Genomic DNA, 111213 nt, shown 5'->3' with positions numbered 1-111213 from the left:
ACGGCCCCCATCGAGGGCGGGGCCCCGGTTCACCACACTGGTGCGCATGCCTTCTCACATCACGTCATTGCGCTTCAGTCGGACGGTGGTCGTCCTCATGGCCGCCGGACTGCTGCTCTACGGCTGCTCCTTCGGGGAGGCCGATGAGCAGAGGACGGCGACGGCCGACGTGACGGTCGCGGAGGCCGTCACGGCGGTCGAGGTGAAGGACGCCCGGCGCGGCTCCATCGAGGTCGTTCCCGGCACGGGCCCGGGGGTCACGGTCCACCGGACCGTCCACTACCGCGGCGACGCGGCGCCGAAGCCGGGCCAGCGGGTGTCGGGAGGGGTCCTCACCTTCACGGCGGGCTGCTCCGACCCCTGCTTCGTCGACTACCGCCTGGAGGTCCCGGCCTCGGCGAAGGTCGCGCTGGCGAGCAGCAGCGGCCGCATCTCGGTGACCGGGGTGGCGGGGGCGGACCTCTCGTCCTCCTCGGGCGACGTGACGGCCGACCGCACCACCGGCCCCCTGAGGGTCCGCACGTCCTCGGGGTCGATCACGGCCACCGCCCTGACCGCCCCGACGGCCGACCTCCACGCCTCCTCGGGCGACGCCCGCCTGACGTTCGCGAGCCCGCCGGCATCGGTGACGGCGCAGTCCAGCTCGGGCGACGTGACGCTCAGGGTCCCGCAGGCCCCGTACGAAATCACGACGGCCACCGGCTCCGGCACCCGGGACACCCTCCCCTCCACCCCCACGGCCCCCTCCCACCTCACCGTGAAGACCTCCTCGGGCGACATCCGCATCCAGCCGGCCCCCTGAGCCCGCCGGGCGCGGGGCCGCGAAAGGGTGTTCGCCGGGGGCGAACGGGTGTGGGGGAACATTGGGAGGCGCACATGCATTGAGTCGGCATAGCTCAACTTCACTGCCGGAGGGAAGATCATGGCTTCGACGTCCGTAACGCTCACTCTGCCCGTGCTGCCGCTTGACGACGAGGTCGTGCTGCCGGGGATGGTCGTTCCGCTGGACCTGTCCGATGCCGAGGTGCGGGGGGCCGTCGAGGCCGCCCAGGCGGCGGTCCGCAGCGGGAAGCCCCGGGTGCTGCTCGTGCCGCGCGTCGACGGGAAGTACGCCGGCACCGGTGTGCTCGGGACCGTCGAGCAGGTGGGGCGGCTCTCCGACGGGGATCCCGGGGCGCTCATCCGCGGCGTGGGCCGCGTCAGGATCGGGGCCGGGACCACCGGGCCCGGGGCCGCGCTCTGGGTCGAGGGCGAGAGCGTCGACGAGAGGCTGCCCGACCCGCTGCCCGGGTCGGTCACCGAACTCGTCAAGGAGTACAAGGCACTCGCCACCAGCTGGCTCAAGAAGCGCGGCGCCTGGCAGGTCGTCGACCGCGTCCAGCAGATCGAGGGGGTGTCGGCGCTCGCGGACAACTCCGGGTACTCGCCCTTCCTGACCGTCGCCCAGAAGGTCGAGCTGCTCGAGACCGCCGACCCCGTCGCCCGCCTCAAGCTCGCCATCACCTGGCTGCGCGACCACCTCGCCGAGCAGGACGTGGCGGAGTCCATCGCCAAGGACGTCCAGGACGGGGTCGAGAAGCAGCAGCGCGAGTTCCTGCTGCGCCGCCAGCTGGAGGCCGTGCGCAAGGAACTGCGCGAGCTGAACGGCGAGAAGGACGGCGAGGAGTCCGACGACTACCGGGCCCGCGTCGAGGGCGCCGACCTGCCCGAGAAGGTAAGGGAGGCCGCGCTCAAGGAGGTCGACAAGCTGGAGCGGTCCAGCGACCAGTCCCCCGAGGGCTCCTGGATCCGCACCTGGCTCGACACCGTCCTGGAGCTGCCCTGGAACGAGCGGACCGAGGACGCGTACGACATCCGCGGCGCCCGGGCGGTCCTGGACGCCGAGCACGCGGGCCTGAGCGACGTGAAGGACCGCATCACCGAGTACCTCGCCGTGCGCAAGCGGCGCGGCGAGCGCGGCATGGGCGTCATCGGCGGCCGCCGCGGCGGCGCCGTCCTGGCCCTCGTCGGACCCCCCGGCGTCGGCAAGACCTCCCTCGGGGAGTCCGTCGCCCACGCCATGGGCCGCAAGTTCGTCCGCGTCGCCCTCGGCGGCGTCCGCGACGAGGCCGAGATCCGCGGCCACCGCCGCACGTACGTCGGCGCCCTGCCCGGCCGGATCGTCCGCGCCATCAAGGAAGCCGGGTCCATGAACCCCGTGGTCCTGCTCGACGAGATCGACAAGGTGGGCTCCGACTTCCGCGGAGACCCGGCCGCGGCCCTGCTGGAGGTCCTCGACCCGGCCCAGAACCACACCTTCCGGGACCACTACCTGGAGGTGGAGCTGGACCTGAGCGACGTGGTCTTCCTGGCCACCGCCAACGTCCTGGAGGCCATCCCCGAGGCGCTCGCCGACCGCATGGAGCTCGTCCGCCTCGACGGCTACACCGAGGACGAGAAGGTCGTCATCGCCCGCGACCACCTGCTGCCCCGCCAGCTGGAGCGCGCCGGACTCGGCGCCGACGAGGTGGTGCTGGAGGAGGACGCCCTGCGCAAGCTGGCCGGGGAGTACACCCGCGAGGCGGGCGTGCGCACCCTGGAGCGGTCCGTCGCGCGGCTCCTGCGCAAGGTGGCCTCCCAGCACGAGCTGGGGGAGCGGGAGCTGCCGCTGCGCATCGGCGCCGACGACCTGCGCGGGCTCATCGGGCGCCCGCACCACGTCCCGGAGTCCGCGCAGGACCCCGCCGAGCGGCGCACCGCCGTCCCCGGCGTGGCCACCGGGCTCGCCGTGACCGGCGCGGGCGGGGACGTCCTGTTCGTCGAGGCCTCGCTGGCCGACCCCGAGACGGGCGCCGCCGGACTCACCCTCACCGGGCAGCTCGGCGACGTCATGAAGGAGTCGGCGCAGATCGCGCTCAGCTTCCTGCGCTCGCACGGCGCGGAGCTGGAGCTCCCGGTCGCCGACCTGAAGGACCGGGGCGTGCACATCCACTTCCCGGCGGGCGCGGTGCCGAAGGACGGCCCGAGCGCGGGCATCACGATGACCACGGCGCTCGCCTCGCTGCTCTCCGGGCGGCAGGTGCGCACCGACGTGGCCATGACCGGCGAGGTCTCGCTGACCGGGCGCGTCCTGCCGATCGGCGGGGTCAAGCAGAAGCTGCTGGCCGCGCACCGGGCCGGCCTGACCACGGTGATCATCCCGAAGCGGAACGAGGCCGACCTGGACGACGTCCCGTCCGAGGTGCTGGAGGGCCTGGAGGTCCACCCGGTGACGGACGTGCGCCAGGTCCTGGAGCTGGCCCTCAGCCAGTCGGACGCCGTTCCGGTCACCGTCGCCGCCTGACCGGTCCGCCGCCGGTTCGCTGCCGTCGGCCCGGCCGCTCCCGTACGGCCCGGGACCCCCCCGCGGACCCGCGGGCGGGGTCCCGGGCCGGTGGCGTGCGCGCTGCGAAATACTGGTGCCTCAGGACATCGGCGATGGGAGCGGACGTGCACGGAAGCGAAGACCAGGAGTTCCTTGCCCTGGAGCGGGAACTGTCCGTCTTCCTCCGGCGCGCCAGGGCTTCCTCCGGAGAGATGGCCCGCGCGCTCCACCCCGAGCTCGAACCGGCCGCGTACGGGCTGCTCGTGCGGCTGGAGGCGGCGGGACGGCAGCGGGCCACCGAGCTCGCCGCGTACTTCGGCGTCGGCAAGGCCACCATGAGCCGGCAGCTGCGGGCCCTGGAAGTGCTGGGGCTGGTGGCGCGCGAGCCGGACCCGGCCGACGGCCGGGCCTCCCTGGTCGGCCTCACGGACGAGGGCCGGGAGCGGTTCCTGCGCGTCCGCGGGGCCCGGCGCGAGCAGTACATGCGCAAGCTCGCGGACTGGGACCGGGGAGAGGTCGCGGAGCTCGCCCGGCTCCTTCGCCAGCTGAACCAGGGCGCGGAGTAGGCCCCGCAGGCGCGGCCCGAAGGCCCGCGGACGCCCCCTACAGCTCCGCGTACGCCGCCGAGGCGTCGTCGTGGCGTTTGCCGCGCCCGCGGGGGCGGTCCGGGTCCGATTCCAGGATGCGGACCCGGGCGATCAGCGACTGCGCGCCCTCCTTGCGGAGCACCGCCAGGCACTGCGCCCAGTCGCCCTCCCCGAAGGTGTCCGTCCACCGGCTCGCCCCGTCCGTGAGCGCCGCCAGCGCCCGGACCCGCCCGCGCGGGGTCCGGCCCGTCACCGCCCGCGCCGCGACCTCCGGGTCGGCCGCCGCCGTGAAGAAGCCGCCCTCCGCGTTGCGCAGCGCGTCCGCCGAGGCCGATGTCCGCAGCAGCTCGCGCGGGATCCGGTCCAGCCGGTCGTCGAGCACCGCCGTCACCTCGCCGCCCGGCGCCTCGAGGAGCAGCACGGAATCCGAGAGCACGAGGTGCTCCACGTACGCCCCGTCCCACCGCACCATCACCACCGTCGCCTGCGGGGTCCGCACGTGAGAAAGGTCACAGGTTTCGCGGTGGGCGTCGGCGGTGCCGCGGATGGACTCGGCCAGGATCCGGTCCAGCGCCATGTCCGGTCGCGATCCGGACAGTTCGGTCAATCGGCCCCCGAGCCGGGCCGCGAACCAGGGCACGCCGTGCGAACACCCCACCTCGCCGCCCGGCGGGGTGACCCCGTCCAGGGCGACCAGGACTCCACCGCCCGCGGCGGGCATCGCCGCCGATAGCCAGTCCTCGTTGGGGCGTTCCGGGTCGCCGGGGGCCGAGGCGAGGTCGATGCGCATACGGACATTCTGCCCGCCCCGCACGGTCTGGCCGGCCGGGATGGAGCAAAAGGTCCGTACCAATGGGGCGTCCGTCGGGTACGCGGCGCCCGCGCGGCCGACAGGGCGTTCGGGGCCTCCGCGGCGGCTGTGGGCGCGCATATTGCCAAAGCCCTCACCGATCTTTCAACCACCCGTCCACGGCGGCCCTCTGAAGGTGCACCGCCGAGTTGGTTGCCAACTCATCCGTGATGTTCACTCGTTCGAGTGGCCGGGTGGGTGATGTCAGGCTCTCCACCCAGCACACTGCAAAGGTCTGAGGCGGTACGAGGAGGCAGGGGGCGTTTACTTGTTGACCGGCCGTTACCTCGGCCACACGAGTAGACGAGCACGAGCACACGTACAGGATTGCGAGCACCGGTGCAGAAGAAGCGGTCTCGGAAGAACGGCACCGCCACCGACGGACCAGCCCCCGCAGGACGCCCCGTCCGCGTGCGCAGCAGGCTCGTCATCGGCGTCGCCGTCGCCGGCCTCACCGTCCTCGCGGCCGGCGCCCCAGCCGTGGTCTCCGCGACGCGGGAGCTGAACGACTCCCAGCAGCTGGTCACGCTCGCCGAGCAGAGCCAGCACACCCTCACCCTCGCGCACCTCCTCGGCGACGAGCGCGACGCCGTCGTCGAGTACGTGGCCAAGGGCCGCCCCGGCGCCCAGGCGAAGGGCCCCGTCCAGGAGCGCACCGCGCTCACCGACCGCCAGCTCGACGAGGTCCGCAACGAGGCCGACGAGGCGCTCGCCCGCGCCCTGGCCCGCGTCCAGGCCGTCCGCACCGAAGCCGTCGACGGCAAGGGCGGCGCCCTCGCCGCCGAGCAGGCGTACGCGGGCGTCATCGCGGAACTGCTCGCCCCGGGCGACCGGCTCGCCGAGCTGACCCCGCCGCGCGCCGTCGCCGCCCTCGCCACCACCCGCCCGCTGGCCCCGCTCGGCCAGGCCGTGGAACAGGCCTCGGCCACCCGTGGACTGCTGCTCGCCGCGCTGGCCGTCCCCCGCGGCGAGCAGCCCTCGAACACGGCCGCAGCGGACGAACTCAGCACCGCCGCCCAGCGGGCCCGCGTACGGGAACAGGCCGCGCTCGACGACTTCAACCGGGTCGCGCGGCCCGACGTCCGCCAGACCCTCGCCGCCACCGTCACTGGCCCCGAGGTCAAGACGGCCGACGACTACCTCAAGCGGCTCACCGAACGGCCCACGCTCTCCACGGCCGACCGCCGGCTCGACGGTTCCGCCGTGGCCCCCTCCCTCACCGCCCGCATCGACCGGATGCGCTCCGTCGAGGCCACCCTCGCCGGGCAGCGGGCCACCGCGCTCGCCACCCTGCGCGACGACGACGTGACCCGGCTGGAGATGCTGGTCGCGGCCCTCGGCCTGCTGTTCCTGGTCGCCGTCGGCTTCGCGACGGCCGTCGCGCGCTCGCTGACCCGGCCGCTGTCCGTACTGCGCCGCGGCGCGGCCCGGCTGGCGACCCCGGAGGGCTCGGTGGAGCCGGTCCGCTTCACCGGCCGCAACGACGAGTTCGCCGAGGTCGTACGCCACCTCAACGCGGTACGCGACCAGACCGTCTCCCTGCACACCCGGATCGCGGGCCTGGACGCCGACGGGCGCCGGCTCATCGGCCGCAACGAGGCGCTCTCCGCGGCCCGCGATGCGCTGGAGCAGGAACTGACCGCGAGCCGCGAGGCGCTGGAGGAGGAGCTGACGCAGCTGCGGGCCGGCCTCGAAGAGCACCGCCGCATCATGTCGACGACGTCGGTCTCGCTCTCGCTGCGCACGCTGGGGCTGGTGGAGCGCCAGCTCGCGGTCATCGAGGAGCTGGAGTCCAAGGAACAGGACCCGGACCGGCTGGCGACCCTGTTCAAGCTGGACCACCTGGCGACGGTCATGCGCCGCCACAACGAGAACCTGCTGGTCCTGGCCGGCCAGGAGCACGGCCACGGCGCCGGGTCCGCGCCGGTCCCGCTGATCGACGTCATGCGGGCCGCGGTCAGCGAGATCGAGCGCTACGAGCGAGTCGACCTGGCGGCCCTCCCGCCGTTCACCCAGGTGGCCGGGCACGCGGCCGACGACATCTCGCACGTGCTGGCCGAACTGCTGGAGAACGCGACGACGTTCTCGCCGCCGGAGGCGAAGGTACGGGTCTCCGGGTGGCTGCTGGACTCGGGTGACGCGGTGCTCTCCGTCGTGGACGAGGGCATCGGGGTCACCGGCGACCGGCTGGAGGCCCTCAACGCCCGCCTGGCCACGCCCGAGGCGTACGACGAGGAGCCGGAGGCCGAACACGGCCTGGGGCTCGGCCTGTACGTGGCGGGCCGTCTCGCGGCCCGGCACGGGGTCACCGCCGAGCTGCGCCCCGGGCGGCACGCGGGCACGGAGGCCCTGGTGGTCGTCCCCGCCACGCTGCTGCCGACCACGCCGCCGAGCTCGCCGGTGCACACCTTCGCCACGCCGGCACCGGGCGTGCCGGAGCTGCGGCTGCCGGGTGTGATCGCGGAGGCGAACGAGAACACGATCCCGGGCCGCCGCATGCCGCAGGATCCGGCGGTGGAGCGGGAGCCGGAGGCATCGGCCGACGCGGCCGCGACCCCGGCCGAGACCCCGGCTCCCGAGCCCTTCCGGGACCCGGGCCCGGAGGCGGACGCGGAGCTCCTGCGGAGCATGGAGTGGGACCCGGCCGCACCGGACGCCACGGATGCCACGGACGCCCCCGACGAGCCCCTGACCGCGGCGCCGACGCCGCCGGGCCACGGCCGGGACGCGGACTTCACCGCGGACGCCGCCGGTGCCGGTGCCGGTGCCGGTGCCGGTGCGGCCGTGGTCCCGGGCGCGGACCGGGCCTCCGGCCCCGACGCGACCACGGACGCCCTCCCCGACCTGGCCCCGGAATTCGGGCCGGACCTGGCCGGGGGGCTCGAGCCCGACACGGGTGCGCACGCCCCGGACGCGGACGGCCAGCTGCCGCCCGTCGACCAGGTGTTCACCGCCGGACACGGCTTCGGGGACGCCGCGGAGGTGTTGCCCCCCGCCGAGGTGCCGCCCCCGGCCCCGGGCGAGGAGCTGCTGGCCCGGGTGGTGCCGGCGGAGCCCGAGCTGCCCGGCGCCGAGCGGGTGTTCACCGCGGCCGGCAACCCCGAGCAGGCCCCGGCCGAGGCCGATCCCGGCGAGGAACTCCTCGCGCGCGTCGTCCCCGACGCGGCGCCGGACGCCTTCGCGGCGCCCGACCCCGGCCCGGCGTCCCCCGACCGGCTGCCCGATGCCGGTCCGCGGGCCGACGTACGGGAAGCAGGACCGACGCCGCCCGGGGAGTCCGCCACCGCCGTCGCCCCCGACGGCCCGGCGGAGCCCCACCGGCACGCGCCCGACGAGTCCGACTGGGTCCCCCGCCAGGGGAGCCACCCCGACTCCGGGCCGGAAGCGGCCGTCACCGACAAGGGGCTGCCCAAGCGCACCCCGCGCGCGGTGACCCCGCCCCGCCCCGAGACCGCACGGGCGCCCGAGCCGCCGCGCCGCGTCGACGCCGACGAACTGCGACGCCGGCTCGGAGGCTTCTACCAGGGGACGCGGGACGGACGGCGCGTCGTGGCCGCCGAGCTCGCACAGGACACCGACCAGGGGGACACCGCACAGGAGGCACGCACATGACCGCGCCCAGTACGTACGGACTGAGCACCCAGGCCCGCAACCTGCAGTGGCTGCTGACCGACCTGGTCGAGGAGGTGCCCGGCGTCAACTCCGTCGCGGTCGTGTCCTCGGACGGGCTCCTGCTGCTGTCGTCCGACCCCGGGGGAGCGGCCGCCGGCGCGGCCGGCGCCCCCGGCGCGGGCCCCGCGCGCACCAAGGGCCCGCGCGGCGCCTCCGCCGACCTGGCCACCATCGTCTCCGGCCTCGGCAGCCTCACCACGGGCGCCGCCGAGCTCATGGAGGGCGGGGCGGTCAAGCAGACGATGGTGGCGATGGAGTACGGCTCCGTGTTCGTCATGGCCATCAGCGACGGTTCGCTCCTCGGCGTGCACGCCACCCCCGACTGCGACATGAGCGTGGTGGCCTACCACATGGCGCTGTTCGTCGGCCGGGCCGGCCACGTCCTGACCCCGGAAGTCCGCAGCGAGCTGCGCCAGTCGATGGAGAAGACCCCGTGAGGAGTACGGCCCCGGCGACCGACCGGTTGCCGATACGCGGAGCCGACCGCCGGCCCGCACGCGTCCGCCCGTACTCCCTCACGGGCGGCCGCACCCGCTTCACGCAGGTCCTGCACGTGGAGACGTTCGTCGCCGCCTGCGACACCCGGGCCTCGGAGCCGCAGCGGCCCGAGCCCGACGACCGCATGCCCGAGATGCCGGCGATCGTCGAGGTCTGCCGCCGCATGCGCACCATCGCGGAGATATCCGCGCTGCTCAAGCTCCCGCTCGGGGTGGTCCGCGTCCTGGTCAGCGACCTCGCCGACCAGGGGCGGATACGCGTCTACGGGACGGGGCACGGCCCCGGGCGTCCCGAACGCGCGCTGCTGGAAAGGGTGCTCAGTGGTCTTCGCAGTCTCTGACCCGCCCGTCGGCATCCCCGTCCAGGCCAAGGCAGCCCTGGACGACGAGTCCGTCCAGCCCTGGCAGTACGACCGCTCCCGCGCCCCCGTCGCCGTCAAGGTGCTGGTCGCGGGCGGCTTCGGCGTCGGCAAGACCACCTTCGTGTCCTCCGTCTCCGAGATCACCCCGCTGCGCACCGAGGCGGTGATGACCCAGGCGAGCGCCCCGACGGACGACCTGTCCGGCACCCCGGACAAGAGCACCACCACCGTCGCGATGGACTTCGGGCGCATCACCCTCGCCGACGACCTCGTGCTGTACGTGTACGGGACGCCGGGCCAGAAGAGGTTCTGGTTCATGTGGGACGACCTGGTGCGCGGCGCCATCGGCGGCATCGTGCTGGCCGACACGCGCCGGCTGCGCGACTGCTTCCCGGCGCTCGACTACTTCGAGAGCTGCGGGCTCCCGTACGCGGTCGCCGTGAACCACTTCGAGGGCTCGGACGCGTACGAGCCCGAGGACGTGCGGGAGGCGCTGACCATCCCACCGCACGTGCCGGTGCTGATCATGGACGCGCGGCGCCGGGACACCGTCGTCGAGTCCCTGGTGACGCTGGTGGGCCACGCGCTGGACGCGACGCCGGAACCGTAGAAGAGCCGAAGCCGAAAGCCGAAAGCCGAAAGCCGAACGCGGAACGCCGAACGCCGTCCGCACCTCCGAATCGAGAACGTGACATGCGCAAGATACTCGTCGTGGGGGCCGGACAGTCCGGTCTCCAGCTCGCCCTCGGCCTCCAGGCGAAGGGGTTCGAGGTCACCCTCATGTCCAACCGGACGGCGGACGAGATCCGCACCGGGCGGATCATGTCCACGCAGGTCATGTTCGACACGGCGCTGCGGCACGAGCGCGACCTCGCGCTCAACTTCTGGGAGCGGCAGGCCCCGCGGATCGAGGGCGTCGGCGTCTCGGTCGCCGGCCCGGACGGTTCGCGCCCGGTCGACTGGCTCGGCCGTCTCAAGGGGTACGCCCAGTCCGTCGACCAGCGCGTGAAGATGGCCGGCTGGCTCGACGTCTTCGTGCAGCGCGGCGGGCAGCTGGTGATCCACGGCGCGTCCGTCGCCGACCTGGACTACTTCTCCCGCACGTACGACCTGGTGCTCGTCGCCGCCGGCAAGGGCGAGCTGGTGTCGATGTTCGGCCGGGACGCGGCGCGCTCCCCGTACGACGCGCCGCAGCGCGCGCTGGCCGTCTCGTACGTGCACGGGCTCGCACCGCGCCCCGAGCACCCCGAGACGGAAGCGGTGCGCTGCAGCCTCGTCCCGGGCGTGGGCGAACTGTTCGTGATGCCGACGCTGACGACGTCGGGGCGCGCGGACATCCTGTTCTGGGAGGGGCTCCCGGGCGGCCCGCTCGACGTGTTCCGCGAGGTCGGCGGACCGGCCGAACACCTCGCGCTCACGCTGGAACTGATGGAGAAGTTCACGCCCTGGGAGTACGCGCGGGCGAAGAAGGTGGAGCTGACGGACGCCGGCGGCACGCTGGCAGGCCGGTACGCGCCGGTCGTCCGCAACCCGATCGGACGGCTGCCGGGCGGCGGGCTGGTCCTGGGCGTCGCCGACGTGGTCGTCGCGAACGACCCGATCACCGGCCAGGGCTCCAACTCGGCGTCCAAGTGCGCGGCCTCCTACCTGTCGTCGATCCTGATGCACGGGGACAAGCCGTTCGACGAGGCGTGGATGAAGGCCACCTTCGACAAGTTCTGGTTCACGACGGGCAAGCCGGTGACCCAGTGGACGAACGCGATGCTGGGCGTCCCGCCGGAGCACGTGCTGAACCTGATCGGGGCGGCCGGGGAGCTCCAGCCGGTGGCGGATCGTTTCGCCAACGGCTTCGACAACCCGGCCGACTTCGACGCGTACTTCTACGACCCCGAAGACGCGCAGGACTACTTGGACGAGGTCGCGTCCGCGGCCGGTTCCTCGGCCGGGTCGGCGGCGGAGTCCGCGGCCGGTTCCTCGGCCGGGTCGGCGGCGGAGTCCGCGGCCGGCTCCGGGGCCTCCGCGGCGGAGTAGCCGGCGTCGCCGCCCTCCGGGGTCCGCGGCAGGGGCGGCGGGGTGAACGCGGCCAGCGGGGCCGCGTCGGAGTCGGGCCGCACGGCACCGAGCAGCGGATTGGCGGCGATCGGGGACACCTTGACCTTCGCCCCGGGCCGCGGCGCCTGGATCACCTTCCCGTCGCCGACGTACAGGGCCACGTGGGTGGCGGTGGGGAAGTACACCACCAGGTCGCCGGGCCGCAGCTCGTCCAGCGGCACCTTGGGCAGCTGCGCCCACTGTTCCTGGCTGGTGCGGGGGATGGAGCGGCCGGCGTGCGCCCAAGCCTGTGAGGTGAGCCCGGAGCAGTCGAAGGACCCCGGCCCCTCGGCGCCCCAGACGTACGGTTTGCCGATCTGCTCGGTGGCGTAGGTCAGGGCGGCGCCGCCGGCGGCCGTGGGCGTACGGGGGGTGGCGGCGAGCCGGCCGGAGTCCAGCAGCTCCCGCTGCGCGGTGGCGGTGTCCGCGGCCTCTCGGGAGCCGAGCCGGGCGATCTGCTCGGGGGTGAGGGAGGCGAGGACCCGCTCGACCTGTTTGAGCTTGAGGTCGACCTGCAGCTTGTTCCGCCTGCGCTGTGCGGTGAGGGTCTGCTGTGCGTCGAGGGACTTGCGGGCGGCGGTGGCGAGGAGGTCGGCCCGGTGCTCGCCTCGGGTGAGGCGGGCCAGCACCCCGGCCCGGCGGGCGCCCTCGCGGGCGGCGAGCCGACGCTGGTCCTGGGCGGCCTGGGGGTCGCCGGTGAGCAGCATCCGGGCGTACGGGGAGAGGCCGACGGCGCCCTGGTACTGCTCCCGGGCCACCCGCCCGGCTGCGGCCTTCTCGGCGCCGAGGGCGGTACGGGCCTTCGCGAGCTCGGCACTGAGCCGGCGCTCCTCGTCCTGCCCGGCCTTGAGCGCGATCTCGGTGGCCTTGTACCCCTCGGCGGCGGCCTCGGCCTCCCGGTAGAGGCCCTGCAACACCTTCAGCAGTTCCCCGACGCCGAGGCCCTGGAGCGCGGTCTCCTGGGCGGCGGTGTCCTGGGGGCCGGCGGCGCTCGCGGAGCCGATGCCTTCGGTGGCGGCGGTCGTCGTGCCGTTGGGTGTGGGGGTGGCGGCGGTCGTCGTGCCGTTGGGTGTGGGGGTGGCGGCGGACGCCGTGCCGGGTGCCGTCGTGCCGAGTCCCGCCGTGTGCTCGGAGCCGGGTGAGCCGGTCCCTCGCGCCGTGGCGGTGCCCTGCCGGTCGGTGGTGTCCGCCGGGGCGGCTGCCCGTGGGGTGGTGGCGGTGGCGGCGGGGGCCGAGCCGTGGGCCCGGTGCAGGGTCGTGGCGGCGGCCGAGTCCGCCGGGGTCAGGGAACCGGCGTGGGTGACGGGGAGCGGCCCGGCCGATACGAACAGGGCGGCGATGCAGGCGGTACGGAGCACGCGGCGTGACATGTGGTCACCTCCAGGCGGCCGATGCTGCCACGCCCGGTATGACAAATCCCCCACCCCGGACGGCCGGTTCTCCATGCCCACTCGTCCGGCCCAGCTCCGGCCCGTGGACGAGCCCACGGGGCAGGGCGGCTCCGCGGGGGCCGGTGCCGGTGGCGGGGCGGGGTGTCAGGAGTGGAGGAGGCGGGTCTTGGCCTCCTTGAACTCCTGTGGGGTGAGGAGGCCTTCCCGGGCCAGGTTGGCCAGCTGAGCCAGTTCCGTCGCCAGGCCTGTCCGCGGGGCCCCTTGGCCGGTCGGCTCGTGCTCCGTCGTCACATGTGCGGAAGTCTCCCGCCCCGCCGTCGTGGGGGCGGCCGGTGCCGGCGCGCCCGCCGCGCGGGTCAGGAGGCCTTGGAGGAGGGGGTGGCCCGAGGAGCGGCGGGCCGGTTCCACCCTCGTGCCGACCGGGCGGATGAACATCAGGCCGCCTCCGTCCGCTCCGGCGGGATCCGGACCGAGCCCACGATGCGCCCGCCCGCCGCCCGTACGGCGATCGCCGCGTCCTCGGCCCACACGTGCTCCACCAGCAGGAGCAGCGCGCAGCTGCCGCGCTCCAGCAGCCGTGCCGACTCCTGGACGTCCTCGGCCCCGATCAGCTGCGCGGCCTCCCGGTGCCGCAGCAGCCCCTGGAGCTCCATGAACTCGTCGAACTCGGCCGCCAGCACCTCGCCCCCCGCCGTCTTCGTGACCACGAGACCGTCGATCAGCCGTACGACCCCCGCCTTGCGCAGCCCCATCACGGCCTCGACCGCCGGCACGCGCAGCTGCTCTTCCGGGAAGGCCAGGACGATGAATTCCACTGGTCCCATGTCTCGCGGCTCCCACTCGTGACCGATTCTGACTACTCCTCGGCACTCTATGACATAAGCGGACATACCATCCGTCCGCTTGCTACGTTTCCGATATGACCGCTCTGACGGCAGAGGTGGCGGAGCCCGCGCCGCCCCCGCCCCCCGACGGCTCCGCGTCCGCGCGCAGAGGCGTCGAGCTGACGCTCCTCGCCGGCGCCGTCCTCATCTGCGTCCTCGGACACCTCTACGTGGGCCTCGCCACCACCGGCCGCACCCCGGAGCCCGCCGGGCGGTACGCCGCCGGGCTCGCCGGGGCCGCCCTGCTCGCGCACCTCGCCGTCCGCTTCCGGGCCCCGTACGCCGATCCGCTCGTGCTCCCCATCGCCGTCCTGCTCAACGGACTCGGCCTCGTCCTCATCCAGCGCCTCGACGCGACCACCCCCGCCCACCTCACCGCCGGCGACCAACTGCGCTGGTCCGCCCTCGGCGTGGCCCTCTTCGTCCTCGTCGTCGTCCTCCTGCGCGACCACCGCGTGCTCCAGCGGTACGCGTACCTCTCCGTGGCCGCCGCGCTCGTGCTGATGCTGGTCCCCGTGTTCTTCCCGGCCGTCAACGGCGCCCACATCTGGATCCGGTTCGCCGGGCTCTCCTTCCAGCCCGGCGAGTTCGCCAAGATCCTGCTCGCCGTCTTCTTCGCCGCCTACCTGGCCGCCAATCGCACCGCCCTCGCGCTCACCGGGCGGCGCCTGTTCTGGAAGCTGCGCCTGCTGCCCGGCCGGGTCCTCGGTCCGATCCTCGCGATCTGGCTGCTCAGCGTCGGCCTGCTGGTCCTGGAAAGGGACCTGGGGACCTCGCTGCTGTTCTTCGGGCTGTTCGTGATCATGCTGTTCACCGCCACCGGCCGGATCGGGTGGATCGCGATCGGGCTGCTGCTCGCCGCCGTCGGCGCGTACGCCGTCGGGACCTTCGAGACGCACGTGCACGGCCGTGTCGAGGACTGGCTGAATCCTTTCGCCTCCATCGAGCGGGGGGAGGGGCCCGGCCAGCTCGCCCAGTCCCTCTTCGCCTTCGCCGCCGGCGGACTCCTCGGGGCGGGGCTGGGCCACGGCCAGTCCTTCCTCATCGGCTTCGCCGCCAAGTCGGACTTCATCCTCGCCACCGCCGGCGAGGAGCTCGGCCTCGTCGGCATCACCGCGATCCTGCTGCTCTACGGGCTCCTCGTCCACCGCGGATTCCGCGCCGGGCTCGCGCTGCGCGACCCCTTCGGCCGCCTCCTCGCCACCGGGCTGGCCTCGATCGTGGCCCTCCAGGTCTTCGTCATCGCCGGGGGAGTCACCGGGCTGATCCCGCTCACGGGCATGGCCATGCCCTTCCTCGCCCAGGGCGGTTCCTCCGTCGTCACCAACTGGGTCATCGTCGCGCTGCTCGTCCGGCTCGGCGACAGCGCCCGCCGCCCCCGCCCGGCCGGGGCCGGGGACCGAGGGAGCGGCGAATGATCCGCTATATCCGCTGGTGCGCCTGGTTCTGCGCGCTGCTGCTCGCCGCCCTGCTCGTCAACGTGGCCCGGGTGCAGGTCTGGGAGGCCGCCGCGTACGGGGCGAACCCGGCCAACAAACGCCCCGCCGTCCAGCGCTACGCCGAGCCCCGCGGGGACATCCTGGTCGACGGGCGGCCCGTCACCGGATCCCGGGACAGCGGCCAGCTGCTGCGCTACGAGCGGACGTACGCGAACGGCCCCCTCTACGCGCCGGTCACCGGGTTCTCCTCGCAGACGTACGGGACCAGCCTCCTCGAGCGCGCCGAGGACGCGGTCCTCTCCGGCACCGACCCGGGGCTCTCGGCCTTCCCGCTCTGGTACGAGCTGGCCCGCGGCCGCCCGTCCGGCGGCAACGCCGAGACCACCGTACGGTCCGGCCCCCAACGGGCCGCGTACACCGGGCTGGCGGGCCGGCGCGGTGCCGCCGTGGCCCTGGAGCCCGCCACCGGCAGGATCCTCGCCCTGGTCAGCAGCCCCTCGTACGACCCGGCGGCGCTCTCCGGCACCGGCGGGTCCGTCAAGGGGGCCTGGGCCCGGCTGAACGCCGACCCCGCCCGGCCCATGCTGAACCGGGCGCTGCGCGAGACGTACCCGCCCGGCTCCACCTTCAAGATCGTGACGGCGGCCGCGGCCCTCGACGCGGGGGTGGTCACCGATGTGGACGCGCCCACGCAGACCCCCGACCCCTACCCGCTGCCCGGCACCAGCACCCTGCTGCCGAACGCGGCCACCGGCTGCCGGGACGCCTCGATGGCGGAGGCGGTGCAGTGGTCCTGCAACACGGTGATGGCGAAGATCGGCGTGCGGGTCGGGCTGCGCGCGATGGTGGACGCGGCGCGCCGGTTCGGCTTCAACGAGAGCGGGCTGCGGGTGCCCGCCTGGGTGTCGCGGTCGAACTTCGACACCGACATGAGCCCGGACCAGCTGGCGCTCTCCTCGATCGGGCAGTTCAACACGACCGCCACGCCGCTCCAGATGGCCATGGTGGCGGCGGCGGTCGCCAACGGCGGCGAACTCGCCTCGCCCTACCTGGTCGACCGGACCACCCAGGACGACGGGGACCAGGTCCGGCGCGGGCAGCAGCGCAGTCTGGGCCGGGCGATGAGCCCGGCGACGGCGCTGCGCCTGCAGGAGATGATGGTGCAGGTGGTGGAGAGCGGCACCGGGCCGGGCGCCGCGATCCCCGGCGCGGTGGTCGGCGGCAAGACCGGCACCGCCCAGCACGGGGTCGGCAACGCGGGGACCCCGTACGCGTGGTTCATCGGCTGGGCGAAGGCCGAGGACGCCCCGCGGCCGGAGGTCGCCGTGGCCGTGGTGGTCGAGGACGCGGAGGCGCGCCGCGGGGACATCAGCGGCAACGGCGCGGCGGCCCCGATCGCCCGGGCGGTGATGGAGGCCGCGCTCGATGCCCGTTGAGCCGTGCCCGACCGGGCCCGGTCCGCACCCTTCGGCGGACGCCCCCTAGGGGGTGTCCAGCCCCTCTTCGATCGCCGCCTCCACCTCCGCCACCCGGTCCGCCTCCTCCGCCGCGAAGCGCTCGCGGTCCAGTGCCTCCGCGATCTCCTCGTCCTGGGTCATCAGCAGGTCCAGGTTGGAGTTGCCCATCTCGAAGACGCCCATGTCCAGGTACGCCTTCTGCAGCCGCTCGCCCCACAGGCCGATGTCCTTCACGCACGGCACGATCCGGCTGAACAGCAGCTTGCGGAACAGGTGCAGGAACTCCGACTGCTCGGTGAACTCCTCTGCCTCCTTCCGCGAGATGCCGAAGTTCTCCAGCACCTCCACTCCGCGAAGCCGGTCCCGCATCAGGTAGCAGCCCTCGATCACGAACTCCTCGCGCTCGCGCAGCTCGGCGTCCGTCAACTGCTTGTAGTAGTCCCGCAGGGCCATCCGCCCGAACGCCACGTGCCGGGCCTCGTCCTGCATCACGTACGCCAGGATCTGCTTCGGCAGCGGCTTGTCCGTCGTGTCGCGGATCATCCCGAAGGCCGCCAGTGCCAGCCCCTCGATGAGCACCTGCATGCCCAGGTACGGCATGTCCCAGCGCGAGTCGCGCAGGGTGTCGCCCAGCAGCGCCTGGAGGTTGTCGTTGATCGGGTAGAGCATCCCGACCTTCTCGTGCAGGAAGCGCCCGAAGATCTCCGCGTGACGGGCCTCGTCCATCGTCTGGGTCGCGGAGTAGAACTTCGCGTCCAGGTCCGGCACCGACTCCACGATCCGCGCCGCGCACACCATCGCGCCCTGCTCACCGTGGAGGAACTGGCTGAAGTTCCATGCGGTGTAGTGCCGGCGCAGCTCGCCCTTGTCCTTCTCCGTGAGCCGGGACCAGTGCCGGGTGCCGTGGAGGGTCAGCGCCTCGTCCGGGGTGCCGAGCGGGTTGTACGGGTCCACCTCCAGCTCCCAGTCGATGCGCTTGGCGCCGTCCCACTGCTTGTCCTTGCCCTTCTGGTACAGGGCGAGGAGCCGCTCGCGGCCGCCGGCGTACTCCCAGCTGAAGCGGGCCGCGCCGGAGGCCGGAACCTGCCAGACGTCCGCGCCCGGGTCCTTGGTGTAGAGCTCGTGCGTCGACACTGACGCCCCCTCGGCTCGTGTACTTCCGTACAGGACTGGATGGTTGGCAGCGTCACACGTTGGTAGACGCGGGGTCAACAAGTCGTGCGCAGGGGATTGACGGTCTTGCTGACAAGCAGTCTCATAACTACTGACCGCCGGTAACCCGATGAGCGAGGTATCCGAAGCCATGACGACCGTGACCGATCGAGGCGCCCTGCAGGACGCGCTCGGCCTCCTCAAGGACCGCGAAGAGATCGCCGCACGACTGCTCGAATCCTCGGCCAAGCACTCCTTCGACCCCGACAAGGAACTCGACTGGGACGCCCCGCCCATCGACGGCAAGTACTACTGGCCGCCCGAGCTGCTCTCCCTCTACGACACCCCGCTGTGGAAGAAGATGGGCGAGGAGCAGCGCATCGACCTCTCCCGCCACGAGGCGGCGGCGCTCGGCTCGCTCGGCATCTGGTTCGAGATCATCCTGATGCAGCTGATGGTCCGGCACATCTACGACAAGTCCCTGACCAGCAACCACGTCCGGTACGCGCTCACCGAGATAGCCGACGAGTGCCGCCACTCCATGATGTTCGCCCGCATGATCCAGAAGGCCGGCGCCCCCGCCTACCCCGTCTCCCGCACCAACCACAACCTCGCCCGCATCCTCAAGACCGTCTCCACCACCCCCGGTTCCTTCGCCTGCACCCTCCTCGGCGAGGAGATCCTCGACTGGATGCAGCGCCTCACCTTCCCGGACGAGCGCATCCAGCCCCTCGTGCGCGGCGTCACCCGCATCCACGTCATCGAGGAGGCCCGGCACGTCCGCTACGCCCGCGAGGAGCTGCGCCGCCAGATGCTGACCGCCCCGCGCTGGGAGCAGGAGCTGACCCGCGTCAGCTGCGGCCAGGCCGCCCGCGTCTTCTCGCTGGCCTTCGTCAACCCGAAGGTCTACGAGAACGTCGGCCTCGACCGGCGCGAGGCCCTCGCCCAGGTCCAGGCGAGCGGCCACCGGCGCGAGGTCATGCAGACGGGCGCCAAGCGGCTCACGGACTTCCTCGACGACATCGGCGTCCTGCGCGGAGTCGGCCGCAGGCTCTGGAAGAGCTCGGGACTCCTCGCCTGAACCGGCTGTTTCGGGGCTACCCTGCGGGCATGACGACCGCACGCGCGTACCGCAGGCTGAGCGTCGAGGAGCGGCGGGCCCAGCTCCTCGACGCCGCCCTGTCGCTGTTCGCGCACCGGGCCCCGGAAGAGGTCTCGCTCGACGACGTCGCCGAGGCGGCGGGCGTCTCGCGGCCCCTGGTCTACCGGTACTTCCCGGGCGGCAAACAGCAGCTGTACGAGGCCGCCCTGCGCTCGGCGGCCGACCTGCTGCAGCAGTGCTTCGACGAACCGCAGGCCGGTCCGCTCACCCGGCGGCTCTCCCGGGCCCTGGACCGCTACCTGGCCTTCGTCGACGAGCACGACACCGGCTTCTCCGCCCTCCTCCAGGGCGGCAGCGTCGTCGAGACCTCCCGCACGACGGCCACGGTCGACGGCATCCGCCGGGCCGCGGCCCGGCAGATCCTCTACCACCTGGCCGTCCCGGACCCCGGCCCGCGGCTGCGGATGATGGTCCGCACCTGGATCACCGCGGTCGAGGCCGCCTCCCTGATCTGGATCGACGAGGGCAAGCAGCCGGAGGTCTCGGTCCTGCGCGACTGGCTGGTCGACCAGTTCATAGCCCTCCTGACGGCGACGGCCGCCACCGACCCGGAGACCGCGGCCGCGGCGCGGGCCGCACTGGCCATGGAATCGGCGGACGGCCCGGTCGGGGTCCTGGCCCGCCGCGTGATCCCGGTGGTCTCCGAGGCCGCCCACCTGCTGTGACACTGGTGGGGTGAAAAGCGAACCCACGCCCTTCGAGGGCGGCCCGATGGACGGCCGTGTCCTGCCGATCCTCCTCGGCCCGACCGGCCACCCGCCGAAGTGGTACGAGATCCCCGTCCCGTCGGCCGACGGCGGCCCCGCCACGGTCATGGTGTACGAGCGGGTCCCGGCGGGCCATTCGAAGCGGCTGCACCTCCAGAAGGGCTGGAAGTACGCGTACTCCCCGTCCGGCCGGGGGCCCGGGCTCCGCTGGCCCTGGACGAAGCCGAAGCCGGCCCCGCCGACCGCCTGACCAGCGCCTTCAGCGCCTTCAGCGCCGTCAGGGCCGCGGCGCAGGCTCCGGCGGGGGCTCCGGCAGCGTCAGCACGGCCAGTGCCCCGCCCCCCTCCGCGCCGCGGAACTCCAGCCGCGCGCCGATGACCTCCGCCTGTCCCACCGCGATGGTCAGCCCCAGCCCGTGTCCCTTGCCCGTTCCCGCGCCGCCGGTCCGGAACCGCTGCGGGCCGTGCGCCATCAGGTACTCCGGGAACCCGTCGCCGTGGTCCCGCACGGTCACCACCGGGCCGTCCACCGTCAGGACCACCGGCGCCCGCCCGTGCTTGTGCGCGTTGGCCACCAGGTTCCCCAGCACCCGCTCCAGCCGGCGCCGGTCCGTCTCCACGTGCGCGTCCCGCACGATCACGAGCTCCGTCTCCGTGCCGGAGGCCCGGACCACCCGCCGCGCCAGGCGCCCCAGCTGGTGCAGATCCGTCTCCACCACCTCGCGCCCCGAGTCCAGCCGCGAGATCTCCAGCAGGTCCTCGGTCAGCCCGCGCATCGTCCGTACCCGCTCCTGCACCAGCTGCGTGGCCCGCCCCTCCGGCAGCAGCTCCGAAGCAGCCTGCAGACCCGTGAGCGGCGTGCGCAGCTCGTGCGCGACGTCCGCCGTGAACCGCTGCTCGCTCAGCAGCTTCGCCTGGAGGGTTCCGGCCATCGTGTCGAGGGCGGCCGCCACCGTCGCCACCTCGTCCTGGTGCCGGGAGGGGTCCTTCGTGCGCGGATCGTCCACGCGCGCGTCCAGATCGCCCTGGGTGATCCGCCGGGCCACGGTCGCGGTCAGGTGCAGCCGCCGCGTCACCCGGGTCACCGCGAAGGCGCCCACCAGCAGCGTTCCGCCGATGGCCAGCATGGAGGAGCCGATGATCGCGTTGTCCAGGCCGTTGATCGTCCGCGCGCTCTGCGAGTAGTCCACGGCCGTCGCCAGGGCCTTGCCGTCCGCCGGCGCCGCCGCCCACATCGTCGGCCGGCCCTCGTAGTCGGCCACCATCGTCGCGCGCTGCCCGGACACCGCCAGGGCGCGCAGCGCCGGGGGCAGCCCCGCCGGGTCGATCCCCGCGTCGGGCGGGAGGGCCTCGCCGGCCTCGTACTCGCGGGAGACGTCGTGGAGCTTCTCCAATGCCTTGTCCCGCGCCGCCGCGACGGTCTGCCGGGTCACCTCCACGTGCACCAGCGCGCCGAGCACGGCCGCCAGGGAGCAGCACATCACGACGATGAACAGGCCGGACTTCCAGGTCAGCGTGGCCGTCCAGGCGGGCAGCCGCCCCTGCACCCGCCTCACGGGGTGCCCTCGGCGGACGGCTTCAGCGGAGGGGACGCGGAGGGGCTCTGCGCCGTCCCCGGCAGCCGCACGATCTGCTCGCGCGTCGGCAGCATCGTCCGCTGCTTCTCGTCCCAGGACCATGCGGTGATCAGCTCGTAGCCCGGATTGCCGCTCGGCATCCGCAGGATCACGTCCCGCCCGGCCAGCTCCACGGTGACGAGGGTCTGCGTCGTCGCCATGATCCGGTTGAGGCGTCCGTCCGGGTCCGCCGTGTACGCCCGTACGGACATCATCCGGTCCGGCAACTCGATGCCGACGACGAGCTCGTCGCGGTCGTTGCCCGTCAGGTCCCGGTAGTACGGGGCCAGTACCGGGCACTTCTCGCGCGGCTGCCCGGCCCGACCGCACGCCTTGACGGCCGCGACGGTCTGCGCCGGCATCCCGTCCGGGCCGACGTCGGCGTCCGGGTGGGCGGCCAGCTCGGCCTGGACGAGCGCCACCGGATCGACCTCGTGCACGTTCTGCCCCGACACGGGGGCCAGCCCCTGCACGTACTCCGGCGGCGCGCCTCCCGGCTCGGCGGGCGGTACGGAAGCCCCCTTGCGCTCCGGCCACAGATGCACGGGTCCGCTCGCGGTCGGGGTCGGACCGGCGGCCACCGGCCCGCCGGTGTCGCCGCAGGCCGCCAGCAGGGGCAGCAGCGGGAGCAGGGGCAGGGCGAGCAGGGCGGCGCGGGCACGGGGGCGGGCACTCATCGGCGCATCTTAACCTTATGCGGAGATATGACCGTTTCTGCGGCCTTCGGGAGCTCGTCGGTGACCCGTGGTGGCCCGCGGTGATCCGCGGTGGCCCGGGGTGATCCGCGGTGATCCGCGGTGATCCACGCGGATCAGCCCTCGGTGCGCCCGCGGCGCAGCATCGCGAAGCCCAGCCCGGCCGCGCCCACCGCCGCGATGCCGCCGCCCGCGGCGAGCAGCAGCACGCCGTCGCCCGGCCCGTCGGCCAGCGTGTCCAGGGTCCCGCCGGCGACCGTGCGGGCGTGCCCGGCGGAGGCCTGGACGACCTTGCCGTCCCGGATCCCGGTCTTGTACCCGTCGGAGACGGGAGTGGCGGTGCGGCCGGTCGCGTCACCCGTCCCGCCGACCCAGGAGGAGAGCCGGCCGTCGGGCTGCAGGGCCGCGTGGAGCGGGCCCGAGCTGGCGAAGCCGGCGGCGCCTTCGCGGCTGGTCAGGGTGGCCGCCCTGGCTCCGTCGGCGGCCAGGATGTCGGCCTGGAAGCCGCCGCCGGCGACCCGGTAGACGTTCGCCTTGGACACGCCGTCCGCGAGGGCGAGGCTCTTGAGCAGGGTCCGGGGCGCACCCGCCGCATGCGCCGCCGAGGCGGCGGGCACCCCCTCGGCGAGAGCGGCCGCGGCGGGCAGCGCGAGGAGGGTTCCGGCGCAGACGGTCACTGCGGCGGCTCGTACGAGAGTGCGGCGGTCGACGGTGCTCACGGGAAATCCTTCGGTCCGGTCCAGGTGCGACAAACCTAGGAGTCCGCTGTGTCAGTACCGCGATGAGCATGTAACAGGCACCCGGCGGAGTTCCGTAGAAGCTGTTACACGGCCGAGAACTCCACCGGGGGATTGCCGCGGGGCGTCCGGGCTGCTCCCATGTACGGCGGGGGGTGAGGTCCATGCGTGGACTCAAGGTGCTGCCGAGCGGCCGCCCCGGCCGCGGCCGGCTCTACGTCAACCTGCCCGACGGCCAGGCGGTGGCCTGGTACGACCGGCAGACCAACCGGATCAGCGTGCTCGCCGACCAGCACCGCGAAGCGGTCGTGGCGGCGTTACGCCCGTACATCGCGGGCCCGTTCACGATCGGCCCACCGCCGGTGCCCACACCGGCCGACCTGCGCAGACTCGCCCTTCCACCGGACGAGGACCTGGCCCCGAACCGGCCCGGCGAACTCCTGCTGGGCGAACTGGAGCACGGCCCGGCGGGCACCCGGGCCCGGCACCGGCTCCGCCAGGACCTGACCGCCCAGCAGCGCATGGGCGACCTCCTCGACTCCCTCGAACCGGACGGCTGGCGGGTCCTGCACGGCGTCCCGCTGCCGGGCCTGGGCGGCATCGACCACCTGCTCATAGGTCCGGCGGGGATCTTCTGCGTCCGCACGCTCCCCGGGCGCCGCCAGCGTGCCGCCGTCGGGGACCTGCTGCTCACGGTGGGCCGCGCCGAGCCGCGCCCCGACCCGCGCTGGATCCGCCGGGCCGCCGCCGCGGCCACCCGGGCGCTCGCGGCCCCGGTCCTGCCGGCCCTGGCCCTGGTCGACGCCTCCCGCGTCGACGTGGCCCCGACGGTCCGCGACATCCGCATCCTGGAGCCGGCGACGGCCCGGGCGCACCTCGCCTCGGCCCCGGCCACCCTCAAACCCCCGGACATGGAAGCCCTGTTCATCCAGGCCCGCGACGCCCGCACCTGGCTCCCGCCCCTCCCGCACCGCCCCCGCCCGCGGTCCTTCACCGCCCGCAAGCCGAGGAGCGGGCGCTAGGGGGTGTCCGCGAAGTGGCGCCGGCCGCCCGAAGGGCGGTCCCGCGGCGTCCGGTGCGTGCTCTCGGCGTGCCGGGCGGAAGCCCTTGTACTGGACGTACTCGGGATTTCGCCCGGTGCGCCGAGAGTGCGTGCCGGGCGTCGCGGGGCAGGCGGGACTTTGCGGACACGCCCTAAGGCGTCTCTTGTCGATCAGGCCGGATCAGGCCGGGTCCGCGGGGCGCAGTGCGCGCGGGCCCTTGCCCAGGCGGCGGTGGAGCAGGGCCCGCAGGGCGCCCGGGCTCTCGTAGCCGACCTTCCGGGCGATCGCCGCCAGCGGCAGGCCGGTGGTGCGCAGCAGGTGCTCGGCCTGCTCCACGCGCAGGTCCTGCACCAGCCGGATCGGCGGCCGGCCGAGCGTACGGGCGACCGTGCGCTGCAGGGTGCGTTCGCTGACCCCGAGATCGCGGGCCGCCTCGGCGATGGACAGCGGCTCCGCGATGCGCGCCCGGACCCACTGCTCGAACGCGGCCACCAGCGGATCGTGTCGGGCCAGGGCGCTCGGGATGGCGTACGCGGCCTGCGAGGCCCGGTCGTCGACCACGAGGTAGCGCCGCACCAGGCCGGCGAGGGCGGGGCTGCGCATGCCCACGATCGCCAGCGCGAGGTCGAGGTGGCCGAACGCGGCGCCGGCGGTGGTGATCCCGTCCGAGGTGGTGACCATCCGCGTCTCGTCCACCGTGACCTTGCGGTAGCGGTCCCGGAAGACCGGGGCGAGCCACCAGCTGGTGGTGGCCCGGCGGCCGTCGAGCACCCCGGACTCGGCGAGCAGGAACGTTCCGGTGCAGGACGTGGCGAGGGGGGTGCGGCGTTCGCGGGCCTCGGCGAGCAGCCCGCGCGCGCTGCGGTGCCCGGCGGAGGCCACCGCCTCCACCAGCGCCTCGGGGCGGCGCTCCATGAGGGCGGGCACGACGAGGAGATCGGCGTCCTCGGCGGTGCGGGCGGGCTCGGTGTCGATCCGGTGGCCCAGGCCGGTGCGGACCGTGCGCCGGACGCCGACCGTGCGGACGTCGAAGGCGGGCGGCGGGGCTCCGGGCAGCCGCTCGCGCAGGGCGTTGGCCGTGTGCAGGACGTCGAGGACGGCCGAGACGCCGGAGTCGAACACCCCGTCGAGGACCAGGACGGCGGTTTTCACCGGCTCACCCTAGCGGGCGAAGGAGCGGGGGACGAGTGTCGGAATCGATGTGCAAGGTGCCGGATCCGTCACTCCCGCAACGCACCGGGCGTGCCTAGGGTCGGGTCATGACCACGCCCCGCACCACCCCGTACGCCGCCCCGGCCGGCGCCGACCGCTCCCGTACCCACACCTGGTACTCGCGTCCCGAACCCACCCCGGAGATCCTGGGCATGAGCGGGCTCGAGGTCCTGCAGGCGTGCCTCAAGGGCGCCCTGCCCGAGGCCTCGATCATGAGTACCCTCGGCTTCCGGCTGACGGAGGCGGAGGAGGGCTCCGTGGTCTTCGAGGGGGATCCGGGCGACCACCTCCTCAACCCGATGGGCACGGTGCACGGCGGATTCCTGGCCACGCTCCTCGACTCGGCGCTCGGCTCGGCCGTGATGACCCGCCTCCCGGCGGGCACCACGTACACGACCGTGCAGCTGGGGGTGCACATGATCCGGCCGGTACTGGCGCAGACGCCCACGCTGCGGTGCGAGGGGACGGCGCTGCACGTCGGGCGGACCACCGCCACGGCCGAGGCCCGGGTGGTCGGCGCCCGGGACGGAAAGCTGTACGCGCACGGCACGACCACCTGCGTGGTCCTGCGGCCTTAGGCCGAGGCCCGCTTGCGGGGGGTCGCCTTCTTCGTCGCGGCGGCGGTCTTCTTCGCCGAGGCCGCCTTCGACGTGGACTTGGCGGTGGACTTCGTGGCCGCCGGCTTGGCCGCCGCCGACTTGTCCGCGGCGGACCTGGCCGAAGTCGACTTGGCCGACGCGGTCTTCTTCGTACCGGAGGCCGCCGTCTTCTTCGTCGCGGCCGTGGACTTCTTCCCGCCCACCGACTTCGGGGCGGACGCCGTCTTGCGCCGGATCGGGGTGACCGCGGCCTCCGGGCCCGGCTCCCCCCGCGAGGCCTTCGCCGCGCTCACGCTCTTCTCCAGCGCCGCCATCAGGTCGATGACCTTGCCGCCGGCCGGTTCCACGTCGGCCTCCGCCGGGGGTTCGAACGCACCCTCCGACTTCGCCGAGACCATGGCCTCGACGGCCTCCCGGTACTCGTCCGTCAGCGACTCCATCTCCACCTCGCCCAACGTCGCCATCAGCGCGTCCGCCAGGTCCAGCTCGGCCTCCCGCACCGACACCCTGCCCTCCGGAGCCACCCCCTCCGGCACCCGGATCTCGTCCGGCCAGAGCAGCCCGTGCATCGCGATCACGTCGTCGACCACCCGCAGCATGCCGAGCCGTTCCCGCCCGCGCAGCGCGTACTTGGCGATCGCGACCCTCCGGCTCCGCTTCAGCGCCTCCCGCAGCAGCGTGTACGGCTTGGCCGCCGTCGGCCCGTTCGCCGCGAGGTAGTACGCCGCGTCCATCTGCAGCGGGTCGATCTCGTCCGCCGGTACGAACGACACGATCTCGATCGTCTTCGCCGTGGCGATCGGCAGCTGCGCCAGGTCCTCGTCCGTGATCGGGATGATCGACCCGTCCGCCTCCTCGTACCCCTTGCCGATCTCGGCGGTCGCCACCTCCTCGCCGTCCAGCTCGCACACCTTGCGGTAGCGGATCCGTCCGCCGTCGCTCAGGTGGATCTGGCGAAAGGAGATCGAGTGGCTCTCGGTGGCGTTCACCAGCTTGATCGGAATGCTGACCAAGCCGAAGGAGATCGCCCCGTTCCAGATGGATCGCACGGTTCCTCCCGATTCATGGCAGTCTCATCGTATGACGCCGATCACCATGGTGGAGGGGCGTCGCATCCCGCTCTCCAACCTCGACAAGGTCCTGTACCCCGAGACCGGCTACACCAAGGGCGAGGTGCTGCACTACTACGCCACCGTCGCCGGTCCGCTGCTGGCCCACATCCACGACCGGCCGGTGTCGTTCCTGCGCTATCCCGACGGCCCGGACGGCCAGCTCTTCTTCACGAAGAACCCGCCGCCCGGCACGCCCGCCTGGGTGAAAACCACCCCGGTGCCCCGCTCCGAGGACCTCTCCGCCGAACAGGTGGTCGTCGCGGACCTGCCCTCCCTCATGTGGGCCGCCAACCTCGTCGTCGAGTTCCACACCCCCCAGTGGCCGGCCGGCAGCCCGGCCCTCGCCGACCGGCTGATCATCGACCTCGACCCCGGCGCGCCCGCCACCGCCGTCGAATGCTGCGCCGTCGCACTCTGGCTGCGCGAGCGCCTCGCCGCCGACGGCCTGTGGGCGTACGCCAAGACCTCCGGCTCCAAGGGGGTGCACCTGGCCGTGCCCCTGGAACCGACCCCGTCCGACCGCGTGTCCGCGTACGCGAAGGCCCTCGCCCAGGAAGCCGAGCGCGCGCTCCCCGACCTCGCCCTGCACCGGATGGCCAAGGCGCTGCGCCCCGGCAAGGTCTTCGTCGACCACAGCCAGAACGCCGCCGCCAAGACCACCGCCGCCCCCTACACCCTGCGCGCACGGGCCCGGCCCACCGTCTCCGCCCCTGTGTCCTGGGAGGAGGTCGCGGCCTGCCGCACCCCGGCCGACCTCGTCTTCCTCGCCGACGACGTCCCGCCGAGGCTGGAGCGCGACGGGGACCTCTTCGCCCCGCTGACCGATCCCGGCAGCGCCCGCCGGCTGCCCGCACCCCCCGGGACCCGGCCGTGATCCGCGTCGCGCTCGCCGCCTCCGTACGCGCCCTCCCGCGCGGGGACGGCCTCGCGTACGAGCCCAAGTTCGACGGCCACCGCCTCGTGGTCGTGCGCACCGCCGAGGACGTGGTGCTGCAGGCGCGCTCCGGCCGCGTCGTGACCGCCGCCTTCCCCGATCTGGCGGCCGCGGCCCGGCAGTTGCCCGCCGGGACCGTCCTCGACGGCGAGGTGGTGGTCTGGCACGCCGGCCGTACGGACTTCGCCCTCGTCCAGCGCCGGGCCGCGGCCACGGCCGCGCGGGCCGCCGTACTCGCCCAGAGCCTGCCGGCCTCGTACGCGGCGTTCGACGTGCTGGAACTGGCCGGGCTGGACCTGCGGGGGCGCACGTACGAGCGGCGCCGGGCGCTCCTGGTCGACCTGCTGCTCCCGCTCGGGCCGCCCCTGCAGCCGGTCCCGATGACGACCGACCCGGAGCTGGCGGCCACCTGGTACGAGACCCTGCCCGCCAGCGGCATCGAGGGGCTGGTCGTCAAGCGGCTGGACCAGACGTACCCGGCGGGCCGGCGCGGCTGGCAGAAGCTGCGGCACACGGAGGTGCGGGACGCGGCGGTGGTCGGCTACACCGGCACCCCGCGCCGCCCCCTCGCACTGGTCCTGGTGCTGCCGGTCGGGGACGAGACCCCGCTGGTGTCGAGCCCGCTGACGGCGGCGCTGCGGGCGGACGTGGTGGCCGCGATGGCGGCCCGCGAAGGGCCGGCCGGGGCCCCGGCCGGAGCCACGGTCACCGCGATCGGGATCGGCGAGGTGCCCTACCGTCCGCTCGACCCGCCGCTGACGGCCGAGGTCCGCCACCCCTCCACGGCCCGGCACCCGCCGCCGGAAGTGCTCAGGCTGCGGACGGAGCTCTGACGCCCGTGACCCGCGCCGTGGCGCGGCGCGGGTCGGGCGGGTCGCGGCGGTGACGGTCGCGTCAGGCGTTCCCGGTCGGCTTGTAGGCCGGCGGTTCGCCGTGCGGGGGCTGCTGCGGCCCCGGGTACTGCGGCGGGTTCCGGTAGCCGGCCTCGCGCTCGGCCCGGTCCTCCTCCTGATGGCTGCTCGTGGTGGAGCCGAAGTTCCCGTAGCCCTGCATCTCGTGCGGGCGCAGGCCGCCTTCGGGGATCTCCACGCTCTCGCGCTCCTCGCGGAGCTCGTAGACCGCGCCCCCGTTCGGCAGGTGGGGCTGGCTCTCGGCGGTCGGCGGCGGGGGCTCCTTGGCCCGGACCCGCTGGCCGAGCTTGAAGCCGCCGAGCAGAACGCCGACGACGATGATCCCGACGACCAGGAACCAGGCGATGCTGCTCAGGGTCTGGTCCAGACTCAAGGTCATGTCCATACGCACCATTTTCCCGTATTGGTGACCGTTTCACCCTGAGCGCGGGGAGAGTCCCGTCCCGAGGGCCGGACGACTACCGCGCCGGATCGGGGGCAGGCGCAACGGCGACCCGCCCGGAAAGGAGCCCGAAAATGCCCCGCGGATCTTCACCCAAACGAGAACGCCAGTACGAGCACGTCAAGGAGAGCGCCGAGCGGCGAGGCGAGTCCGAGGAACGGGCCAAGGAGATCGCGGCCCGGACCGTCAACAAGGAACGGGCCCGGGCCGGCGAGTCCAAGACCGCGAGCAGGCAGTCGCTGGAGGACATCTCCTCCGCCCGCCGCGGCGGCCTGCGCTCCCACTCGGGCGCGCAGGGGCCGACGTACGAACAGCTCTACGCGGAGGCCAGGCGCCGCAACATCCACGGCCGCTCCGACATGAACAAGACGCAGCTCAAGCGCGCCCTCGGCGACTGACCCCGACGAAAGCCCCGCGTGCCGGACACCCCCTAGGGGGTGTCTTGCCGATCACGCCGGGCTCGCGGTGGCGGGCACCGCGCCTCGCCGCGTTGTCCTCGGTCGCCGACGTCCCCCAGCTACCGCTGGGAGGTGCCCCCACCGCGTCGCCTCCCTCGTCCGCCTTGCGATCCACGGCGCCCACCAACGCTCCCTGATCCGGCCTGATCGACAAGACACCCCCTAGCGCAGCGGCCCGTCCGAATCGCGCAGCGCCCGGACCTCGTAACCGCCGAGCACGGCCAGGATCTCCGCGCAGATCGCCAGCGCCGTCTCCGGGGGCGTCCGGGCCCCCAGGTCCAGCCCGATCGGCCCGTGCACCCGCGCCAGGTCGGCGGCGGACACCCCGGCGGCGGTCAGCTCCTCGCGCCGCCGGGCGGTGGTCTTGCGGGAGCCGAGCGCGCCCACGTACGGAATCCCCAGGGCGAGCGCGGTCCGTACGGTCGGCACGTCGAACCCGGGATCGTGGCTCAGCATCACCAGGCAGGCGGCGTCGCGGCGCGCCTCCAGCAGCTTCCCGGCCGCGGCGACGGAGTCGACGAGTCCGGCCCCCCACCCCAGCAGCAGGGCCTGCGCCTCGATGATCTCGGCGAGCTCGCCGCCCCCGCCGACGACCACGTACGGGGCGGACGGGTACGCCTCCACGAACACCAGCCCGCGCTCCCCGTACAGTGCGTCCCGCCCGGGCCGGCGGGTGGCCAGCAGCTCGCCGGCCCGCCGCTCGGCGTCGTCGGCCGGTGCGTCGACGGCCCGTACCACCTCGCTCACCGCGTGCTCGGCCCCCTCGTCGAGCCGGGTCACGAGCGCGACGCCGACACCCTCGCCGAGCAGCTCCCACCACGCGGCGGGCACCGCCGACAGCGGCTGGAGCAGGATCTCGGCCCGCCCGCCGCAGGTCAGCTTGGCCAGGGCCGCCTCGTCGGCCCCCACCGACACGTCACAGACCCGCGCGGTCGCCCCGGCGGCCATGGCTCCCGCCTCCGCCACCAGCTCGGCGTCGAAGACGCCCCGGTACAGGGCCCCGACGCACTCCCCGCGCGCGTCCACGAGCAGGGCCCCGGCGGGGTCCCGCGGCCCGAACCCCTGCTCGGTCACCGGCCGGGCCAGGAACCCGGCCCGCCCCTCGGCCGCCCACCGCCGCGCCGTCTCCACCAGCTCACGCATCGCGCCGCCCCATCCTCGTCGTCAGAGCCCGCACCGAAGCGCCAGGTCAGCGGCGCAACGCGGCCTCACGGCCAACCTATGCACGCCCCCCACCCCTACCCATCCCGCAAAACCCACAGACCCGGACCCGTCCGACTCGTACGGACCACCGGACGGGACGCCGATCCGAGTTGCACGCGGGCGCCGGGAGGCGTTGTTTCGAAGTACGGCAGGGAACGCCGGGGGACGACCCTTGGGGATGACCCGCAATGCTCTTCACGGACCGCGACGACGCAGGCCGAAGGCTCGGCACGGAGCTCGCGAGGTACGCGGCGGACCACCCCGTGGTGCTGGGGCTGCCGCGCGGCGGGGTCCCGGTCGCCTTCCACGTGGCCCACGCCCTCGGCGCCCCGCTCGACGTGATCGTCGTCCGCAAGCTGGGGGTCCCGTACCAGCCCGAGCTGGCGTTCGGCGCCATCGGCGAGGGCGGCGTACGCGTGATCAGCGAGGACATCGTCCGGCGCGGGCGGCTCGGCCCGCGGGACATCGCCTCCGTCGAGGAGGCGGAACAGGCGGAGCTGGTCCGACGGGCCGCCCGCTACCGCGCGGCCCGTCCGCAGGAGGACCTCCGCGGCCGGACGGTGATCGTGGTGGACGACGGCATCGCGACCGGAGCCACGGCGGCCGCCGCCTGCCAGGTCGTACGGGCGCAGGGCGCGGCCCGGGTCGTGATGGCGGCCCCGGTGGCCCCGCCGGACGCGCTGGGGCGGGTGGGCGAGGTGGCCGACGAGGTGGTCTGCCTGTCCGCGCCGCCGGGGTTCTCCTCGGTCGGCCAGTGGTACCGGGACTTCTCCCAGACCCCGGACGAGGAGGTCGTCTCCCTCCTCGCCCAGTCGCCGCGCCGGCCGGACCCGCCGGAACGGGCCGAGGTGGAGGTGGCGGTGGAGGCCGCGGGCCTGCACCTTCCCGGCGACCTCACCCTCCCGGAGGGCGCGGGCGCGGTGATCGTGTTCGCACACGGCTCGGGCAGCGGCCGGCGCAGCCCCCGCAACCGCGCCGTGGCCGCGGCCCTGAACCGGGCCGGCCTGGGCACCCTGCTGTTCGACCTGCTCACCCCGGCCGAGGAGGCGGACCGCTCGAACGTCTTCGACATCGACACCCTGGCCGCCCGCCTCGCCGCGGCCACGGCCTGGCTCGGCACCCGGACCCAGGCCCCGCCGGCCTACTTCGGCGCCAGTACGGGTGCGGCGGCCGCCCTCGCGGCCGCCGCCTCCCCGGACTCGCCGGTGCACGCGGTGGTCTCCCGAGGCGGCCGCCCGGACCTGGCCGGATCCCGCCTCGCTGCGGTCCGGGCCCCCACGCTCCTGATCGTCGGCTCGGAGGACCACCGGGTCCTCGCCCTCAACCGCGAGGCGCAGGCCCGTCTGCACTGCGAGAACCGTCTGGAGCTCGTCCAGGGCGCCACCCACCTCTTCGAGGAGCCCGGAGCGCTGCACCGGGTCTCCGCCCTCGCCGAGCGCTGGTTCACCACCCACCGTCCGCCGCGCGCGACCGGCCGAGAAGCGGGGCCGCCCGGGTGATCGTCACCGCGACATGGGTCGGAATGTGATCGTTTGATCACAATGAGTCGACAATGGCTTCGTTCGTAGCCAGAGGAGCGCGCTTGCGGGCGTGACCCTCCCAGTCCTGTGAGGACGGTTCTCTTGAGTCATCGAACGATCCGAACCAGACGCCTGAAGTCCGCCACGATGGTCGGCGCCGGTGTGCTCGCCGTGGCGCTCAACCTCGTCCCGGCCACCTCGGCCATCGCCGACGCGATCGACAGGTCCGGTACCGGCAGCTCCGTGGCACTGCCCGGCCCCGCAGGCGTCACGGGCGGCGGCGACCACGGTGGCAAGCGCGGTCCGCAGGGCCCCCAAGGCCGGCCGGGCCGGCCCGGCCACGACGGCCGGCCGGGTCCGCAGGGCCCGCAGGGGGCCCAGGGTGCGCAAGGCGCTCAGGGAGCCCAGGGTGCTCAGGGCGCGCAGGGTGCTCAAGGAGCCCAGGGCGCGCAGGGAGCCCAGGGCGCTGCTGGCGAGGGTGCTCAGGGCGCTCAGGGAGCCCAGGGTGCTCAGGGAGCGCAAGGTGCTCAGGGAGCTCAGGGAGCTCAGGGAGCTCAGGGAGCCCAGGGCGCGCAGGGTGCTCAGGGAGCCCAGATCGCCACGTACACCAGGACCGTCACCGCCAACAGGACGGCGACCGCCAACTGTGACGCGGGCGACATCGCCACCGGTGGTGGGTTCTCCACCGACAACGGGGCCATGCGCGACAGCTTCCCCGTGGGCGGAACGCCCCCCACCGGGTGGACGGCCACCACCACGGACGACCAGCCGATCACCGCGTACGTGGTGTGCGCCGACGTGGCGCCGTAAGTCTTCGCCGGGACCGAACGGCGGTGCCCCGGGGCCTCGGCCCCGGGGCACCGCCGTTCGTGGTGCCCGCTCACACCAGCAGCGGTCCGCCGCACCGCGCGGCGCCCTCCTTCATCGCGATGAGATTGGCGACCACGTACGAGATGTCGTTCCGCGAGTGCCACTCGGTCGGGAAGTAGGTGACCAGCCGCGACGACTGGAAACGGGCCTCGATCTTGGGCACGAAGGCGCGGTACTGGTCGTCCGTGTAGTACCAGAACGAGTTCTCGTTGTAGTGGGCGACGTGGGACGGGTCCTGGTACGCGCCGCGCCCGTCCGAGCTGGGCGTCGTGATGAGGAGCATGCCGCCGGGCGCCAGCAGCCGGTACAGCTCGTTGATCAGCGGCACTTTCGCGGGCACGTGCCCGAGGAAGTCCACCGCCCGCATCACGCCCACGGAGCCGTCGGGCAGGTCCAGTCTCCCGGGCAGGGCCGCGACGATGTCGACGCCCTGCCCCGGGTGCTGGTCGACGCCGACGTACCCGGGAGGCTTGCGGTGGGCCGCGCCGAGGTCCAGCGCGAGCAGGCCGCGCCGCTGGGTCCAGGCGAGGGCGTTGGCCTCGATGTACCTGTCGTACAGGACGACCGTCTCGCGCTGGATGTGCGCGTTGATCTCCGGGTCGCTCTGGGTGTTCGCGGGGTGCACCCGCTGGAGGTACAGGCAGCGGTCGATGTGGTGGAAGTCCCCGATGTGGAACAGGCGGCACATCAGGTCCTGGTCGTCCAGGACCGTCCGCGCGGCGTCGTACCCGCCGGCCTGCTCGTAGCCCTCCTTGCGGAAGGCCCGTACGTGGTTGGGCGCGTACCAGATGTAGGCCACGTTGTGCGGTGTCGGCGCCATGGAGGTGACCGCCAGCAGCTTGCGGCCGTCGACCTCCACCTCCTCGTACTGCCAGCCGCAGGACTCGTCCCAGCGGGAGTCGTCCCGGCTGCCGTCCTCGGCGATCTGCGCGGTGTTGCTGTAGACGAAGACGGCCTCGGGGTGCTCGTCGAAGGCCGTGCCCAGCTCGGCCAGGCAGGCCTTCGCCAGCAGGTCGTCGTGGTCGAGTTCCACGAGGATCTCGCCGCGGGCGAGTTCGCAGGCCCTGCGCTTGGCCGCCCCGACGCCCTGCACCTCGTCGGCGATCACCACGCGGACCCGGTCGTCGGGCCGCTCCGGCCGCCATCGGGCGCCGCCGTTGAGCAGGACGATCCACTCCCAGTCCGGACAGGTCTGCGCCTGCAGGGTCGCCAGGCACTCGTCGAGGAAACGGGGGCGGTGGCTGGGGGTGAAAACGGAGAACCTCGGTGTCGCGGTCGACGTCATCTGGTGCTCCCGGCTCGGGTCGGTGCGGGCGCCGGCGCAAGAGCGTTCTTCCGTAGGGGACTTGTGGAGTCCCGGAACCGCTCCGCGCAAGCCGCGGCCAAGCCGGCGGTACCTGCCCGCAGTCGCGTGTGCTTCATCTGCCGCGACGTTACGAGGGCGCCCGGGCGATGCCGCCCCATGGCAGGCGGTCAGCGCCCAAGACCACTCGAATGCACGGTCAGACGAGCCAGCCGGCGTCGCGGGCTATGCGGATCGCGTCGACCCGGTTGCGGGCCTTCAGCTTCATCACGACCGTCGTCAGGTAGTTCCGTACGGTCCCGGTGGACAGGTGGAGCTCGCCGGCGATCTCGGCGGCCTCCGAGCCCTGGGCCGCCATGCGCAGCACCTCGGTCTCGCGGTCGGTCAGCGGGCTCTCCAGGCCGTTCCAGGCGGCCACGGCCAGCTTGGAGTCGATGACCCGGTGGCCGGCGACCACCCGCCGGATGGCGCTGGCCAGTTCCTTCGGGGAGTCGTCCTTGAGGAGGTAGCCGGAGACCTGGGCCGCCAGGGCCCGGCGCAGCGTGCCTGGGCGGCCGAGGCTGGTGAGCATCAGCGTCCGGCACTCCGGGAGGTGTTCGTGGATCTGCACGGCGGCGCTCAGCCCGTCGAGCCCCGGGAGGTCGATGTCGATGATCGCGATGTCCGGCCGGACGTCGAGGGCGGCGGCCAGGATCTCGTCCCCCCGCGACAGCTCGCTGACGACCTCCAGGTCGTCCTCCAGGTCGAGCAGGGCGACGAGCGCACCGCGCACCATGTGCATGTCTTCGGCCAGCAGGATTCTGATCACCGTGACGAGCCCCCCGTCCGCGCGGTCGATCTTGTACTTGCGATCATAGCAACCGGCCCGGTCCGGTGGCCGGTTGGCAGCCGGTGCGGGCCCTCACCTCAGGCGACGAGCCAGCTGCGCCCGTCCTCCGCCGGCTCGTCCGACTCGTCGAGGTCGGGGTCGACGTCCCCGTGCGCGGGAACCTGCGCGACCAGCCGGAAAAGGGTGCCGGGGCCCCGTTCCACCGTCAGCTCCCCGCCCACCGCCCGCAGGCGCAGTCCCAGGTTCCCCAGTCCGCTGCCGCTGTGCGGCGAGGTGTCGCGGTAGCCCTCGGTGACGCCGTCGTTGGTGACCGACAGGGTCATCAGGCCGTCCTCCTCGACGGCGGTGATCTCGCAGTGCACGGCCCGGCTGTGGCGCAGCACGTTGGTGACGGCCTCCCGCAGCACGGTGGCGAGCACCGTGTCCACCGGCGAACTGACCTCTCCCATGCGGATGTCGGTCACCGCGTCGACCTCGGCGGCGCCCAGCACCGACTTGGCCGAGGCGATCTCCTCCTCCAGCGACATGTCCCGGTATCCGCTGGCCACCCGCCGCACGTCGGCCAGCGACTGGCGGGAGATGGCCAGCACGTCCTCGATCTCGTCCATCGCCCGGGCCGGGTGCGCCGGGATGAGGCGGTGGATGAGCTCGCCCTTGAGCTGGATCGCGGACAGGCTGTACCCCAGCAGGTCGTGCAGATCGCGGGCGAAGCGCAGCCGTTCGCGGGTGACCGCGGCGCGGGTGAGTTCGCCGCGGCTCTCGTGCAGGACGCGGACCAGCTCCGACAGCCGGGTCAGACCGAAGGTGACCAGCCCGGTCAGGAGGGTCGTCTGCACCAGGTAGACGCTGTCGAGTGCGGGCCGCCCCTCCAGCAGCGGGGGCACCAGCATGCTGACGCCCACGAAGCCGTACAGGATCCAGCCCGGCCGCGGGGGCAGGAGCAGCAGCAGGGAGCCGGCGAGGAAGCCGGCCATGGCTCCCCACTGCGACTTCAGGGCGATGAGCGGCAGGTAGGTGAAGGCGGCCTGGGCGCCGAGGGTCAGGACCCGGCGGCCGGTCGGGACGCGCTGCGTGCTCGTACGGGAGTGCAGGAGCTGGAGGGCGAAGACCGCGCCGAGGCAGCCGAAGGCGGCGGCCAGGGCGAGCCCTTCGACTCCGGCGCTGAGGATGTTCAGGGCGGTGATGCCCACGTAGCAGAGGAGTGCGGCGATGAGGATGACCTGGGCCATCCGGGGTGCGGGTAAGTCCCGGCTCCGTCGCAGAATGCCCTCGACCAGGACCGCCTCCGACGGTCCATCCGAGGACTTGAGGCGGCCAGGCATGTCAATCCCCCTTAAGCGTTCCTCTGTTGCACGCCAGGTGTGAGCATAGGGGAGGGGCGTGGGCAAGGGGCGCGAATCGTTCCCTCATACGAACAGCGGGACCGGGTTGAGCTGGTCGTACGGTGTGGGTTCGGCCAGTCGGCCAAGGTGCACCGGGACGTCGAAGAGCCGCCCCGGGCCGTACCTCGCCCAGAAGTGGCGCAGTCCCGGTACGACCACTTTCGTCACGGGAAGTCCGAGGTCAGGTCGGCTCTGGTCGAGTACGAGCAGGTCCATACCTTTACCCCGGACCAGTTCGGTGATCACGCGCACGTCGTCGAGCAGATCGGTGCCCCGGACCGAGGGCCAGTGGCCCGGCGTGCGGGTCTGCGCCATCGGATCGGCCGCCAGATATGGCTGGTTGGCGACGGTGGCCCGCTGCCACCAGGACAGCGGCTCCGGGTCCGTGATCCGGTATCCGCGGCCGTCCCGCCGCACGTCGCCGACGGCGGGCAGCAGCTGGCCCAGTTCCGACAGCGCCCTGTTCAGCGCCACCCGCGGGTCGAAGTGCGCGCCGAAGCCGAAGATCACGTCCTCGGCGGGCTTGTCGGTCCGCCGGGACAGCGCCGCGAACACCGGGATCCCGAGGTCGGAGGTGAGGTCGAGGGCCCACACCTCCCGGTTCGCCCGGCGCATGCCGTGGCGGATCCGTTCCACCCACTCGTCCTCGAAGGCCCCCAGGTCCACCCCGGGCTGACGGGTGCGGTTGTACCACCACAGGGCCACCGCGTCCCGCTCCACCAGCTCCAGGAAGCCCTGCACCACCGCGTCCTCGGGGCTGCTGCCCGCCGCGTTGCCGTTGGAGTCGGCCCAGGGCCCGTCCGCGGCCGCGTCCGCCCCCCGCCCGAAGTACAGCATCGAGGTGGGGAGCAGCCGCCGGCGGCCCTCGGTCAGCGACCACACCGGGGTCCAGTCGGTCGGCCGGCCCTCGTCGAACGGCGCCGGCACGTGGTGGAAGCGGGAGTGCCGAGCGTTCCACAGCTCGCGCTCCGCGAACTGGCGGCGGCTGTACAGCTGGCAGTCGTTGGGGTGCACGGCCGCCTCGCCCAGGCCGCGCAGGGAGTCGCGGACCACCGGCTCGTCGCCGTGCCGCGTCCCGCTGTAGCGCTCGACCGCCTCGCACAGCGCGCTCGTACGGGCTTCCTCGGCGGTACGGCCCTTGCCGCCGCTGAGCGCGCGCAAGCCCGAGCTGAGGCCGGCGAACGACGCGGACTCCATCGCCAGGTTGTGCCCGGAGGTGTACGCGTGGACGAACTCCGGTGCGCCGGAGGCCTGCCGGATCTCCTTGACCACCCCGGTCACCGGATCCACGAGGTGCCCGTACGCACGCAGCATCTGCGCCGGGGTCAGGGCGCGGTCCCCGCCCCCGGTCGCGGCGGCCTTGGGCCGGGACACGGGGACGAAGGGGGCGCCGACCCGGCGGGCCACCAGGCCGGGGTCCCCGCAGGCCGCGCACTGCGGGAGCCGGGCCACCGGGTGGCTGGCGGTGCTCAGGCGCAGGGTGTCGAAGGTACGGATGTGGGCCTGCTCGGGATGGCGCAGCCCGGCCAGCCACTTGGCGGCCTCCAGGACGGCGAGGTTCACCGCGAGGGCCGTGCCCGCCGCCAGCCCGGCCGGCGGCCGCGGCACGGGGCCGTCGAGGCCGAGCGCGCGCCGCACCGGCACCTCGGAGTGCCGGTGGCCGCGCAGCCGTACGGCCAGACAGTGCCAGCAGGGACCGGAGCCGGGCCGGAAGAACGGGCCCACCCAGGGGTCCGTCCCGCACAGCTTGACCGGCACCCAGGGCCGCCCCGCGGCCCGCTGGCGGGCGTCCACCCCGGCCAGCCCGGGGGAGAGGTAGTCCTCGCACAGGACGAGGACCAGATCGGCCGCGGCGGGATCCGCGACGACCGCGATGCCCGACTCCCGGCAGGCCTGCGCCACCGGCCGCGGATCCAGGCCGGGCAGCGCCTCGACCGCGACGGCGGCCCGGGCCAGTCCGGCGGCGGCCACGCCGCCGTCCAGCCCGGCCAGGTCCCAGTACGCCTCGGCCTCGGCCTCCGCCGCCGCGGTGGTGGAGCGGATCAACCCGGCGTCGGCCAGGGAGAGGAGGGCGGCCTCGGCGTCCTCGGCGCCCAGGGCCCGCGCGGCCTCCTGCCGGACCGCCAGGGCGGTCCGGGTGCCGTCGAGCAGCGGTACGAGGATCTCCGCCCCGCTCCCGCTCAGGGCGGTCACCCCGCGCCGGGACACCAGGTAGGCGGCGTCGCCGGGGACGACCGTCGGCCGCAGGTGGGACTTGAAACCCACCAGGGCCTCGGCGGGGGCCGACGGGGCCGCGGCCGGCCCGGCCGACCGCTCGCGCTCGGCAGTGCTCATGCCCCGAGCCGTCCGGCGGTCGGCGCCGCCGGGCCCGTGAGCTGCGTCTGGCTGCATACGGTGAACAGGGCGTACGCGGTGTCCGGCAGGGCGTCGAGGTTCTCGATCACCAGGCCCGGCTTCGAGGGGCGGGCGGGCATCGGTACGGATCCGGTGCCGGGGCTGATACGGGCGTTGGCCGAAAGGCTGGTCATGGCGGTGGAGTTCCCTCTGCGTCGTCGTGGCGCGGGTCGGTCCGTTCACTGACGATTCTGCGAGGATCCGGTGATCGCGGGACAGTGCCCCGGTCACCAGCGCAAGGTGAAGTTTTCACATGGTGCGCTGCCGCCGGCACGGCCGGGCGTTCAGCTCCGCCAGCGGACGGGCAGCCTCCGGGGGCCGCGGATGAGGAGCCCGGTGCGCCAGGCGAGGTCACGGGGGTCGGCGTCCAGGGACAGGGCCGGACAGCGCGCCAGGAGCGCGGTGAGCGCCGTACGCGCCTGCAGGCGGGCCAGCGGGGCTCCCAGACAGTAGTGGATGCCGTGGCCGAAGGCCATGTGCCCGCCCGCGGACCGGCGGATGTCGAAGCGGTCCGGGTCGGGGAAGCGCGCGGGGTCCCGGCCGGCGCCGGCGAGCGAGACCAGCACCAGTTCGCCGCCTCCGGGAACCGCGGTCCCGGCGATCTCCACGGGCCCGGTGGTGAACCGGTACGTGGTGGTCTCGACCGGCCCCTCGTACCGCAGCATCTCCTCCACGGCGCCGTCGGCGAGCGAGGGGTCGGCGCGCAGCGCGGCGAGCTGGTCGGGGTGCCGGAGCAGCGCGAGGACACCGCCGGAGATCAGCTGGACGGTGGTCTCGAAGCCGGTGACCAGCAGCAGCCAGGCCATGCCGATGAGTTCGTCGGGGGAGAGCCGGCCGCCGTCCTCGTCGGTGGCGCGGATCAGAGCGCTCATCAGGTCCTCCCGGGGCCGCTCGCGCATCTCGTCCGCCATGGCGACGAGATACCGGGTCATCGCCTCCGTGGCCGCGGTCCGGACGCTCCGGTCCGGGCTGCTCAGGGCCTGCTCGGCCCAGTCGCGGAAGGCGGCGCGGTCCAGGGAGGGTACCCCCAGCAGTTCGCAGATGATGCCCATGGCCAGCGGGAAGGCGAGGGCCTCGACCAGGTCGGCCGCGCCGGCCGGCCGGGCCAGCATGGCGTCGAGGAGCTCGCCGGTCAGGGCCCGCACCCTCGGGGCGAGCGCCTCGACGCGGCGCGGGGTGAACTCCTTCACCACCAGCCTGCGCAGCCGCGTGTGGTCGGGCGGGTTCACGCTCAGCAGGTTCTCGCCGGCGGAGAGCCGTGCCAGCGGCAGCCCGGGCGAGGCGTCCCGCCAGGACTTGGACAGGGAGGGCTCGGTGAGCGCGGAGCGGCAGGCCTCGTGGCCGACCACGAGCCAGGCCTCGGCGCCCTCCGGTACGCGGACGCGGTGCACCGGGCCCCGGGCGCGGAGCGCGGCGTACACCGGGTGGGGATTGCGGGTGAACTCCTCTCCGAGCGCCCCGAAGTCGGCCGCGATGCCGGACCCGATGCCCGCCCCGAAGTCGGCCGCGAAGTCGGCCGCGATGTCCGACCCGAAGCCCGCCCCGAAGTCCGCCGTGATGTCCGCCGTGATGTCCGTTCCCACGGATCAGCCCTCCTGCCGTCGTGACCCTCCGTCGCCTCAGCGCACCGCTGCATTCCGCTTCTCGAACACCTCCCGGGCCGCCCCGATGGCGTTCAGCACCCGCGGGAACCCGGCGTACGGCACCACGTGGATCAGCGCCTCCACGATCTGCGCCGGGCTCAGCCCGACGTTCAGGGCGGCGCCGATGTGCACCCGCAGCTGGGGGGCCGTGTCGCCGAAGGCCGTCAGGGCGGCGACGGTGACGAGCTGGCGCCGCCTCGGCGAGAGCCACGGGCGGTGGTAGACGTCGCCGAAGGTGAACTCGACGATGAACCGGCCGAGGTCCGGGGCGATGTCCCGCAGTGACTCGACGACCTCGAGGCCGTGGTGCCCGTCGATCTCCACCAGCTTCTCGGCCCCGCGCACGTAGCGGTCGCGGGCGTCGTTCATGACCGGTGGCTCGAAGGCGACGCCCCGGTCGGCGAAGACCGTCCTGGCGACGCCGACCGCGTTCAGCGCCCGGGGGAAGCCCATGAACGGAACGATGTGGATCAGGGCCTCGACGACCTCCTGCGGTCGCACGCCGACGTGCAGCGCCGCGTCGATGTGGAACTCCAGCTGCGGGGCGGTGTCCCCCTGGGCGGCGAGCGCGGCGACCGTCGACAGCTCCCGCTCGCGCAGGTCGAGCCCCGGCCGGGCGTAGACGTCGCCGTACGCGAACTCGACGACGTAGCGCCCGAGGTCCGGGGCGATGTCCCGCAGGGACTCGATCACGCCCGCCCCGCGCTCGCCCGAGGTCTCGTGCAGGACGGCCAGCCCGCGCTCGTAGCGGGAGTCGTCGGCGGAGGTGGCCGCGGCCGACGCCGGGTTCAGCAGGCCCTCGGCGAGACCGATCCCGACGAGGGCGCCCCCGGTGAGCGTGGCGCGACGGGTCATCCCGGCGGTGCCGCGTGCGTCGTTCATGGTGTGTCCTCTCCATCCATCGGTGCGAACGGCACCCTGCCGATCGCGATGACGTTCCCCTCGCTGATGTATCCGTCGGGGTCGCGCAGCGGGCCGGCCGGATCCTCGGGGTCGAGGAAGGGGGCCCAGTTCCCCGCGATGCCCTCGTCCGCCGCCTGCCGGGCGAAGCGCGCGCACGCGTTCGCGTAGAACCGGAGGGCCGCCGGGGCCAGCGGAGCGTGGAATTCCATGAGGATCGTGCGCTGCGTCACGTCCGTCAGGCCGGCCGCGCGCAGCCGGCGGTACAGGTCACGGCCCCGGAGCAGCTGGCGGGCGTAGCCGGGGGAAGCGGCGGACGCCCGGAGGAAGTCGGTGATCAGGAACGGGTCCGCCGGGCGGACCGTGCTCAGCGAGCCGTCCACGTCCTTGACCGCGACGAGCCCGCCGGGCCTGGTGACCCGGCGCAGCTCCGCCAGCGCGCGCGCCAGCTCCGCGTCGTCCAGGTACTGCGTGGTGTTCGCGCACCAGACGGCGTCGAACATGCCGTCCGCGTACGGCAGGTCGAGGACGCTGCCCTGCCGTGCCACCAGCGGCGCGGCGGCCGGGTGGTCCCGCAGCCGCCCGGCGGCGCGCGCGACGTTCTCCGGAGCCAGGTCGAGGGCCGAGATGCGGCCCGCCGGGCCGACGAGCTCGCAGAGCCGGGGCAGGAACGCACCGCTGCCGCAGCCCGCGTCCAGCACGTGCCACCCGGGCCGGATGCCGACCCCGTCCAGGGCGTCCCGGTAGTGGGCGGCGCAGGCCTCGAAGTGCGGGTCCACGATGTCCTCGTGGGTGAACGGAAGTCCGGTGGACGTCGCGTAACCCCATGCCGCATGGCCCGCCGTCAGCATGCCGCCGCCTGCGCTTCCGCCCGTATGAGGGCCTGTGCACCGGTGGTCCGCGCCGGGGCGAGCAGGCCCGCGAGGATCTCCGCCGTCGCCTCCGGTGCCTCCAGCGGAGCGAGGTGGCCGACCCCGGGAAGGACGACGAGCCGGCCGCGCGGCAGCGCCTTTGCCGTCCGGCAGGCCTCGTCCAGGGAGACGAGCTCGTCCTCGGCGCCGATCACGACCACCGCGGGGACGTCCGCCGTCCGCAGGGCGGCCATGGAGTCCGTACGGGCGGCGATGGCCCGCTGCGCCCAGGCGACCGACCGCGGCCGCGCCGCCAGCGCCAGCCCGGTCACCCGCGCCGTCAGGTGCGGGCGCCGGGCCCTCGTGGTGGCGCCCAGCAGCGACGGGGTGGTCGCGGCGACGAGCCCGGCGCGCGCCGAGTCGTCGAGGACCGCGTCGGCGAAGCGCAGGCGCCGGCCGGCCGCCTCGTCGGAGTCGGCCGTACCCCTGGCCGCCAGCAGCGCCAGCGCACGGACGCGGTCCGGATGGCGGCGCAGGAAGGCCATCGCCACGTAGCCGCCCATGGAGCAGCCGGCGAGGGCGAGTTCGCCGATGCCCTGCCGGTCGAGCTCCCGGGCCAGGCTGTCGGCCACCGGGTCGAGCGAGGGCGGCGAGCCGTGCGGCAGCGGCGCGGCGCCGAAACCGCACAGGTCGGGGGTGAGGACCCGCCGGCCGCCGGCGCGCAGGACCCGGGCCGTCCCGTCCCACAGGGAGGAGTCGAGGGGCAGGGCGTGGAGGAGGACCAGGGGGAGGCTCATCGCAGCGCCGCCCGCTCCGCGTCGGCGACGAAACGCCGTACGTGCGCGGCCGGTTCGGTGCCCCGCAGCCAGGCGAACGCCACCGGTGAAGGCGGCAGGTCGTGCACCGGAACCACCCTGATGTCCGGCGGGACCACCGCGTCCAGGGACCGGAAGGAGAGGTGGATCGCGTACGTGCTCCTGAGCAGCTCCGTCATCGCGGTCAGCGTGGTCATGGCGTGGACGCGGCGGATCGGCCGGCCCAGCGGGGTCCGCGGCGGCACCACCAGGTCCCAGACGTGCGCCGGAAACTCCCCGGGACACCGGAAACCCCCGTACTCCGCGACCTCTTCGACCGACACCGAGGCCCGCCCGGCCAACGGGTGGTGGGATCCGACGAGGACCGCCCGCCCGTCGAAGCCGACCGGCCTGCTCAGGGCGAGGTCCGGCTCCAGCGGGTCGTACTTGACGATCATGATGTCCGCTTCGCCGGCCCGCAGCGGGCCGAACGGCTCGGTGACCTCGTACGGGACGTACTCCACCGACTCCGGCGCACGGCCGGCGGCCGCGACCAGGCGGGAGGCCAGGTGCGTCGAGCCGTGGACTCCCAGGCGGACGGTGCGGAGCGCGGTGGCGGTGGAGGCGGGGGCAGGGGCGGGGGTGGGCATTTCAGACCTCCGTGGTCAGTGCGGCATACGCCTGGAGCTCGTCCGGGCGGTGGACATCGGCGTCGACGCGCAACATGGCGAGCTGCGCGCCCAGGCCGGTCAGGCGCGGTACGAACCGCAGCGTCAGGCGGTCCGCGGGCCCGATCAGACCGTCCAGGACGGCCTCGGCGAGCAGGTGGTTGACGTGCACGAGCGCCGCGGTGACCGACACCCTGGCGGTGGCGATGTACAGCTCGCGGTGGGCCGGGGGACGGGCGCCCGGACGGCCGGGCACGGTCACGGTGGCCGTCCGCTGCGCGGTCAGCTCGTCCGCGGCCTCGAAGGCCTTGAGCAGCCGGCGCAGCGTGGCCGTCTCCGCGCCGGGCGCGGGCCCGGCCCAGGCCACCGAGTCGTCTCCGGCGACGTGGGCGAAGGCGAACCGCTCGCGGAGGTTGGCCGGGCTGCCGGCCAGGTAGACGGTGCGGGTGAACGAGCGCCGCCACGCCTCCCGTTCCCCCGGAGCCAGCGCGAGGGCGAAGGCGCAGGTCTCGCGCACCCACCGGGGCAGGTCGAGCCGGCGGACGACGACGACGGCGAGCACCTCGTCGGCCGGGGCGTCACGGGTGCCGTGGAGCCCGGCCCGTACGGCGCGCAGGGCCCGGGTACTGGACAGGTCGAGCCCGTCGGCCAGCTCGGGCCGGGCGGAGCGGACACGGTCCGCGGCCGATTTGAGCAGGGCCGCGGAGGACAGCGGGAAGGGGGTCACAGGAACACCGCCGACAGCAGGGAGGGATCGGGGGCGGGGCGGCCCTTGCCGAGGAGCGAGCAGGCCAGCCGGTAGGGGTCGACGTACGCGTGGCCCCGCCGGTGCGGCTCCAGCGCGCCGGCCAGATCGCCCGCGCCGGCCGTGGAACCCGAGCGCCGCAGCAGCCGGGCCGCCACGGTCAGGCAGTGGCGCAGCAGGTCGTGGCGGAAGGACTGCTGCTGTCCGGGCCCGAGGGTCGCGATGAAGTACAGGCGCATGCCGAGCCGGAGCGCGTCGTCGCCGCCGTCTCCGGCGGCGCCGTCCGCCGCGTCGGCGGCCCGCAGCAGCGCGCCCGCCGTGTGGTCGCGCCAGCCGCCGTGCCGGGCCGAGGTGATCTTGCCCTCGATGGGCACCCGGCCGATGGGCACCCGGCGCACCGGCGGCCCCAGGCTGGTCAGCACGCGGTGCAGCAGCCGGTAGTCCGCGTCGAGCTCGCGGTCGTACAGCAGGACGACCTCGTCGTACCAGGGCACCAGCGGCAGCAGCTCGCGCAGGGCGCAGGCCAGGTAGTTGGGGCGGCCGTCAGCGGTGACGATCCGGCGCAGCGGCATTCCGTGGCGGGTGAGGTCCAGGTAGACCGGGCCCCCGCAGTGCCGCTGGTCGAGGACCAGGCCCACGGCGCCGAGCCGCTCCACCATCTCCTCCAGCCCGAGGCCCGGCGGCTGGTGCTCGCGCAGGCCGGGGTCGTACATCCCCAGCCGCTCGTAGTGCCCGGCCCACAGCCGCAGCATCCGCTCGCTCGCCGGGTGCACCCAGCCGCCGTGCTCGACGGCGTCCCGGTAGGGCCGCAGGACCTCGGCGCTCTGCCGCCGCTCCTCGGCGCGGTGGCGGACGTACAGCTCCCCGATCTCCTCCTCGGAGAGCTGCGCGTAGTCGGTCTCCCCGTGGGTGCGGTCGAGGTACTCCCAGAAGCCGACGGTCTGTTCGGTGACGTGGTAGGTGGTGTGGCTGTAGCGGTACGTCACCGCGGCGAGCGGGGCGGTGGCCCGGAACATCACGTCGGTCCACAGCAGGCCCTTGAGGTGGCTGGGGGTCAGCGGTTTGGTGGGAGTGACGGTGACCGGTGCCAGCAGGACGTTCTTGCGGGGCGGCACGTTCATCCTTCCTCCTGGTCCGGGGCGTGGGCGGCGATGGTGCGGCGGAGTCCGGCGTACGTCGGTGGCCGCGGGCCGGCGGGCGCCGGGGCGCCCGGCGCAGCCGCCCGTACGCGGGCCAGGAACTCCGGGTCGGCGAAGACCTCGGCGGGGGCGGCGAGGCTCGTCCCGATCCGGGTCATGCCCCGCCATACGGTGCGGTCGCCGGCCGCGGCCGCGAGCGCGGTGTTCCACAGCGGCCCGGGCACGGGCGGTACGGGCGGGTCCGGCTCGGTGACCGGGGGCGCTCCGGCCGCCGCCCGCCACCGTCCGGCACGCAGCCGGGAGTCGTGCACCCCCAGCTCGTACCAGGGGCGCAGCACGCGGTCGGCGAGGTCCGCGGCCGCCAGGCCCAGCCATTCGTCCGCCACCGGGTCTTCCCCGATCAGCTCCGCGAGCCGGAAGGCGTGCGCGAGGGCGAGGGACAGGCCGCGGCCGAACATCGGATCGGTGACGCAGGCGGCGTCCCCGGCCCGCAGCAGCCCGGCGACCGGACGCTGGCGGCCGGGCCCGGCGCCGCGCAGGATGTTCGGCGGCATCGCGATGGCCCGGACCGGTCCGAGCGGCCGCGCCGCGTCCTCGCCGACCCAGTCGGCCAGGTACGGCGAGAGGCGGCAGGCGGCGGTGAAGGCGGCGGGCGAGCGCAGGGCCGCCATCGCGCGGTCGCCGGGCAGCGCGCCGAAGGTGACGGCGAAGACCCCGTTGTCCGCCGGGTGCAGGACGGCGGAGTAGTGGTCCCAGATGCCGCCGGCCGCGTTGGCCCGGTTGAGCGGGCCCGGCGGTGGGCCGGCGGGGTCGCGCAGCCGGTAGAAGCGGCCGAAGGCGTGCAGCCGGCTGGGGCCGGTCAGATCGCCCGCCGCCGGGAAGCCCGCCGCGGCCAGCCAGGACCGGGACGCCGACCGGCGGCCGGACGCGTCCACCACGAGGTCGGCGGGGATGCGCTCGCCCCCGTCCGTGACGACGCCGGTCACGCGCCGCGTCGTCGGCCCGGACGGGGCCGTCAGCACTCCCGCGACCGTGGTGCGGTGGTCGATGCTCACGCGGGGCAGGGCCCGGGCGGCCCGGTGCAGTACGAGGTCCAGGACGCAGCGGCGGACGAGCAGGGTGACGAGCTCCTCGTCCCCCGGCTCCGCGGGCCCCGGCGGCGCGGCGGCGGTGAGGTCGGCGAGCCGGGCCCCCTCCGCCAGCAACGCGTCGAGCACGGCCGGGGCGTGGGAGCGCAGCATGCGCACGCCGAGCGCGTTCAGGATGTGGTCGTGGCCGGCCTGGGGCAGCGAGGGCCGCTCCCACAGCTCGGCGCTCTTGACGACCGGCCCGTCCGGCGGGGGTTCGCTGCGCTCCAGCACCCGCACCCGGTGGCCGCGCGCGCCGAGCGCCAGGGCCAGGGCGAGGCCGGCGGTGCCGCCGCCCGCGATCACGGTGCTCGTCATGGTCAGCGACGCCTGCCGTGCACGAAGAACACCCGCCGTACGTCGGCCACCGCGCGCGGCGGCACCGGGTCGGGCCACCGCCCGAAGTCGGCGCCGGCCTCGCCCGGCTGGACGGCCCGTACGTCGAACCCGTACCGCTCGAACAGGGCCTCCGGCTCGTCGGTGCCGAACACCCACGGGCATCCCCAGCCCGCGAACACGTCCAGCAGACCGCGCATGTGGGGCAGGGTCAGGGCGGCCCGGTTGACGATGTCGGCGGCGATCCGGCTGCCGGGCGCGCAGATCGCGGCGACCCGCTCCAGCATGCGGCGCGCGTCGGCCTCGGGGACGTAGTAGAGGAGCCCCTCCAGCAGCCACGCCGAGGGAACGGCGGGGTCGTAGCCGGAGGCGATGAGGCGCTCCTCCCAGTCGTCGGCCGTGAGGTCGACGGCGACCGTGCGGTGGTCGACCCGCGGCTCCGCTCCCCGCAGGCGCCCGGCCTTGAAGTCGAGCACCGCCGGGCGGTCGACCTCGAAGTAGCGGATGTGCCCCGGCCACGGGAGCCGGTAGGCGCGCGAGTCCATGCCGGCCGGGGCCAGCACGAGCTGGGTGGTCCCCGGATCCTGGGCCGCCTCCTGGAGCAGGTCGTCGAAGAAGCGGGTGCGGATGGCGTTGTAGTCCGGGGTGCTGGGCAGCGTGCGCGGCCGGTCGGGCGGGAACGTCGCCGCCCGGATCTCGGCGAGCAGTTCCGGGCCGGCCTCGCCGACCAGTCCGGCGGCGTACGGGTCCTCGTACAGCCGGTCCTCGCGGAGCGTCTCGGCGGCGCGCAGCGCGGCGGTGAGCAGGGCGGTCCGTTCGACGGGGTTGAGCACGGGCATGGTGGCTCCTTGTACGGGGGTGTGCCGGACGGCCGACGCGGGGCGGGGTACGGGCGGGGATCAGGCGAGCGGGGCCCGGGTCAGGCGCTCCCAGAGGGCGTCGTCCTGCCGGAAGAGGCGGTCCTTGACCTGGGTCGGTCGGATGCCCGTGCCGACCGCCTCGTGCCAGTCGCGGTCGAACGCCCCGGCGTCCAGCAGGCGTACGGCGGGGGCGGCCAGCCGGCCGGCCGTCCGGGCCCGTGCGTAGCCGGCGGACTGCTCCGCCAGGCAGCGGTCCAGGGCGGCGGTGAAGCGGACGGTCTCGGGCGTGTGCCAGGGGGTGCGCGGGGCGATCGCGAACACGTAGCGCGCGGTGCCGGGCCCTGCCGGGCCCGCGGGCTCCGCCGGACCCGCCGGACCCGCCGGTTCGACCCGGCACGACACGTTGCGCAGCGCGAGTCCGCCCGAGTCCAGGGCCGTGTGCAGGGCCCGGACCACCTCCGCGTCCCGCAGCCGCTCACCCGCCGCGTCGGACCGGACGCCCCGGCCCGCGTACTCCAGCCGCGGGACCCCGCCGGCCGTGTCCACGACCCGGACCACGTCACCGACGGCGTACCGGTACAGCCCGCCGACGTGGCTGAAGATCACGTGGTAGTCCCGGCCGGCCTCGAGCTCGTGCGGCAGCAGGGTGGCGCAGTCCGGGGCGAGGTCCTGTTCGGCGGGCACGAACTCGTACACCGAGGCCGACGCGACGAGGCTGCCCGCCGACGCGTGCCGGTCCAGCGCCACGCCGACCGGCCCCTCCGAGGCGGCCACCGGGGCCGGCAGCACCGTGACCCCGGAGCCGAACTCCTCCCGGAGGGCCGGCAGGTAGAGCGAGGCCACGCCGGTCGTCCAGCAGAAGACCGCCCGCAGCCGGGGCCACACGTGCGAGGGCCGCACGGTGCCGAAGTACTCCGCGAGGTGTTCGAGTTCGGCGGCCCGCCCGGGGTCCGGCGCCCGGTGCGGCAGACCGCCGAGGGTGCCGTCCCGGACCTCCTTCACGATCCGCGGCCACCACAGGTTCAGCTGGTACGGGACGGCGGCGACCATCGCCGGGTTGATGCCGATCAGCGCGCGCAGATCGCTCTGCACCGCCAGCCGCAGCCGCAGGTACGCCCGCTCCAGGTGGTCACCGGGCTCGGTCGGCACCGGGAGCGTCGCCCACGGTGCGCCCGTGCCGGGCTCGGCCGAGAGGGGTTCGCCGAACCGGGCCCCGAAGTCCACCTGGCTGGCGCCCACGTGGGGCCGGCCGTCGCCGGTTGTGGGCGGGGCGGCGAGCGGGTCGTGCTTGAGGTTGAGGACGGCGTCGGGCCGGTCCAGGACCTCGGGGAAGTGCTCGATCAGCGGGGCCCAGGCGGCGAAGTAGAACGGCATGAAGGTCGTCCGCATGAAGCGCGGGGTGACCGGCACCTTCTTGTGCGCTCCGGTGCTGCCGCTGCTGGTGAAGTAGACGGCGGGCGCGTCGGCCGACAGGAGGTTGCGCTCCCCGGCGGCCGTCCGCTCGATGAGGTCGGCGTGGTCGGCGTAGTCGCGTACGGGGACGGCCTCCCGGAAGTCGTCCACCGTCAGGACGCGGCCCAGCCCGTGCCGCCTGCCGAACCGGGTGGAGGCGTTGAAGCCCACCAGATCGGTGAGGACGCGCTGCTGCGCGCCGCGCAGGTCGGCGTGGTCGGCCGCCAGCCGCTCGCGCGCGGCGAACACGCGCTCGCGGTAGCGGCCGGTGTGGCCGGGGGTGTGCCAGACGGATGCGGCGTTCACGAGGTGAGCACCTCCCGTACGGCTTCGGCCGCCCGGTCGGCGTCGGGCTGCTGCGCCAGCATCGTGACCGGCAGCTCCCGCACCTCCTCGAGCAGCAGCTTGCGCAGGTTCCGCTGGTAGCTCTCGAACTCCGGCCAGCTGCCGTCCTCCCCGTCGTACTCCAGGGAGTTGAGGCGCGCGCCGTCGCCCCGGCGGCGCCAGGCGGACTCGGGGGAGACGTCGAGGAAGACCACCCCGTCGGGCTGCGGGAAGGAGCGCCACCAGCCGTACATCGCCCCGTTCGTGACCCCTGCCATCCGGCACTTCGCCAGGATCTTGTAGTAGTACGAGTCCACCAGCACCGGCACCCGCGGGTCCGCCTCCCGCACCTGGTCGCGGAGGTGGATCACGGCCGTCTGCAGCACCCCGGCCAGGAAGTCCGCGGAGTAGGCGGTGCCGAGCCCGGGCAGCAGGTGCTCGTGGACGTCCTGCCGCAGCCGCGTGATCAGGGCGTGTTCGGGGGCGACGAACGCGCTGTCCGTCGAGACCAGGTGCCACTCGGGCAGCATCGACACCAGACGCCGCATGGCCGAGGACTTGCCGGCCCCGTCGGGACCGAGCAGTACGTGGAACCGGCGCGCGCTCATCGCGAGGCGACCGTCTCGGGGCGGAGGTCCGCCAGGCGGGCCCTCAGCTCGGGATCGTCGCCCACGGCCACGGGGTGCCCCACGAGTTCGAGCATCGGCAGGTCGGAGACGTGGTCCCCGTACGCGAAGCAGTCGCGCGGGTCGACGGCGGGCCGCGCCGCCAGATGGGCGAGCACCGCGGCGCGCTTGCCCTCGCCGATGACCGGAGTGCCGACCTCGCCGGTGTAGACGCCGTCCCGGATCAGCGGGCGGGTGCACAGGACCGTTTCGGCGCCCAGCTCGCGCGCCAGCGGACCCAGGAGGGGCGGGAACGAGCCCGAGACCAGGACCAGGGGCGCGCCGGCGGCCCGGTGGTCGCGCAGGGCCCGGCGCGTGGAGTCGATGTAGAAGCCGCGGGTGGAGGAGGTCCGTTCGGTGAACCAGTCGTCCGCCAGCCGCACGACCGTGTCCACGGACTCGCCGGCGTAGTGGCTGTAGTAGAAGCGGTTGATCTCGGAGCGGGGTGCGCCGTCGGCGGCCCGCCGGCCGATCACCGCGGTGATCCGCTCGTACTCCTCCTCCCCGGCCGCGCCGTGCCGGCGCACCAGCCGGTAGTGGAGGAAGTCGAACATGCTCTTGACGCTGATCAGCGTCTCGTCGACGTCGCTGAAGACGATGTAGGGCCGGCTCGCCCCGGACAGGAAGGCGCGGACGTACTCGGTCATGTACCCGGGCGTGTGGTCGGTCATGACGTACGGACCTCCGCGCGCGCAGGAGCCGGGGCCTGCGCGGCGGCCGCCGCCGTGGCCAGCGCCACCCCGTCCTGGAGGGACCGCTGCGCCGCCCGCGTCTCCTTGGCGTGGGAGACCTGGGTGTCGAAGGCGGTGAACCGGACCTCCATGCCCGCGGTCTCCGACCCGCCCTGGCTCACGGAGAGTTCGCAGTGGAAGGTCATCCGGGTGCGGTGCGGGGTGCGGTGGGCGATGACGCGGCACCGCACCACCGCGGGGAGCGGGAAGAGGAAGTTGCGGTACCGGGTCGCGAAGGAGTCGATGACGAAGTAGCTGCTGCCGACCGCCTCGTGCGGCAGGTAGAACTGCTCGGCCACCGCTATGAACATCTGCCGGCCGGCCTCGGTGGCCAGCATCCCCTGCATGTGCTGTCCGGTGAGGTGGTCGGACATCACCTCGTTGTCGCCGTCGACCAGCAGGTCCGCCTCGTACCAGTCGTCACCGACCGGACGGGGCGCGGAGATCAGCACGTTCTCGGGACGGTGCTTGTGGGCGATCTCCCGGCCGGCGCGGGTGTGCAGCGCCTGGTCGTCGATGACGACCCGGTCGGTGAGCCCGCGCCGGGCCAGGGTGTCGCGTACGTACTGGACGTCGAACAGGGAGACGCCCTGCCCCACGCTCACGCGGACCCCGCCGGCGCCGCCGGCGCTCTCGGGGAAGGCCCCGTTCCTGATCAGACGGGCCAGCTGGGAGACGGTGAACACGCCCTCGTGGTGGGCGAACTCGGCGAACACGTCGCCCACGAGGAACAGCGTGCCGGGCATGGCATCGGCGACCTGGGGCGACTCGTGGGGCAGGGGCACGGACATGGCTTTCTACCTTTCCTGTTCGGGTGGTGGAGGGGGTCACGTCATTCGGTCAGGCGCCGGCTCAGCACCGGGAACTCCGGGTCGCTGCCCAGGGCCCCGCCCTCGGTCCAGCGGCCCCGCGGCACCTCCTGGACGTAGACCGTGATCTTGTCCAGGGGTGCTCCCGTGACCTTGCGTACGGTCCGGGTCAGCTCCTCCATGAGCTCCCGGCACTGGGCGTCGTCCTGGCCGTCCCAGGTGGTGACGGAGATGATGGGCATGGGTGGGACCTCTCAGCGTGTGGTGCGCAGGTCCTGGAAGGACGGACCGCGCAGTTTGAGGTGGGCGTGAATGTCCCCGCCGAGGCCGAACTCCCCGATGGCGCCGCCGTAGCTGCGCTGGTAGCTCATCCACAGCACGACGACGTTGATGATCCGGTTGGCGCCGGGGAGCTCCGGGTCCGGGAACGGGTCCGGCATCGTGGCGTGGTAGCTGCCGGAGCCGTCCGCGTCGGTGGTGAACACGTTCGGCACCCCGAGCGGGCCCGGCCGGGTGGGGCCGGCCGGATCCAGGTCGCGGGCGCGCAGCGACATCACCGTGTAGACGCTGTTCGGCACGAGGCGGGAGAAGTCGAAGTCGAACGTCCCGGACCGGCCGTCCGGGGTCACGGCGACCTCCAGGGTCCCGCTCGCCTCCATCCACCGGCCGAAGGTCACCGGCTCGACGACCTTCGGCCCGTCCTCCGCCCGCAGGTCCGGGATCGGCACCTCGTGGAAGGCGTGGCTCGGCCGCCGGACCCGGTCGGCGTCGGGCCGCTGCTCCGGCGCGAACACCATGGGGTAGTTGTTGCACGGCAGGGGCAGCGGCAGCGTGTGGAGCACGAGGTCCCGGTCCGCCCCGCCGGGGTCGGTGTCCAGCTCGCGCACCACCGTGTAGGGGGCGAGGCGGCCGAACCCGGGCACCGGACTGGCCGGTGAGACCACGGCCGCGCCCCACTCGGGGGCGGCCCCGCCGCCGGCGGCGGGCCGGTTGATCATGCCCACCACCACGAAGTTGCCTTCGCCGTCCATGACCTCGCTCGGCGGGTACAGCGGCCCCTGGGTCGTGAGGGCCAGCTCGTACTTCTCAGACATCGGCGCGCTTGTAGACGCGGGTGTAGAGACCGCTCTCGCCGCCCACGATGTAGCGGTCGCCGGCCTGGCGGACGATCTCCTGGTACTCCGGCGAGGTGAAGACGGCCTGGTAGTCGGCCGGCTCGACCTCGAAACCGGACACGAACATCACGCCCGGCTGCGAGCTGATCAGCGAGTGGTAGGCGAGGAACGTCTTCACCTCGTCCGCGCGGCGGACGACGTCGAAGATGGTGTTCTCGCGCCACTCGCGGTACGCCGCGTACTCGCGCGGCTTCACCTCGATGTAGCGCAGCTGCACGTACGGGGTCTGCGGCAGCGGGTCGGCGGTGTCCTTGGGGGCCTCGACGAACTCCAGGAGGTGGCGGCGGAAGTCCGTGACGAGGTCGTCCGAGACGGCCTCCCAGAGCTGCTTCCAGCCCGCGTTCAGACCGTCCAGCTCGGAGAGCTCCTTGACCGGCGTGATCTCCAGGACGTTGCCGTCGTCGACGCTGACGTACAGCGCGCGGCCGGCCACCGGCTCCTTTCCGTGCAGGCGGTTCCATTCGGCGAGGACCCGGTCCAGCCGGCCGGGGGCCACGGCGACTTCATTGAGGACGAGCAGGGTGGAAGACATGGCTGTGCCCTTTCGGTTGATGCATGAATGCATGAATGCGTGAAATGCGTGAAATGCGTGAATGCGTTGAATGGAGTGCTGCGTGAACGGGGAAAAGCCGGGGGAAACGGGTGGGGGGAATCGCCGGAGGGCGGTGTCAGGCGACGGTGACGCCCTTGGCCGCTATCACCGCGGCCGCCTCCGCGACGGTCTGCTCGGGGACGAGTTCACCCATCTCGATCTCGACGCCGAACGTCTTCTGCAGCCGCAGTGCCAGTTCCTCCAGCAGCAGCGAATCGATCTCCATCGCCTCGAACGTGGTGTCCGGCGTGACATCCGCCGTCTGCACGTCCAGTTCGCCCAGGACCGTGATCACCCGGCTGACGATCGAAACATCCATGAGAATCCTCCGTGAATCACTGGGAACGCCGACTTTCGCGTTGCGGGATCGGAGCTGGTGAATTCAGCGGATCGAATTTCCTCCGCGTCCCACGGATTCATCATGGGATCCGGGAACGGGCGGAGGAAGTGTCTCCTGATCATGGTGGTGCGAACACCACCGGCGCGGGAATCAGGCGGCCTCGGCTCGGCAGCCGGCCAACTCGCGCGGCCGCGCGGCCGATTCCGCGCCGGGCCGGGCGACGTACAGGGTCAGCAGCGACTCGGGGCTCTCCGGCACGCTCATCACCACGCGGTCGAAGACCCGCACCCCGGCCTGCGGCAGCGCGATCGTGCGCCGGCTCTGGTTCGGGCCGACCACCTCGTGACTGTCCCACAGCGTGGCGAAGCGCGGGCTGCGCTCGCTCAGCCGCTCGGCGATCCGGCCGAATTCCCGGTCCTCCGGAAAACGGGCCGACTGCGCCCGGAACTGGGCGACCAGACCGCGCCCCACCTCGTCCGCCTCCGGGTACTTCTCGCGCGTGGACGGATCGGTGAAGAACTTCAGCACGCAGTTGTCGCCGCGCGCTTCGATGCGGAACAGCGAGCGGGCCGATCGGCTGGCCAGTTCGATGCGTCCGTACCGGTCGGTGATGTACGCGGGATTGCGCGACCACCCCTCGACGAGCGCGTTCATCCGCGCGTACTCGCTGTCCCACCGGCGGCCCGCCGTCGGCTGCGGCGGATTGTGTCCGGCCAGCCGGTAGAAATAAGTGCGCTCCACGTCCCCGAGCCGCAGCGCATTGCTGACCGCGTTCACGATGCCCTCGGAGACGTTGATGTCCCGCCCCTGTTCGAGCCAGGTGTACCAGGACACCCCGACCCCGGCCAGAGCCGCGACCTCCTCGCGCCGCAGCCCCGGAGTACGTCTGCGCTCCACGTACACCAGACCGACTTCCTCCGGCGTGATCTGCTCCCTGCGTGCCCGCAGGAAATGCCGCAGCCGCGTCCGCCGTAAGAGTCCTGATACCGGAGGGGATGCAGTCGTCTGCATTCCTCGACCTCTTTCTGTCCGATTTCTCTGTCCGACCGAAGAAAATCCCGGTGCGCCGCGCCCGGCCCGCAGGTCCCACCGGTGGTGGTGGCGCCACCCCGTTCGACAGACACTCCCTCCCGCCGCGGCGGCCCGCCACACTGGCGGCATGTTCCACACAGCGGCGAACATCCCGGCTGCCACGGCGGCGGGTACGGCGAAGAGCATCCCGGCGAAGAACGAGTCGGCCAGGCTGCGCCTGTTCTGCTTCCATCACGCGGGCGGCAGCGCCTGGTCCTTCTCGGGCTGGGGGCAGTGGCTCGGCCGCGGGGTGGAGGTGGTGCCGGTGTCCATGCCCCCCAGGTCGGTGCCCGCGGCCGGCGTCCCCGGTGCCGTCAGCACGATGGACGACCTCGTACGCGAGGTGACAAGGCAGCTGACCCCCTTCCTCGACGAGCCCTACGCCTTCTACGGACACAGCATGGGAGCGCTGGTCTCCTACGGCGTGGCCCAGCGGCACATCGCCGCGGGACGGCGCCCGCCCGCCTGCTTCGTGGCCGGGGCCCACCGGGCGCCGCACGTCCAGGCTGCGCCCGACCTGACCGTAGGGCTATCGGATCGAGCCTCCCTCGAGCTGCTGTTGGGCTTGGGTGGAGCCGGACGGCTGCTGCGGGAGAACCCCGCACGCATGAAGACCGTCGTGGAACGGCTCCGCGAGGACCTGCGGGTATGCGGTACCTACCGGCACGCGGAGGCCGGCCACCGGCCGCTGCCCTGCCCGGTCCACGTACTGCTGGGCAGCAGCGACCCGCTGGTGCCCGCGGCGGACGCGCGGGCGTGGCGCGCGCACACGAGCGCGCGCTTCTCCTTCCGCACCCTCCCGGGAGGCCACTTCTTCAACCGGGAGCACAAGGACCTGTTCTTCGCCGAGTTGGGCCACATCCTCGAGACGGCGGCCGAAAACCGAACGGTGTGATTCCCGCCGCTGACACCGCGTGGTGGTGTGACCTACCTTCGGGCGGTATGGACGCCATGCCGTTAGGGACCGACCGTACCGACCGCACCGACCACGACGGGCGCAACGACCGTACGAAGAAGAAGCGCACCGAGCTGGCGCACTTCCTGCGGAGCCGCCGGGCGGCACTCTCCCCCGAGGACGTCGGACTGGCGACGGCCGCCCGGCGCGCCCGGGTCGGGCTCCGCCGCGAGGAGGTCGCGGTCCTGGCCGGGGTGAGCGCGTCGTGGTACGCGTGGCTGGAACAGGGCCGCCCCATCAAGGTGTCGGACGGGATACTCGACGCGATCAGCCGGGCCCTGCGCTTCAGCGAGCACGAACGCGTGCACCTGTACCGGCTCGCGGACGCCAACCCGCCGCTTCCACTCTCGGCACCCGACCTCCCCGATTCCGGCCTCTTCCAGCGGATGGTCGACACCCAGCTGCTCGGACCCGCCTGCGTCATCGACCTCCACTGGGAGGTCCTCGCGGTCAACGAACCCGCCGCCGAGGTGCTGCGGCTGGGCCGCGACGGCAACGACAACTTCCTGACCAGCCTGTTCACGGGATCCCACGGCGGGCGGTACCTGAACCGGCCCCAGCTGGCCCGCCGGATGACGGCCCGCTTCCGCCTGCAGTCCTCGTACGGGGCCGACGATCCGCGGTACGAGGAGATCGCGGAGGAACTGGCGCGCAGCGACCCGCGGTTCGCCGAGCTGTGGGAGCGCCACGAGGTCGAGGAGTTCACCCCGACGACCGTGGAGGTGGACCACCCCCACGAGGGGCGGGTCTCCTTCGTGCTCTTCACCATGGACCTCGACGAGGCCGCCCGCACCCGCCTCCTGGTCTACCTCCCGCCGGGCGCCGCCGGTCCGGTGTCGGCCTGGTCCTAGGGGGTGTCTTGTCGATCAGGCCGGATCAGGGAGCGGCGGTGGGCGCCGTGGATCGCAAGGCGGACGAGGGAGTCGACGCGGAGCGTCGGCGACCGAGGACAACGCGGCGAGGCGCGGCGCCCACCACCGCGAGCCCGGCGTGATCGGCAAGACACCCCCTAGGCGGCGAGGGTGGTGGTCCCACCACCACCGGCGGCACGGTCTGGATGGGTTCCGGCCCCCGCCGCAGAATCGTCGGGTGGCCCGCCCCCGAGCGGAGAGCGGCCCGTTCCACCGTGCCCGGCAGCGGCGTCCCGCACCGGCGACTATGGAGGCCTCCCTTGACTCATGCGACCGATGCGCCCGACGCCACCGATGGCGTTGATGCCACCGATGCGCCGGGCCGCGGCCGGACGGCGGTCCTCGCCGGGCTCGGCACGTTCGTCCCGCCCCGCGTCGTGACCAACGAGGAACTGTCCCGGACCATGGACACCTCGGACGAATGGATACGCACCCGTACGGGCATCACCCAGCGGCACTGGGCGGATCCGGGGACCTCCACCGGCGACCTCGCCGTGGCGGCGGGCGAGCGGGCGCTGAAGTCGGCCGGCTCCGCAGACGTCGACCTGGTGGTGCTCGCCACGACCACTCCGGACCACCCGTGCCCGGCGACGGCTCCCGAAGTCGCCACCCGGCTGGGCCTGGAGGGGGTGCCCGCCTACGACGTGGCCGCGGTGTGCAGCGGCTTCGTCTACGGACTCGCGTCCGCCGCGGGCGCCATCGCCGCCGGCATCGCGGAGCGCGTCCTGGTCATCGGCGCGGAGACGTACTCGACGATCCTCAACCCGGAGGACCGCACCACGTCGGTCATCTTCGGCGACGGCGCCGGAGCCGTGGTGCTGCGGGCCGGTGACCCCACCGAGCCGGGTGCGCTGCTCGGGTACGACCTGGGCAGCGACGGCTCGCTCAAGGACCTGATCGTCGTCCCGGGCGGCGGCTCGCGGCAGCGCTCGGCCGCCGCCGCGGCCGACGCGCCCGCACCGGACCCCGCCGACGCGTACTTCGCCATGCAGGGCAAGGCGGTCTTCCGGCACGCCGTGACCCGTATGGCGGCCTCCTCCCGGGCCATGCTCGACCGCGCCGGATGGGCGGCGGACTCCGTGGACTGGTTCGTGGGGCACCAGGCGAACGTTCGGATCCTGCACGCCGTCGCCGACCAGCTCGGCATGGAGCGGGAGCGGACGGTCGTCAACCTCGACCGCGTCGGCAACACCTCGGCCGCCTCCATCCCGCTGGCCCTGTCCGACGCCGTCGCCGGCGGCCTGGTCACACCGGGCGACCGGGTGCTGATGAGCGCCTTCGGCGGTGGCGTGACCTGGGGTTCGACCGCCCTGGTCTGGCCCGACATCACCGCGTACTGAACCACCGCACCCCTGAGTCGGCCGCCGGTCACCGTGACCGGCGGCCGACGTCGTACGCACCGAAACCGAAGCGAGGAGTTCCCATGAACATCGGCATCCTGGGCGCGGGCAACATCGGGCGCCCGCTCGGCCGGCACTGGGCGGCCGCCGGCCACCGCGTGACGTTCGGCTCCCGGGACCCGGACCGGCTCGCGTCCCGCATGGAGTCGCCGGGCTGGCCGGCGCGGGCCGCGACGTACGCCGAAGCGGTCGAGGCGAGCGACGTCGTCCTGCTCTCCGTCCCGCATCCGGCCGTCGACGGCCTGCTGGCACAACTGGCGGGCCCGCTGGCCGGAAAGACCGTGATCGACGCGACCAGCCCGATCGGCGTCTCGCAGGACGGGCTGTTCATCTCGGTGCTCGGACCGGGCGTCACCCGGGGGAGCAGGAGCGCCGAGCTGCTGCCCGACAGCCCCGTCGCCCGCGCCTTCTGCCACTTCCCGGACGAGCTCCTGTGGTCGCGCGGCACGAAGCAGCGGCACTTCTGGGGCATGGGCACCGCGTCCGACGACCCCGGCGCCCGGCAGCTCACCGAGACCCTGGTGCACGACGCCGGTTTCGTACCGGTCCACCTCGGCGGGCTCGGGGAGTCGGCCGCCCTGGATCCCGGCGGCGCGCTCTTCGGCCACGTCTCCACGGCCGCGGGCCTGCGCGCCGCGGCCGGCCTCTGACGCACACGAGGACCGCCCGCCCCCTCCGGCCGGAGCCGGAGGGGGCGGGCGGTCCCGTTCCCTCGGTGCGTACGGTCACCCGGCGGGGGCGGAGCCGACCCGCTCGCCCGCGCCCCGGGCCGCGGGGGTCAGGGGCGCGGCGGCGGCCGCCGGCGCGGGCGCGGTGGCCGCGAGCTTCTTCCGCGGGTTCGACCAGCGCCGTGTGACCGGCCGCTCGACCAGGGTGAACAGGGCCCACGAGGCCAGGATCGCGACGCCCATGGCCAGCGCCATCAGCCCGACGGCCGCCGCGTTCGAGTACGAGTGGCTGCCGAGCAGCTTCCACACCGCGACCATCACCGTGTAGTGCACGAGGTAGAAGGCGAACGAGATGTCGCCGAGCCAGACCATCACGCGGTTGCGGAAGAGCGTGAACCGGCCCTCGTCGTCCGCGATGGCACCGGCCGCGATGAGCAGGGCGGCGGGCACGACGCAGACCGCGCGGGTCGCGTAGATGGGCGGCGTGAAGTACCCGAGGGCGAAGGCGGCGACGAGCAGGGCGCCCGACCACAGCATGCCGATGTCGCGCCAGCGACCCGCCATCACGGAACGGGCCACGAGGATGCCGAGGGCGAAGTCCAGGACCCGGGGCAGCGGCAGGATGTAGGAGAAGAAGTACTGGTTGATCGAGGTGTCGGGCTCTGTCGGCATCATCGCCCCGGCCGGGACCAGCAGCGTGGAGAGCAGCGGCGTCGCGACGATGCCGGCGACGACGGCCACGACCCAGAGGTTCAGCCGGCGGGCCGGGATCTTCTTGATCCAGTGGAACAGGAGGGGGAAGAGGAGGTAGAAGACCGCCTCGACGCCCAGGGACCAACCGGCCGGGTTCACGCCGAAGTTGATCGCGAAGTCCGGGTACCAGACCTGGACCATGAACAGGTTGAGCAGGCCGATCGTCATGTCCGTGATGGGCGCCGCGAAGACCAGCATGGCCAGCGCCCAGACGATGACGTAGTTCGGGACGATCTTGAGGAAGCGCCGCCGCCAGAAGCGCGGAGCGGTGTCGGTGTCCCGGGCCGACCAGGTCAGGACGAAGCCGCTGAGCACGAAGAAGAACGTGACGCCGAGGGCGCCGGCGTGGGCCACGGCGTCGTAGTACGTGGTGACGGCCGAGGCGCTGCTCAGCCAGGGGACGCCCAGGAAGCCCAGAAGCGCCGCGTGGTAGAGGAACACCACGAAAGCGGCGGGAAAGCGTAACCCGGTCAGCGTGTCGAGGCGGGTCACCCGTGTACGCATTCTGTCCGTCGACACGTTGTATCTCCTTCAGAAGAGCGATGAGGGATGCGGGGAAAGACGCCAGAAAAGCTACCCGAGCCGCGCCCCGATTGCCGGGGCGTACTTATCCGGTTGGTGCCACCACCAGGAGCCGGAGGCACTTCCTCCGCAGATGCGGGCCCGGGAAAATTCATCGACGGAACTTTCTGCCTTTTTGAAATCCGGGCGCCACGCGGCGTCATTTCCCGCCTCGCGCACATTCCTCTACACGGGAGCAGCCATGTCCACCAGCCTGACCAGTCAGAGCAGCACGACGCCCCCGGTGGCGGAGCATCCGGCACCGCCGGCCGCCGCTCCACCGGGCTCGGCCTGGCGGTCCTGGCTCGCCGTCGTCGGACTGGCCCTCGGCGTCTTCTCGTTCGTCACCACGGAGACCCTGCCGATCGGCCTGCTCCCGTCCATCGCCGAGGGCACGAACGTCTCGCTCGGCTCGGCGGGCTTCCTCGTCACGGGCTTCGCCGTGCTCGCCGCGGCGACCGCGGCGCCCCTGACCGCGCTCACCGGGCGCATGGACCGGAAGTGGCTGCTCGTCGCCCTGATGGTCCTCTACGTCGTCGGCAACTTCATGGCGGCCGCCGTCTCCGGCTACGCGCTGCTCCTGACCGCCCGCCTCATCGTGGCGCTGGCGCACGGGGTGTTCTGGTCCATCGCCGTGTCGATCGCCGTACGCCTGGTCCCCGAGCGGCACGCCGTCCGCGCGACCTCGGTGGTCCTCGGCGGCATCTCCCTCGCCTCCGTCGCGGGCACCCCGCTCGGCACCGCCGTCGGCCAGTCCGCCGGCTGGCACGCGGCCTTCGTGTGCGCCGGCTTCCTCGGCTTCCTCGTCCTGGGGGCGAGCCTGCTGTTCGTGCCCGCCCTCCCCGCCAAGGGCAGCGGCAGCCTCGCCGCGCTGGTGCACGTACTGCGCCACCGCGCGCTGCGCGTCGCCGTCGGAGTCACCGCGCTGATCATGAGCGGCCACTTCCTCGCCTTCACGTACGTGGCACCCTTCCTCCAGGAGGTGACCGGCGTCCGGGCCTCCCTCATCGGCGCGCTGCTCCTGGTCTTCGGCGCGGCCGGACTGGCGGGCAACTTCGCGGCCGGCGCCGTCGTGGGCCGGGCCCTGCGGACGAGCATCATCGCCTGCACCGGCCTGCTGGCCGTCGTCATGACGGTGATGTACGCCGGCGGGGCCGGCGCCCCGCTCGCCATCACGATGCTGGTGTGCTGGGGCGTGCTCTACGCGGCGCTCCCGGTCGCCCTGCAGACCTGGGTCATGCGGCTCGTCCCCGAGGAGAGCGAGGCCGCCTCCTCGCTGTACGTCGCCGCCTTCAACGGGGCCATCGGCGTGGGCTCGTTCATCGGCGGTCTGATCATCGACTCCAACGGCCCGCGCCTGGCGATGGCCGTGGCCGGCGCCTTCGCGCTCGCGGCGATGCTGGTGACCGCCGTTTTCGGCCGGACCGGGGGAGAGGCCCCGAACCCCGTCCGCGCCTGATCGCCGGACGTCCACACATCCCGACATCCTGAACGGGCCCGGGTGAGGGGCCCTCGGGGGCGACATGAGGAATTCACGGTGGCCGTATGGCGCACGGCCTGTCGTGAGGCTCGGGCGCGCGGCCATACTCGTGAAACCCTCCGCCCGGAAGAGAGGTGCGAACATGCGGTATACGACCGGGGGTGTCCAGACCTTCCATCTCTGGTCACTGGCCGAGGACGTGATCGTCGATCAGGGGGCCGGCGCCGACGTACTCCTCCTCACCAGCCGCTGGGGCCAGGACCGGCTCGACCGGCCCAGCCCGGCGGTGCGCGAGGTGCTGCGGAGGATGGAGCTCGGGCCGGTCCTGCTGGCCAACGCCCTGAGCGGCCCCGAGGACCAGTGCCCCTTCACGCTCCCGGCGCTCAGCAAGCTGTCGCACCTCGTGGTGCGCACCCTCGGAGTCGACGACCTGAAGGGGCCGCTGCTGTCCGTGGTCCCGCTGTCCTCCGCGGCGTCGTTCGTCCTGATCCGGCCGGCCGGTGAGCGCCGCGTATGCCTGCCCCGGCACGTCGCGTTCACCGTGCCGGAGTCGGGCACCGGATGCGTCCTGGAGTCCGACCGCTCACCGCACCGCGTCGTCCTGCACCGGCAGGAGGCGGCTTGGGTGGCGATGACCCTCGCGTGGCCGACCACGCTGACCGCGGTCTCGGCCGCCCTGCCGCTGCCACCGCAGGTGACCGAGGACATCGTCGGCTATCTGGCGGCCGCCGGGCTGGTCACTTCCGTGGACGAGCCCGCGTAGCGGGGCGGCGGATCGAACGGCCGCGCGGGCTCGGGGATTGCGCGGCTCCGCGGCTCCGCGGCTCCGCGGCTCCGCGGCTCTGCCGCTCCGCGGCTTTGCGGCTCAAGGGACGCTTGGGTTCCGGGCGAGTCCTCATCCAGGCGGTTTCAAGCCACTTGACCGATAGTGCGTGGCATGCAGCGGGAAAATCCCGTAACCGACTCGACGGAGTGGCCCTCATGCTGGACACGGATACCTTCCGCAAGGTCTTCGGTTCGTTCCCGACCCCTGTCGCGATCGTCACCGCACGCGGCGAGGACGGCGAACCGGCCGGCTTCACCTGCAACGCGTTCTCCGCCGTGTCGGCGGCCCCGCCCCTGCTCCTGCTGTGCGTGGGCAAGGGGTCCAGGACCCTGCCCTCGATCCTCTCCTCCGGGGTGTTCGCGATGAACTTCGTGGCCCACCGCGGCCGGGACACGGCCCTGACCTTCGCCGGGAAGGCGCGGCGCAAGTTCGACGGGGTGGCCTGGCGCGGCGGGCTGGCGGGGGTTCCCGTACTCACCGAGGACGCGGTCGCCTACGCCGGCTGCACGCTCGTGGAGACCGTGGAGGCGGGCGACCACCTCCTGCTCATCGGCCGGATCGACGAGAGCGAGACGTTCCAGGGCGCGGCCGCCCTCTACCAGCAGGGCGAGTTCGGCAGGTGGGAGCCGGACCGCCGGCTGGCGGCGCAGCACTGAAGCGCCGCAACGGCGAAGCTCCTGTCGGACACTGTGTCCGACAGGAGCTTCGCCGTTCGTGCGGCGGCCCGGCCGCAACGCCTCGTGGGGGGGCGGCGCAGGCTATGCGGAGAGCGCATGCAAGGTGGAGGAAGGGACCTGCAGACCGGTGTCGTTGGCCAGGATGGCCTGGTGCAGCCGCTGCAGCCGCGGCGACGGCTCGACCCCCAGCTCGTCGATGAGCGCGTGGCGCAGTGCCTGGAAGGCGTCGAGCGCACGCCAGGGGTGCCCGGCCCGGTACAGGGCGGTCATCAGCTGGGCGGACAGGGTCTCGTGCAGGGGCTGCCGGCTCACGAGCATGCGCAGCTCGCCGAGGATCTCCGCGTGCCGGCCGAGGCTGAGGTCGGCTTCGAGGCGCATCTCCAGCGCCCAGTCGCGTTCCTCCTGCATGCCGATGACCTCGGTGGCGAGGACCTCCCCGACCGGTACGTCGGTGAGGGCCGGACCGCGCCACAGGTCCAGGGCGCGGCCGAGCTGCTCGGAGGCCGTCGCGGGGTCGTTCCCGGCCATCGTGCGGCCGCCGGCGCGGACCAGCTGCTGGAACGTCAGCAGGTCGAGGGAGAATTCCTCGGGAGCGAGCCGGTAGCCCCCGTAACAGGTCGCCAATACGTCCTTGGCGCTCCGGCCGGATTGCTGCTGCACGCCGGCCTGCGTGAGTTTCCGGCGTAATTGGAGGATGTAGGTCTGGAGCGTGGTGGCCGCACTGCGGGGAATGTCATCACCCCACAATTCGGCCATCAGCGTTTCCACTTGTACGACACGTCCCGCGCGGATGGCGAGCAGCGCCAGGATCTGGCGGGGCTTTCCGGCGGTCGGTGCGATGGACATGCCGTGCATACGGGCTTCGAGCGGTCCGAGAACTCCGAATTCCATGGACTCAGCATCGCAGCAGCCTCGAGCGGGCGACCAGTGACGGCTGCACGACCGGACATGAAGTTCTCATACGCCTCCGCCCGCCTGCACGTATGCAGGCGGGCGGAGGGGCGGGCGGGACGCGGGGGCGCGGGGGCGCGGGCGCGCAGGGGCGCGGGCTCAGCCGTTGACGAAGGTGAGCCCGGTGGCGTCGTAGCGGGTGCCGGCGATCTCCCCGGGCGGGGCCGCGGCCTCGATCGCCGCGAGGTCCCCGGGGGACAGCTCGACGGCCAGGGCCGCGAGGTTCTCCTCCAGGTAGCGCCGGCGCCGGGTGCCGGGGATCGGCACCACGTCCCCGCCCCGGTGCTGCACCCAGGCGAGCGCGAGCTGGCCCGCGGTGACCCCCTTGGCCGCGGCGAGCTCGTCCAGCTTCGCGACGATCGCCAGGTTCCGCTCGCGGTTGCCGTCGGCGAAGCGCGGGTGCCCGCGCCGCACGTCGGTCTCCGCGAGCTTGTCCACCGAGCCGTACCGGCCGGTCAGGAACCCGCGCCCGAGCGGCGCGTACGGGACCAGCCCGACGCCGAGCTCGCGGCACACCGGGACGATCTCCGCCTCCAGGTCACGGGACCACAGCGACCACTCGCTCTGGAGCGCGGCGATCGGGTGCACCGCGTGCGCCCGCCGGATGGTCTGCGCGCCCGCCTCGGACAGGCCGAGGTGGCGCACCTTCCCGGCCCGCACCAGCTCGGCCATGGCGCCGACGGTCTCCTCGATCGGGACCGACGGATCGACCCGGTGCTGGTAGAAGAGGTCGATGTGGTCCACCCCGAGGCGGCGCAGCGAGGCCTCGCAGGCCTGCCGTACGTACGCGGCGTCGCCCCGTACGAGGGTGGGCTCGCCCAGCCGGTTCGCGAAGCCGAACTTCGTGGCCAGCACGACCCGGTCGCGGCGCCCGGCGACGGCCCGGCCGATCAGCTCCTCGTTGTGCCCGCTGCCGTAGAAGTCGGCGGTGTCCAGCAGGGTCACCCCGAGGTCGAGGGCCCGGTGCAGGGTCGTGACCGACTCCGCGTCGTCGGTGGCGCCGTAGCCGTGGCTCATGCCCATGCAGCCCAGGCCCTGCGCGGAGACCGCCAGTTCGCCGAGGTGACGGGTGGGGACGTTGGTCATGCTGCCTCCAGGGCGAACGGGCGGGACGCGAAGAGCACCGCGGCCGGATCGAAGTTCAGGGCGATGTGGGTGGCGATGGAGTTCACGTCCCGCCAGGCCCGCTGCAGCGGGTTCTCCACGGTGTGCCCGGAGGTTCCGGCGGTGGCGAACATTCGGTTGACGGCGGCGACGAGGAGCTCGGTGGACAGGGCGTAGTCGCGCACGTTGCGCGCGGTCTCCGCCTCGGTGATCCGCGCGCCCCGGTCGGCGACGCGTGCGGCCCGCTCCAGCAGCAGCGCCGCGGCGTCGATCTCACCGGAGCTGCGGGTCAGGACGGCCTCGTACGTACTCAGGGCGGGCCCGGGACCCCCCACCCGCCCGGCGCCCCGCGCCAGCCGCCGCGCGGTGTCGCCGGTCCACAGCCGCAGCGCGCCGCGCGCGGCCCCGAGGGCCGCGGGCGCGCACGACAGCCCGTTGACGGCCTGGATCGGCACGGTGCGGCCGTCGGACAGCCGCTGCCGGTCCACGCTGCGCGACTCGGGCACGAACACGTCGTCGACGACGACCGTATTGCTCCCGGTGCCCCGCATGCCGGATCCGGTCCAGGTGTCCTTGACGGCGTAGGCCCCCCGGGGCAGGGCGAACAACCGCGGGCCCGCCCGGTCGGCAAGGAGCGCACAGACGACGACCCAGTCGGAATAGTCGACACCGCTGATGTAGGCCCAGCTCCCGGACACCCGCCACCCACCGGGCGCCGGCACGGCCTTCCCGGCGGGCGAGAGCGACCCGACGACGAAGGCATCGGCCCCCGCGCCCCAGACGTCGGCCTGCCCCTCCACGGGCAGACAGGCGGCCACCCGGGCCAGACTGGAAGCGACGGAGGCGCACCAGGCGGCAGCGGCACACCCCTCGGCGACGACGGCCACGGCATCGGCGAACTCACCGAAGGTCCCCTCGACCCCGCCGAACCGGACGGGCACGAAATGCCGGGCGAACCCGCTCCCCAGCACCCCCGCCACCACATCGGGAGCAAGCCGCCGCTGCTCCTCCGCATCGGCGGCCCGCCGCCCCGCCAACTCCCTCAACTCCCCGGCCCGCTCGACAAGCCCGGTCCCCGTAACCATCCCGCCTCCTTGAACGCCGCGAACAAGCGCCCGGACCTTCCCACACCCCCCTCAACACCGACTCGCACCGCCCTCGAGCCCCTGTCGAGCTCACGGCACCCACCAAACGGGCCACTCAAAGGCCCTCAGCGGTACCGCATCTCGGCTGTCGGTGCCGCATGGCACTGTGCCGCCATGACGACAACGACGGAGCTCACCCTCTTCGCCGACTACTTTCAGATACACGTGTCCGATGCGGATGCGGACGGCGATCTGAGCGATGCGTGGACGGAGCAGGCCGTTGCCGACTGCCTCGCGGTTCGCGTGCGTGTGTCACGGAGCAACTTGGCACGGGCAGCCCGGGCCGACATCCACTCTGACGAGAGCCCCGAAACGACGGAGAAGATCCGCATCCAGGCGTGGCCGGCCCCGAAATCTCCGACGAAGGTCATGAAGCGGTGGCCTTGACCCGAAGACGGGCTCGACGTGCAGAGCAACCACCGCGCCCCGGCCGGACCCCGCGGCTGTCCGGTGCCCTCACCGCTCCCGGGCCGACCCGCGGCGACCGGCCGAGATCCTGCCCACGAACGCTGCACAGGACGGCAGTTGCCCCCGCATACGCGAAGACCCCGTCTCAGCGAAGGCGCTGATGGCGGGGTCTTTGGGCACTTCCTGCGAAGTGCCCCCGGCAGGATTCGAACCTGCGCACACGGCTCCGGAGGGCGCGTGCGTCTCACGTGTATTGCCAGGTCAGAGGGCTAGCTCGGATGTGATCACGAGGGCCCGTCCACGCATAGGCCGCACGACTGTGTTGGATGTGTTTCGTGGGGCGCTTACGTTCGAGTGCAGGTGTGGCTACGAGCAGCCCCAAGGGTCAGAGGGATCTACTTCTGGTTCAAGATACTGTCCATCTTCTTGAAGCCGGCGAGCACCTGTAGAACCGTGTTGAATTCCGCCTTGGGATCAATCTGTACCTGCATTTTTGCGGACGCGGAAGTGTGCGCCACCTTCCCCCTTTCGGTGGCCCAACCTTCCGTCGCGAGAAGCCATGCAGAGTCTATTTCTTGTTTAAGCACGCCCAGTGGCAGGAGTAGGATGAGGAGATTCCTCTCCTTGATTCCGTGATTCTTTTCGCGCACGTAAGTGCTGTAGTGCTTTTTGGCGATTTCAATTTTCGACGCAAGAGTCGGGTACTTCTTTGATGAGTCCGATAGGTCGGATAGTTCATCGGGAATACTTCCGAGCAGCTTCGGAACCGTCCCGCCTGTCGGGCTACTCGGTTTCGCTATTGCCTCGTGGTGGGCCATCAAGGAGAGCAAGCACGGTCGAATTGCTCCCGTAGACTTCCATTCAAGATGTGCCTGGTGGAGAATGTCGAGACAGCGGTCCTCGATGTACGCCTCGAACTCTGCGTGGGCCAAAACGCGAAACGCGCGAGTCCGCTCGTACACGCGATCTGAGTAGAGACCGACCGGGTCAAAGTTTCGAGGAAGGAGATTCCTTCTAAGCTCATAGATGCGACGTGAGAGCGAACTGAAGCGTGGTGAAGGCATGACCACCCCTCACAGTGAGAGACGGTTGTCTTCGAGTCGGGGGATCGGAAAATCTAGATTCACCTCGGCCTGCAAGGCTTCCCCCCAGATCGCGAGTCGCCTTTGTGTGGCGAGCGGCGTTTTTGTGGTTGTCTGAATTGACTCGACGAACCGCGCGTTTTCCTCGCAGAGGCGCTTAAAAGCAGTCTCTACTCGCCCTTCAGATTGGACCGCCGCCTCTGCGACCGCTGGGTTGGTAAAGTAATAAGTCATGATGTCGAAGACGGCTCGATTGAACCTGCCTTCGTAGTCGCCATTTGACCAGCGATAGAAAGAGTTCTCCCCGAAGACTTGAAATGTCTTCTCAATAGCGAAATCGCACTGCTCGCCAATCGATCGAATCTCGTTTTCCTCGGATTCCCACCTGTTGTTGAGGTCATTTACTGTCCCGTCAAGGAAAGCCTTGAGGTTTCCTGTGTAATCCGTCAGGTGGTATCGGAATGCGAAATAGCGAAGGAGGATCTCCACATCTCGCATGCGGAAATCTGGCTTGTCGCTCCGCAGGGCAGTCTTGAGCCAAGTGCTGGCAGTGGCAGCATCGTCCAGATAGTTCGTAAACTCTCCGGGGTGCAGCGCCTGCCGCAACTCTTGCGGCGAGAGTTTGACGCTTCCCGTGTTGAGGCGCAGGAAGACGAGATTTAGAAATTCTTCGTTGGGCCATCGGCGCACTACGACCGTGCGAACAGTCTCGTTAAGGAAGGCGTTCAGGTCATCGACAAAATCGCTGTCATCCTCCATTTTTGCTAGCGTCAGGAGGCGCAAATCTTTGCGCACTTCAAGGCCGGAAAGCTTGAGTCCTTGATAGTTCTCCTCGCTATCCGAAACTGCAAATGAGGAACCGGCGGCGAACTGTCGCAGGGCTAGGAGGCGCTGCTTTCCGTCTAGAACGATGAACTTTCCTCGTTTCTTCTTGTCCTCGGCCAGTACAATTTGAGGAATCGGAAGTCCGAGGATGAGAGACTCGATGAACTTGCTCTTTCGGGGCTTATCCCACGCATCCCGTCGTTGGAAGCGAGGGTTCAGCATGATGTTGCCGCGGCGCAGTTGGCTGAGGATGGTTTCGGTCGTCCAGTCAGTGTCAGTAACAACTGCCCTGGTTACGTCATCGGAGGAGACGTCGCGGACTTCATTCTCTTCGCCGTCCTGGTCATCGAAGTCATCTGTCTTGCTGACCCTTGTCATGGCAACTCCCTGATCTTTAGCTGGAGCTCAAGTTTCGGTCGTGTAGGTCTAGCATCCACTAGCCGGCGCCATCGGACGGCCAGAAGATGTGAACTTGCAACCAGTAGTTCCGGACAAGGGTCGCGCTGCTGAGGAGCGTAGCGTGGGGGCTGGGTTCGAGCGCTCGGATCAGGCTGCGAAGGGGTGTTGTGCCGGAGCTGGCGGGAGGTCGTGGAAGCTGTAAACCGATGGACGCGCCTCGCGCTGCGCGAGCCATCCGGAGACCCGGGCTCCGCCGTTCACCGGCACGCCGTCGCTGACCGTGCGCACATGCGTGACCCCGTTTCACCCTGCTCTTCCTTGGTGAGGATGGCAGCGCGCTGGTGGCCTGCGCGAGCTGGACGCTGCCGTGAGCGCAAGAAGGCCACCGCTCTAGGAGAGCGGTGAGACGACTTGTGCCCTGACCTGCGACTACTTGACCCGGACCGCCATCACCCCAAGTGCTCTGCCAGGAACTGCGGTTCCCCGTGTAGTGCTTCCACACGTGCCTCCTGAGCTGTCGGCCAAGGTCGGGGCCGGGAGCCTACAACCTCGCTGAACCAGTCGAGGTCTTCGGGCGAAAACTGCCCTGGCCATGTCCTCCTGCCTGTACACCCCCAACTCCCATCCCGTCTGCCGTCGGCCCACACGCATGTGGAGCGGACGCGGTGCCGGGCGTCCAGGTGGAGCGCCCAACTGGACGAACGACCTGGACGCCCGGTGCCGTGTCTGCTCGGCTTGTCCTGGGCCGATGGCAGACGGGATGGGAGTTCCCCGCCCCAGCCATCCACGGCCGGCACCCGCCCGCGGCGCCCCCGCCATCCCGGAGCCTGAGGCCCCCGCCGGAGGCATGTCGGTGACAGATGGAACCGGTGGCCGTTGGGGACTGCCGCATGCCCTTTGGCCTATCCCGTCTTGCAGGGGCGGGCGTCGGCGCAGCGGGGGCGGAGCGGGCCGAAGGCAGGAGCGTCGCCCCAGAGCGGAGCCGGGAAGCCCGCCCGGCGGAGCGGAGCGCAGCCGGGTGCTTGATGAGGTAGAGAAACCTGTAACAGGTCCCAGCCGCCCAGGTGGTCTTGCCGCTCAGGCCAGCAACTGCTGGCATACCTATGGGGACGGCAGTCATGGGGGGCTGATGAGCGATCTCACGGTGAATCCGTGGAAGAGGCATGGCAGGGACCGGCTCTACGTGAACCTGCCGGACGGAACGGCTGTCGCCTGGGCAGATCGCGCGACGCTGACCGTGACGATCAAGGTCCAGAAGTATCGGGATGAGGCGTTAGCCCTCCTTCGCCTACACCTCGGGGACGGACTCACAGTTGGCTCCACCCCCTCACCTCCCGTCGGGACATCGGCACCCGCGCCGTCTCTCCCACAGCGTGAGCCCATGCCCCCAAAGCGCCGGCCGGAACGGTCGGCATCCCTCCCGCCCCTCTCTCCCAGCGAGGATCTGGCACGGAACCGCCCCGGAGCAGGGATCCTGCGGCTACTGGCCGCGCAGGGCGAAACGACGGCACAGCGGTGGAAGACGAAACTGCTGGGGCAGTCCTCGGAGTGGGACAGCTGGTACACCGGGCTCGCGGGCGAGCGGCGGGTAGGTCGAGAGCTGAAACGCCTATCTCCGCTCGGCTGGCGGACCCTCCACGGCGTGGAGAAGAGCAACGGCGGCGATATCGATCACTTGGTGATCGGCCCCGGCGGTGTGTTCAGCATCAACACGAAGACGCACAAGGGTGCTTCGGTCTGGGTCGGGGACACGATGGCCAAGGTCAACGGCGGGCCACCGCATCCCTACGCCGTTGCGAGCAAGGCTGAGGCCGACTATGTACGAAGGGTGCTCGGGCGGTACTGCGGCTTCGATGTACCCGTCGAACCGGTCCTGGTCTTCGTGGGCATCGCATCCTTACAGCGTGCGGCAACGCAGTACACCGTACGGATCTACCAGGAACGGGAGGTGTCGGCCCTCGGGCCCCTCACCGGTGTGCTCAGCCCGGAGCAGGTGGAAAGCGTGTACGACGTGGCCCGTCATCGGCGCGCCTGGCTCCGAGCCTGACCCGCTTCGTCCAGCAGGAGTCGGCTCGTGAAGCCTCGTCGGCACAGCCGCTCGTACGCCTCGGTCACGTCGTCCGGCACCGGCTGGCTGATCATGAAGCCCTGCGCCGGGTAGATCAGTAGACGCTGCAACGCGCCGACCAGCATGTCGATCACCAGGCGGGCGTCACCGATGGAATCGACGTACTCCTCCAGCGTCATCGGGCTGGAAGCGCTGACGATCTCCACCTCGGGCCACAGCTTCCGCGCCGTGGCGTACGCGCGCCGCTCTTCGTACGGCTTGCTGATCAGCAGCACAGAGGACACGTCGATGCCGGCCTCCGCGAGAAGCTGCCGGGAGAAGCGAATGTTCTCGCCCGTGTTCCGGGCTCGCGGCTCCACCATTACGGCCGAGCTGGGGACGCCGAGTTCGAGAGCGCGCTCGCGGTAGTGCACGGCTTCGCCGCGAGGCATCCGCTCTCGCGTCGTCGCGCTGGTGGCTCCGCTGAACAGGAGCAAGGGCGCCATGCCGGTGCGGTACAGATCGACTGCGGTGTCGGCTACGCCCAGGTCGTGGCTGCCGAGCCCGAGCGCGACGGAGCACGGCCGCGGCGTGTGGCCCATTTGGTGATAGGCCCACAGGCGCCGCGTGTCCGCCCAGTCCTGCGTCGAGATCACTCCTGGCCTTCCCTGTCCTTCGCGGAGTCCGGCACCTTGAAGTCGTACTCCCAGGCGAATCGCGAGGCGGCGTGCACCCCGATGGCGTATTCGACCACGGTGCCGTCTGCCGTGTAGGTCGTCCGGTGCAGTTCCACGACCGGCTCGCCAGGCGGCAACTGCAGAAGCCTCGTCTCGTCCGCAGTAGGCGTCCGGGCGAAGATCCGCTCCTTCATGTGGTCGATCTCGTAGCCAGCGTCGTACAGCACGCGAAATCCGCCGCCTCGGCCGGCCGGACCGGGGGTCGGATCTACCAGGCGCGTACCTTCCACGTGCTCGGGCCGGTAGTAGCTGGTCAGCGTGTGTGTCGGCTGGTCGCCCTCCTTCACGAGCCGGGCACGGGCGTAGACCTGTGCGCCCGCCGGGAGTCCGTGTGCGGCCGCCGCCTCCGGAGGCGCCTCGACAAAGTCGACTGACTGGGTCTGCTCGTTGCGGCGGTACGGCCGGCCCGAGGCCACGCGGTCCGCGATGAAAGCCACCTCGTCCCCGTCGCGCCACTTCGCCTTGTCGTAGCGGGCGATACCGAGTCGCTTCAGTGGCACCTGCTCTCGCACGACAGTCCCGTGTCCCCGGGAGGAGGTGACCAGACCTTCCGCTTCCAGCGCCTTGTAGGCGGCATGGACGGTGGACTTGGAGCCTTCACCCGCGTCGACCAGGTCTCTGATGTGCGGCAACTGCTGGCCCGGCGCGTAGTCACCCCGTCTGATCTGCTCCGCCAGCTTGTCCGCCAGCTCCCGCCACTTGGGCGCCATCTCGAACTCCTCTCGTCGGAATCAGTCAAACACAGTCCCAGGACTGTTGACAGTCCTAGGACTGCGGTGCACTATCTCCTTAGTCGCTCGCAGTCCTAGGACAGCGGGCTTCGGCAGTCCTCTTCGGGCTGCTCCGACAACGCTGGAGGTACTGATGCCGTCGTTCAAGGTGGACACGTCGACTGCCGTGGTGTTCGTGGCCACGGCCCCGACCCCGAAGCTCGTGAGCAAGCAGACCGGTGAGCGCGCCATCGACCGGGAGACCGGTGCCGGGCTGTCCACGGTGGGCCTGCTGATCTCTGACGATGGGGAGGGAACCCTCTGCCAGGTGACCGTTCCGGAGACCGGTCTCCCCCAGGGGCTGACGCCGGGCACGGTGGTGTCGGTGATCGGTCTCAGGGCCCGTGACTGGGAGAACTCCTCCAACGGTCAGATGCGGCACGGCATTGCGTTCCGCGCCGTCGCCCTCACGGTCGGGGTCTGACCATGACCGATCTGTCGACGTTATGGGAGGTCGGCCTCCCGCTGGCCGCCGGTGCGGGTGGTCTTCGATACGCCCAGGTGCGTGCGCCGCGTGTGTTCTGGTCCGTACTCGGGCTGCCGGTGGCCCAGGTGCGGTTCGCGATGACGTACCGCTCGACCATGGACGTGTGCGGGCTGACGGTCCAGCCGTCCCGCCTGCGGGCGTTCCTCGTCCGCAACGTCGCCCGCCGCAGCGACGTGCAGCCCGTACCGCCGAAGATCCGCCGAGTACGGGGATCGTCGACCGGCATGCGGGTGACCTTGCGGCTTCCGGCCGGACTGGAGCCCGCCGACGTGATCGCGGCCTCCGAACGGCTGCGGCACGCCTGGGGCGTCCACTCCGTCCACGTGGTCGAGACCCGGCCGGGCTTCGTCGAGCTGCGGATGACCGGCTACGACGTGTTGCGCCGGGTGAAGATGCCGCGTCGGCGGCCCTCCGGCCCGATGACCGTGCCGGTCGCGCTGCGGGAGGACGGCACCGCGTTCGTGCGGGATTACCTGAAGGTGCCTCACGCGCTGACGCTCGGTGCCAACCAGTCGGGCAAGTCCATGTACCAGCGCAACCTGATCGCGGGCCTCGCCCGGCTACGGGTGGCCCTGGTCGGGATCGACTGCAAGCGCGGTGTCGAGCAACAGGGTTACGCGCCCCGGCTGTCGGCGCTGGCCGTTACGCCTCAGGAGGCGTCCGGGCTCCTGGACGCGCTCGTGGGCGAGATGGAGACCCGCTTCGACCTGCTGAGCGCCTACGGCGCCGCCGACCTGTGGGGCCTGCCCGAGGAGGTTCGGCCGGTTCCCGTCGTGGTGCTGGTGGACGAGGTCGCGGAGCTGTTCCTCGTGGCCAGCAAGAAGGACGAAGAGCGCCGGGACCGGATGGTCATGCAGATGATCCGCCTCGGGCAGATGGCCCGCGCGGCCGGCATCTACCTGGAGATCTGCGGCCAGCGCTTCGGCTCCGACCTCGGCAAGGGCGCCACCACGCTGCGCGCCCAGCTCACCGGCCGCGTCGTCCACCGCGTCAACGACAAGCAGACCGCCGACATGGGCCTGGGCGACATCGCCCCGGACGCGGTCATGGCCGTCACCGCGATCCCGCCCGACCGTCCCGGCGTCGCCGTGGCAGGCGATACCTCCGGCGGCTGGTCCCGAATCCGCACCCCCGAGATGAGCGCCGACGAGGCCGCCGCGATCTGCGCCCAGTTCGCGCACCGGACCCCGGACCTCCCGACCCTCGCCCCGTACCGGCCTGTGATCCCCGCCCCGGCGGGTTCCACCGGACCCACACCGCTGGCGACGCCAACTCCGGCCACGAACTAGCGACTTCCCCAGAAAGGAGGTGGCTCGTGTTTCGGAATCTCCGCCCTGACGCCGTGCTCGTCCAGGCCGTCATCGCTGGTGCCCTGTCCTTCGCCCACCTTCACGATCTCGCTGCCGCCGCCGGACAGGACGGTTGGAAGGCCTGGGCCTACCCGGTCAGCGTCGACTTGCTGCTGGTCGCCGCCTGGCGCCGGATGCGTACCGATACGGGCAACCGCGACGCGTGGCTCTGGTTCGCTATCGCCCTCGTCGCCTCACTCGGCGCCAACGTCGCCACCGCCGGACTGCTCGACCTGCACAACGTCCCGCCCTGGCTGCGCATCCTCGTCGCCGGATGGCCGGCACTCGCCTTCCTCGGCGGCACCCTCCTCGCCCACGCCCCGGCCCCGGATCCACGGCCTGAGCCAGAGCTCGCCGAGGAACCCGCGCTGCCTGACCTGACCGTGGAACGCGCCCCGGAACCGGCTCCCGAGCTGCCACCGGCGGCGCCCGCCCCGCAGGACATCCCACCGGATCCCACACTCACACCCGCAGCGCCTGCTGTACCCGTTCCGCCCGCGCTGCTCGACCACGCCCGGAAGATCGCGGATGCCCACCATGCCCAGACCGGCACCCCGATCGACGCTGCGACCCTCCGCGCCCGCCTCGGCGTTCCCGCCGCTCTGGCGGACTCGATCGCCCTCCAACTCGCCTGACTCGAAAGGGGACAGATCCATGCGCCCGAACCGCTTCTACAACGTCATCCGCATCGGCCCGGTGCGGGTCGGCAGCCACCAGGACGGCCGGGGCCGTACGAAGCACACCGCCGTCTGTACCGCCCCCGGCTGCGACTTCTCCGCCGACTACCTCACCCGCGCCGCCGCCGAACTCGCCGCCCGAACCCACCGCTGCAACCCGCGCTGATCGCAAAGGAGACCCGCGTCATGGACGTACCGCTCTGGCTCGCCCTGATCGCCGTCGGCGTCCTCGGCTACAAGCTCGTCCGCCCGCCGCTGTGGCTCGTCGCCGTGATCCTCCTCAGCGGCTTCCTCCTCGCCAACAGCTCTCTCGCCCCGTTCCTCGCCCCGATCACCAAGTAGGGAGACCAGCCATGTTCCGACCGCGCATCCCGGTCAACCCGCTCCCGACCGGCACCGTTGTTCCACTCGCTCACGCCGTCGCTGTCCCCGAGGCCGAGTCGCACCGTGAGCCTTCCTTGAAGTCCCGCGACCACCACGCACAGGCCGCACCGGCCCGTGCCATGGTTCAGCTCACCCCGGGCAGCGCGATCGCCCTTGCGGCCGGAGGTGGTGCCGTGGTCCTCGTGGTCGGCGCTGTCCTTGTCTCGATGCTGCTGGCGGTCGCCATCACCGGCGTCTCCGTCGCGGTGATCGCGGTGGTCCTGCGCCTGCTCGTCAAGGACCTCCAGAAGGGGCGGTAAGGCAGATGGACACGCACGTCATCGCAGCTGGCTTACCTGCCCTGGGCTGGGCCTTCCACGGCGGGATCCTCCTGCGCCGCCTGGCCACCGCCCGCCGAGACCCCCTGACCGGCCTGCACACCCGCGCCGGATGGACCACCCGCGCCGAACACCTCATCGCCAAGCACCGCAACGCGCTCGTGCTCTTGGTCGACCTGGACGACTTCAAGGCCGTCAACGACACCCACGGCCACGCCGCCGGAGACGCGGTCCTCACCGCGACCGCCCGCCGCCTGTCCAGCTGGTGCGGCCCCTACGGAATCGCCGCCCGGCTCGGCGGAGACGAATTCGCCGCAGTCGTCACCGACCCCGCCGCAACCCCGGGCCTTCCCGCCCTCCGGGCCGCCGTGGACCAGCCCGTCACGCACGACGGCTGCACCCTGCCGGTCTCCGCCTCGGTCGGCCACTGCCACCGCGCGAACCTTCCGGTGCCCACGCTCACCGACGCGCTCTCCGCCGCCGACTCCTCGATGTACGCGGCCAAGGGCCACGGCAGGCGCAACACACGCTAAGCGGCCCCCGGGACGGCCTCGGTCGCCAAACTTCCGCCGCCCCGGGCGCCTGAACCCCTCCAGATCCAACGGACCCGAAAGGGAAGCCTCATGATGCCCCAGACCACCTCGACCCCGCCGCGCATCTGCCACGACTGCGACGGCTTCGCCACCGCCACGATCACCACCGGCACACGCTCCACGGACGGCACCCGGACCACCATCCGTGTCAACTGCCCGGCCTGCCGGGGCCTCGGCCGCACCATCTCCGCCGGCCTCGTCCGCGCCGGGAAGTGAGCGCCTTGTCCGGCACCGCCACCGCGGCGGGCCTGGACCCGGCCACCCTGAGCGACCTGCTCCGGGTGGCCGGGGCCCCCGGCTTCGACCGCCTCCATGAACAGATCCGCCGCACCGGAGGATGCGCCGCCCCCATCCGCCTCTCCGGCGGGACCAAGCTCCTCGACCCCGCCACGCGGACTGTCCTCCACGCTTACACGACCGACGCCGAACCCGGCGGCGTCCTCCGGATCGCCTGCGGCAACCGCCGGGCCTCCCGCTGCCCCGCCTGCGCCTGGACCTACGCAGGCGACACCTACCACCTGATCCGCGCCGGACTCGTCGGAGACCCCGCCAAGGGCACCCCCGAAACGATCCGGGATCACCCCCGCGTCTTCGCCACCCTGACCGCCCCCTCCTTCGGCCCCGTCCACAACCGGCCCGGCACCCGCCCCTGCCGCTGCGGCATCCAGCACCCCGAAGACGCTGAAGAACTGGGCACCCCGCTCGACCCGTCCACGTACGACTACGCGGGCGCCGTGCTCTGGAACAACCACGCCTCCGACCTGTGGCGCTACTTCACGATCTACCTCCGCCGCGAGATCGCCGCCCGCGCCGGGATCACGCAGAAAGCCGCCCGCGAACAGTCCCGCGTCTCCTTCGGCAAGGTCGCCGAGTACCAGAAGCGCGGCGCCGTCCACTTCCACGCCGTGATCCGTTTCGACGGACCGGACGGGCCCGACAGCCCACCGCCTGTGTGGGCCACCCTCGGCATGCTCACCGACTCCATCCGGGCCGCCGCTGCTCGTGTCCGCGTCGTCGTGCCGGCCACACCGGAGCACGGCTTCGAGCACGACTGGGTGTTCCAGTGGGGCGAGCAGATTGACGTGCAGCCCATCGGCGCCTTCGGGAACGGAGAAGACCTAACGGAGCAGGCGGTCGCCTCCTACGTCGCCAAGTACGCGACGAAAGCCGCCGAGACGACCGGCACCGTGGACCACCCCGTGGGCAACAAAGAAGCGCTGATCCTCCTCGCCGTACCCGACCACCCGCGGCGGCTGATGGAAGCCTGCATGGACCTCGATAGGGCCTACCCGGAACGGCGCCTGCGGGCCTGGGCGCACATGCTCGGCTTCCGCGGCCACTTCTCCACCAAGTCCCGCCGCTACTCGACCACCCTCGGCGCCTTACGCCAAGTACGCGCCGACTACCGCGCCGCCCAACAACGCGCCTCCCTCGGCCTGCCCAACCCCGACGACCACCCGGAAGCCACCCTCCTCGTCGTCGCCCACTGGGCCTACGCCGGCAACGGCCACACACCCGGTGAGTCCTGGCTCGCCGCCAACATCCGCCGCGACATCCAGCTCAACCGTGAAACCGCCCGCGAAGCCCTGCTCGATTGGGAAGGAGACGTGACGTGAAGGACGAGCTGATGACCACGGCGGAGGTCCTATCCGAGTTGAAGGGGATTTCGCGGCGGACCTTCTACCGGTGGCGTGAACTCGGGAAGGCGCCCAAGGCATTCACGCTGCCGAACGGAGAGCTGCGTGTCTGGCGGAGTGACTTTCATGCCTGGCTTCGGAGCCGGGAAGGGGCTGCCGCGTGAAGTCCACCGATGTTCGGGTCTGGTCGATTCGGGTCAAGCCCGGGAAACGGCCCTCCTATGAGGTGCGATGGAAGGTTGCCGGGCTGTCTTTCTCTGAGACGCGTAAGACGAAAGCGCTCGCTGACAGTTTCAGGTCGAAGCTGCTTCGCGCCACGCGCGACGGCGAGGAATTCGACACGGTTTCGGGCCTTCCCGACTCCATGGCAGAGCGCAAGGCGTCCCCGAGCTGGTACTTTTTCGCGTTGCAGTACCTCGCGATGAAGTGGCCGCATGCCGCCCCGAACACCCGTGACGGGATCAACGAATCATTGACCTCCGTCACGCTGGCCCTGTTGGACGACCGGCCCGGTCGCCCCGAGGAGAGAGTTCTCCGGCGAGCGCTGCGCAACTGGGCATTCGTCATACCGGGGCCTGATGATCGAGAAATCCCGGACGAGATCGCCAACGCGCTTCACTGGGTGTCCAAGGCCTCTCGTCCCCTCGGAGATCTTGCGGATCCCGTCGTGGGGCGTGCAGTGCTCGACTCCCTCAAGATCAAGCTGGATGGGACAGCTGCCGCGGCGGAAACCGTTCACCGGAAGCGGCGAACCTTGGTGAATTCCATGCACTACGCGGTTGATCTCGGTGAGTTCCAGGAGAATCCGCTCGGTGCTGTTCGCTGGCAGAAGCCGAAGGTGGCCAACGACGTGGATCCCCGTGTCGTGGCGAATCCGGAGCAGGCGCGGTCACTGCTGTGCGCGGTGTCCTATGTCGGCGGCTTCAAGCGGGCCCGCGGCCGGCGCCTGGTCGGGCTCTTCGCCGGGATGTACTTCGGAGGCTTCCGGCCCGCCGAGGCAGTGGGGCTCTCCTCTTCGGATCTCACCCTCCCTGCCTGCGGCTGGGGAGAGGCACTACTGAACCGGTCCCGACCGAGTGTGGGGAGACAGTGGACCGATTCCGGCCTGAGCCATGACGACCGCGGGCTCAAGAACCGGCCCGCCGAGGAGGTACGGCGCGTGCCGATCCCGCCCCAGCTCGTCTCCGTCCTCCAGGAGCACATCGACACCTTCGGGACCGCTGAGGACGGGCGACTCTTCTTCAGCGAGGGCGGGGGAGTGGTGTCCTCCTCCACGTACTACCGGGCCTGGCAGGAGGCGCGGCTCCTGGCCCTGCCGCCGGCCGCCGTAGCTTCTCCGCTCGCGCGGCGCCCATACGACCTGAGGCACTCCGCGCTCTCCACCTGGCTCAACGCCGGTGTCGACCCGACCGAGGTTGCGGCACGAGCCGGAAACAGCGTGGAGGTACTGCTCGGCCGGTACGCCAAGTGTCTCGACGGCCGGCAGGAGGTCGGCAACCGGCGCATCGAGGAGCTGCTGCGCGAGTACGAGTGAGAGGTGGGCCGTTGTGGCCCGAGGCCCCTAGGGAAACCTGGGGGCCTTCGTGTTTCCCAGGCTGACCTGGGGAGTTGTGGAGGCGTCCAGGCCGCGAATAGGCCGCAGGGGCTGTCATGGGGCTGCATGGCCTGGCGTATGGCTGCACATACGCGAAGACCCCGTCTCAGCGAACTCGCTGATGGCGGGGTCTTTGGGCACTTCCTGCGAAGTGCCCCCGGCAGGATTCGAACCTGCGCACACGGCTCCGGAGGCCGTTGCTCTATCCCCTGAGCTACGGGGGCGTGTCGTTCGCGTTGCGGCGACGGGTTGAACACTACCAGCTTCCGCGGGGTGATCAGGAACCGATTACGGGGGTTCGGGGCGCGGGTCGCTCGGAGGGGGTGGAAGTGGCAAAAACCCGGACGCGGGGGCTTAGGGCGACCTACTCTCGAGTTGTGCCAGGCGCCTCGGGCCGGGTGCTTGTTGTCGACGACAACAAGGTCATCCGGCAGCTGATCAAGGTCAATCTCGAGCTGGAGGGCTTCGAGGTCGTGACCGCGAACGATGGTGTCGAGTGCCTGGACATCGTGCGCGACGTGTGCCCCGATGTGATCACCCTTGATGTGGTCATGCCCCGGTTGGACGGGTTCGCGACCGCCGCGCGGCTGCGCGCCGATCCGCGGACGCGGCACCTGCCCCTCGCCATCGTGAGCGCCTGCACGCAGTACGAGGTGGAGGCCGGGATCGACGCCGGGGTGGACGCCTTCCTCGCCAAGCCCTTCGAGCCCGCCGAGCTCGTACGGGTCGTACGCCGGCTCATCGAGCGCAAGGACCGGCGCGAGCGGAAGGGTGCGCCGGCCGGGCGGGGGAGAGGGTAGCGCCGGGCACCTGTTCACATGGCGAAACCGTTCGCGGGATGGGTGGGCTTCTCCCCTAGGCTGGTCCCGTGACCCCCGCCGACCTCTCCAGCACCGTCGCACGCGCCGTGCGCCGTGCCGTCGAGGACGGGGAGCTGCCGGCCGCGGCGGAGGTGCCCGAGCGGGTCGTCATCGAGCGGACCCGGCCCGGCGGAGTGGGCGACTACGCCACTCCCGTCGCGTTCCAGGTCGCCCGGGCCGCCCGGCGGCCCCCCGCAGAGGTTGCCCGGGTGATCGCCGAGGGCCTCGCCGCGGAGCCCGGGATCGAGCGCGTCGAGATCACGGGCGCCGGGTTCCTGAACTTCACCCTCGCCCCCCGCGCCGCCGCCGGCCTCGTCCGCGAAGTGCTGTCGCGCGGACCGCGCTACGGGTACGCGGACGACGCCGTCGAGACGGAGCCCTTCTGCTGGGCCCCCACCGCCGAGTTCCGCCGGCGCGCCGTCCACGAGGCCGTCGTACGCATCCTGCGCAGCCAGGGACGGGGTGACGGCGGAGCACCGTCCGTCGTCGCGCCCGTCGCGCGCCGCGACGGGGACGTGGCCGCCGCCTACGGGCGGGACGCCGCGGTCTGGGCCGCGCTCGGCGTTCCGGCCCGCGAGACCCCCCAGTTCGGGGCCGGTCTCCTGGTCCAGGACGAGTCGAGCGAGTTCTTCCTCGTACGGTACGCACACGCCCGCGCCAAGGCCCTCGGCCGCGGCGCCGCCCGCCTCGGCTTCGGCGCCGAGCCCGCCGAGCCCGCCGAGAAGCCCGGGCCCGGCGAGCGCGAACTGCTGCGGCTGCTCGCCGAGTACCCCCTCGTACTGGAGGCCGCCGCGCATCGGCGGGCGCCGGAGCAGCTCGTCCGGTTCCTCGTGCGCGTCGCCGACGAACTGCTCGATTTCCAGCACTGCGTCCTGCCCAAGGGGGACGAGAAACCCTCGGCCGCCCACCGCGCCCGGCTGGCTCTTGCCGAAGCCGCCGGGACGGTGCTGGCCGGCGGCCTGGCCCTTCTCGGCATAGACGCACCTGACTGCCTGTGATCTGCGAAGAGAGATACCGATGAGCCGTTCCGCGCACCCCGCCGGGCCCCGCCACGCCGACGTCCTGCCCGAGGGCCACTACTCCCCGCCGCCCGCCGACCTCAACGCGCTCGACGAGAAGGTCTGGGCCCGCACCGTGCGGCGCGACGGCGACGGAGTGGTGACCGTGGGCGGCATGCCCGTCACCGCGCTCGCCGAGGAGTTCGGGACGCCCGCCTACTTCCTCGACGAAGAGGACTTCCGGGCCCGGTGCCGCGCCTGGGCGCACGCCTTCGGACCCGACGCCGACGTGTTCTACGCGGGCAAGGCGTTCCTCTCCAAGGCCGTCGTGAAGTGGCTGCGGGAAGAAGGGCTCAACCTCGACGTCTGCTCCGGCGGGGAGCTGACCACCGCCCTCGCCGCCGGCATGCCCGCCGATCGGATCGCCTTCCACGGGAACAACAAGTCCGCGGACGAGATCACCCGGGCCGTCACCGCCGGCGTCGGCCGGATCGTCCTCGACTCCTTCCAGGAGATCGCCCGCGTCGCGCACATCGCCCGTGAGCTGGGCGTACGCCAGCCCGTCCAGATCCGCGTGACCGTCGGCGTCGAAGCGCACACGCACGAGTTCATCGCCACCGCGCACGAGGACCAGAAGTTCGGCATCGCCGTCGCCGACGGCTCCGCCGCCGAGGCCGTGCGGCGCGCCCTCGGGCACGACAGCCTCGAGCTGCTCGGCGTCCACTCCCACATCGGCTCGCAGATCTTCGACATGGCCGGCTTCGAGGTCTCCGCGAAGCGCGTGGTGCGGCTGCTGGCCGCCGTACGGGACGAGCACGGCGTCGAGCTCCCCGAGATCGACCTCGGCGGCGGCCTCGGCATCGCGTACACCGCCTCCGACGACCCGCGCGAGCCCCACGAGATCGCCAAGGCCCTGCACGAGATCGTCGCCCGGGAGTGCGAGTCCGCCGGCCTGCGCGCGCCCCGCATCTCCGTGGAGCCCGGTCGCGCCATCGTCGGCCCCACCGCCTTCACCCTCTACGAGGTCGGCACGATCAAGCCGCTCGAGGGGCTGCGCACGTACGTCTCCGTCGACGGCGGCATGTCGGACAACATCCGCACCGCCCTCTACGACGCCGAGTACGCCGTCACCCTCGTCTCCCGCGTCTCCGACGCCGAGCCCATGCTCGTCCGCGTCGTCGGCAAGCACTGCGAGAGCGGTGACATCGTGGTGAAGGACGCCTTCCTGCCGGCCGACCTGGCCCCGGGGGACCTCCTCGCCGTACCCGCCACGGGGGCGTACTGCCGCTCCATGGCGAGCAACTACAACCACGCGCTCCGCCCGCCCGTCGTCGCCGTGCGCGACGGGCAGGCGCGGGTCATCGTCCGGCGCGAGACGGAGGAAGATCTCCTGCGTCTGGACCTCGGATGATCCGGTTATTTCTGGGGGAAGCCCCCATACCCCCAAAATAGGTGCCGATAGGTGTCTCACTCAATGGACCGAGGATGGAAAGTCCTGTCCATTGAGTGAGACTGGTTGAGACCTGGCGCGCAACCCGCGCGCCGGGTGGTGATGGAAGATCGAAAGGCGTAGGTCGAATGATGCGTACGCGTCCGCTGAAGGTGGCGCTGCTGGGCTGTGGAGTGGTCGGCTCAGAGGTGGCGCGCATCATGACGACGCACGCCGACGACCTCACGCAGAGGATCGGCGCGCCCGTCGAGCTCGCCGGCGTGGCCGTGCGCCGCCCCTCCAAGGTGCGCGAGGGCATCGACCCCGCCCTGGTCACCACCGATGCGACCGCCCTCCTCAAACGCGGCGACATCGACGTCGCGATCGAGGTCATCGGCGGCATCGAGCCCGCCCGCACCCTCATCACCACCGCCTTCGAGCACGGCATCTCCGTCGTCTCGGCGAACAAGGCGCTGCTCGCCCAGGACGGCGCCGCGCTGCACGCCGCGGCCGAGGCGGGCGGGCTGGACCTGTACTACGAGGCCGCCGTCGCCGGCGCCATCCCGCTGGTCCGCCCGATGCGCGAGTCCCTCGCCGGAGACAAGATCAACCGGGTCATGGGCATCGTCAACGGAACGACGAACTTCATCCTCGACAAGATGGACTCCACCGGCGCCGGGTACCAGGAGGCGCTCGACGAGGCCACCGCCCTCGGGTACGCCGAGGCCGACCCCACCGCCGACGTCGAGGGCTACGACGCCGCCGCCAAGGCCGCGATCCTGGCCGGCATCGCCTTCCACACCCGGGTCCGCCTCGACGACGTCTACCGCGAGGGCATGACCGAGGTCAGCGCCGCCGACTTCGCCTCCGCCAAGCGCATGGGCTGCACCATCAAGCTCCTCGCGATCCTGGAGCGCGCCGCCGACGGCGAGTCCGTCACCGCCCGCGTGCACCCGGCGATGATCCCGCTGACCCACCCGCTCGCCTCCGTCCGCGAGGCGTACAACGCCGTCTTCGTCGAGGCGGAGGCCGCCGGGCGGCTCATGTTCTACGGGCCCGGCGCGGGCGGTTCGCCGACCGCGTCGGCAGTCCTGGGCGACCTGGTCGCCGTCTGCCGCAACAAGCTCGCCGAGGCAACGGGGCCCGGCGAGTCGGCCTACACCCAGCTGCCGGTCAGCCCCATGGGCGACGTCGTCACGCGGTACCACATCAGCCTCGATGTGGCCGACAAGCCGGGCGTCCTCGCCCAGGTGGCGACGACGTTCGCGGAGCACGGTGTTTCCATCGATACCGTACGACAGCAAGGACGTCCGGACGGGGTCGGCAATGAGGCCTCCCTCGTCGTCGTCACCCACCGCGCGCCCGACGCCGCCCTCTCCGGGACCGTCGAGGCACTGCGGAAGCTGGACACCGTGCGCGGTGTCGCCAGCATCATGCGTGTTGAAGGGGAGTAAGGACCCATGAGCAGCAATCGCACCCACCAGTGGCGCGGCATCATCGAGGAGTACCGGGACCGCCTGCCGGTGACGGACACGACTCCCGTGGTGACGCTCCGCGAGGGCGGCACTCCCCTCGTCCCCGCGCAGGTGCTCTCCGAGCGCACCGGCTGCGAGGTACACCTCAAGGTCGAAGGCGCGAACCCCACCGGGTCCTTCAAGGACCGCGGCATGACCATGGCGATCACCAAGGCCAAGGAGGACGGCGCCAAGGCCGTCATCTGTGCCTCGACGGGCAACACCTCGGCCTCCGCCGCCGCGTACGCGGTGCGCGCCGGCATGGTCTCGGCCGTCCTCGTGCCCCGCGGCAAGATCGCGCTCGGCAAGATGGGCCAGGCGCTCGTGCACGGCGCCAAGATCCTCCAGGTGGACGGCAACTTCGACGACTGCCTGGACCTGGCCCGCGCGCTGTCCGACAACTACCCGGTCGCGCTGGTCAATTCCGTGAACCCGGTGCGCATCGAGGGCCAGAAGACGGCCGCGTTCGAGATCGTCGACGCGCTCGGCGACGCCCCCGACATCCACGTGCTGCCCGTCGGCAACGCCGGCAACATCACCGCGTACTGGAAGGGCTTCAAGGAGTACAAGGCCGACGGCCTGGCCTCCCGTACGCCCCGCGTGTGGGGTTTCCAGGCCTCCGGCTCCGCGCCCATCGTGCGCGGCGAGATCGTCAAGGAACCGCACACGATCGCCACCGCGATCCGCATCGGCAACCCGGCCTCGTGGGACTACGCGCTCGCCGCGCGCGACGAGTCGGGCGGCTTCATCGACGAGGTGACGGACCGCCAGATCCTGGCCGCGTACCGCCTGTTGGCCGCGCAGGAGGGCGTCTTCGTCGAGCCCGCGTCGGCGGCGTCCGTGGCGGGCCTGCTCAAGGCCGCCGAGCTGGGCCTGGTCGACCCGGGCCAGCAGATCGTGTGCACCGTGACCGGAAACGGCCTCAAGGACCCCGACTGGGCCGTCGCCGGCGCACCGCAGCCGGTCACCGTCCCGGTGGACGCGGAGGCCGCGGCCATCCGCCTCGGCCTGGTCTGACCCGGTCGGACCTCGGTTCGACCGCAATACCCCGGTTGCCGGATTCCGGAATGCCTCCCGAAGGCTTCCGGAATCCGGCAACTCGGGTCGTACGGCACAAAAGTCAACGCCATTCAGCGGATTCCACCGGAATCCCACGGAAGGAATCGACACGCATCGTGCGCCTCCTGTGCGCCCTATGTCGCGAGAGAACCTTCCTTCGATACGCTGTACTTACATCCGCCACCGCGCATATGACCGTGGTGCTGCCCAGTGGGCCTTCGGGTGTCGTACGTTCTCCAGTACATTCGCAGCGAGCCAGCGAAGATCTCGTCTCGCACAGTCACAAGGAGTGTCATCGGACGATGGCCGGTCCAGCGTTCCGCGCCGCCGCCGTACGGGTGCGCGTCCCCGCCAGCAGTGCCAACCTCGGCCCGGGCTTCGACGCCCTCGGTCTGGCCCTGGGGCTCTACGACGACGTCGTCGTCCGGGTGGCCGACTCCGGCCTGAACATCGACATCGCGGGCGAGGGCGCCGACACCCTCCCGCGGGACGAGAGCCACCTGCTCGTACGCTCCATGCGCACCGCCTTCGACCTGCTGGGCGGGCAGCCGCGCGGCCTCGAGGTCGTCTGCGCCAACCGCATCCCGCACGGCCGCGGCCTCGGGTCCTCCTCCGCCGCCATCTGCGCCGGCATCGTCGCCGCCCGCGCGGTGACCATAGGCGGAGAGGCCAGGCTGGACGACACGGCCCTGCTCGAACTGGCCACCGAGATCGAGGGCCACCCCGACAACGTCGCCGCCTGTCTCCTCGGCGGATTCACCCTCGCCTGGATGGACGGCGGCAGCGCCAAGGCGATCCGTATGGAGCCCGCCGATTCCATCGTTCCGGTGGTCTTCGTCCCCTCCAAGCCGGTCCTGACGGAGACCGCGCGCGGCCTGCTGCCGCGCAACGTCCCGCACGTGGACGCGGCCGTCAACGCCGGCCGCGCGGCCCTGCTCGTCGAAGCCCTGACCAGGCGTCCCGAGTTGCTGCTGCCGGCCACCGAAGACCGGCTCCACCAGGAGTACCGGTCCCCGGCGATGCCCGAGAGCGTGGCACTCGTCAACCGGCTGCGGGCGGACGGCATCCCCGCGGTCATCTCCGGCGCGGGCCCCACGGTCCTCGCGCTGGTCGACAACGGCGCGGCCGACAAGGTCGCGCAGCTCGCGGGCGAGGGGTGGGCGGCGAACCGGCTCGCCCTCGACGCCGCGGGTGCGAGCGTCCTGCCGCTGGGAACCCAGGGCGGCTAGGCCGTAGGGCAGACCCGCCGGGGGCGGGTGGCCAGGGCAGGCCGCCCGCGCCGCAGGCGCGATTGCCGGTGATTGAGAGGGGGAATATCTGTTGGATCCGGTAGTGTTAGTCTCAAGTGCGCAGCCGAAGCCGCCATGGCTCGGTGCTCAGTGTCCCCATCCGGGACCACCTTTCTTCCGGGAGCCTCCCCGACTGCTTTGATCGCTTCCAGCAGTTTCGAGCACGCTCCGGAATCGGCGTGACATTCCCACGCTTCCAGCTCGGGGGCTTCTCGCCGGAACCACCCATGCACGTTTCTCTCCGCCGTTCCTCTTTCGGCGGACCACCGCCCCGGCCGCGGCCCATGACCCATCAAGCCATGGACCGTTGTCGGACAGCACAACCGGTCGCCGAGCCAGACAGGCCGACGTCCGCTCCAGGGAAGGACCCTTCGTGAGCGACACCACCGATCTGATGGGCGCTGCCGACACCACTGTCGACACCAGTGCCCCCGCCGCGGGCGCCGCCCCCAAGCGTCGCCGCTCCGGCACCGGCCTCGAGGGCATGGTCCTGGCCGAGCTCCAGCAGGTCGCGTCCGGCCTCGGCATCAGGGGCACCGCGCGGATGCGCAAGAGCCAGCTGATCGAGGTCATCAAGGAGGCGCAGGCGGGAAGCAGTGCCCCGAAGGCCGCGGCTCCCGCCGCCGACGCCGCCGAGGCCAAGCCGAAGCGCCGCGCCACCAGCAAGGCCCGTACGGGCGAGGTCGCCGCCGAGGCGCCCGCCGAGAAGCCCGCCGCGCAGGCGCAGATCGAGATCCCGGGCCAGCCGGCCTCCGACGACGCGCCGGCCGGCGAGCGCCGCCGCCGTCGGGCCACGGCCCCCTCCGGCAGCCCGGAGGCCGCGGCCCCGGCCGCCGTGCAGGTCGAGACCAAGACCGAGACCGCCACCGCGACCGCTCCGGCCGACACCAAGGCCGAGGCCGCCACCGCCGTCTCCGCGCCCGCCCAGGAGGGCGAGGGCCGCGGCCGGCGCGACCGCCGCGACCGCGGTGACCGTACGGAGCGCGGCGAGGGCCGCCGCGACCGCCGCGACCGCGGCGCCAAGACCGACGACCAGGGCCAGGGCGCCCAGGGCCAGGGCCAGGCGGGCCAGGGTCAGGGCGGCGGCCAGGGCGGCCAGGCCGGCCAGGGTCAGGGCGGTGGCCGCGGCGACCGTCAGGACCGCCAGCAGCAGGGCGGCCGCCAGGACCGTCAGCAGCAGGGCCGCCAGGACCGTCAGGGTCCCCAGGGCAACGGCCCCGAGGACGACTTCGACGACGAGGGCGGTCGCCGCGGCCGTCGCGGCCGCTACCGCGACCGCCGTGGCCGTCGCGGCCGCGACGAGTTCGCGCCGGCCGAGCCGCAGGTCGCCGACGACGACGTCCTGATCCCCGTCGCGGGCATCCTCGACATCCTCGACAACTACGCGTTCATCCGGACCTCGGGCTACCTGCCCGGCCCGAACGACGTGTACGTCTCCCTCGCCCAGGTCCGCAAGGCCGGCCTGCGCAAGGGCGACCACACCACCGGTGCCGTGCGCCAGCCCAAGGACGGCGAGCGCCGCGAGAAGTTCAACGCCCTCGTGCGCCTGGACTCGGTGAACGGCATGGCGCCCGAATCCGGCCGCGGCCGCCCGGAGTTCCAGAAGCTGACCCCGCTCTACCCGCAGGACCGGCTCCGCCTGGAGACCGACCCGGGCGTGCTGACGACCCGCATCATCGACCTCGTGTCGCCGATCGGAAAGGGCCAGCGAGGCCTGATCGTGGCCCCGCCGAAGACCGGCAAGACCATGATCATGCAGGCGATCGCCAACGCGATCACCACCAACAACCCCGAGTGCCACCTGATGGTCGTCCTGGTCGACGAGCGTCCGGAAGAGGTCACCGACATGCAGCGGTCGGTCAAGGGCGAGGTCATCTCCTCGACCTTCGACCGCCCGGCCGAGGACCACACCACCGTCGCCGAGCTGGCCATCGAGCGCGCCAAGCGCCTCGTCGAGCTGGGTCACGACGTGGTCGTCCTGCTGGACTCCATCACCCGTCTGGGCCGCGCGTACAACCTCGCGGCGCCCGCCTCCGGCCGCATCCTGTCCGGTGGTGTCGACTCGACCGCGCTGTACCCGCCGAAGCGCTTCTTCGGTGCCGCGCGCAACATCGAGGACGGCGGCTCGCTGACCATCCTGGCCACCGCGCTGGTCGACACCGGCTCGCGCATGGACGAGGTGATCTTCGAGGAGTTCAAGGGCACCGGCAACATGGAGCTCAAGCTCGACCGGAAGCTCGCCGACAAGCGCATCTTCCCGGCCGTCGACGTCGACCCGTCGGGCACCCGCAAGGAGGAGATCCTCCTCAACAGCGAGGAGCTCGCCATCGTCTGGAAGCTGCGCCGGGTGCTGCACGCGCTCGACTCGCAGCAGGCCATCGAGCTGCTCCTCGACAAGATGAAGCAGACGAAGTCGAACGCCGAGTTCCTGATGCAGATCGCCAAGACGACCCCGTCGGGCAAGAACGACGACTGATCCGTCGATCCGTCGCCGTACACGGCATCACCGGACCGCCCCCACCGCAGCCGCGGTGGGGGCGGTTCTGCGTGGTGGCGCGATTGCGAGCTTCGACACACCCGCCGCGCGCGTGAACCTTCCCGCCGCGCGGTACGTCCCTCTGGGAAACCGCAGGTGGGCGGGGGTGCGCCCGATGGTGCACGGGCCGTTCGTCCCGTCCCGGCCGCCGCAGGGCCCCCGCAGGAGGTGCCTTCCGGCCGTGGAACCCTGGACGGCATTCGTCCGTCTGTGTCAGAGGGAACGTACTCAGGACTGAGGAGAGCATGAGCGACGACAGCAGGGGCGGCGGCAGGCGTGCCGCGGGCCGGCGCCGACGGAAACCACCGAAGCGCCGCAGGGCCCTGGTCATCGCCGCGTGGAGCGCCGCGGGCGTGGTCCTGCTGGGCGGGGCGGGTCTCGGCTGGTTCTACTTCCACCTGAACGGGAACCTCAAGACGGTCGACATCGACCAGGCGCTCGGCACCGACCGCCCGCAGAACGTGGACAACGGCTCGATGGACATCCTCGTCCTCGGCTCCGACTCCCGCGGCGGCGCCAATTCCGAGTACGGGCCGGACGACGGCGGCTCGGCCCGCTCGGACACCGCGATGATCGTCCACCTCTACGAGGGCCACAAGAAGGCCACCGTCGTCTCGATACCGCGCGACACCATGGTCAACCGGCCGGCCTGCACCACGGGCAACGGCAAGACCGACCGCGGCAGCTCGCGCTCCCAGTTCAACGAGTCGTTCACCATCGGCGGGGCCGCCTGCGCGGTCAAGACCGTCGAGAAGATGTCGGGGATCCGCATGGACCACTACATCGAGGTCGACTTCACGGGGTTCAAGAAGATCATCGACAACCTCGGCGGCGTCGAGGTGACCACCAACAAGCCGATCAAGGACTACGGGAGCCACCTCGACCTCCCGGCCGGCCCCAACAAGCTCAACGGGGAGCAGGCCCTCGGCCTCGTACGGACCCGCAAGACCGTCGGGGACGGCTCCGACCTCGGCCGAATACAGCTGCAGCAGGCGTTCATGAAGGCCCTGATCAAGCAGGTCAAGGGCATCGGCGTCTTCGACAACCCCAAGCGGCTGCTCGACCTCGCCGACACCGGCACCAAGGCGCTCACCACCGACAAGTCCCTCGGCGACGTGAAGTCGCTGATGGGATTCGCGCAGAGCCTCCAGGGCATCGACGCCCAGGACATGAAGATGATCACCCTGCCCGTGGGCCCGGACCCCCGTGACGCCGACCGCGTCGCCCCGCTGGCCAAGGAGTCCAAGATGGTCTGGGACGCCCTGCTGGCCGAGCAGCCGGTCCCCGCCGAGGCCACCGCGAACTCCATGGGTGACAAGGGCACCGCGGGACAGATCGTGCAGTGACGCACGAAATGCCTGCTCAGGCGCTTCCCGTGGGGGAGCGGAATAGATGCCGGACCCCCCTCGTTGAGGGAGGCGTCCTCAGAATTTTGACAGGCAGCCCGGTCCTGGCAGACTGGTCTGTCGGCCCCGGTTCACGCAGTGCGCAATTCGGCCCCTGCGACCCGGCGCCCTCCCGAATCTAGGAGACACCTTGAAGCGCGATGTTCACCCCGAGTACGTCGAGACCCAGGTCAGCTGCACCTGTGGCGCGTCGTTCACCACCCGTAGCACCCTGACCGAGGGCACCATCCGTGCCGAGGTCTGCTCCGAGTGCCACCCGTTCTACACGGGCAAGCAGAAGATCCTCGACACCGGTGGCCGTGTCGCCCGCTTCGAGGCCCGCTTCGGCAAGGCTGCCGGCTCGAAGTAGCGAGCCCCCGGCGCCGGACTCCGGCTGCACCCTGTCCACACGGGGGCAGCCGGACCGGCGCCTTTGTCGTCCCGCAGCCCTTTTTCGTACTTTTCACCCCAGGAGCCCCCGATGTTCGAGGCGGTCGAGGAACTGGTCGGCGAGCACGCCGATCTTGAGAAGAAGCTCGCCGACCCTTCGGTCCACTCGGATCAGGCCAACGCGCGCAAGCTCAACAAGCGCTACGCGGAGCTGACCCCGATCGTCGCGACCTTCCGTGCCTGGAAGCAGTCCGCCGAGGACATCGAGACGGCGAAGGAGTTCGCGGCCGACGACCCCGACTTCGTGGCCGAGGTGAAGGAGCTGACCGCGCAGCGCGAGGAGCTCACCGAGAAGCTCCGCCTGCTGCTGGTCCCGCGGGACCCCAGCGACGACAAGGACGTCCTCCTCGAGGTCAAGGCGGGCGCAGGCGGCGACGAGTCGGCCCTGTTCGCCGGCGACCTGCTGCGCATGTACCTGCGCTACGCCGAGCGCGTGGGCTGGAAGACCGAGATCATCGACGCCACCGAGTCCGAGCTCGGCGGTTACAAGGACGTCCAGGTCTCCGTCCGCACCAAGGGCGGCAACGGGGCCACCGAGCCCGGCCAGGGCGTCTGGGCCCGCCTGAAGTACGAGGGCGGCGTGCACCGCGTCCAGCGGGTTCCGGCCACCGAGTCGCAGGGCCGCATCCACACCTCCGCCGCCGGCGTGCTCGTCACCCCGGAGGCCGAGGAGGTCGAGGTCGAGATCAACCCGAACGACCTCCGCATCGACGTGTACCGCTCGTCGGGTCCCGGCGGCCAGTCCGTCAACACCACCGACTCGGCCGTGCGCATCACGCACGTGCCGACCGGCGTGGTCGCCTCCTGCCAGAACGAGAAGAGCCAGCTCCAGAACAAGGAGCAGGCCATGCGCATCCTGCGGTCGCGCCTGCTGGCCGCCGCCCAGGAGGCCGCCGAGCAGGAGGCCTCCGACGTGCGCCGCAGCCAGGTGCGCTCCGTGGACCGCTCCGAGAAGATCCGTACGTACAACTTCCCGGAAAACCGGATCTCGGACCACCGGACCGGCTTCAAGGCGTACAACTTGGACCAGGTGCTCGACGGCGACCTCGATCCGATGATCCAGGCCTGCGTCGACGCGGACTCGGCCGCCAAGCTGGCGTCCGCGCACTGATCCCCCGCTCGACCCGCTTCACCGTGCCCGCCCCCCGCACCACCCCCGTACGACAGCAGCCCGGAGGACCAGCGTGAACTTGCTGCTTGCCGAGGTGGCCCAGGCCACCCAGCGGCTGGCCGCCGCCGGCGTGCCCTCACCGCGCTTCGACGCGGAGGAGCTCGCGGCCTTCGTGCACGGCGTCAAGCGGGGGGAACTGCACCACGTCAAGGACGCGGACTTCGACGCCCGCTACTGGGAGGCCGTCGCCCGCCGCGAGGCGCGCGAGCCGCTCCAGCACATCACGGGCCGCGCCTTCTTCCGGTACCTGGAGCTCCAGGTCGGGCCCGGGGTCTTCGTGCCCCGGCCCGAGACGGAGTCGGTCGTGGACTGGGCCATACACGCCGTCCGGGCGATGGACGTGGTCGAGCCGCTGATCGTGGACCTGTGCACCGGCTCCGGCGCCATCGCCCTGGCCATGGCCCAGGAGGTGCCGCGCTCGCGCGTGCACGCCGTGGAGCTGTCCGAGGACGCCCTGCGGTGGACCCGCAAGAACGCCGAGGGGTCGCGGGTCACCGTCCACCAGGGTGACGCCCTGCGCGCCCTGCCCGAGCTGGACGGCCAGGTCGACCTGGTGATCTCGAACCCGCCGTACATCCCGCTCACCGAGTGGGAGTACGTCGCTCCCGAGGCCCGCGACCACGACCCCGAGATGGCGCTGTTCTCCGGCGAGGACGGGCTCGACACCATCCGCGGCATCGAGCGCACCGCGCACCGGCTGCTGCGGCCCGGCGGGATCGTCGTCATCGAGCACGCCGACACCCAGGGCGGCCAGGTCCCGTGGATCTTCGCGGAGGAGCGCGGCTGGGCCGACGCCGCCGACCACCCCGACCTGAACAACCGCCCGCGCTTCGCCACCGCCCGCAAGGCCATGCCGTGACGCCCCCGACCCGCCCCTCCACCCCCCTGCTGCACGAGGAGTCCCGCTGATGGCCCGGCGATACGACTGCAACGACGCGACGGACCGCAAGACGGGTCTGCGTGAAGCCGCATCCGCCGTGCGCCGCGGCGAGCTTGTCGTGCTGCCCACCGACACCCTGTACGGGATCGGCGCGGACGCGTTCAGCGCCGAGGCGGTCGGCGACCTGCTCGCCGCCAAGGGGCGCGGCCGCAACATGCCGACCCCCGTGCTCATCGGCTCGCCGAACACCCTGCACGGGCTCGTCACGGACTTCTCCGAGCAGGCCTGGGAGCTCGTCGACGCCTTCTGGCCGGGCGCGCTGACGCTCGTCGCCAAGCACCAGCCCTCGCTGGCCTGGGACCTGGGGGAGACCCGCGGGACCGTGGCCGTGCGGATGCCCCTGCACCCCGTCGCGATCGAGCTGCTGACCGAGGTCGGTCCGATGGCCGTGTCCTCGGCGAACCTGACCGGGCACCCCGCGCCCGAGGACTGCGACGCGGCGCGCGAGATGCTCGGCGACTCCGTGTCCGTGTACCTGGACGGCGGTCCGACTCCGGGGATCCAGCCGTCGTCGATCGTCGACGTCACGGGGAAGGTTCCCGTCCTGCTGCGCGAGGGGGCGCTGACCGCCGAGCAGCTGCGGGAGGTCGTACCCGACCTCGAGGTGGCCCCGTGAGCCCTGAGGGGCGTGGCATAGCAAGCGGGCGCACCTCCGGCGCCGACCACGGCTGGGGGGACCCCCACCCGGCGGGCGCCGGCGGGGACACGTTCCGCATCCTCCACGTCAGCACCGGCAACGTGTGCCGCTCGCCGATCACCGAGCGGCTGACCCGGCATGCGCTGGCGCACCGGCTGGGTGGCATTCCGGCCGGCGACCTGATCGTGGAGAGCGCGGGGACCTGGGGCCACGAGGGCGCCCCGATGGAGGCGAACGCGGCGGCCGTGCTCGCGGACTTCGGCGCGGACGCGACCGGGTTCACCGGGCGGGAACTGCTGGACGAGCACGTCATACGGGCGGACCTGGTGCTGACCGCCACGCGGGACCACCGCGCGCAGGTCATCTCGATGGGGCATTCGGCGGGGCTGCGGACGTTCACGCTGAAGGAGTTCACGCGGCTGGTGCGGGCGATAGATCCGGCCACGCTGCCGCCGCTGGACGACGGGGTCGCGGAGCGGGCCCGGGCACTGGTGCGGGCTGCCGCGGCGCTGCGCGGGTGGCTGCTGGCGCCGTCACCCGACGCGGACGAGGTGTACGACCCGTACGGGGCGCCGATCACCTTCTTCCGATCGATCGGCGACGAGATCAACCAGGCGCTGGACCCCGTGGTCACCGCCCTGACGGGCGTCAACCCTCCGCGCTGACGCTTCGGGGCGGCCCGCCCCCGCGGGTCTCCTCCGCTGAAACGGGCAGAGCGGGACAGGGCGCCCTAGAGTGGGGCTATTCGGGACAGCCCACTGGAGTCGCGCCATGAGCGTCATCACCCCGCCCTCGGACCTGCTGCGGCAGCAGGATCCGCAGATGGCCGACGTGCTCGCGGGGGAGGCGCGGCGGCAGGCCGACACCCTGCAGCTGAGCGCCGCCGAGAACTTCACCTCGCCCGCCGTACTGGCGGCCCTCGGCTCGGCGCTCGCCAACAAGTACGCCGAGGGCTATCCGGGCCACCGCTACCACGGCGGCTGCGAGTACGCCGACCTCGCCGAGGGGCTGGCCGTAGAGCGGGCCCGGGCCCTCTTCGGGGTCGAGCACGCCAACGTACAGCCGCATTCCGGCTCCTCCGCCGTGCTGGCCGCCTACGCCGCCCTGCTGCGGCCCGGGGACACCGTCCTCGCGATGGGGCTCCCGTACGGCGGCCACCTCACCCACGGCTCTCCCGCCAACTTCTCGGGCCGCTGGTTCGACTTCGTCGGATACGGGGTCGACGCCGAGACCGGCCTGATCGACTACCAGCAGGTGCAGGGCCTCGCGCGCATGCACCGGCCCAAGGCCATCGTCTGCGGCTCGATCTCCTACCCCCGCCACCCCGAGTACTCCGTGTTCCGGGAGATCGCCGACGAGGTCGGGGCGTACCTCATCGCGGACGCCGCCCATCCGATCGGGCTCGTCGCCGGCGGAGCCGCGCCCAGCCCCGTCCCGTACGCCGACGTCGTCTGCGCGACGACGCACAAGGTGCTGCGCGGCCCGCGCGGCGGGATGGTCCTGTGCGGATCCGAGTTCGCCGAGCGCATCGACCGGGCCGTGTTCCCCTTCACCCAGGGCGGCGCCCAGATGCACACCATCGCCGCCAAGGCCGTGGCCTTCGGCGAGGCCGCGGCGCCGGCGTTCACCACGTACGCCCATCGTGTGGTGGCCAACGCGCGGGCGCTGGCCGATGAGCTCGCGTCCCACGGGTTCGCGGTGACGACGGGCGGCACCGACACCCACCTGATCACCGCCGACCCGGCGCCGCTCGGCGTGGACGGTCCGACCGCGCGCGGCCGGCTCGCCGCCGCCGGGATCGTGCTCGACACCTGCGCCCTCCCGTACGGGGACCAGCGCGGGATCCGGCTCGGTACGGCGGCCGTCACCACCCAGGGCATGCGGGAGCCCGAGATGGCCCGGATCGCCGCGCTGTTTACCGCCGCGATGCGCGGGGCAGGCGCGAACCCCCGCGCGGAGGTGTCCGAGCTGACGCGCGGATTTGCCCCGTACGGGGAGTAAGAGGGACAAGCGGGGCGTACCGCAACCGGGACGGTGCCCCCTCGCGTCCTCGGTGAGGGGTACATCGCAGCTAATGTGTGGGGCTGAGATGGCCGGCGATACATCTGGGGCAGCCCGTGCGTGAATATCTGCTGACGCTTTGCGTCACGGTCGCGGTGACCTACCTGCTGACCGGGCCCGTGCGGAAGTTCGCGATCGCGGCCGGTGCGATGCCGGAGATCCGCGCCCGCGACGTGCACCGCGAGCCCACTCCGCGGCTCGGCGGCATCGCCATGTTCGGCGGACTGTGCGCGGGGCTTCTGGTGGCGGACCACCTGCGCAACCTCAACGGAGTCTTCGAGCTGTCGAACGAGCCGCGGGCGCTGCTCTCCGGAGCCGCCCTGATCTGGCTGATCGGCGTGCTCGACGACAAGTTCGAGATCGACGCCCTGATCAAGCTCGGCGCGCAGATGATCGCCGCGGGTGTGATGGTCATCCAGGGTCTGACCATCCTGTGGATCCCCGTCCCGGGCATCGGGACGGTCGCGCTGACCCAGTGGCAGGGCAACCTGCTCACGGTGGCCCTCGTCGTGATCACCATCAACGCGGTGAACTTCGTGGACGGGCTCGACGGCCTGGCGGCCGGCATGGTCTGCATCGCCGCAGCCGCGTTCTTCCTCTACTCGTACCGGATCTGGTTCGGGTACGGGATCGAGGCGGCCGCGCCCGCGACCCTGTTCGCGGCGATCCTGATGGGCATGTGCCTGGGCTTCCTGCCGCACAACATGCACCCGGCCCGCATCTTCATGGGCGATTCCGGATCGATGCTCATCGGCCTGGTGCTGGCCGCCGCCGCCATCTCGATCACCGGGCAGGTGGACCCGGACACCATGGCCCTGTTCGCCGGTGGTGAGCGCAACGCGGTGCACGCGATGATCCCGGTCTTCATTCCGCTTCTGCTCCCGCTGACCATCATCGCGATCCCGATGGCGGACCTGGTCCTGGCCATCGTGCGCCGTACGTGGAAGGGCCAGTCGCCGTTCGCGGCCGACCGCGGGCACCTGCACCACCGGCTGCTGGAACTCGGGCATTCGCACAGCCGCGCGGTGCTGATCATGTATTTCTGGTCAGGGCTGATCGCGTTCGGTGCGGTGGCCTATTCCGTGCACTCCGCCTCGATGTGGATCGTGCTCGCGATCGTCGCCCTGAGCGCGCTGGGCCTCGTCCTGCTGCTCCTGCCGCGCTTCACCCCCCGCGCCCCGCGCTGGGCCGAGGGTCTGGTCCCGCCGCGCTACCGGCACCGCGAGCGCGCCGCCGAGGCGGCCGCGCTGGATGCCTCGGGCCGGGAGCCGGAGCCCGCCGGGCCGATCCGGGTCGGTGTCTCGGGCGTCAACGGAGCGACTGCGGTAGGCCCCCGTTCGCGCTTCCCCGACCGGCGTAAGGCAGAGTCGGCGCGCTGACGCCCGCGGTACATGTCGGACATGAACCGCCTTTACCACACACAACGGCGGCTTGTCGCGCACACACGGGCGGGTTAGCTCTCATGTGTGACAGTCAGCACACTACGCAGGTAAAGCTCTCATCAAATAGTTTGTGATACCGTTCACTAAACCCGGCGACAGAGCCGAAGGACCGTAGTGCGACGGCCCATCGGCCCGAGGTTCGATCTCGGACCGGGCTTACGCTCGTCCCGTACGAGTTCCCGTACGAGTCCGTGCCCCCACCACCACGCGGAGCAAACCGCCATGCGGTCAGATGACGTCCGATCCCTCCTGCACGCCGCTGTACCCACGGCTGTCGCCGGCGCTCTCGCAGCCGTCATCAGCGCCGTGGTGGCGGGCGGCAAGGGGGCCCTTGGCGCAGTCATCGCCACTCTGGTCGTGATGCTGTTCATGGGCATCGGATTCGTCGTTCTGCAACGCACCGCGAAATCGCTGCCGCACCTGTTCCAGGCCATGGGGCTGATGCTCTACACGGCCCAGATCCTGCTGCTGTTCGTCTTTGTCGCCGTGTTCAAGAACACGACGTTGTTCAACCCCAAGGCTTTCGCGATCACGCTCGTCGCCACCACCCTGGTGTGGATCGGCGCACAGACGCGTGCTCATATGAAGGCCAAGATCCTCTACGTCGAACCGGACTCGACGAAGGGCGACAAGCCCGAAAATTCGGGGCCGAAGTCGTGAGGGGTAGGGCCGGAATAAGGGCGCGTTCGAGATGCTGCTATCGTCCGGTGCCAACTGCGGCATTGCGGGCGCGGGCATCTGAGCTGACGCCTGTTCCATCGCGAGGCTCGATGCCTGATCGCCGCCCCCACACCCGTAACACCAGTCCAGTGCCGAACAGCGGCTGTGCGCCGCGCCGACACAACGAGGTTGCCGTACCTATGCGCCACGCTGAAGGAGCCCGCGGTGAGTGCTGACCTGACGCAGGTGCTCGCTTTCGAGACCGACTGTCACATCTTCGACGGATGTGGCTTCCCCGGCCCGGGCCTGCACTCGTTCCTCTTCGAGCCGCTGTGGGGCGAAGCCGGCACCACCAGTGCGTACTTCAACAAGCCGATGCTGCTGGCCCTTCTGGGCTCGGTGATCATCGTCGCCTTCTTCTGGGCCGCGTTCCGCAAGCCCAAGGTCGTACCGGGCAAGCTGCAGATGGTCGCCGAGGCCGGCTACGACTTCGTGCGCCGCGGCATCGTCTACGAGACGCTCGGCAAGAAGGAGGGCGAGAAGTACGTCCCCTTCATGGTGTCGCTGTTCTTCTTCGTCTGGGTCCTGAACGTCTGGTCGATCGTCCCCGTGGCCCAGTTCCCGGTGACCGCGATCATCGCGTACCCGGCGGCACTCGCACTGGTCGTCTACTTCATCTGGATGTCGGTGACGTTCAAGCGTCACGGCTTCGTCGGCGGCTTCAAGAACCTGACCGGCTACGACAAGTCGCTCGGCCCGGTCCTTCCGCTCGTCATGGTGATCGAGTTCTTCTCGAACGTCCTGGTGCGCCCCTTCACCCACGCGGTCCGACTGTTCGCGAACATGTTCGCCGGTCACACCCTGCTGCTGCTGTTCACCATCGCCAGCTGGTACCTGCTGAACGGGATCGGGATCGCCTACGCCGGCGTCTCTTTCATCATGGTCATCGTGATGACGGCGTTCGAGCTCTTCATCCAGGCTGTCCAGGCCTACGTCTTCGTGCTCCTGGCCTGCAGCTTCATCCAGGGCGCGCTCGCCGAGCACCACTGAGTCCGGCCCTCCCCCAAACCCCCTGTCGTCCGGTGGCCAACCCCCACCGGTCCGTGAAAGAGAAGGAAGAACTGGCATGTCCCAGATCCTCGCTGCCGCCGAAGGCGTCACCGGTTCCCTCAGCTCCGTTGGTTACGGTCTCGCGGCCATCGGCCCGGGTGTCGGCGTCGGCATCATCTTCGGTAACGGCACGCAGGCTCTCGCCCGTCAGCCCGAGGCTGCCGGTCTGATCCGCGCCAACCAGATCCTCGGCTTCGCCTTCTGTGAGGCGCTCGCCCTCATCGGTCTGGTCATGCCGTTCGTCTACTAAGACGAGCCGCAACCACTAGTCCGATTAGACGAAAGGCACTGATGTGAACCTCCTGGTTCTCGCGGCCGAGACGGAAAACCCGCTCGTCCCGCCGATCCCCGAGCTCGTCATCGGTCTGATCGCCTTCGTCATCGTCTTCGGTTTCCTCGCGAAGAAGCTCCTCCCGAACATCAACAAGGTTCTGGACGAGCGCCGCGAGCAGATCGAGGGCGGTATCGAGAAGGCTGAGGCCGCTCAGACCGAGGCCCAGAGCGTGCTGGAGCAGTACAAGGCCCAGCTCGCCGAAGCCCGGCACGAGGCCGCGCGCCTGCGCCAGGAAGCGCTGGAGCAGGGCACTGCGCTCAAGGAAGAACTGCGCGCAGAGGGCCAGCGGCAGCGTGAGGAGATCATCGCTGCCGGCCACGCCCAGATCGAGGCCGACCGCAAGGCCGCCTCTCAGGCGCTGCGTCAGGACGTGGGCAAGCTCGCCACCGACCTGGCCGGCAAGCTCGTCGGCGAGTCCCTCGAGGACGCCGCCCGCCAGAGCCGCACGATCGACCGCTTCCTCAGCGAGCTTGAGGAGAAGGCCGAGGCGGCCCGATGAACGGAGCGAGCCGCGAGGCGCTGGCCTCCGCGCGCGAGCGTCTCGACGCGCTGATGGACAACACGTCCGTCGACGCGGCGAAGCTCGCCGGCGAGCTGGCAGCCGTCACCGCGCTGCTCGACCGTGAGGTCTCGCTGCGTCGGGTCATCACGGACCCGGCGCAGTCCGGCGAGGCCAAGGCCGAGCTGGTCGGCCGGCTGCTGTCCGGCCAGGTGGGCGGGGAAACCCTCGACCTGCTGTCCGGCATGGCGCGGTCGCGCTGGTCGCAGTCCCGCGACCTGGTGGACTCGCTGGAGGAGCTGGCGGCCACCGCCGACCTCACGGCGGCCCAGCAGGGTGGCGCGCTCGACAACGTCGAGGACGAGATCTTCCGCTTCGGCCGGATCGTCGCCTCGAGCACCGAGCTGCGTGCCGCGCTGACCGACCGTGGCGCCACCGCCTCCGCCAAGAGCGAGCTGCTGCGCAGCCTGCTCGGCGGCAAGGCGAACGCCGTCACCGAGCGTCTGGTCGCGCGTCTCGTCACGCACCCGCGTGGACGTAGCCTGGAAGCGGGACTGGAGTCCCTTTCCAAGCTCGCCGCCGAGCGCCGTGACCGCATGGTCGCCACCGTGACCACCGCGGTTCCGCTCAGCGACGTGCAGAAGCAGCGTCTCGGCGCGGTGCTGGCCAAGCTGTACGGCCGCCAGATGCACCTGAACCTCGACGTGGACCCCGCGGTCCTCGGCGGGATCACGGTGCGGGTCGGCGACGAGGTCATCGACGGCACCATCGCGGACCGCCTCGCAGAGGCGACCCGCCGCATGGCCGGCTGACCTCAGCCAGCAATAGAACAAAAGCATTCCTAGCGGCCCGGTTGGGCCGTGCAGAACTTGCAGAAGATTCCTGGGGGTCGCCCCCAGACCCCTAAGAAGCTTCAGGCCCAACAAGGAGAGCAGGGAACCCAGATGGCGGAGCTCACGATCCGGCCGGAGGAGATCCGGGACGCACTGGAGAACTTTGTCCAGTCGTACCAGCCGGACGCGGCCTCGCGCGAGGAGGTCGGAACGGTCAGCGTTGCCGGCGACGGCATCGCGAAGGTGGAGGGCCTGCCCTCCGCCATGGCGAACGAGCTGCTGAAGTTCGAGGACGGCACCCTCGGTCTCGCCCTCAACCTCGAGGAGCGCGAGATCGGTGCGGTCGTCCTCGGCGAGTTCAGCGGTATCGAGGAGGGCCAGCCGGTGCAGCGCACCGGTGAGGTGCTCTCCGTCGGCGTCGGCGAGGGCTACCTCGGCCGTGTCGTCGACCCGCTCGGCAACCCGATCGACGGTCTCGGCGAGATCGCGACCGAAGGCCGTCGCGCCCTGGAGCTTCAGGCTCCGGGCGTCATGGTCCGCAAGTCGGTGCACGAGCCGATGCAGACCGGCTACAAGGCCATCGACGCCATGGTGCCCGTCGGCCGTGGCCAGCGTCAGCTGATCATCGGTGACCGTCAGACCGGCAAGACCGCTCTGGCCGTCGACACGATCATCAACCAGCGCGACAACTGGCGCTCGGGCGACGTGAACAAGCAGGTCCGCTGCATCTACGTCGCCATCGGCCAGAAGGGCTCGACCATCGCGTCCGTTCGCGGCGCCCTGGAAGACGCCGGTGCGCTCGAGTACACGACGATCGTCGCCGCCCCGGCGTCCGACCCGGCCGGCTTCAAGTACCTGGCGCCGTACACCGGTTCCGCCATCGGCCAGCACTGGATGTACGCCGGCAAGCACGTCCTGATCATCTTCGACGACCTGTCGAAGCAGGCCGACGCCTACCGCGCCGTGTCGCTGCTGCTGCGCCGCCCGCCGGGCCGTGAGGCCTACCCGGGTGACGTCTTCTACCTGCACTCCCGTCTGCTGGAGCGCTGCGCGAAGCTCTCCGACGACATGGGCGCCGGTTCGATGACCGGTCTGCCGATCGTCGAGACCAAGGCGAACGACGTGTCGGCGTTCATCCCGACCAACGTCATCTCCATCACCGACGGCCAGTGCTTCCTGGAGTCCGACCTGTTCAACGCGGGCCAGCGCCCGGCGCTGAACGTCGGCATCTCGGTCTCCCGCGTCGGTGGCTCGGCCCAGCACAAGGCCATGAAGCAGGTTTCCGGCCGTCTGCGTCTGGACCTCGCCCAGTACCGCGAGCTGGAGGCGTTCGCCGCCTTCGGTTCCGACCTGGACGCCGCTTCGAAGGCTTCGCTGGAGCGCGGCAAGCGCCTGGTCGAGCTGCTGAAGCAGGGCCAGTACCAGCCGATGCCCGTCGAGGAGCAGGTCGTCTCCGTCTGGGCCGGCACCACCGGCAAGATGGACGACGTTCCGGTCGGCGACATCCGTCGCTTCGAGTCGGAGCTGCTGGAGCACCTGCGCCGTGAGCGCAAGGACCTCCTGACCTCCATCGCGGACGGCGGCAAGATGTCGGACGACACCCTGTCCTCCATCGCGGACGCCATCGCCGGCTTCAAGCGCCAGTTCGAGACCTCGGACGGCAAGCTCCTGGGCGAGGACGCACCGGCCGTCAACGTCTCCAAGTGACGACGGAAGGGACCTGACTCATGGGAGCGCAGCTCCGGGTCTACAAGCGTCGCATCCGTGCCATCACGGCGACCAAGAAGATCACCAAGGCGATGGAGATGATCGCCGCCTCGCGCATCGTCAAGGCGCAGCGCAAGGTGGCGGCGTCGATGCCGTACGCGACCGAGCTCACCCGTGCGGTGACCGCGGTGGCGACCGGTTCGAACACCAAGCACGCCCTGACGACCGAGGTCGAGCAGCCGAGCCGTGCCGCGATCGTGCTCATCACGAGCGACCGCGGTCTGGCCGGCGGCTACTCCTCCAACGCCATCAAGCAGGCGGAGCGGCTCACCGAGCGGCTGCGCGGCGAGGGCAAGGAGGTCGACACCTACATCGTCGGCCGTAAGGGTCTGGCCTACTACGGCTTCCGCGAGCGCAAGGTCGCGGATTCGTGGACCGGCTTCACCGACAGCCCGGCCTACGCCGACGCCAAGCGCGTCGCCGGGCCGCTGATCGAAGCCATCCAGACGGAGACGGCCGAGGGTGGCGTCGACGAGCTGCACATCGTCTACACGGAATTCGTGTCGATGATGACGCAGAACCCGGTCGACGGCCGGATGCTGCCGCTCAGCCTCGACGAGGCTGCGGAGGAGAGCGGTACGAAGGGCGAGATCCTTCCGCTGTTCGACTTCGAGCCGTCGGCGGAGGACGTCCTCGACGCCCTTCTGCCGCGCTACGTCGAAAGCCGCATCTACAACGCACTGCTGCAGTCGGCCGCTTCCGAGCACGCCGCCCGCCGCCGCGCGATGAAGGCGGCGACCGATAACGCCGGAGACCTCATCAAGAGCCTCTCCCGGCTTGCCAACGCGGCCCGCCAGGCCGAAATCACCCAGGAAATCAGCGAGATCGTCGGTGGCGCCAGTGCCATGGCCGACGCGACCGCGGGGAGTGACAAGTAATGACGACCTCTGTTGAGACGGCCGCCGCCTCGGGCCGCGTCGCCCGGGTCATCGGCCCGGTCGTCGACGTGGAGTTCCCCGTCGACGCGATGCCCGACATCTACAACGCGCTGAAGGTCCAGGTCGCCGACCCGGCCGAGGACGGCGCGCTGAAGACCCTGACCCTCGAGGTCGCGCAGCACCTGGGTGACGGCCTCGTCCGTACCATCTCGATGCAGCCGACCGACGGCCTGGTCCGCCAGGCCCCGGTGACCGACACGGGCGAGGGCATCACCGTCCCCGTCGGTGACTTCACCAAGGGCAAGGTCTTCAACACCCTCGGTGAGGTGCTGAACTACCCGGAGGAGAACGCCAACGTCACCGAGCGCTGGCCGATCCACCGCAAGGCGCCCCGCTTCGACGAGCTCGAGTCGAAGACCGAGATGTTCGAGACCGGCGTCAAGGTCATCGACCTTCTCACCCCGTACGTCAAGGGTGGAAAGATCGGTCTGTTCGGTGGTGCCGGTGTCGGCAAGACCGTTCTGATCCAGGAAATGATCTACCGCGTCGCCAACAACCACGACGGTGTGTCGGTCTTCGCGGGCGTCGGTGAGCGTACCCGTGAGGGCAACGACCTCATCGAGGAAATGGCCGACTCCGGCGTCATCGACAAGACGGCGCTCGTCTTCGGCCAGATGGACGAGCCCCCGGGCACCCGTCTGCGCGTCGCCCTGGCCGGTCTGACCATGGCGGAGTACTTCCGCGATGTGCAGAAGCAGGACGTGCTCTTCTTCATCGACAACATCTTCCGTTACACCCAGGCCGGTTCGGAGGTGTCGACCCTTCTGGGCCGCATGCCGTCCGCCGTGGGTTACCAGCCGAACCTGGCTGACGAGATGGGTCTGCTGCAGGAGCGCATCACCTCGACCCGCGGTCACTCGATCACCTCGATGCAGGCGATCTACGTCCCCGCGGACGACCTGACCGACCCGGCGCCGGCCACCACCTTCGCCCACCTCGACGCGACGACGGTTCTCTCCCGTCCGATCTCCGAGAAGGGCATCTACCCGGCCGTGGACCCGCTGGACTCGACGTCCCGCATCCTCGACCCGCGGTACATCGCGGCGGACCACTACGCCACGGCGATGCGCGTCAAGGGGATCCTGCAGAAGTACAAGGACCTCCAGGACATCATCGCGATCCTCGGTATCGACGAGCTGGGCGAAGAGGACAAGCTCGTCGTCCACCGCGCCCGTCGCGTCGAGCGCTTCCTGTCGCAGAACACCCACGTCGCCAAGCAGTTCACCGGCGTGGACGGTTCGGACGTTCCGCTCGACGAGTCGATCACCGCGTTCAACGCGATCTGCGATGGTGACTACGACCACTTCCCCGAGCAGGCGTTCTTCCTGTGCGGTGGCATCGAGGACCTGAAGGCCAACGCCAAGGAGCTGGGCGTCTCCTGATCCGGCGCGCTCCTCACGGGGCGCTTCCGGTTCGCAGGCGCCGGCGCACGTCGGCAGTGTCTGCAGACGGAGAGGGGCGGGTGTGTCCCGTCCCTCTCCCCACGCCCATTAGAATTTGACCCAACACCCGGCCTACCCGCCGGGTGGTGACCCGAGGAGCCACCTTGGCTGCTGAGCTGCACGTCGAGCTGGTCGCGGCGGACCGTAATGTCTGGTCCGGCGAGGCCACCCTGGTCGTCGCCCGCACCACGTCCGGCGACATCGGCGTCATGCCCGGTCACCAGCCGCTTCTCGGTGTGCTGGAATCGGGCCCGGTGACCATCCGTACCAGCGAGGGCAACACTGTCGTCGCCGCGGTGCACGGCGGTTTCATCTCGTTCGCGGACAACAAGCTGTCCCTGCTGGCCGAGATCGCCGAGCTCGCTGACGAGATTGACGTCCAGCGGGCGGAGCGGGCACTGGAGCGCGCGAAGTCGGAGGCCGATGGGGCCGCCGAGCGTCGCGCCGATGTCCGGCTGCGCGCGGTCACGGGGCACTGAGCCCCGTACCGAACAGGTTTGAGACCTCAGCCGCGGTCCGGTCTGGAATTTTCCAGACCGGGTCGCGGCTGAGGCGATGCAGGTCGTTTTTCGTTTGAGGTATTCGATGAGCGAGGAGGTCGGTGAAGATGCTCCTCGCTCTGCTTGTGAGCGGCCTGGTCGTAGCCCTGGTGGTGATCGGGCTGTTTGTGTTCGGGCTGCGCCGCAGACTGATCCAGCGGTCCGGCGGCACGTTCGACTGCAGCCTGCGCTGGGCCGTGTCCGAGGAACCCGACATCTCCGGCAAGGGCTGGGTGTACGGGGTCGCCCGTTACAGCGGTGACCGCATCGAGTGGTTCCGCGTCTTCTCGTACTCCCCGCGGCCGCGCCGCCTGCTGGAGCGCTCCTCCATCGAGGTCATCGCCCGCCGCGCGCCCGAGGGCGAGGAGGAGCTGGCGCTGCTGTCCGACGCCGTCGTGCTCGGCTGTCTCCACCGGGGGACCCGCCTGGAGCTCGCGATGAGCGAGGACGCGCTGACCGGCTTCCTGGCCTGGCTGGAGGCGGCGCCTCCCGGGCAGAGGGTGAACGTGGCCTGAGGGCCTGAGGGCCTGATGTCGTGACGGAGCCGGGAGACGGGGGGCGGACCCCGTCTCCCGGCTCCGTCGTTCACCGGGGGCGGTGGTGCCTACTGGAGCCCGGTGTGGACCGCGTTGGCGAGTTCGCCGTTCGCGGTGTCCCCGCTGAACTCCCAGTAGAAGGCGCCCCTGAGCCCCTGCTGCTTGGTCCAGCTCATCTTCCCCGCGATGGTGGCGGGGGTGTCGTAGCTCCACCAGTTGCTGCCGCACTTGGCGTAGGCGGTGCCCGCGACCGTGCCGGTGGCCGGGCAGCTGTTCTTCAGGACCTTGTAGTCCTCGATGCCCTGCTCGTACGTGCCGGGGGCGGGGCCGGTGGCGGTGCCGCCGGGGGCGGCCTGCGTGACGCCGGTCCAGCCGCGGCCGTAGAAGCCGATGCCGAGGTTGAGCTTCGAGCCCGCGATGCCCTTGCCCTTGAGCTTGGTGATCGCCGCCTCGGAGTTGAAGCCGGCGATCGGGATGCCGGCGTACGAGGTGAGCGGGGAGTGCGGGGCGGTCGGGCCCTGGGCGTCCCACGCGCCGAAGAAGTCGTACGTCATGACGTTGTAGAAGTCGACGTACTGCGAGGCGCCCGCGTAGTCCGCGAGGTCGAGCTTGCCGCCGTTGGAGCCGTCGGCGGAGATCGCGGCGGTCACCAGGTTGCTGCTGCCGAACTTGGTGCGCAGGGCGGACAGGACGTTCTTCAGGGAGGCGGCGCCGCTGGTGTCGCAGGACAGGCCGCAGGCGTTCGGGTACTCCCAGTCGATGTCGATGCCGTCGAAGACGTCCGCCCAGCGCGGGTCCTCGACCAGGCTGTAGCAGGAGTCGGCGAACGCGGCCGGGTTGGCCGCGGCCTGGCCGAAGCCGCCGGACCAGGTCCAGCCGCCGAAGGACCACAGCACCTTGATGTTCGGGTACTTCGCCTTGAGCTTGCGCAGCTGGTTGAAGTTGCCGCGCAGCGGCTGGTCCCAGTTGTCGGCGACGCCGTCGACGCTCTGGTCGGCGGTGTAGGCCTTGTCGTAGTCGGCGTAGGCGTCACCGATGGTGCACTTGCCGCCCTGGACGTTGCCGAACGCGTAGTTGATGTGGGTGATCTTCGCGGCGGAGCCGGAGGTGTCCAGGTTCTTCACGTGGTAGTTGCGCCCGTAGACGCCCCACTCGGTGAAGTAGCCGAGCTTGACCTTGCCGCCCGGGTCCGGGGGCGTGGTGCCGCCGCCGGTCGTGGTGACCGAGACGGAGCCGGAGGCCGGGCCCGTCTGGTCGGCGGTGTCGCGGGCGATGACGCCGTAGGTGTACGTCGTGCCCTTGGTCAGGCCGGAGTCGGAGTAGCTCGTACCGGTGACGGTCGCGATCTTGGTGCCGCCGCGGTAGACGTCGTAGTTCTTGACGCCCTTGTCATCGGTGGCGGCGGCCCAGCCGATGGTCAGCGAGGTGTCGGTGACCCCGCTCGCGGTGGGGGTGCCGGGGGCCGAGGGCGGGCTGTCGGTGGGGGTCGAGCCGCCGTCGCAGGAGCCGCCGTTGATCTTGCAGCCGCTCGGGGCGCCGGAGCCGGCGCCGTTGAAGCCGAAGCTGATCGTGGCGCCCGGGGCGAGGGTGCCGTTCCAGCCGACGTTCTTGCCGGTCCAGTGGGTTCCGGAGCTGGTGACGGTGGCGTCCCAGGCGGAGGTGACCGTCGTGCCGGAGGGGTAGTCCCACTCCACGGTCCAGCTGGTGAGGGTGGTGGTGCCGGTGTTCTTCACCGTCCACTTGCCCTCGAAGCCGGTGCCCCAGTCGGAGACCTTCGTGTACGTGGCCGTCGCGGAGGCGGCGGCCTCGGCGGGGCCGGCCAGGGCCACGAGTCCGGCGATGGGCAGGGTGAAGGCGGCCACGCTCGCGGCGAGCCTCCGCAGCAGTCGCATGCGGGGTGGGGGTGCCGAGCTTGCTGTGCTCAAGGGTGCTCCTCCGTAGGTCCGTCCCGGTCGTGGGGCCGACCGGGACTGGGGATGGGACCTGCGCCGCCCGTGAGCACGCTTGTCATGGCACGCTCACCACAGTTGCCGCGAGCGTAGAAAGGTCTGGACCAACCGTCAAGAGGTCCAGACCTTCACTCCGGTATGCCTCTAGAGGCCCAACTCCTGCGCCAGGACGGCCGCTTGGACCCGGCTGCGCAGCTCCAGCTTCCCCAGCAGCCTGCTGACGTGCGTCTTCACCGTCGCCTCCGCCATCTCCAGCCGCAGCGCGATCTCCGCGTTCGAAAGACCCTCGCCCAGACATCCGAGCACCTCCCGCTCCCGCCGCGTCAGCGAGGCCACCGCCGCGGCCGTCTGCGGAGCCACCGGGACCTTCGCGGGCCGCGGAGCCGCGAACTCGGCGATCAGCCGCCGGGTCACCGCCGGGGCGATCAGGCCCTCCCCGCGCGCCACCGTCCGTACGGCCTCGATCAGCTCCGCCGCGTCCGCGTTCTTCAGCAGGAAGCCCGCCGCCCCCGCGCGCAGGGCGCCGAACACGTACTCGTCCAGGTCGAAGGTGGTCAGGACGAGTACGTCCGCCAGCCCCTCCGCGACCACCTGGCGGGTCGCCGACACCCCGTCCAGCCTCGGCATCTGCACGTCCATGAGGACGAGGTCCGGCCTCAGCTCCCGCGCCAGGCGCACCGCCTCCTCGCCGTCCGCGGCCTCGCCCACGACCTCCACGTCCCCCGCGCTGCGCAGGATCAGCACCAGTCCCGCCCGTACCGCGCTCTGGTCCTCGGCCACCACCACCCGGATGCTCATCCGGCCACCGCCCTCTCCTCCGCGGGCAGGTCCGCCCGCACCAGCCAAACCGATCCCGCACGACCCGCGGAGAACTCCCCGCCCAGCAGTTCCGTCCGCTCCCGCATGCCGATCAGCCCGGCGCCCGAGCCGGGCGCGCGGGGACCCGGCCGGTCTCCGTACGGGGATTCCACCCGTACGGTCAGCAGCCCGTCCGCACGCGTCACGCGGACCCGGACCGTGCCCGGGGCGGCGTGCTTGAGGGCGTTCGTCAGCGATTCCTGGACGATCCGGTACGCCGCCAGCTCCACGGGGGCCGGCAGCGGCTCCCCGGGCGGCCGGCCGTCCAGGAGCGCGAACTCCAGCCCGCTCGCGGCGCCGTTGACACGGGCCTGCGCCAGCAGGGCGTCGAGCCCGTCGAGGGAAGGCGTGGCGACCGCCTCCTGCCCGGCGCCCGCGTCCCGCAGCAGCCCGATCAGCCGGCGCATCTCGGCGAGCCCCTGCACGCTGTTCTCCCGGATCACCCCGAGGGCCTCCCGGCTCGTCGCGGGGGAGTCGATGGACAGTGCGGCCGTGGAGTGGATGGCGATGGCGGACAGGTGGTTGGCCACCATGTCGTGCAGCTCGCGGGCCATCCGGGCGCGCTCGGCGACGACGGCCTGACTGCGGTCCATTTCGGCCAGCAGCGCGGTCTGCTCGGCCCGCAGCCGGGCGGCCTCGGCGGCCTCGCGGTGGTTGCGCAGGGTGGCGCCGGTCAGGGCCGGGCCGAAGCTGACGATGCCGGTGATCACGCCGATCATCAGGGCCTGGGGGGTGCGCAGCCAGGCCACCGAGGCGATGGTGACGGCGATGGTGACCAGGCCGGTGGTGACCGGGAGCCGCCGGGCCATGGCGGGCTTGCCGTAGACGACGGCCGCGTACATCAGGTCGGTGAAGATCAGGACGGTGCCCAGGTTCCCCACGGTGAACTGGTCGGCGATCACCCCCACGGTGCCGACGGCCAGCGTGGTGTTGGGCGCCGTGCGGCGCAGCAGCTCCATCGGTCCGAGCGCGAAGAGCGGGACCAGGGCCGCCCAGGCCGGGAGGAAGTGCCGGTTGTTCGTGCTGTAGATGCCGAGCGACCACAGCACCAGGCCCGCGAGCACGCTGAACACCGCGAGGAGCACGTCGTCGCGGTGGGGGCGGAAGGTCCTGGCGGGCGGCGCAGGGGTGATGGTCGGGGTCACGGTCCCATCCAACAGGGTGAGGGAGGGCCGGGCGTCCCCGCCGGGGCGGAGGCCGGGCGGTGCGGGAGTACGCCGAAGGATGCAGTCACGGTTCGTCACCGGCGACGACGAAGCGGTGCGGATCGGGCGGGAGGCTGGATCCCGTGGTTGTAGAAGCGTCGACGGAAGGGAGAATCCGGTGCTCGTCACACTGATCATCGCCTGCGAGGTCGGCTTCTGGGCTCTGCTGGCCGGCGGACTGGCGCTGCGCTACCTCGCGAAGATGCCGAGGCTGGGGGCGGCGGTCCTGCTGTGCGAGCCGCTGCTGGAGCTGGTCCTGCTGGTGGCCACCGCGGTGGACCTGAAGAACGGGGGCGAGCCGAGCTGGACGCACGGCCTGGCCGCGCTCTACATCGGCTACACCGTCGGCTACGGCCACTACACGGTGAAGTGGCTCGACCGGCACGCGGCGTACCGCTTCGCCGGGGGGCCGAAGCCGCCCGGCCCGAAGCACGGCAGGGCCAGGGCGGTCCACGAGTGGAAGCTGTGGACGCGCACGCTGGCCGGCGCGGCCGTAGCGCTCGGGCTGCTGCAGGGCGCGATCTGGTACGTGGGCGACGCGGCCGACACCGGCGCCCTGCAGAGCTGGCAGTACACCGCCCTGCGGGTGCTCGGCATCCAGGCCGTGATCGCCGCCACGTACACGTTCTGGCCGCGCAAGCCCCCGCCGCCGGAGGACCCGGCGCCGGAGGAGCGGGCCGCGGCCGAGCGGCGGCTCTGAAGGGCTAGGGGGTGTCTTGTCGATCAGGCCGGATCAGGGAGCGGCGGTGGGCGCCGTGGATCGCAAGGCGGACGAGGGAGTCGACGCGGAGCGTCGGCGACCGAGGACAACGCGGCGAGGCGCGGCGCCCACCACCGCGAGCCCGGCGTGATCGGCAAGACACCCCCTAGGTGTGTTGTCCGGGCAGGTTGGTGGCGCGGCTGGCGGGTGTCTGGCCGCTGATGCCGGTGTGGGGACGGTGGTAGTTGTACCAGTGCAGC

Annotated in this window: 111 protein-coding genes, 1 tRNA gene and 1 pseudogene; 66 read left to right on the top strand and 47 right to left on the bottom strand. The window is 71.9% G+C overall.

Annotated elements, in window-relative coordinates:
- Nucleotides 1-46: 46 nt before the first annotated feature.
- The 3 genes from ACFY1T_RS00565 to ACFY1T_RS00555 all read left to right on the top strand — a co-directional run bounded on the left by ACFY1T_RS00565 (nt 47) and on the right by ACFY1T_RS00555 (nt 3909).
- Entirely contained in the window at nt 47-802 is a 756-nt protein-coding gene (locus ACFY1T_RS00565; RefSeq protein WP_390786394.1) for a DUF4097 family beta strand repeat-containing protein, read from the top strand.
- Nucleotides 803-922: 120 nt separating this feature from the next.
- Nucleotides 923-3322 (top strand): endopeptidase La, encoded by a 2400-nt coding sequence (gene lon, locus ACFY1T_RS00560; RefSeq protein ID WP_390786393.1) that lies wholly within the window; start codon nt 923-925, stop codon nt 3320-3322.
- A 134-nt stretch (nt 3323-3456) separates the two neighbouring features.
- Complete coding sequence (locus ACFY1T_RS00555) at nt 3457-3909, top strand: MarR family transcriptional regulator (RefSeq protein WP_030859229.1); 453 nt, start codon at nt 3457-3459, stop codon at nt 3907-3909.
- Between the two features lie 37 nt (nt 3910-3946).
- Here ACFY1T_RS00555 and ACFY1T_RS00550 read toward each other — a convergent pair whose 3' ends face one another.
- Nucleotides 3947-4720 carry a protein phosphatase 2C domain-containing protein gene (locus ACFY1T_RS00550; protein WP_390786392.1) on the bottom strand — a complete coding sequence of 258 codons (774 nt, stop codon included), beginning with the start codon at nt 4718-4720 and terminating at the stop codon, nt 3947-3949.
- A gap of 471 nt (nt 4721-5191) precedes the next feature.
- Here ACFY1T_RS00550 and ACFY1T_RS00545 point away from each other — a divergent pair, with 471 nt between their 5' ends.
- The 5 genes from ACFY1T_RS00545 to ACFY1T_RS00525 all read left to right on the top strand — a co-directional run bounded on the left by ACFY1T_RS00545 (nt 5192) and on the right by ACFY1T_RS00525 (nt 11342).
- Nucleotides 5192-8392: a nitrate- and nitrite sensing domain-containing protein gene (locus ACFY1T_RS00545; RefSeq protein ID WP_390786391.1), complete on the top strand. Its 3201-nt coding sequence runs from the start codon at nt 5192-5194 to the stop codon at nt 8390-8392.
- Nucleotides 8389-8889, top strand: a complete 501-nt coding sequence (locus ACFY1T_RS00540) for a roadblock/LC7 domain-containing protein (RefSeq protein ID WP_390786390.1) — start codon at nt 8389-8391, stop codon at nt 8887-8889. The genes ACFY1T_RS00545 and ACFY1T_RS00540 overlap by 4 nt, the downstream gene beginning before the upstream one ends.
- On the top strand, nt 8886-9290 hold the full coding sequence (locus ACFY1T_RS00535) for a DUF742 domain-containing protein (RefSeq protein ID WP_030859222.1): 405 nt from the start codon (nt 8886-8888) through the stop codon (nt 9288-9290). Before ACFY1T_RS00540 ends, ACFY1T_RS00535 begins: the two co-directional genes overlap by 4 nt.
- Nucleotides 9291-9303: 13 nt before the next feature.
- Nucleotides 9304-9921: an ATP/GTP-binding protein gene (locus ACFY1T_RS00530; RefSeq protein WP_390786929.1), complete on the top strand. Its 618-nt coding sequence runs from the start codon at nt 9304-9306 to the stop codon at nt 9919-9921.
- Between the two features lie 83 nt (nt 9922-10004).
- Nucleotides 10005-11342 (top strand): styrene monooxygenase/indole monooxygenase family protein, encoded by a 1338-nt coding sequence (locus ACFY1T_RS00525; RefSeq protein ID WP_390786389.1) that lies wholly within the window; start codon nt 10005-10007, stop codon nt 11340-11342.
- A gap of 164 nt (nt 11343-11506) precedes the next feature.
- Here ACFY1T_RS00525 and ACFY1T_RS00520 read toward each other — a convergent pair.
- From ACFY1T_RS00520 to ACFY1T_RS00510, 3 genes and pseudogenes are all read right to left on the bottom strand, one after another.
- A pseudogene (locus tag ACFY1T_RS00520) lies at nt 11507-12109 on the bottom strand (C40 family peptidase); the annotation flags it as partial.
- Nucleotides 12110-12937: 828 nt separating this feature from the next.
- Entirely contained in the window at nt 12938-13228 is a 291-nt protein-coding gene (locus ACFY1T_RS00515) for a hypothetical protein (RefSeq protein ID WP_390786388.1), read from the bottom strand.
- Complete coding sequence (locus tag ACFY1T_RS00510; protein WP_390786387.1) at nt 13228-13617, bottom strand: DUF6325 family protein; 390 nt, start codon at nt 13615-13617, stop codon at nt 13228-13230. Before ACFY1T_RS00510 ends, ACFY1T_RS00515 begins: the two co-directional genes overlap by 1 nt.
- A gap of 95 nt (nt 13618-13712) precedes the next feature.
- Between ACFY1T_RS00510 and ACFY1T_RS00505 the strand changes: the two genes are divergently transcribed.
- Both ACFY1T_RS00505 and ACFY1T_RS00500 read left to right on the top strand, forming a co-directional pair.
- Nucleotides 13713-15095, top strand: coding sequence for an FtsW/RodA/SpoVE family cell cycle protein (locus tag ACFY1T_RS00505; RefSeq protein WP_390786386.1), 1383 nt, complete (start codon nt 13713-13715; stop codon nt 15093-15095).
- The gene (locus ACFY1T_RS00500) at nt 15092-16552 is read left to right on the top strand and encodes a penicillin-binding transpeptidase domain-containing protein (RefSeq protein ID WP_390786385.1); all 1461 of its coding nucleotides are present in this window, start codon (nt 15092-15094) and stop codon (nt 16550-16552) included. The genes ACFY1T_RS00505 and ACFY1T_RS00500 overlap by 4 nt, the downstream gene beginning before the upstream one ends.
- A gap of 45 nt (nt 16553-16597) precedes the next feature.
- Here ACFY1T_RS00500 and ACFY1T_RS00495 read toward each other — a convergent pair whose 3' ends face one another.
- Nucleotides 16598-17707: a ferritin-like domain-containing protein gene (locus ACFY1T_RS00495; RefSeq protein ID WP_390786384.1), complete on the bottom strand. Its 1110-nt coding sequence runs from the start codon at nt 17705-17707 to the stop codon at nt 16598-16600.
- A gap of 169 nt (nt 17708-17876) precedes the next feature.
- Here ACFY1T_RS00495 and ACFY1T_RS00490 point away from each other — a divergent pair, with 169 nt between their 5' ends.
- From ACFY1T_RS00490 to ACFY1T_RS00480, 3 genes are read left to right on the top strand one after another with little or no spacing between them, the layout of a single operon-like run.
- The gene (locus ACFY1T_RS00490; RefSeq protein WP_229336516.1) at nt 17877-18806 is read left to right on the top strand and encodes a diiron oxygenase; all 930 of its coding nucleotides are present in this window, start codon (nt 17877-17879) and stop codon (nt 18804-18806) included.
- Nucleotides 18807-18835: 29 nt separating this feature from the next.
- Nucleotides 18836-19552: a TetR/AcrR family transcriptional regulator gene (locus ACFY1T_RS00485; protein WP_390786383.1), complete on the top strand. Its 717-nt coding sequence runs from the start codon at nt 18836-18838 to the stop codon at nt 19550-19552.
- Nucleotides 19553-19562: 10 nt separating this feature from the next.
- The gene (locus ACFY1T_RS00480) at nt 19563-19844 is read left to right on the top strand and encodes a hypothetical protein (protein WP_390786382.1); all 282 of its coding nucleotides are present in this window, start codon (nt 19563-19565) and stop codon (nt 19842-19844) included.
- A gap of 27 nt (nt 19845-19871) precedes the next feature.
- Here ACFY1T_RS00480 and ACFY1T_RS00475 read toward each other — a convergent pair whose 3' ends face one another.
- The 3 genes from ACFY1T_RS00475 to ACFY1T_RS00465 form a co-directional block, all read right to left on the bottom strand.
- Nucleotides 19872-21149 (bottom strand): ATP-binding protein, encoded by a 1278-nt coding sequence (locus ACFY1T_RS00475; protein ID WP_390786381.1) that lies wholly within the window; start codon nt 21147-21149, stop codon nt 19872-19874.
- A complete protein-coding gene (locus tag ACFY1T_RS00470) occupies nt 21146-21886 on the bottom strand; it encodes a hypothetical protein (protein WP_390786380.1) in 741 nt (246 codons plus the stop codon). The genes ACFY1T_RS00475 and ACFY1T_RS00470 overlap by 4 nt, the downstream gene beginning before the upstream one ends.
- A gap of 134 nt (nt 21887-22020) precedes the next feature.
- Nucleotides 22021-22623, bottom strand: a complete 603-nt coding sequence (locus ACFY1T_RS00465) for a hypothetical protein (protein WP_390786379.1) — start codon at nt 22621-22623, stop codon at nt 22021-22023.
- Nucleotides 22624-22805: 182 nt separating this feature from the next.
- Between ACFY1T_RS00465 and ACFY1T_RS00460 the strand changes: the two genes are divergently transcribed.
- On the top strand, nt 22806-23663 hold the full coding sequence (locus ACFY1T_RS00460) for a nuclease-related domain-containing protein (protein WP_390786378.1): 858 nt from the start codon (nt 22806-22808) through the stop codon (nt 23661-23663).
- Between the two features lie 201 nt (nt 23664-23864).
- Here ACFY1T_RS00460 and ACFY1T_RS00455 read toward each other — a convergent pair whose 3' ends face one another.
- Nucleotides 23865-24836, bottom strand: a complete 972-nt coding sequence (locus tag ACFY1T_RS00455) for a GlxA family transcriptional regulator (RefSeq protein ID WP_390786377.1) — start codon at nt 24834-24836, stop codon at nt 23865-23867.
- 107 nt (nt 24837-24943) lie between these two features.
- Between ACFY1T_RS00455 and ACFY1T_RS00450 the strand changes: the two genes are divergently transcribed.
- On the top strand, nt 24944-25474 hold the full coding sequence (locus tag ACFY1T_RS00450; protein WP_390786376.1) for a PaaI family thioesterase: 531 nt from the start codon (nt 24944-24946) through the stop codon (nt 25472-25474).
- Here the strand turns inward: ACFY1T_RS00450 and ACFY1T_RS00445 are convergent.
- A complete protein-coding gene (locus ACFY1T_RS00445) occupies nt 25471-26544 on the bottom strand; it encodes a Ku protein (protein ID WP_390786375.1) in 1074 nt (357 codons plus the stop codon). The genes ACFY1T_RS00450 and ACFY1T_RS00445 overlap by 4 nt on opposite strands.
- Nucleotides 26545-26575: 31 nt before the next feature.
- On the opposite strand from ACFY1T_RS00445, the gene ligD reads away from it, so the two are divergent.
- Both ligD and ACFY1T_RS00435 read left to right on the top strand, forming a co-directional pair.
- A complete protein-coding gene (gene ligD, locus ACFY1T_RS00440; protein WP_390786374.1) occupies nt 26576-27481 on the top strand; it encodes a non-homologous end-joining DNA ligase in 906 nt (301 codons plus the stop codon).
- Nucleotides 27481-28374: an ATP-dependent DNA ligase gene (locus ACFY1T_RS00435; RefSeq protein WP_390786928.1), complete on the top strand. Its 894-nt coding sequence runs from the start codon at nt 27481-27483 to the stop codon at nt 28372-28374. The genes ligD and ACFY1T_RS00435 overlap by 1 nt, the downstream gene beginning before the upstream one ends.
- A 61-nt stretch (nt 28375-28435) precedes the next feature.
- On the opposite strand, the gene ACFY1T_RS00430 is transcribed toward ACFY1T_RS00435, so the two are convergent.
- Nucleotides 28436-28831: a DUF6479 family protein gene (locus tag ACFY1T_RS00430; RefSeq protein WP_390786373.1), complete on the bottom strand. Its 396-nt coding sequence runs from the start codon at nt 28829-28831 to the stop codon at nt 28436-28438.
- A gap of 137 nt (nt 28832-28968) precedes the next feature.
- Here ACFY1T_RS00430 and ACFY1T_RS00425 point away from each other — a divergent pair, with 137 nt between their 5' ends.
- Nucleotides 28969-29292, top strand: a complete 324-nt coding sequence (locus ACFY1T_RS00425; RefSeq protein WP_390786372.1) for a plasmid stabilization protein — start codon at nt 28969-28971, stop codon at nt 29290-29292.
- Between the two features lie 222 nt (nt 29293-29514).
- On the opposite strand, the gene ACFY1T_RS00420 is transcribed toward ACFY1T_RS00425, so the two are convergent.
- Nucleotides 29515-30495 (bottom strand): XdhC family protein, encoded by a 981-nt coding sequence (locus ACFY1T_RS00420; protein WP_390786371.1) that lies wholly within the window; start codon nt 30493-30495, stop codon nt 29515-29517.
- A 248-nt stretch (nt 30496-30743) separates the two neighbouring features.
- Between ACFY1T_RS00420 and ACFY1T_RS00415 the strand changes: the two genes are divergently transcribed.
- Both ACFY1T_RS00415 and ACFY1T_RS00410 read left to right on the top strand, forming a co-directional pair.
- On the top strand, nt 30744-32054 hold the full coding sequence (locus tag ACFY1T_RS00415) for a phosphoribosyltransferase family protein (protein ID WP_390786370.1): 1311 nt from the start codon (nt 30744-30746) through the stop codon (nt 32052-32054).
- Nucleotides 32055-32177: 123 nt separating this feature from the next.
- The gene (locus tag ACFY1T_RS00410) at nt 32178-32885 is read left to right on the top strand and encodes a hypothetical protein (protein WP_390786369.1); all 708 of its coding nucleotides are present in this window, start codon (nt 32178-32180) and stop codon (nt 32883-32885) included.
- A 70-nt stretch (nt 32886-32955) separates the two neighbouring features.
- Here the strand turns inward: ACFY1T_RS00410 and ACFY1T_RS00405 are convergent, their stop codons facing one another.
- From ACFY1T_RS00405 to ACFY1T_RS00295, 23 genes are all read right to left on the bottom strand, one after another.
- The gene (locus tag ACFY1T_RS00405) at nt 32956-34230 is read right to left on the bottom strand and encodes a glycosyltransferase (RefSeq protein WP_390786368.1); all 1275 of its coding nucleotides are present in this window, start codon (nt 34228-34230) and stop codon (nt 32956-32958) included.
- A gap of 217 nt (nt 34231-34447) precedes the next feature.
- Nucleotides 34448-35056: a DNA-binding response regulator gene (locus ACFY1T_RS00400; protein WP_099889481.1), complete on the bottom strand. Its 609-nt coding sequence runs from the start codon at nt 35054-35056 to the stop codon at nt 34448-34450.
- Nucleotides 35057-35154: 98 nt separating this feature from the next.
- Nucleotides 35155-36306 (bottom strand): sensor histidine kinase, encoded by a 1152-nt coding sequence (locus tag ACFY1T_RS00395; RefSeq protein WP_063755551.1) that lies wholly within the window; start codon nt 36304-36306, stop codon nt 35155-35157.
- Between the two features lie 177 nt (nt 36307-36483).
- Nucleotides 36484-38793 carry a TOMM precursor leader peptide-binding protein gene (locus tag ACFY1T_RS00390; protein WP_390786367.1) on the bottom strand — a complete coding sequence of 770 codons (2310 nt, stop codon included), beginning with the start codon at nt 38791-38793 and terminating at the stop codon, nt 36484-36486.
- Entirely contained in the window at nt 38790-38987 is a 198-nt protein-coding gene (locus ACFY1T_RS00385; RefSeq protein ID WP_030859165.1) for a hypothetical protein, read from the bottom strand. Before ACFY1T_RS00385 ends, ACFY1T_RS00390 begins: the two co-directional genes overlap by 4 nt.
- 150 nt (nt 38988-39137) lie before the next feature.
- Complete coding sequence (locus ACFY1T_RS00380; protein ID WP_390786927.1) at nt 39138-40340, bottom strand: cytochrome P450; 1203 nt, start codon at nt 40338-40340, stop codon at nt 39138-39140.
- A 132-nt stretch (nt 40341-40472) separates the two neighbouring features.
- Complete coding sequence (locus ACFY1T_RS00375) at nt 40473-41378, bottom strand: carboxymuconolactone decarboxylase family protein (protein ID WP_390786366.1); 906 nt, start codon at nt 41376-41378, stop codon at nt 40473-40475.
- Nucleotides 41375-42247, bottom strand: a complete 873-nt coding sequence (locus ACFY1T_RS00370) for a class I SAM-dependent methyltransferase (protein WP_390786365.1) — start codon at nt 42245-42247, stop codon at nt 41375-41377. The genes ACFY1T_RS00375 and ACFY1T_RS00370 overlap by 4 nt, the downstream gene beginning before the upstream one ends.
- Nucleotides 42241-43044: an alpha/beta fold hydrolase gene (locus ACFY1T_RS00365; RefSeq protein WP_390786364.1), complete on the bottom strand. Its 804-nt coding sequence runs from the start codon at nt 43042-43044 to the stop codon at nt 42241-42243. Before ACFY1T_RS00365 ends, ACFY1T_RS00370 begins: the two co-directional genes overlap by 7 nt.
- Nucleotides 43041-43691 (bottom strand): LysR substrate-binding domain-containing protein, encoded by a 651-nt coding sequence (locus ACFY1T_RS00360; protein ID WP_390786363.1) that lies wholly within the window; start codon nt 43689-43691, stop codon nt 43041-43043. Before ACFY1T_RS00360 ends, ACFY1T_RS00365 begins: the two co-directional genes overlap by 4 nt.
- Before the next feature lies 1 nt (nt 43692).
- Nucleotides 43693-44436, bottom strand: coding sequence for a DUF6182 family protein (locus tag ACFY1T_RS00355; RefSeq protein ID WP_390786362.1), 744 nt, complete (start codon nt 44434-44436; stop codon nt 43693-43695).
- On the bottom strand, nt 44433-45575 hold the full coding sequence (locus ACFY1T_RS00350; RefSeq protein ID WP_390786361.1) for a hypothetical protein: 1143 nt from the start codon (nt 45573-45575) through the stop codon (nt 44433-44435). Before ACFY1T_RS00350 ends, ACFY1T_RS00355 begins: the two co-directional genes overlap by 4 nt.
- Nucleotides 45572-47038, bottom strand: coding sequence for an NAD(P)/FAD-dependent oxidoreductase (locus tag ACFY1T_RS00345; protein ID WP_390786360.1), 1467 nt, complete (start codon nt 47036-47038; stop codon nt 45572-45574). Before ACFY1T_RS00345 ends, ACFY1T_RS00350 begins: the two co-directional genes overlap by 4 nt.
- A gap of 2 nt (nt 47039-47040) precedes the next feature.
- Nucleotides 47041-47895, bottom strand: a complete 855-nt coding sequence (locus tag ACFY1T_RS00340) for a class I SAM-dependent methyltransferase (RefSeq protein WP_390786359.1) — start codon at nt 47893-47895, stop codon at nt 47041-47043.
- Nucleotides 47896-47955: 60 nt separating this feature from the next.
- Entirely contained in the window at nt 47956-49674 is a 1719-nt protein-coding gene (locus ACFY1T_RS00335; protein WP_390786358.1) for a GH3 auxin-responsive promoter family protein, read from the bottom strand.
- A complete protein-coding gene (locus ACFY1T_RS00330; protein ID WP_390786357.1) occupies nt 49671-50300 on the bottom strand; it encodes a hypothetical protein in 630 nt (209 codons plus the stop codon). The genes ACFY1T_RS00335 and ACFY1T_RS00330 overlap by 4 nt, the downstream gene beginning before the upstream one ends.
- Nucleotides 50297-51028 carry an HAD family hydrolase gene (locus ACFY1T_RS00325; protein ID WP_390786356.1) on the bottom strand — a complete coding sequence of 244 codons (732 nt, stop codon included), beginning with the start codon at nt 51026-51028 and terminating at the stop codon, nt 50297-50299. The genes ACFY1T_RS00330 and ACFY1T_RS00325 overlap by 4 nt, the downstream gene beginning before the upstream one ends.
- Nucleotides 51025-51879 (bottom strand): AfsA-related hotdog domain-containing protein, encoded by an 855-nt coding sequence (locus ACFY1T_RS00320; RefSeq protein WP_390786355.1) that lies wholly within the window; start codon nt 51877-51879, stop codon nt 51025-51027. Before ACFY1T_RS00320 ends, ACFY1T_RS00325 begins: the two co-directional genes overlap by 4 nt.
- 41 nt (nt 51880-51920) lie before the next feature.
- Nucleotides 51921-52139, bottom strand: a complete 219-nt coding sequence (locus ACFY1T_RS00315; RefSeq protein WP_390786354.1) for a 4-oxalocrotonate tautomerase family protein — start codon at nt 52137-52139, stop codon at nt 51921-51923.
- 12 nt (nt 52140-52151) lie between these two features.
- Nucleotides 52152-52991: a hypothetical protein gene (locus ACFY1T_RS00310; RefSeq protein WP_390786353.1), complete on the bottom strand. Its 840-nt coding sequence runs from the start codon at nt 52989-52991 to the stop codon at nt 52152-52154.
- On the bottom strand, nt 52984-53604 hold the full coding sequence (locus ACFY1T_RS00305) for a hypothetical protein (protein WP_390786352.1): 621 nt from the start codon (nt 53602-53604) through the stop codon (nt 52984-52986). The genes ACFY1T_RS00310 and ACFY1T_RS00305 overlap by 8 nt, the downstream gene beginning before the upstream one ends.
- A gap of 136 nt (nt 53605-53740) precedes the next feature.
- Entirely contained in the window at nt 53741-53983 is a 243-nt protein-coding gene (locus ACFY1T_RS00300; protein WP_030857096.1) for an acyl carrier protein, read from the bottom strand.
- Between the two features lie 171 nt (nt 53984-54154).
- The gene (locus ACFY1T_RS00295) at nt 54155-55015 is read right to left on the bottom strand and encodes a helix-turn-helix transcriptional regulator (RefSeq protein ID WP_390786351.1); all 861 of its coding nucleotides are present in this window, start codon (nt 55013-55015) and stop codon (nt 54155-54157) included.
- A 148-nt stretch (nt 55016-55163) separates the two neighbouring features.
- Between ACFY1T_RS00295 and ACFY1T_RS00290 the strand changes: the two genes are divergently transcribed.
- The 4 genes from ACFY1T_RS00290 to ACFY1T_RS00275 all read left to right on the top strand — a co-directional run bounded on the left by ACFY1T_RS00290 (nt 55164) and on the right by ACFY1T_RS00275 (nt 58991).
- Nucleotides 55164-55970 (top strand): thioesterase II family protein, encoded by an 807-nt coding sequence (locus ACFY1T_RS00290; RefSeq protein WP_390786350.1) that lies wholly within the window; start codon nt 55164-55166, stop codon nt 55968-55970.
- A 56-nt stretch (nt 55971-56026) separates the two neighbouring features.
- Nucleotides 56027-56881, top strand: coding sequence for a helix-turn-helix transcriptional regulator (locus ACFY1T_RS00285; protein ID WP_390786349.1), 855 nt, complete (start codon nt 56027-56029; stop codon nt 56879-56881).
- A gap of 320 nt (nt 56882-57201) precedes the next feature.
- Nucleotides 57202-58281, top strand: a complete 1080-nt coding sequence (locus ACFY1T_RS00280; RefSeq protein ID WP_390786348.1) for a beta-ketoacyl-ACP synthase III — start codon at nt 57202-57204, stop codon at nt 58279-58281.
- A gap of 83 nt (nt 58282-58364) precedes the next feature.
- A complete protein-coding gene (locus ACFY1T_RS00275) occupies nt 58365-58991 on the top strand; it encodes an NADPH-dependent F420 reductase (RefSeq protein WP_390786347.1) in 627 nt (208 codons plus the stop codon).
- A gap of 75 nt (nt 58992-59066) precedes the next feature.
- Here ACFY1T_RS00275 and ACFY1T_RS00270 read toward each other — a convergent pair whose 3' ends face one another.
- Complete coding sequence (locus ACFY1T_RS00270) at nt 59067-60281, bottom strand: acyltransferase family protein (protein WP_390786346.1); 1215 nt, start codon at nt 60279-60281, stop codon at nt 59067-59069.
- Nucleotides 60282-60525: 244 nt separating this feature from the next.
- Here ACFY1T_RS00270 and ACFY1T_RS00265 point away from each other — a divergent pair, with 244 nt between their 5' ends.
- The 3 genes from ACFY1T_RS00265 (at nt 60526) to ACFY1T_RS00255 (ending at nt 63285) form a co-directional block, all read left to right on the top strand.
- Nucleotides 60526-61782 (top strand): MFS transporter, encoded by a 1257-nt coding sequence (locus ACFY1T_RS00265; RefSeq protein WP_390786345.1) that lies wholly within the window; start codon nt 60526-60528, stop codon nt 61780-61782.
- A gap of 163 nt (nt 61783-61945) precedes the next feature.
- The gene (locus ACFY1T_RS00260; RefSeq protein ID WP_030857106.1) at nt 61946-62566 is read left to right on the top strand and encodes a hypothetical protein; all 621 of its coding nucleotides are present in this window, start codon (nt 61946-61948) and stop codon (nt 62564-62566) included.
- A 218-nt stretch (nt 62567-62784) separates the two neighbouring features.
- Nucleotides 62785-63285, top strand: a complete 501-nt coding sequence (locus ACFY1T_RS00255) for a flavin reductase family protein (protein WP_390786344.1) — start codon at nt 62785-62787, stop codon at nt 63283-63285.
- A gap of 102 nt (nt 63286-63387) precedes the next feature.
- Here ACFY1T_RS00255 and ACFY1T_RS00250 read toward each other — a convergent pair whose 3' ends face one another.
- From ACFY1T_RS00250 to ACFY1T_RS00240, 3 genes are all read right to left on the bottom strand, one after another.
- Nucleotides 63388-64197 (bottom strand): BTAD domain-containing putative transcriptional regulator, encoded by an 810-nt coding sequence (locus ACFY1T_RS00250; RefSeq protein ID WP_390786343.1) that lies wholly within the window; start codon nt 64195-64197, stop codon nt 63388-63390.
- 159 nt (nt 64198-64356) lie between these two features.
- A complete protein-coding gene (locus tag ACFY1T_RS00245; RefSeq protein WP_390786342.1) occupies nt 64357-65343 on the bottom strand; it encodes an aldo/keto reductase in 987 nt (328 codons plus the stop codon).
- A complete protein-coding gene (locus ACFY1T_RS00240; RefSeq protein ID WP_390786341.1) occupies nt 65340-66446 on the bottom strand; it encodes a hydrolase in 1107 nt (368 codons plus the stop codon). Before ACFY1T_RS00240 ends, ACFY1T_RS00245 begins: the two co-directional genes overlap by 4 nt.
- Nucleotides 66447-66620: 174 nt before the next feature.
- Between ACFY1T_RS00240 and ACFY1T_RS00235 the strand changes: the two genes are divergently transcribed.
- Nucleotides 66621-66893 (top strand): hypothetical protein, encoded by a 273-nt coding sequence (locus ACFY1T_RS00235; protein ID WP_390786340.1) that lies wholly within the window; start codon nt 66621-66623, stop codon nt 66891-66893.
- A gap of 416 nt (nt 66894-67309) precedes the next feature.
- On the opposite strand, the gene ACFY1T_RS00230 is transcribed toward ACFY1T_RS00235, so the two are convergent.
- Both ACFY1T_RS00230 and ACFY1T_RS00225 read right to left on the bottom strand, forming a co-directional pair.
- Nucleotides 67310-67876, bottom strand: coding sequence for a hypothetical protein (locus ACFY1T_RS00230; RefSeq protein ID WP_390786339.1), 567 nt, complete (start codon nt 67874-67876; stop codon nt 67310-67312).
- A 111-nt stretch (nt 67877-67987) separates the two neighbouring features.
- Nucleotides 67988-69199: a DUF262 domain-containing protein gene (locus ACFY1T_RS00225; protein WP_390786338.1), complete on the bottom strand. Its 1212-nt coding sequence runs from the start codon at nt 69197-69199 to the stop codon at nt 67988-67990.
- 1150 nt (nt 69200-70349) lie between these two features.
- Here ACFY1T_RS00225 and ACFY1T_RS00220 point away from each other — a divergent pair.
- Entirely contained in the window at nt 70350-71267 is a 918-nt protein-coding gene (locus tag ACFY1T_RS00220) for an NERD domain-containing protein (RefSeq protein ID WP_390786337.1), read from the top strand.
- On the opposite strand, the gene ACFY1T_RS00215 is transcribed toward ACFY1T_RS00220, so the two are convergent.
- Together ACFY1T_RS00215 and ACFY1T_RS00210 are read right to left on the bottom strand one after the other, a co-directional pair.
- Complete coding sequence (locus ACFY1T_RS00215) at nt 71240-71923, bottom strand: YdcF family protein (protein ID WP_390786336.1); 684 nt, start codon at nt 71921-71923, stop codon at nt 71240-71242. The genes ACFY1T_RS00220 and ACFY1T_RS00215 overlap by 28 nt on opposite strands.
- Nucleotides 71920-72714: a GntR family transcriptional regulator gene (locus tag ACFY1T_RS00210; RefSeq protein ID WP_390786335.1), complete on the bottom strand. Its 795-nt coding sequence runs from the start codon at nt 72712-72714 to the stop codon at nt 71920-71922. Before ACFY1T_RS00210 ends, ACFY1T_RS00215 begins: the two co-directional genes overlap by 4 nt.
- 154 nt (nt 72715-72868) lie before the next feature.
- On the opposite strand from ACFY1T_RS00210, the gene ACFY1T_RS00205 reads away from it, so the two are divergent.
- From ACFY1T_RS00205 to ACFY1T_RS00155, 11 genes are all read left to right on the top strand, one after another.
- The gene (locus ACFY1T_RS00205) at nt 72869-73198 is read left to right on the top strand and encodes a hypothetical protein (protein WP_229336462.1); all 330 of its coding nucleotides are present in this window, start codon (nt 72869-72871) and stop codon (nt 73196-73198) included.
- 2 nt (nt 73199-73200) lie between these two features.
- Nucleotides 73201-74550 (top strand): FtsK/SpoIIIE domain-containing protein, encoded by a 1350-nt coding sequence (locus tag ACFY1T_RS00200; RefSeq protein WP_390786334.1) that lies wholly within the window; start codon nt 73201-73203, stop codon nt 74548-74550.
- A 26-nt stretch (nt 74551-74576) separates the two neighbouring features.
- Nucleotides 74577-75245, top strand: a complete 669-nt coding sequence (locus ACFY1T_RS00195) for a DUF2637 domain-containing protein (protein WP_390786333.1) — start codon at nt 74577-74579, stop codon at nt 75243-75245.
- Between the two features lie 19 nt (nt 75246-75264).
- Entirely contained in the window at nt 75265-75453 is a 189-nt protein-coding gene (locus ACFY1T_RS00190) for a mobile element transfer protein (RefSeq protein ID WP_229336459.1), read from the top strand.
- 20 nt (nt 75454-75473) lie between these two features.
- Nucleotides 75474-75629: a hypothetical protein gene (locus ACFY1T_RS00185; RefSeq protein WP_229336458.1), complete on the top strand. Its 156-nt coding sequence runs from the start codon at nt 75474-75476 to the stop codon at nt 75627-75629.
- A gap of 11 nt (nt 75630-75640) precedes the next feature.
- The gene (locus ACFY1T_RS00180; protein ID WP_390786332.1) at nt 75641-75970 is read left to right on the top strand and encodes a SpdD-like protein; all 330 of its coding nucleotides are present in this window, start codon (nt 75641-75643) and stop codon (nt 75968-75970) included.
- Between the two features lie 5 nt (nt 75971-75975).
- A complete protein-coding gene (locus tag ACFY1T_RS00175; protein WP_390786331.1) occupies nt 75976-76521 on the top strand; it encodes a GGDEF domain-containing protein in 546 nt (181 codons plus the stop codon).
- Between the two features lie 90 nt (nt 76522-76611).
- Entirely contained in the window at nt 76612-76797 is a 186-nt protein-coding gene (locus ACFY1T_RS00170) for a hypothetical protein (protein ID WP_390786330.1), read from the top strand.
- Nucleotides 76798-76802: 5 nt separating this feature from the next.
- Nucleotides 76803-78197 carry a replication initiator protein RepSA gene (gene repSA, locus ACFY1T_RS00165; protein WP_390786329.1) on the top strand — a complete coding sequence of 465 codons (1395 nt, stop codon included), beginning with the start codon at nt 76803-76805 and terminating at the stop codon, nt 78195-78197.
- Nucleotides 78198-78208: 11 nt separating this feature from the next.
- Nucleotides 78209-78382 (top strand): AlpA family transcriptional regulator, encoded by a 174-nt coding sequence (locus tag ACFY1T_RS00160; RefSeq protein ID WP_229345042.1) that lies wholly within the window; start codon nt 78209-78211, stop codon nt 78380-78382.
- Nucleotides 78379-79752 (top strand): tyrosine-type recombinase/integrase, encoded by a 1374-nt coding sequence (locus ACFY1T_RS00155; RefSeq protein WP_390786328.1) that lies wholly within the window; start codon nt 78379-78381, stop codon nt 79750-79752. The genes ACFY1T_RS00160 and ACFY1T_RS00155 overlap by 4 nt, the downstream gene beginning before the upstream one ends.
- A 212-nt stretch (nt 79753-79964) precedes the next feature.
- Here ACFY1T_RS00155 and ACFY1T_RS00150 read toward each other — a convergent pair.
- A tRNA-Arg gene (locus ACFY1T_RS00150) sits at nt 79965-80036 on the bottom strand.
- 105 nt (nt 80037-80141) lie between these two features.
- On the opposite strand from ACFY1T_RS00150, the gene ACFY1T_RS00145 reads away from it, so the two are divergent.
- The 25 genes from ACFY1T_RS00145 (at nt 80142) to ACFY1T_RS00025 (ending at nt 106220) form a co-directional block, all read left to right on the top strand.
- Nucleotides 80142-80612: a response regulator gene (locus ACFY1T_RS00145; RefSeq protein WP_390786327.1), complete on the top strand. Its 471-nt coding sequence runs from the start codon at nt 80142-80144 to the stop codon at nt 80610-80612.
- 68 nt (nt 80613-80680) lie between these two features.
- Nucleotides 80681-81670: an ArgS-related anticodon-binding protein NrtL gene (gene nrtL / locus ACFY1T_RS00140; RefSeq protein WP_390786326.1), complete on the top strand. Its 990-nt coding sequence runs from the start codon at nt 80681-80683 to the stop codon at nt 81668-81670.
- Nucleotides 81671-81689: 19 nt separating this feature from the next.
- On the top strand, nt 81690-83081 hold the full coding sequence (gene lysA, locus ACFY1T_RS00135) for a diaminopimelate decarboxylase (protein WP_390786325.1): 1392 nt from the start codon (nt 81690-81692) through the stop codon (nt 83079-83081).
- A 167-nt stretch (nt 83082-83248) separates the two neighbouring features.
- Entirely contained in the window at nt 83249-84553 is a 1305-nt protein-coding gene (locus ACFY1T_RS00130) for a homoserine dehydrogenase (RefSeq protein ID WP_030857123.1), read from the top strand.
- Between the two features lie 6 nt (nt 84554-84559).
- Complete coding sequence (gene thrC, locus ACFY1T_RS00125) at nt 84560-85630, top strand: threonine synthase (RefSeq protein ID WP_030857125.1); 1071 nt, start codon at nt 84560-84562, stop codon at nt 85628-85630.
- A gap of 344 nt (nt 85631-85974) precedes the next feature.
- Nucleotides 85975-86901, top strand: a complete 927-nt coding sequence (thrB, locus tag ACFY1T_RS00120; RefSeq protein ID WP_390786324.1) for a homoserine kinase — start codon at nt 85975-85977, stop codon at nt 86899-86901.
- Between the two features lie 433 nt (nt 86902-87334).
- Nucleotides 87335-89437 carry a transcription termination factor Rho gene (gene rho, locus ACFY1T_RS00115; protein WP_390786323.1) on the top strand — a complete coding sequence of 701 codons (2103 nt, stop codon included), beginning with the start codon at nt 87335-87337 and terminating at the stop codon, nt 89435-89437.
- 305 nt (nt 89438-89742) lie between these two features.
- Nucleotides 89743-90843 carry an LCP family protein gene (locus tag ACFY1T_RS00110; RefSeq protein WP_390786322.1) on the top strand — a complete coding sequence of 367 codons (1101 nt, stop codon included), beginning with the start codon at nt 89743-89745 and terminating at the stop codon, nt 90841-90843.
- 190 nt (nt 90844-91033) lie between these two features.
- Entirely contained in the window at nt 91034-91252 is a 219-nt protein-coding gene (gene rpmE, locus ACFY1T_RS00105) for a 50S ribosomal protein L31 (protein ID WP_030153765.1), read from the top strand.
- A gap of 111 nt (nt 91253-91363) precedes the next feature.
- A complete protein-coding gene (gene prfA, locus ACFY1T_RS00100; RefSeq protein WP_030857133.1) occupies nt 91364-92443 on the top strand; it encodes a peptide chain release factor 1 in 1080 nt (359 codons plus the stop codon).
- A 73-nt stretch (nt 92444-92516) separates the two neighbouring features.
- Nucleotides 92517-93362, top strand: coding sequence for a peptide chain release factor N(5)-glutamine methyltransferase (gene prmC, locus ACFY1T_RS00095; RefSeq protein WP_030857135.1), 846 nt, complete (start codon nt 92517-92519; stop codon nt 93360-93362).
- A gap of 49 nt (nt 93363-93411) precedes the next feature.
- Nucleotides 93412-94059 carry an L-threonylcarbamoyladenylate synthase gene (locus ACFY1T_RS00090; RefSeq protein WP_030153769.1) on the top strand — a complete coding sequence of 216 codons (648 nt, stop codon included), beginning with the start codon at nt 93412-93414 and terminating at the stop codon, nt 94057-94059.
- Complete coding sequence (locus ACFY1T_RS00085) at nt 94056-94745, top strand: protein-tyrosine-phosphatase (RefSeq protein ID WP_390786321.1); 690 nt, start codon at nt 94056-94058, stop codon at nt 94743-94745. The genes ACFY1T_RS00090 and ACFY1T_RS00085 overlap by 4 nt, the downstream gene beginning before the upstream one ends.
- 106 nt (nt 94746-94851) lie before the next feature.
- On the top strand, nt 94852-96081 hold the full coding sequence (gene glyA / locus ACFY1T_RS00080) for a serine hydroxymethyltransferase (protein ID WP_390786320.1): 1230 nt from the start codon (nt 94852-94854) through the stop codon (nt 96079-96081).
- Nucleotides 96082-96185: 104 nt separating this feature from the next.
- Nucleotides 96186-97520 (top strand): MraY family glycosyltransferase, encoded by a 1335-nt coding sequence (locus ACFY1T_RS00075; protein WP_199813595.1) that lies wholly within the window; start codon nt 96186-96188, stop codon nt 97518-97520.
- 285 nt (nt 97521-97805) lie between these two features.
- Nucleotides 97806-98243, top strand: a complete 438-nt coding sequence (locus ACFY1T_RS00070) for a hypothetical protein (RefSeq protein WP_366101089.1) — start codon at nt 97806-97808, stop codon at nt 98241-98243.
- A gap of 210 nt (nt 98244-98453) precedes the next feature.
- Nucleotides 98454-99293 carry a F0F1 ATP synthase subunit A gene (gene atpB / locus ACFY1T_RS00065; RefSeq protein WP_390786926.1) on the top strand — a complete coding sequence of 280 codons (840 nt, stop codon included), beginning with the start codon at nt 98454-98456 and terminating at the stop codon, nt 99291-99293.
- A gap of 76 nt (nt 99294-99369) precedes the next feature.
- Nucleotides 99370-99603: an ATP synthase F0 subunit C gene (atpE, locus tag ACFY1T_RS00060; protein ID WP_030857147.1), complete on the top strand. Its 234-nt coding sequence runs from the start codon at nt 99370-99372 to the stop codon at nt 99601-99603.
- Between the two features lie 43 nt (nt 99604-99646).
- Nucleotides 99647-100186: a F0F1 ATP synthase subunit B gene (locus ACFY1T_RS00055; protein WP_030857149.1), complete on the top strand. Its 540-nt coding sequence runs from the start codon at nt 99647-99649 to the stop codon at nt 100184-100186.
- Nucleotides 100183-100998, top strand: a complete 816-nt coding sequence (locus tag ACFY1T_RS00050) for a F0F1 ATP synthase subunit delta (protein ID WP_363123953.1) — start codon at nt 100183-100185, stop codon at nt 100996-100998. The genes ACFY1T_RS00055 and ACFY1T_RS00050 overlap by 4 nt, the downstream gene beginning before the upstream one ends.
- A gap of 132 nt (nt 100999-101130) precedes the next feature.
- Complete coding sequence (atpA, locus tag ACFY1T_RS00045) at nt 101131-102726, top strand: F0F1 ATP synthase subunit alpha (protein ID WP_053689429.1); 1596 nt, start codon at nt 101131-101133, stop codon at nt 102724-102726.
- A 20-nt stretch (nt 102727-102746) separates the two neighbouring features.
- The gene (locus tag ACFY1T_RS00040) at nt 102747-103664 is read left to right on the top strand and encodes a F0F1 ATP synthase subunit gamma (protein WP_030857155.1); all 918 of its coding nucleotides are present in this window, start codon (nt 102747-102749) and stop codon (nt 103662-103664) included.
- Complete coding sequence (gene atpD, locus ACFY1T_RS00035) at nt 103664-105106, top strand: F0F1 ATP synthase subunit beta (RefSeq protein ID WP_030857157.1); 1443 nt, start codon at nt 103664-103666, stop codon at nt 105104-105106. The genes ACFY1T_RS00040 and atpD overlap by 1 nt, the downstream gene beginning before the upstream one ends.
- A gap of 164 nt (nt 105107-105270) precedes the next feature.
- The gene (locus ACFY1T_RS00030; protein WP_030857159.1) at nt 105271-105645 is read left to right on the top strand and encodes a F0F1 ATP synthase subunit epsilon; all 375 of its coding nucleotides are present in this window, start codon (nt 105271-105273) and stop codon (nt 105643-105645) included.
- 128 nt (nt 105646-105773) lie between these two features.
- A complete protein-coding gene (locus ACFY1T_RS00025) occupies nt 105774-106220 on the top strand; it encodes a DUF2550 domain-containing protein (protein ID WP_390786319.1) in 447 nt (148 codons plus the stop codon).
- A gap of 89 nt (nt 106221-106309) precedes the next feature.
- Here ACFY1T_RS00025 and ACFY1T_RS00020 read toward each other — a convergent pair whose 3' ends face one another.
- The 3 genes from ACFY1T_RS00020 to ACFY1T_RS00010 form a co-directional block, all read right to left on the bottom strand.
- Nucleotides 106310-108133 carry a glycosyl hydrolase family 18 protein gene (locus ACFY1T_RS00020; protein WP_390786925.1) on the bottom strand — a complete coding sequence of 608 codons (1824 nt, stop codon included), beginning with the start codon at nt 108131-108133 and terminating at the stop codon, nt 106310-106312.
- A gap of 201 nt (nt 108134-108334) precedes the next feature.
- Nucleotides 108335-108988, bottom strand: a complete 654-nt coding sequence (locus ACFY1T_RS00015) for a response regulator (protein WP_390786318.1) — start codon at nt 108986-108988, stop codon at nt 108335-108337.
- On the bottom strand, nt 108985-110205 hold the full coding sequence (locus ACFY1T_RS00010; RefSeq protein WP_390786317.1) for a sensor histidine kinase: 1221 nt from the start codon (nt 110203-110205) through the stop codon (nt 108985-108987). Before ACFY1T_RS00010 ends, ACFY1T_RS00015 begins: the two co-directional genes overlap by 4 nt.
- A gap of 166 nt (nt 110206-110371) precedes the next feature.
- Between ACFY1T_RS00010 and ACFY1T_RS00005 the strand changes: the two genes are divergently transcribed.
- Nucleotides 110372-110953, top strand: coding sequence for a hypothetical protein (locus ACFY1T_RS00005; protein ID WP_390786316.1), 582 nt, complete (start codon nt 110372-110374; stop codon nt 110951-110953).
- Nucleotides 110954-111213: the final 260 nt, after the last annotated feature.

This window comes from Streptomyces sp. NPDC001194 (genome assembly GCF_042896985.1).
Classification (GTDB): Bacteria; Actinomycetota; Actinomycetes; order Streptomycetales; family Streptomycetaceae; genus Streptomyces.
This window is presented reverse-complemented; position numbering and strand designations above follow the sequence as displayed.

Excerpts from the sequence above, each read along its gene's own strand:
- ACFY1T_RS00565 (WP_390786394.1), top strand. The coding sequence starts at position 47 with ATGCCTTCTCACATCACGTCATTGCGCTTCAGTCGGACGGTGGTCGTC.
- lon (WP_390786393.1), top strand. The coding sequence starts at position 923 with ATGGCTTCGACGTCCGTAACGCTCACTCTGCCCGTGCTGCCGCTTGAC.
- ACFY1T_RS00555 (WP_030859229.1), top strand. The coding sequence starts at position 3,457 with ATGGGAGCGGACGTGCACGGAAGCGAAGACCAGGAGTTCCTTGCCCTG.
- ACFY1T_RS00550 (WP_390786392.1), bottom strand. The coding sequence starts at position 4,720 with ATGCGCATCGACCTCGCCTCGGCCCCCGGCGACCCGGAACGCCCCAAC.
- ACFY1T_RS00540 (WP_390786390.1), top strand. The coding sequence starts at position 8,389 with ATGACCGCGCCCAGTACGTACGGACTGAGCACCCAGGCCCGCAACCTG.
- ACFY1T_RS00525 (WP_390786389.1), top strand. The coding sequence starts at position 10,005 with ATGCGCAAGATACTCGTCGTGGGGGCCGGACAGTCCGGTCTCCAGCTC.
- ACFY1T_RS00515 (WP_390786388.1), bottom strand. The coding sequence starts at position 13,228 with ATGTTCATCCGCCCGGTCGGCACGAGGGTGGAACCGGCCCGCCGCTCC.
- ACFY1T_RS00510 (WP_390786387.1), bottom strand. The coding sequence starts at position 13,617 with ATGGGACCAGTGGAATTCATCGTCCTGGCCTTCCCGGAAGAGCAGCTG.
- ACFY1T_RS00505 (WP_390786386.1), top strand. The coding sequence starts at position 13,713 with ATGACCGCTCTGACGGCAGAGGTGGCGGAGCCCGCGCCGCCCCCGCCC.
- ACFY1T_RS00500 (WP_390786385.1), top strand. The coding sequence starts at position 15,092 with ATGATCCGCTATATCCGCTGGTGCGCCTGGTTCTGCGCGCTGCTGCTC.
- ACFY1T_RS00490 (WP_229336516.1), top strand. The coding sequence starts at position 17,877 with ATGACGACCGTGACCGATCGAGGCGCCCTGCAGGACGCGCTCGGCCTC.
- ACFY1T_RS00485 (WP_390786383.1), top strand. The coding sequence starts at position 18,836 with ATGACGACCGCACGCGCGTACCGCAGGCTGAGCGTCGAGGAGCGGCGG.
- ACFY1T_RS00470 (WP_390786380.1), bottom strand. The coding sequence starts at position 21,886 with ATGAGTGCCCGCCCCCGTGCCCGCGCCGCCCTGCTCGCCCTGCCCCTG.
- ACFY1T_RS00460 (WP_390786378.1), top strand. The coding sequence starts at position 22,806 with ATGCGTGGACTCAAGGTGCTGCCGAGCGGCCGCCCCGGCCGCGGCCGG.
- ACFY1T_RS00450 (WP_390786376.1), top strand. The coding sequence starts at position 24,944 with ATGACCACGCCCCGCACCACCCCGTACGCCGCCCCGGCCGGCGCCGAC.
- ligD (WP_390786374.1), top strand. The coding sequence starts at position 26,576 with ATGACGCCGATCACCATGGTGGAGGGGCGTCGCATCCCGCTCTCCAAC.
- ACFY1T_RS00430 (WP_390786373.1), bottom strand. The coding sequence starts at position 28,831 with ATGACCTTGAGTCTGGACCAGACCCTGAGCAGCATCGCCTGGTTCCTG.
- ACFY1T_RS00425 (WP_390786372.1), top strand. The coding sequence starts at position 28,969 with ATGCCCCGCGGATCTTCACCCAAACGAGAACGCCAGTACGAGCACGTC.
- ACFY1T_RS00420 (WP_390786371.1), bottom strand. The coding sequence starts at position 30,495 with ATGCGTGAGCTGGTGGAGACGGCGCGGCGGTGGGCGGCCGAGGGGCGG.
- ACFY1T_RS00415 (WP_390786370.1), top strand. The coding sequence starts at position 30,744 with ATGCTCTTCACGGACCGCGACGACGCAGGCCGAAGGCTCGGCACGGAG.
- ACFY1T_RS00405 (WP_390786368.1), bottom strand. The coding sequence starts at position 34,230 with ATGACGTCGACCGCGACACCGAGGTTCTCCGTTTTCACCCCCAGCCAC.
- ACFY1T_RS00395 (WP_063755551.1), bottom strand. The coding sequence starts at position 36,306 with ATGGCCCAGGTCATCCTCATCGCCGCACTCCTCTGCTACGTGGGCATC.
- ACFY1T_RS00390 (WP_390786367.1), bottom strand. The coding sequence starts at position 38,793 with ATGAGCACTGCCGAGCGCGAGCGGTCGGCCGGGCCGGCCGCGGCCCCG.
- ACFY1T_RS00385 (WP_030859165.1), bottom strand. The coding sequence starts at position 38,987 with ATGACCAGCCTTTCGGCCAACGCCCGTATCAGCCCCGGCACCGGATCC.
- ACFY1T_RS00375 (WP_390786366.1), bottom strand. The coding sequence starts at position 41,378 with ATGAACGACGCACGCGGCACCGCCGGGATGACCCGTCGCGCCACGCTC.
- ACFY1T_RS00370 (WP_390786365.1), bottom strand. The coding sequence starts at position 42,247 with ATGCTGACGGCGGGCCATGCGGCATGGGGTTACGCGACGTCCACCGGA.
- ACFY1T_RS00365 (WP_390786364.1), bottom strand. The coding sequence starts at position 43,044 with ATGAGCCTCCCCCTGGTCCTCCTCCACGCCCTGCCCCTCGACTCCTCC.
- ACFY1T_RS00360 (WP_390786363.1), bottom strand. The coding sequence starts at position 43,691 with ATGCCCACCCCCGCCCCTGCCCCCGCCTCCACCGCCACCGCGCTCCGC.
- ACFY1T_RS00350 (WP_390786361.1), bottom strand. The coding sequence starts at position 45,575 with ATGAACGTGCCGCCCCGCAAGAACGTCCTGCTGGCACCGGTCACCGTC.
- ACFY1T_RS00345 (WP_390786360.1), bottom strand. The coding sequence starts at position 47,038 with ATGACGAGCACCGTGATCGCGGGCGGCGGCACCGCCGGCCTCGCCCTG.
- ACFY1T_RS00340 (WP_390786359.1), bottom strand. The coding sequence starts at position 47,895 with ATGCCCGTGCTCAACCCCGTCGAACGGACCGCCCTGCTCACCGCCGCG.
- ACFY1T_RS00330 (WP_390786357.1), bottom strand. The coding sequence starts at position 50,300 with ATGAGCGCGCGCCGGTTCCACGTACTGCTCGGTCCCGACGGGGCCGGC.
- ACFY1T_RS00325 (WP_390786356.1), bottom strand. The coding sequence starts at position 51,028 with ATGACCGACCACACGCCCGGGTACATGACCGAGTACGTCCGCGCCTTC.
- ACFY1T_RS00320 (WP_390786355.1), bottom strand. The coding sequence starts at position 51,879 with ATGTCCGTGCCCCTGCCCCACGAGTCGCCCCAGGTCGCCGATGCCATG.
- ACFY1T_RS00315 (WP_390786354.1), bottom strand. The coding sequence starts at position 52,139 with ATGCCCATCATCTCCGTCACCACCTGGGACGGCCAGGACGACGCCCAG.
- ACFY1T_RS00310 (WP_390786353.1), bottom strand. The coding sequence starts at position 52,991 with ATGTCTGAGAAGTACGAGCTGGCCCTCACGACCCAGGGGCCGCTGTAC.
- ACFY1T_RS00305 (WP_390786352.1), bottom strand. The coding sequence starts at position 53,604 with ATGTCTTCCACCCTGCTCGTCCTCAATGAAGTCGCCGTGGCCCCCGGC.
- ACFY1T_RS00300 (WP_030857096.1), bottom strand. The coding sequence starts at position 53,983 with ATGGATGTTTCGATCGTCAGCCGGGTGATCACGGTCCTGGGCGAACTG.
- ACFY1T_RS00295 (WP_390786351.1), bottom strand. The coding sequence starts at position 55,015 with ATGCAGACGACTGCATCCCCTCCGGTATCAGGACTCTTACGGCGGACG.
- ACFY1T_RS00290 (WP_390786350.1), top strand. The coding sequence starts at position 55,164 with ATGTTCCACACAGCGGCGAACATCCCGGCTGCCACGGCGGCGGGTACG.
- ACFY1T_RS00285 (WP_390786349.1), top strand. The coding sequence starts at position 56,027 with ATGCCGTTAGGGACCGACCGTACCGACCGCACCGACCACGACGGGCGC.
- ACFY1T_RS00275 (WP_390786347.1), top strand. The coding sequence starts at position 58,365 with ATGAACATCGGCATCCTGGGCGCGGGCAACATCGGGCGCCCGCTCGGC.
- ACFY1T_RS00265 (WP_390786345.1), top strand. The coding sequence starts at position 60,526 with ATGTCCACCAGCCTGACCAGTCAGAGCAGCACGACGCCCCCGGTGGCG.
- ACFY1T_RS00260 (WP_030857106.1), top strand. The coding sequence starts at position 61,946 with ATGCGGTATACGACCGGGGGTGTCCAGACCTTCCATCTCTGGTCACTG.
- ACFY1T_RS00255 (WP_390786344.1), top strand. The coding sequence starts at position 62,785 with ATGCTGGACACGGATACCTTCCGCAAGGTCTTCGGTTCGTTCCCGACC.
- ACFY1T_RS00250 (WP_390786343.1), bottom strand. The coding sequence starts at position 64,197 with ATGGAATTCGGAGTTCTCGGACCGCTCGAAGCCCGTATGCACGGCATG.
- ACFY1T_RS00245 (WP_390786342.1), bottom strand. The coding sequence starts at position 65,343 with ATGACCAACGTCCCCACCCGTCACCTCGGCGAACTGGCGGTCTCCGCG.
- ACFY1T_RS00240 (WP_390786341.1), bottom strand. The coding sequence starts at position 66,446 with ATGGTTACGGGGACCGGGCTTGTCGAGCGGGCCGGGGAGTTGAGGGAG.
- ACFY1T_RS00235 (WP_390786340.1), top strand. The coding sequence starts at position 66,621 with ATGACGACAACGACGGAGCTCACCCTCTTCGCCGACTACTTTCAGATA.
- ACFY1T_RS00225 (WP_390786338.1), bottom strand. The coding sequence starts at position 69,199 with ATGACAAGGGTCAGCAAGACAGATGACTTCGATGACCAGGACGGCGAA.
- ACFY1T_RS00220 (WP_390786337.1), top strand. The coding sequence starts at position 70,350 with ATGAGCGATCTCACGGTGAATCCGTGGAAGAGGCATGGCAGGGACCGG.
- ACFY1T_RS00210 (WP_390786335.1), bottom strand. The coding sequence starts at position 72,714 with ATGGCGCCCAAGTGGCGGGAGCTGGCGGACAAGCTGGCGGAGCAGATC.
- ACFY1T_RS00205 (WP_229336462.1), top strand. The coding sequence starts at position 72,869 with ATGCCGTCGTTCAAGGTGGACACGTCGACTGCCGTGGTGTTCGTGGCC.
- ACFY1T_RS00200 (WP_390786334.1), top strand. The coding sequence starts at position 73,201 with ATGACCGATCTGTCGACGTTATGGGAGGTCGGCCTCCCGCTGGCCGCC.
- ACFY1T_RS00190 (WP_229336459.1), top strand. The coding sequence starts at position 75,265 with ATGCGCCCGAACCGCTTCTACAACGTCATCCGCATCGGCCCGGTGCGG.
- ACFY1T_RS00185 (WP_229336458.1), top strand. The coding sequence starts at position 75,474 with ATGGACGTACCGCTCTGGCTCGCCCTGATCGCCGTCGGCGTCCTCGGC.
- ACFY1T_RS00180 (WP_390786332.1), top strand. The coding sequence starts at position 75,641 with ATGTTCCGACCGCGCATCCCGGTCAACCCGCTCCCGACCGGCACCGTT.
- ACFY1T_RS00175 (WP_390786331.1), top strand. The coding sequence starts at position 75,976 with ATGGACACGCACGTCATCGCAGCTGGCTTACCTGCCCTGGGCTGGGCC.
- ACFY1T_RS00170 (WP_390786330.1), top strand. The coding sequence starts at position 76,612 with ATGATGCCCCAGACCACCTCGACCCCGCCGCGCATCTGCCACGACTGC.
- ACFY1T_RS00160 (WP_229345042.1), top strand. The coding sequence starts at position 78,209 with ATGACCACGGCGGAGGTCCTATCCGAGTTGAAGGGGATTTCGCGGCGG.
- lysA (WP_390786325.1), top strand. The coding sequence starts at position 81,690 with ATGAGCCGTTCCGCGCACCCCGCCGGGCCCCGCCACGCCGACGTCCTG.
- ACFY1T_RS00130 (WP_030857123.1), top strand. The coding sequence starts at position 83,249 with ATGATGCGTACGCGTCCGCTGAAGGTGGCGCTGCTGGGCTGTGGAGTG.
- thrC (WP_030857125.1), top strand. The coding sequence starts at position 84,560 with ATGAGCAGCAATCGCACCCACCAGTGGCGCGGCATCATCGAGGAGTAC.
- thrB (WP_390786324.1), top strand. The coding sequence starts at position 85,975 with ATGGCCGGTCCAGCGTTCCGCGCCGCCGCCGTACGGGTGCGCGTCCCC.
- ACFY1T_RS00110 (WP_390786322.1), top strand. The coding sequence starts at position 89,743 with ATGAGCGACGACAGCAGGGGCGGCGGCAGGCGTGCCGCGGGCCGGCGC.
- prfA (WP_030857133.1), top strand. The coding sequence starts at position 91,364 with ATGTTCGAGGCGGTCGAGGAACTGGTCGGCGAGCACGCCGATCTTGAG.
- ACFY1T_RS00090 (WP_030153769.1), top strand. The coding sequence starts at position 93,412 with ATGGCCCGGCGATACGACTGCAACGACGCGACGGACCGCAAGACGGGT.
- glyA (WP_390786320.1), top strand. The coding sequence starts at position 94,852 with ATGAGCGTCATCACCCCGCCCTCGGACCTGCTGCGGCAGCAGGATCCG.
- ACFY1T_RS00070 (WP_366101089.1), top strand. The coding sequence starts at position 97,806 with ATGCGGTCAGATGACGTCCGATCCCTCCTGCACGCCGCTGTACCCACG.
- atpE (WP_030857147.1), top strand. The coding sequence starts at position 99,370 with ATGTCCCAGATCCTCGCTGCCGCCGAAGGCGTCACCGGTTCCCTCAGC.
- ACFY1T_RS00050 (WP_363123953.1), top strand. The coding sequence starts at position 100,183 with ATGAACGGAGCGAGCCGCGAGGCGCTGGCCTCCGCGCGCGAGCGTCTC.
- atpA (WP_053689429.1), top strand. The coding sequence starts at position 101,131 with ATGGCGGAGCTCACGATCCGGCCGGAGGAGATCCGGGACGCACTGGAG.
- ACFY1T_RS00040 (WP_030857155.1), top strand. The coding sequence starts at position 102,747 with ATGGGAGCGCAGCTCCGGGTCTACAAGCGTCGCATCCGTGCCATCACG.
- atpD (WP_030857157.1), top strand. The coding sequence starts at position 103,664 with ATGACGACCTCTGTTGAGACGGCCGCCGCCTCGGGCCGCGTCGCCCGG.
- ACFY1T_RS00025 (WP_390786319.1), top strand. The coding sequence starts at position 105,774 with ATGCTCCTCGCTCTGCTTGTGAGCGGCCTGGTCGTAGCCCTGGTGGTG.
- ACFY1T_RS00020 (WP_390786925.1), bottom strand. The coding sequence starts at position 108,133 with ATGCGACTGCTGCGGAGGCTCGCCGCGAGCGTGGCCGCCTTCACCCTG.
- ACFY1T_RS00015 (WP_390786318.1), bottom strand. The coding sequence starts at position 108,988 with ATGAGCATCCGGGTGGTGGTGGCCGAGGACCAGAGCGCGGTACGGGCG.